We start from the raw sequence: 111,919 nt of genomic DNA on the forward strand, positions 1-111,919 counted from the left end.
GCGTTCGCCGCCCGGGTCACACACGAGCTCGAGCGCGCCGGCGGCCGACTGCAGGACGGCTTCGAGCGCTAGGCGTCGGCGACCTGCAGGACCCCGCGGTCCACGGCCTCCCGGGCGACGACCTTGTAGCCCTGGTCCTCGAAGAACACGGTGACGCGGTCGGACTCGGTGCTCACGACCGTGCCCGCACCCCACGCCTCGTGGTTCACGGGGGCGTCGGCGACGAGGCCGTCCTCGGGCGCGTCTGCGACGGCAGCGCTCCCCGCCCGCGCGCCGGCATCGGCGGCCCCAGCATCGCAGCGGTCGCAGGCGCCGCACGACTCCGGCGACTCGACGCCGAAGTAGTCGAGCAAGGCGACGCGTCGACACCGCGTGGCCTCGGCGTACCCGCGCATCACGACGATGCGACTCTCGCGGATGCGCTGCTGGGCGTCTTCGTGGTCGCGCACGGCCTGAACGACCTCTTTCGGGCGCCGCCCGTCGACAGCCGAGAAGCCCCGCGAGGTCGCCTGCGCCGCGCCGACGTCGACGAGGGCGCCGAGAATACGGGTGGCGCGACGCGACGAGAGACCCGCAGCCTCGGCGAGCGCCGTCGCGCGCACGGGGGCCTTCGCCTTCGCGAGCGCCTTCCACACCGCCGTGACCTCGGCGGGCTTGGCGTGCCCCGCGGCGAAGAACGAGCGCAGGGCGAAGTCCTCCGGTCGGTAGTGCAGCACCGCCCGCGCGGGCTCCCCGTCGCGCGCCGCACGTCCGATCTCCTGCGCGTAGGCATCGAGCGATTCCGTGACGTCGGCGTGCACCACGAGCCTCACGTCGGGCTTGTCGATCCCCATGCCGAACGCCGACGTCGCGACGACCACGTCGAGCTCGCCGTCGAGCCAGGCGTGATGCACCGCGTCTCGCGCTTTCGCGTTCATCGCGCCGTGGTACGCGGCCGACCGGCGCCCGCGTTCGGCGAGAGCCTCGGCGTAGGCATCCGTCTCCTTGCGCGTCGCGACGTACAGCAGCGCCGGTCCGAACTCGTCCGCCACCTCGTCGAGAACCGCCGTGCGCTTCTCGACGTCGCTCTCGTGGCGACGCACGGCGAGGTGGATCTCGGGTCGGTCCATCCCGCGGATCTCGAGGTGCGGGTCGCGCATGCCGAGCTTCTCGATGATGTCGGTACGCACGGGCGACGACGCGGTCGCGGTGAGTGCGAGGATCGGCGGATGCCCCAGCGCCTCGGCCACCTCGCCGAGACGGGCGTAGTCGGGCCGGAAGTCGTGCCCCCAGGCCGAGACGCAGTGTGCCTCGTCGACCACGAGCAGCCGCACGTCGGCCCTGGTCAGGCGCTCGACCATCTCGGGTCGGGCGAGCTGCTCGGGCGCGAGGAAGGCGTAGACCGGCTCTCCGCTCTCGATCGCGTCCCACGCGGCGCGCTCGTCCTTCGCGGAGGTGCGTGAGTTGAGGGCCACCGCGGCCGGCGCATCCGGCGCCTCGTCGATCGAGAGCACCTGGTCGCGCTGCAGGGCGAGCAGGGGCGAGATCACGACGGTCACGCCGCCCAGCTCGAGCCCAGCGATCTGGTACACCGCCGACTTGCCGGCACCGGTCGGGAAGACCACCAGGGTGTCGCGCCCGCCGACGACGGCGGCGATGGCCTCGGCCTGCCCGGGCAGGAGCGAGTCCCAGCCGAAGGCGTCGCGGGCGGCACGCCGGGCATCGGCGAGGGAGGGTGCGGTGGTGCTCACGGGTGGGGCGTCCTTCCGGATCGGCGGAAGTCTCTACCGAACACCACGACGCGGCCGAGCGCGACGGTCTTGACGCGCCGGATGCCTCGACGATACGGGTCGTCGAGGCATCCGCTCACCCGCCGAGCTTGCCGGTGAGGCGTTGGTGCAACGCCGATGCCACGGCGTCGAGCCCGTGCAGTTCGACGGTCTTCCCGAGCCGCTCGTACTTGGTGACCACGGCGTCGAGCGCGGCGACGGTCGACGCGTCCCAGACGTGCGACCGACGGAGGTCGATGACCACGTGCGCGGGATCGGCGGAGTACGAGAACTGGGTCGTGAGGTCGTTGCTCGACGCGAAGAACAGCTCGCCCTCGACGACGTACCGCACGACGCCCGAGGCAGCGCCCTCGCCGTCGACGCCGGCCTCGGCGTCGGTCTCCGGCTCGACGCGGGTGACTGTCACGACGTGGGCCACGCGTCGCGCGAACATCACCATCGCTGCCAGCACCCCCAGCACGACGCCGATCGCGAGGTTGTGCGTCCAGACGGTCGCGACGACCGTGATCACCATGACCGCGGTCTCGCTCTTCGGCATGCGTCGCAGCGTGGCCGGCCGGATGCTGTGCCAGTCGAACGTGCCGACGCACACCAGCACCATGACGGCCACGAGCGCGGCCATGGGGATGACGGCCACGACATCGCCGAGGGCGAGCACGAGGACGAGGAGGAACACCCCGGCGAGGAAGGTCGAGATGCGGGTGCGGGCGCCCGACGCCTTGACGTTGATCATGGTCTGGCCGATCATCGCGCAGCCGCCCATGCCGCCGAACGCGCCGGAGAGCACGTTCGCGACGCCCTGCCCACACGCTTCGCGCGTCTTGGGCGAGTGCGTGTCGGTGATGTCGTCGACGAGCTTCGCGGTCATCAGCGACTCGAGAAGACCGACCGCCGCCATGGCCAGGGCGTAGGGGCCGATGATGCCGAGCGTCTCGAGCGTCAGCGGCACCGGCGGGAGGAACAGCTCGGGCAGGCTCTGCGGCAGTTCGCCCTGGTCGCCGACGTTCGGCACGCTCCACCCGAAGACGAGCACGGCGGCCGTGAGCAGCACGATGGTGACGAGCGGCGCCGGCACGACCTTGGTGAGGCGCGGCATGAGCAGCATGATCGCGAGCCCCGCCGCCACCAGCGGATAGACGAGCCACGGCACGTCGATGAGCTGCGGCACCTGCGCGATGAAGATGAGGATCGCGAGCGCGTTCACGAAGCCGACCATCACGGATCGTGGGATGAATCTCATCAGTCGGGCGACGCCGAGCACCGCGAGCACGATCTGCAGCACCCCGGCGAGCATCACCGTCGCGATGAAGTAGTCCATGCCGTACTCGCGGGCCACGGGCGCGATCACGAGCGCCACCGCTCCCGTCGCGGCGGAGATCATCGCGGGGCGACCACCGAGGAAGGCGATCGTGACCGCCATGACGAACGATGAGAAGAGCCCGACGCGCGGATCGACACCGGCGATGATCGAGAACGCGATGGCCTCGGGAATGAGGGCGAGGGCCACGACGAGCCCGGCAAGCACCTCGCGGGTGAGCAGCTTTGGATTGCGCAGCGCCTGCAGAACGGTGGGTTCGATGCGGGAGCGCGGTGCGCGTGCGCGGGCCGGGGTGACCGCGGTCATGTCGCCTCCTGGGTGGCGGGCGCGCGTCGGCCGTCCGGCGCGGGCGTGTGCGCACGAGCGGATGCCGAGGCGGGAGAATGGGGGGGCGATGCCGAACGGCATCCACCGTCAACCCTAACGCAACGTGAGGTTTGCGGCCAACCGAGCCAGGAGAACGTGTGACCAACGAGAAGATGATGCGCATCGGTGAGGTGGCCGAGCAGACGTCTCTGTCTCTGCGCAGCCTGCGGCACTGGGACGAGGTCGGCCTCGTCGAGCCCTCCGGTCGCACCGACGGCGGCTTCCGCCTCTACACCGCCGATGACGTCGCTCGCATCATGGTCGTGCGGCGCATGAAACCCCTCGGCTACACGCTCGACGAGATGCGCGATGTGCTCGACGTCGTCGACGCTCTGCGCGTCTCCCCCGACGACCAGGCGCTCCGCGCGAAGCTGGGGGCGCACCTCGCCGAGGCCACCGCTCGTCGCGAGAGGCTCGCGGTGCAGGTCGAGAGGGCCGACGACTTCCTCGCCCAGTTGCGAGCGATCTGAGCCCCTCCCGGCCCGGCCGCACCGGAGCGCGACCGGGCGGGAATCCGTCAGCGACCGAGGCCCACCCGGTCGACCTTGCGGTGGTAGCGCATGCCGGCGAGGCCGCCGAGGATCGCGCCGAGCAACGTCACGACGGCCGCTCCGAGCGCGGTCAGGATGCCGGTGACCGTGGCGGTCTCGGCGGTGACGGGGATGCGCGGGAAGCTGTCGAGGTTGCCCAGGATGTCCCACTGCGCGCCGGCGATCGCGGTGACGATGGCGACGACGATCGCGACGATGATCGCCCACAGCCACACCGCGATGCCCTGCTTGGCACCGCTGAACCGCGCCATGCGGCCGGCGACGTATCCGCCGGCGTAGTAGGAGATGAAGAGCACGAGGGCGATGACGATGATGGCGACGATCCCTCCGGCGCCCATCGCGGCGTCGGCGGCCTCGTCGGGCGTCGTGCCGGTGTTCGCGCCGACCGCGGCACCGATCGCCGTGACCAGTGCGGTCAGCAGCACCGTGAGCCCCATCGCCGTCAGCCAGCCGAAGAACGCCGACCCGAACTTGAAGCCGCCGAACTCCGCCTTCTCGCGGGCGTGCACGTCGTCGCGCAGGCTCGTGGCGTCGTGGCGGCCGCGCGTGGCCGCGTCGTCGCGACGGTCGCCGTCGTGCACCGTGTCGTGGTCGACGCGCGTGGTGTCGTGCCGCGCGGTGGGCACGTCGTCGCGGCGGTCGTCGTGCACGCGCCCGTCGTGCAGACGGTCCTCGCGGGCCTGCGCCTCGCGGGCGCGCGCCGCGGCGAGGTCCTGTTCGGTGCTGCGTCGCGCGGCGGCGGGGTCGCCGGTCATGGGCGGGAGGTCGGCGTCGCGCGCCGGAGCATCCACGTCTCGGGAAGGTCGGGGCTCGGGGGTGCGGTTGATGTCGCTCATGCCGTGACCATAGGCACCCTGCCGATCGCTCGCGCACACGGTTGCGCATCGCCGGGCAGGCGCGTACCGTGCTGGGAACCACGGCCTCCCGAGTTTGCTCCGCTCCTCAGCGGCCGTCGGCGCGGCGCTCGGCGATGATCGCACCGACCGGCCGGGCGCCGGGCTCCTCGCGCACGTCCACCTCGATCACGTCGAAGCCCGCGGCGTCGAGCAGCACGCGCAGCGGAGCCACCGGCCACCGGTACGCCCGCGTCACCGCGTGGTCGAACGGCTCGACGGCGGGCCCCGTGAAGAAGCCGAGCGCGAGCAGACCTCCGGGCCGGAGCACGCGACGGAACTCCGCGAGGGGCACGCCGATCGCCTCCGGCGCGTGGTGGATCGTCGAGAACCACGACAGCACGCCGCCGTACGACGCGTCCGGTTCGTCGAGGGCGTCGATGCTCCCCTGATCGAAGCGCACCCCGGGGAAGCGGCGCCGCGCGTGATCGACGAAGTCCGGCACGAGGTCGATCCCGCGCACCTCGATGCCGAGCGACGCGAGGTGGGCGGTCCAGTGGCCCGGACCGCAGCCTGCGTCGAGCACCCGCCCCGGCACCCTCCGCGCCCACGTCTCGACGAGTTCGCGATCCGACGGATGCACCGCGCCCATCGAACCGAGCACGTCGGCGTATTCGCCGGCTCTGGCCGCGTAGGCGGCGGCGGTGGAGGTCATCCGACGAGCGTATCCACGGGGGCGCCGACCTCGGACCGGTCGCCCGCGTCGGTGCGTTCTTCGCGGGTGCCCGCCCAGCGGAAGCGGTCGATCACACGGGCGAGGACGGGAACCCGCGCCGCGACGATGAAGAGGCCGTAGCCGATCGCCCCGCCGGCGACGTTGGACAGGAAGTCGTTCACGTCGGAGATGTGTCCGCCCGCGAAGAACAGGTCGGCGACGAACTGCGCGAGCTCGATCGCCAGGCTGGCGCCGGCGGCGGTGAGCACCACCCGGGCCCATGTCGGCCGCGCCATCAGCAGCGGGATGAGCATCCCGAGCGGCAGGAACACGCCGATGTTCATCAGGGCGTCGTCGATCTCGTAGTCGGTGAACGGCACGAGGGCGACGGCCGGCTGCCATGGCTCGCCGCTGTCGGGGGCATTGAGGAAGATCGGGAACACGGTGTTCGCCACGACGCCTGCCGCGTAGATCGACAGCGCGAGGGCCACGGCCGCACGAGGCAGCGAGAAACGCCCGCGCGCATGCAGTCGACCGAGCAGCAGCAGGAACAGCAGCAGCCCGAGCGGCGCGACGATCGGCAGCACGGGCAGAGCGCCGAAGGGGTTGTCCATGCGCAGTTCTCCCGACATCGTGCCGCCCGCGGGCGGCGGCGGAGCATCCGCCTCTTCCCTCCAGTGTCCTGCCGGTGGGCCCGTCACCGCGTCCGTCGGGAGGATGACATCGGATGCCGTCGACCCCGCGAAGAAGGGAACTCTAGAACCGCCGCGAGCCGCCGGTCAACCAGATGCAGCGCATTCACATGGAGGAGTAGGACAGATGAGGCTGCGGGAGGTGTGATGCCCGCGAGAAGGAGGACCCGTGTCTGCAACCGATTCCCGCGTGAAGGAGGTCCGGTCGCTCGTCCCCGCACGGATGGACCGGCTGCCGTGGTCGCGCTTCCACTGGATGATCGTCGTCGGACTCGGGTTCTCGTGGATCCTCGACGGCCTCGAGGTGCAGATCGTCGCGGCCAACGGTTACGCGTCGACCCTCGGGATGGGACCGGCCGAGGTCGGCCTCGCCGGTACCTGCTACCTGCTCGGCCAGGTCTTCGGCGCGCTGGTCTTCGGCCGCCTCACCGACCGCCTCGGTCGCAAGAATCTCTTCCTCATCTCCCTCGCGATCTACCTCGTGGGATCGGCGGTCGCCGGCCTCGCGTTCGCGCCCTGGTTCTTCTACATCTGGCGGTTCGTCGCCGGCGCGGGAATCGGCGGCGAGTACGCGGCCATCAACTCGGCGATCGACGAGATCATCCCCGCGAAGTACCGGGGACGCGTCGACATCGCCATCAACGGCACCTACTGGGGCGGCGCGGCTCTCGGCGCCGTCGCCAACCTCTTCTTCCTGAACACCGACATCCTCCCCGAGGACATCGGCTGGCGACTCAGCTTCTTCCTCGGGCCGGTGCTCGGTGTCCTCATCATCTGGCTGCGCCGCCACATCCCCGAGAGCCCGCGCTGGCAGATGACGCACGGACGCGAGGAGCAGGCCGAGCGCAACGTCGACGAGATCGAGGAGCGCATCCGCAAGGAGGGCAAGACGATTCCCGACGTCGACGAGTCGAAGGCGATCACCGTGAAGGAGTACGGTCGTGTGCCGTTCCTCACGATCGCCAAGGTGCTGTTCCGCACCTACCCGCGGCGCACGCTCGTCGGCATCACGATGATGGTGACCCAGTCGTTCCTCTACAACGCGATCTTCTTCACCTACGCGCTGGTGCTCGAGAACTTCTACGACACCCCGCCGGCTTCGGCCTCGCAGTACTTCATCATCTTCGCCGTCGGGAACCTGGCCGGAGCGCTGCTGCTGGGTCACTTCTTCGACACCTGGGGACGTCGGCGGATGCTGTTCGCCACCTACACCCTCGCCGGATCCATCCTGCTCGTGAGTGCGTTCCTCTTCAACGCGGGGGTGCTCAACGCCGCCACGCACACGGCGTTCTGGTGCGCGTCGTTCTTCTTCGCCTCGGCCGGAGCATCTGCCGCCTACCTCACCGTGAGCGAGATCTTCCCCCTCGAACTGCGCAGCCAGGTCATCTCGTACGTGTTCTCGATCGGTCAGCTCGTGGGCGCCATCGCCCCGGTGCTCTACGGTTCGCTGATCGGTGCCAGCGCCGAATCCGGCGATCGCGGCCCGCTGTTCTGGGGTTACGTGCTCGGGTCGGCGATCATGATCTTCGGCGGCGTGATCTGCGGCGTCTTCGGCGTGAGCGCGGCCGGGAAGTCGTTGGAGGACATCGCCGATCCCCTGTCGCTCGTCGAACAGGCGAAGGAGGGCGTGACGCCCGACGCGAAGAAGGAATGATGAGCGTATGACGGTCATCGACAACGCCATCTACGTGGCGGGGCACCGCACGGGCGACCCGCAGACGCTCGACGAGACGTTCGAGCTGCTGCACGAGCGGCACGGCATGGCGTGGATCGGCCTCTACCGCCCGGAGCCCGACGAAATCCATGCGGTCGCTCGGGAGTTCGGCCTGCACCCGCTCGCCGTGGAGGATGCCTTGAAGGGCCACCAGCGCGCGAAGCTGGAACGCTTCGGCGACACGCTCTTCGTGGTGCTGCGACCGGCGCGGTACATCGACAGCAGCGAGACGGTCGAGTTCGGCGAGGTGCACCTGTTCATCGGGCCGCAGTTCGTCGTGACCGTTCGGCACGCCGAGAACCCCGACCTCGCCCGCGTCCGGGCGCGTCTGGAAGGCAATCCGGCGCTGCTGGGGCGAGGACCGTTCGCCGTGCTGTACGCGGTGCTCGACGAGGTCGTCGACGGGTACGCCCCCGTGGTGGCGGGGCTGGAGAACGACATCGACGAGATCGAGGATCAGCTGTTCGCCGGCGATCCGGCGGTGGCGCGGCGCATCTACGAGCTGCTCGGCGAGGTGATCTCCTTCCAGCGCGCCACGCGTCCGCTGCGCGACATGCTGGAGAGCCTGCAGGAGGGAGCGAGCGAGCACGGCGTCGACGTCGAGCTGCGGCACTCGGTGCGCGATGTGCTCGATCACGTCATCCGCGTGAGCGAGCGTGCGGATGGGTTCCGCGCTCTGCTCGAGAACGCGCTCACGGTGCACTCGACCCTCGTCACGCAGCGGCAGAACGACGAGATGCGGCAGCTCTCCGAGGCGAGCCTGGCGCAGAACGAGGAGACGCGGAAGCTCTCCGAAACCGGGCTCGCGCAGAACGAGCAGGTCAAGAAGATCTCGTCGTGGGCCGCGATCCTCTTCGCGCCGACGCTGATCGGCACGATCTACGGCATGAACTTCCGGTACATGCCCGAACTGGACTGGCCGCTCGGCTACCCGCTGGCGCTCCTCGGCATGGTCGTCGGCGGCATCGTGCTCTACACGATCTTCAAGGCGAAGAAGTGGCTGTAGCGGGCCTCGTCCGCGGTCGTCCGGGAAGGTCTTGACGCCGCACTTGTATTTTGCAAGTATCAGCGCATGACTCTCTTCTTCACCTGCCCCGTCGAGAGCGTCGAGCGCTCGACCGCCTTCTACACCGCCCTCGGCTGGACGCTCAACGCCGAGATGTCGGACCACAACGTGTCGTGTTTCGCTGTCGCGCCCGAGCAGTACGTCATGCTCGGCAGCCGGGAGATGTACGCCAGCGTCGGCGGCACCGAAGACCTGGTCGGCGGACCGGACACCCCGTCGAAGATCACCGTGTCGTTCGACCTCGGCAGCCGCGAGGCGGTCGACGACCTCGTCGCGCGCGCCGAGAGCGCCGGCGGCCGCGTCGGCGACACCGACGACTACCCGTTCATGTACCAGCGGCAGTTCGACGACCCGGACGGCTACCACTACTCCCCCTTCTGGATGAAGCCCGAGGCAGACGACGCCGCCGACGCGTGAGCGACCTCGCGCGCGCTCTGGAGGTCGTCGGCGCCCGCTGGGCTCTGCTCATCGTGGAGCAGCTGCTCGACGGTCCGCAGCGGTACGGCGATCTGCAACGCGCCCTCGGGGCACCCACGAACATGCTCGCCACGCGTCTGCGAGAGCTGGAGGAAGCGGGCGTGCTGACGCGGCTCCCCCTGCACCACAACACGCGGGCCTACGCGCTGACCGACCGCGGCCGTGCGCTGCGCGCGGCGATCGAGTCGCTCGCGCGATGGGGTGCGGACGCGTCGGACGGATAGGGTCGAGACGTCCCCGTCAGTAGGCTCGTGACGTGGAGCACACCCGAGATCTGCCGCGCCGTACCGTGACTGCGGGGAGCTGCGTCGTCCTCGCGTTGTACGCCTTCGCCGTCTTCGGATGGGAGCTCGGCGTCACGATGCTGCTCGATCCTCTCTGGGCGTCGGCGGGTCCGGAGGGCGCGTCGCTGCTGCACCGGTCTACCACCGCAGCCGGATGGCTGCTCGGCGCGGCGCTGATCTTCCGAGCGGCGCGGAATCCCGCCCGCGGGTTCGACGATCCGTTCTCGGGCGGGCTGCGCCGGAACGCTCCCTTTCGCGCTCTCGGCGTCGTCGCCGCGGTCGCCCTGGCGATCGGCATCCGGGCGGTCGTCCTGCAGGAGTGGAAGCTCGTCGGCGAGTACGCGCAGCTCGCCGACGTGCACGGCGACACGGCGCCGTTCGCCTTCGCCCTGCTCATCGTCTACTACCTCTGCGAGACGGCGGTCATCGTCCTCGTGCTCGCTCTCGGCCAACGCGCCGGAGAGATGCGCTTCGGCCGCCCCGCGCTGCCGTGGGGCGGTCTGCTCCTCGCCATCACCTGGGGAGCGATCCACATCCTGCTGCAGGGTCCGGCCGCCGGGATCTACGCAATGGCGGCGGCGGTCCTGTACGGCTGCGTCTTCGTGTGGGACTCGCGGCGGCCCCTCCCGACGTTCCTGATCGTGTCCGCGGCGTTCATCCTCTGAGTCACGCCGAGGGGCGATCCCGACCGCGGCTCCTGCCCGTGTCGCGGAGCAGCCCCGACATCGCGCGAACGCCGCCACGAAGCAGCCGCTCCGTATCAGGACCACCGTGTCCCTCGTCCGGCACCTGAACCAGCCGGCTCGCCGGCCAGGCGCGGTGCAGGTCGAACGGTACCGACATGCTCGAGCTCAGGTCCCGCCGACCGTGCACCATGAGTCCGGGAACGCCACGACCGTATTGATCGACGGATCGAAGGGGTTGTGATGGAAATCGGAGATCCCGGATCCCGGCCCGCCGTGGAGGAAGAGAGGCGGGACTGGACCGCTGCCGAACTGCTCCCACGAGAGACGGACTCCTCCTGGGCGATCGAGAAGCATCCGTTCCGCCGGTTTCGTCACTCGTCGAACGTAGCGGGGCCCGCCCGAGCAGGAAATCCCTTCCCGACGAGTTCGCGGTCGCCCTCGTTGCCGTTCCGCGCGACAAGCGGGCTAGGGTCGAGAATCATGCACGGTGGCTACCTCGACGTCGAAGACCAGCTCCTCTCGCACCCGAACATCGCGCGTCGGGCGCTGGGCGCGTGGGGAGCGACGCTGTCGATCTGGGGTGATTCCACCCTGACGTGGAAGATGCGCGACACGGGCTCGTCGCTCAACCGCATCTGGAACCGCCACTGGAACACGCCGCCCGAACACCACGGATGGCTGTACGAGCAGTTGAGAGCCGGCAACCTTGACGCCCTCTACCAGCTCGGCCCCGGCACGGGCGTCAATCTCGGCGAGCTGTACGTCGCCCTCTATCACTGCCCGGATGACGGCGTCGGCTACGTCGTCATGACGACGCGCACCGGCAAGCGACTCGGACGCGACACCGGCTGGCGGCCGATCGAGCTGCGCGGCGAGCGCCTCGACTACGCGGTCTCGCGCTTCTCGTTCTTCTGACGCGCGTCACCGGAGAGTCTCACGCGTCGCGGGACTTCAAAACGAGGTGAGCAGCCAGCGTCGTCCAGAGGGTGAAGACCGTCATGACCGCGAGCCCGGCGACCGGCGGGAGCGGGCCTCCGGGGGCGGTCGTGTAGGAGGCCTGGCCCGCTGTCGTCGGCCAGTAGGTTCCTGCGAACTCCCCGACGACGCCCGGCAGACCAGGGGCGAGGGCAGGGATGAGGAGCGCGACGGTGACGATGATGCCGAGAGCACCCGAGGCGCTGCGGGTGATCAGGCCGAACGCGAATCCGAGAACGGCGCAGAGCACGAGGTACCCGATGGCGCAAAGGATCGCGCGCACCGTGTTGAGATCGCTGAGCGGAGCGGTGGGCAGACCGGCGGCAGCGAGAGCCGCCTGGCTCGCAGCGAAACTCCCGGTCACGGCCACGACCGCGGTGGCCAGCGCCACGAGAACGACGACCACCAGCTTCGAGGCGAGAAGCGCAGCGCGCCGAGGCGTGATGGTGAGGCTGGTGATGATCTGACCGGTCGCGTACTCGCTGGTGATGCTCTGCCCGCCGAGCGTGGCGATCAGGATCTGCCCGACGAGGATGCCCTTGAAGCTGTTGCCGACGGGGTCGAAGTCGGCGGGGAGGTCCGCCTGCCAGTCGCTCATGAGGCCGCTGATCCCGAGCAGGCTCACGAGCACCGTCACCACGATCGTGGCGACGGCGATGACCCACGTACTGCGGACGCTGCGGACTTTCATCCATTCTGCGGCGAGGAGGTTCATGTCAGGCGGCCTTCCGGTCGGGGGCGGTCATGGCGAGAAAGGCGTCCTCGAGCGAGTCGCGCACGAGAGTGAGTTCGGACAGTTCGATCGAGGAAGCGGCGGCGATACGACCGATGCGATCGGTCGTGGTGTCACCGATGGTCAGGGCATCCGGAGAGATGTCGGATGCGTGCGCGTCGATCCCCGCGCCGGCCAGCGCTTGACGCAGCGCAGGCACGTCGGGTGTGCGAACGCGCACGTACTCGATCGTCTGCTCGGCGATGAAGTCGCCCACGGGCTGGTCGGCCAGCAGCCGTCCCCGATGGATGACGAGCAGGTGGTCGGCCGTGAGTTCCATCTCCCCCATGAGGTGACTCGAGAAGAGCACCGTGCGGCCCTCGGCCGCCAACCCCCGCATCAGGGTGCGGGCCCATCGGATGCCTTCGGGGTCGAGGCCGTTGAGGGGTTCGTCGAAGATGACGATGCCGGGGTCGCCGATCAGCGCCGTCGCGATGCCCAGGCGCTGCTTCATCCCGAGCGAGAAGCCACCGGCGGGACGGTTCGCGTGCTTCGCGAGCCCGACCATCTCCAACGTCTCGGCGACTCGACGCCGGGGTGCGCCGCCGGCGCGCGCGACGGCGGCGAGGTGAGCGGCCGCGGTACGACGTGGATGCACCGCCCGGGCGTCGAGCATCGCTCCGATGACGCGCATGGGCTGGGGCAGTTCCGACAGGCGGTGCCCTCCGACGGTCGCCGCACCGCTCGTGGGCTTGTCGAGTCCGAGGAACATGCGAAGAGTCGTCGACTTGCCGGCGCCGTTCGGCCCCAGAAAACCGGTCACGACCCCCGGTCGCACGGTGAAGGAGAGACCGTCGACGGCGGTGATGGTTCCGTAGCGCTTGACGAGTGCGTGAGCCTGGAGGGTGGCGGTTTCGAAAGCGGGCATATTCGCACACTACACCGTTTCGTGTAGTTCTACACTCGCCGGTGTAGAGTGAAGGCATCAGCCGACGAAGGGAACTCCATGACCGCGGCACCGCAGAAGACCCTCCGGCCCGGGCAGGCGCACAAGCGGGCAGCCATCCTCGCCGCGGCCCGCGACCTCTTCGTCCACGTCGGCGTGGAGCGGACGAGCATGGATGCCGTCGCGGCGAAGGCGGCGGTATCGAAGCGCACCGTCTACGACTACTACGGCGACAAGCGGCGACTGCTTCTCGCCGTCATCGAAGAGGCCGGCGAGGCCGCGCTCGACACGCTTCGCCGACTCCTCGATGAGCACCTGCCCGAGGGCGTCGGCTCCGGAGCATCCGACGATCTCAAAAGCGCGGTCATCGCCTTCGCGTCCGCGCTCGGGAGCTCGCTCCTGGCGTCAGCGGACTACGCGGCAGCCGTCACGCTCATCTCGGAGAACGAGCCGCTGCTTCCCGAACTCGAGGACCACCCGCTCGACGCGGCCCACACGCAGGCCGTCGCGGTTCGCCTCGCGGCGTTCGCGGACTCCGGCCTTCTCGACATCAACGACCCGCAACGGGCCGCGGATCATTTCACTGCGCTCACGACACTGCGAGTACTCAACGAGCCGCTCCGCCGACGGTCGGATCCCGACCGCGTCCGCGACATCATGATCGATGGCGCACGCGTCTTCCTCCGCGCTTACGCTCCCCGCTCGGAACGACGGTCATGACCACCGATGCCCCGAACGGCAGCGACGGTGAACTGCGTTCGCACCGCGCGTCCGCCCTCAAGGAACGCATCTACGTGACCTTCACGGTCGTCGCCGTCCTCATCGCTCTGCGCACTCACGACGAGCATCCGAGCGCCTCGGCCGCGATCGGAACCCTCGTGGTCGCGGTGGTGGCGACGGTCGTCGCCGTGTACATCGCCGATCTCCTCAGTCACATGATCATCCACAGCCGCCTGCCCGAGATGGCCGAGCACCGCCGGATCATCCTGAGCACTCTGGGCGCGAGCACGGTCGCCCTCCCGCCCCTGGCCTGCCTCGCTCCCGCAGCGCTCGGACTCTACGAGGTTGGGATCGGTCTGTCGGCCGGCACCGCCATCAGCGTCGCGACGCTCGCCGCCATCGGCTTTCTCGCCGTGCGGAAGCTCGCCCTCCCCCGGCGGCAGCGATTCGTCATCCTCGCAGCGGAACTCGTGCTCGTCATCCTGGTGATCGCCCTCGAACTGCTCTCGCACCGGTGACGGCCACCGAGCCACCGCGTCTGTCCGATGACATCGAACCTGTAGCCCGTGCCACGGATCCTGTGATCGAAATCCGCAGACATCCGGCTGCTGCGATATAACACCTCAGGGCGCTTCCCGGCTCAATGCGGATGATTCCGTGGTTCACAGTCGCAGATTGCGTCGCCGTTATTCACCGACGGCGAAGCCCATTCACCCTGCAGGCACGCACCCTATACTGAGGCTGAAGAGTCAGACAGCGGCGATTTGCGCTAGCCGCTCAAACCGAGCTGGAGGAGCTCGGACAATTCATCCTCGGACTCCTCGAGGTCTGCGCTATCCCCAACACTGACCGGCTCTTCCGCCGCCGCCTCAGGTCTTCGGGGGTCACGCAGTAGCTGCACACCTCCCTCCCGAAGTTCACTGAAGCCCGGGTCATGGAAATCGTCTCGTCCTTCTAGGAAGGCCAGATATCTCGCGGGCCAGACCTCGTCTCGGGCATAGTCATCGTCCGCCGCAGAGAGAAGATCCACAAGATTCTGCCGTCGCTGTTCATGCATAGAGAAGCGAGCTCTGAGCAAGAACGACGCGCTCAGGACATCCCGCGAAGCCGCCGTCGCCTCCCAACTCTCAGCAGTTATCGGCCTATCCTGCAGCCAAGCGAGATGAAGCAGCCAGCACACGGCACTCGACTCTGAATTGCTCGCATGTCTCTGTAGGAGCGCATCAAAGTCCTCATCCCTGAGGCGCTGATCCCGAGAGACAAGCATGTCGATGAGCGCAGAGGTCGTGTAGGGGTGAGTGAACGACAACTCGGCTAGACGTGCAATGACCTGTTGCGCGACGGCTTCGGAGTACTCGGGCGCTTGGCGCGTCAAACGAGAGAGCACCCAACGAATCGCGCTCGCGGTCGGATCGGTCTGGGATAGCTCGACAGCTCGATCGAGAAGCTCATTCGGCCGATCACGAGTCGCTCTCCGCAATTCGCGGATCCACGAAGGTTCGTCAGGTTGCGGCAGCGTGTCGACAATCGTCTTTCGAACATTCAGCCTGAGCCCGTAGTTCCGCAGAGCGGCATCGAGCATCCTTACGAAGTCTTCAGCCTCGGCCTCGGTCTTCGTGTATCCAATGTAGTCATCGAGAAACCGCTCGTACTGGAATCCTCGAAGCTCCTCATCCACACGACCAAGGATAATCTCGGCTATCACGAGTGATGTTCCGGGTCCGATCGAAACTCCAGTTGTCTCTCCCCGCCTCGCGAATCGTAACGCACTGTCGATGTCGTTGGCCGCCAGATTATTCCCACGTTTTGACTTTGCGACTGACTTACCAAGCATCGCCCACGGCAAAGCATGGGTATAAATCGAGTCGTAAAACGTTGCAATATCTGTTCGTACCCGAAAGCGGCTCCCGACTCCTGGGCGAAGCGGCGGACGAATCTGTCTCATCGAGGCGATTCGCCCGTCTGAATGCTGGCGCACCGTGAACTGAGATGCCGGCGATTCCAGTCTCGATACGAGTTCAGACTCCCAGTGCCTCGAAAGCGTCTCGACGAGGTTGGCATATGCCACGGGATGCGGCAGCTCAATCCGCCGAGGGTTCAACCGAAAGTGCGCAACACGACCTTCCGCAACCGAGTACCCGGGATCTTTACCGACTCGCACCGCTTTGGCGTGGCGATGCCTATCCACGTGACGCTCGACGATGGCGTTCGACACTGAGTTCATGCCGAGCGTGTCAAAACTTGGGGGAAGGTCATCGCCTCGACGAGATGCTCTCGGGACATAGTTCTGGTCCAACAGCGCGCGCCGAACTTGCTCGCCCGACAATTCAGATGCAGTCACTCCGCGATCGTAGCGTCGTCGTATCGATGTCGGGCCAATGCTACCCAAAGCGGCTTGTCTAATCGCGAAAACGGGGGTAGACGATCAAACGTCGCCTGGGGACCCATGCCTGCGTCGCGAGGGCCCCTACGATACTGCCCTTTGTGTGGCAATGGTTGAGATAAGCGCGACCTGTTCAGGGCGGAGGTACCGGAAGCTCTGTGGTGGTTCGACGCCGAGCAACTCGCGCAGCTGGCCCAATGGGACCGGCTGCTCCCAAATGTGAGGATCCTCAACTTCGAGGAGAGTGGACGCTTCCGCGCCTTCCAGATACTCGCCCAGCGCATCCTTGCTGATATCAATGGAGTCCGCGTGCATGGCCCATACGGCACTCGATGCGACACGAGTGGTGCGCTTGAGTCGAACGGTCCCGAGTACTGCGCGTTCGGGCGACGACGAGTAGAGAACCACCATCGTCCCCGAAGGTAACTGGGGGAACTTACGTCGCACCTCGACAGTTTTTCGCCCCTCCAAGATGGCCCTGGCGTAACGAGGCTTGATGGAGATGAACAACACCTTCGTCATGACGCTCGCCGTCCAGGCTGCAACCGCATCACGTCGTCGAAGACACCCGGAGCGGCTCTTCGAGTCGTGATCAAGGATGTCGTGACACCGTGCTTGCGGAGAACCGCATCCAACGTCTTCTTTGCGACCGGCGCCTCCAACAACTGCGTATCCTCAAACCTCAGAACGAGCACCCTTCCCTTCTTGGCATGCTTCTGAATATCTCCTCGACGAAGCACGCCGAGCGATCGATACTCCTCAATCGCTCGCTCGACTTCCAGCACTTGAGCGTCGATAACCCGGGCATGCGCGACCACGGCTTGGATCGCGTTACGTGGATCCGCTCCGGGATCCGCCGTCACATACCAAAGCACGCGGCTGGGTGCCTCCCAGTCTTTCATCCCGGGCGCAGCGAAGTAGACGAACTCGCGGGCGAACCCGAGCGCCTCGCGTGTCTGGATCAGAGTTGTGTTGAACCCCAGCAGGTCACGCGCGTAGCGAGGCTGGACAGGGACGATGCGTACGGGGACCTCCTTGTCCAGAAGTATCTGGGGCCAGTTCCGCTGCTCGTACTCGGCAACCTCCTCGCGCGTTACCAGGTCACACACCCGCGCGGGATCGGCATGCCTCGCGATCCTCACAGAGACTGGATCGCCCTCGAATCCATCTGCGCTCAATGCTGCCTTAAGAACCGGGGTTACCGACACGTCCCCGATGGTGATGAGCTGCATATTTCGCTCGAGCGCGAGCGCGCGAAGATATCGGGTGAGCTGGAATGCAATCGTGGCGCCGAGCGATCCCCGTGCGACTCGCAACACCTTCACCTGGAGTGATTGGTCGGCCTCTTCTGCACCGAGCAAAGCCCAGTGTCTTCCCCGCTCATCGGATAAGACGGCGAGACGTGCGGAACCGGGTCTTGCGAGGACCGCGTTGATCGCCTTCCGCAGGTCCTTCCCCTTCTCGCTGTGGTCGAGAAGGAAGGTGTCTTCGAGTTCTGACGTCCATTCGGTTAGGTGTAGCCAGCGCAACCCAACAGCCTCGAGCTGGCCCGATCGGAACTCAGTAGGTGCCCGCGGAGGGATAAGTCGACGAAGGAACTCGACAGGGCGCAGGACATCGATCCCGTATTCGTCGTGGATCCAGGATTCGGTCGCGGCCTGAAGATTCTCGTCCCGCGTGACGAAATAGTCCGCACCAGCGATTACAGCGTCGGCGAGATGCTTCGCGTCACTCCGAAGACTCGCATCACGACTCAGGAGATCTGTCGGCAACCTGCCAACGATCTCAGCCGCGATTGACCGCATGTTCTCCGCTCGCCGAAGTGCGACAAGTCCGTCAAGGCTCGATTGAACACGCTGCCGCTCCGAAGCGGGTTCCAGCCCGTTGACTTCCGCCGAGACTTCTGGGGAAATCGCGAGATCGACGACGTCCACCAACCAGTCAGCGGTCAAGCCCCGCGACTCCTCACGATCCGGACGCCGCATCTCGGTGGACGAGAACAAGTCAATGACGATGTTCGTGTCAAGCACTGCGACGGGCCGCACCGAGTTGAAGAGCGCATTCTCCAAGAGATCGAACTGCCCGATCCGGCGAGTCCAAATTGTCAACGTTGACCCGCTGGCGGCTCTCCCCGGCCGCTCGCGGGCGGGCACCATGTCCAGAGAGCGCCAGAATCCATCGATGCCATAATCGATACGGCAATGCGCAGTGATCATCGAGCGGTCAGGATTCCGTGCGACAGCGACGTCTACCATCAACCTCGCGACCCCGTGACCACGTGCCTGTGCATCAACACAGACGTGAACAAGTTTCACAGTCTGGTGACGAGGAGTGCTGTACAGGACGTACCCGCAGATCTCGCCGTTCACAGCGCCAATGATGATCTGGCCGCGCTTGCCCGCTTCCTCGAAAGCAGCGTATGGCAAGTGCCCGAGCGTCGAGCGATTATCGCGATGAAGCTGAAGCACCCGTTGGTACTCCGCGTCAGCGGCATCCGCCCGTGGATCCCACTGGTACGCCCGCACCTCTGACATGTAGCTCAGCGTAGAGGCAGTTGCCGCACAGCATCGGAGACCGCCACACCATCCAGGAGTGCGTTACTACCTGACTCGGCACTGCCCGGCCGAGTATGGACAACCCGGCGCGAGAGTGTCGAACTCTTCTGGTCTGCATTGGGATGTTCGATGAGCGGCGAGACCGAGTCCGCATATTGGAAGCAGTTCTCGACGGAATGATCGACCGGACCGCTACCGGCGCACCGACCGAGCCCGGTGCCTACCTGCTGCCGTGCGGGGAATGCTACGTCGGGTTCTTCATCGGCCCGGATGGTTCCAAGTACTGGCTGATGCCCGGAGACCCGGCCGAGTACACGCGAGAGTCAGTCACCGCCACCCGGCATGGTGAGCACGCATGGGAGCGGATGCACACGCTCGGCACCGCGGCCGTCGAGATCCGCCGCCGAGCGAAGGAGCACGGTGTCGACCCGGCAGTGTCGCTAGCCGAGCTCGTCGCGAACGTCGATGAGGTGGACGCCGCCGAGGAATCGGAGATCGCGCAGATCGCGCGGAGCGCACGGCGTCCCGGGCATGCGTACCGTCGGCGGATGTCGCGCGCCGCTTCGGGATCGACCTCGACGAACTCGATCTGCGCATGCAGACCCGTCACCGAAACCTCGGCCAGCCACGTGGTCCGCGTCATGCTCTATTTAATTCCCGTGACGAGTGTCCAGTTGGAGAACGAGAACGAGAACCCGACCGCGCCACAGTACGACCGAGGCCGTCGCAACCCCGAAGGCCGCGCCTGCGAGTTACACAATCATCAGCAGGGAACATCGAATCAACGACACGGGAACAAGATCAATGGCACGGAGCACCGGCTCACTGTCAACGGACACGTCTGTCCGATCCGCCTCGAGATTTCGTAATCGAACCGTTGCATTCGTTACCTCGCCGTTATACAGTGATCGCACGGTGAATGTTTGCTGTGGCACTCACCGGATGTGATTGCAGGACACTCTTGGTGCAAGGGACAAGGGCCGGCCGGACGCCTCTCCGACCGGCCCTTACTGCTCCCGGGAAGCGGCCGGTATCCTGAGAGGATGACCGATCGCAAGCTCGCCCTCGCCGCCTGGGAGAGTCTGTTCCGTGCGCAGCACGAGGTCTTCCACGACATGCTCGCCGACTTCGAGGGCACCGACCTCACGCAGGCCGAGTACGACGTAATGCTCACCGTCACGCGGTCCCCCGAGATGACCACGCGGTTGCGCGACATCACCGCGAACATGCTCATCAGTCAGCCCAGCGTCTCGCGCCTCGTCGACCGCATGGTCACGCGCGGCCTGGTCTCGAAGTGCGCCGACCCCGAAGACGGACGCGGCGCCCTCATCAGCGCCACCGAATCGGGAGCGCGGGCGTTCCGCTCGATCGCGCTCGTGCACGGTCGGTCGATCGCCCAGCGCATGTCGGCTCTCGACGACGACGAGCTGCGCACCCTCCGCACCCTGACGGACAAGCTGCGCCGCTCCTGACTCGCCTTCTCCGCGACCTCTGACGCGGGCACATCTGCCCCGGGCATCCATTCCTGTGTTCTGGCAGGGTGGATGCTGAGAGCCCGGCACGACGCCGGGCCCGGACCGCCCCCGAGGGGGGAACAGGGAGGTCAATCCATGGAGATCGCCGGAGCCATCGGCATCCTCGTCATCGTCGGCATCGCGCTGGTCGCCGCCGTCGTCGTCCTGCTGATCCTGCTGCTGTTCGCACGCAGCTGGATCAAGGTCGCGCGCGCCGACGAGGCGCTCGTCATCTCGGGACGCAAGCAGAAAGTGCAGCGCACCGTCGCGTCGGTCAATCCCGACGGCACCACCAGCACGCGGCCCGAGATCGAGGAGTCGCCCGTCACGGTCATCGTGAACGGCAAGTCGCTCGTCAACCCGATCACGCAGCGGCACGAGATCATCTCGCTGCGCTCGCGTCAGGTCTCGCTCAACGCCGAGGCGCAGTCGCTCGACAACGTCACGCTCAACGTCGACGGCGTCGCGATCGTGAAGATCGGATCCGACCCGGTGTACGTGCGCCGCGCCGCCGAGCGATTCGCCTCGCAGGACAAGGCGATCGAGCAGTTCACCACCGAGCAGCTCGAGGGCGCCCTCCGCGGCATCGTCGCCACGCTGTCGGTCGTCGAGCTCATGCGGGAGCGCAAGAAGTTCTCCGACCAGATCGCCGCCGACGTCTCGCAGGAGCTCGCCGAGCAGGGCCTCATCCTCGACTCGTTCCAGATCAAGGGCATCACCGACAAGGTCGGCTACATCCAGTCGCTGGGTGCGCCCGAGATCCAGGCGAAGCGTCAGGCCGCCGAGATCTCGCAGACGAACGCCGACCGCGCGATCAACCAGAAGTTCATCGCGAACCAGGAAGCGAACCTCATCGAGCAGACGGCGCTCGACACCAATACCGCCAACGCCAACGCCGGCATCGGCCGGGCCCGCGCCGAGGCCGAGCAGGCCGAGCAGCTCGCCCGCGCCCAGGCCGAGCAGGCGGTTCTGCAGCAGCAAGCCGAGAACAAGCAGGCCCAGCTCGACGCCGACGTCAAGCGCGTCGCCGACGCCCAGCGCTATGAGGCCGAGACCCGCGCCCAGGCCGAGCTGTACACGCGCGAGCGCGCCGCCGAGGCCGCCGCGATCGAACAGGTCAAGCAGGCCGAGGCCCGCACGCGCATCGCCGAACAGCAGGCCCAGGCCGACAAGGCCCGCGCCGACGGTGAGGCGGCGGCCGCGGTCGCCACCGCCACCGGTGAGGCCGACGCCCTGCGCTCGAAGGCCGAGGCCGAGGCCGAAGCGCGTCGACTGCGGGCGAGCGCAGAAGCCGACGCGATCCGCGCCGAGGGCGAGGCGCGCGCCGCCGCCGTCGAGGCCGAGGCGAAGGCCATCGCCTCGAACCAGGAGGCATTCCTCTCGCAGCGCGTGCTCGAGGTGCTGCCGTCGATCATGAGCGAGTTCGCCAAGGGCTACGCGGCGATCGGCAACGTGTCGATCGTCGGCGGCTCCGGCGAGGACGGCGCCTCGCAGGTCGTCGGCGCCGACAGCGCCAAGGCGCTGCGCTCGGTGTTCGACAGCGTGCACTCCGCCACCGGGCTCGATCTGGCCGGCATCATCCAGGGCCAGGCCGTGGGCCGCGGGTTCGGGGCCGGGATGGCCGAGGCATCCGCCTCCGCGCCCGCACCCGAGCCGGCGCCGGCGACCCGGGCCGGCACCCCGGCGACTCCGCCCCCGCCGCCTCCTGCGGCTGCCGAGTAACACAGCGCGACGCGGATGCCGCGGCCGATCCGGTCGCGGCATCCGTCGTCTTCGCCCGCGCTTCTGCTCGACACGCGCCCCACAACTCAGGATGAGAGCGGCCCCGCGGCCGGTTTCCGCGCCTCCGCCCGCCGGTTGCGCCCGGTCGTCCTGAGTTATGGTCACCCGGTTCCCCTCCCCGACTCGGTGGAACCCCGCGGCCGGGGCAGACTGGAGGAATGACGTCCGCCGCCTTCGACCTCGCCGCGATCGGCGCCGGGCTGTCGTTCGCATCCGCGATCGACGCGCTCCGGGCGGCGCTCGACACGAGCACCTCGGTCGTCGTGAGCGCTCCCCCAGGCACGGGCAAGACCACGCTCGTTCCGCCGCTGCTCGCCTCGCGGTCGTCCGGCCGCGTGATCGTCACCCAACCGCGCCGCGTGGCCGCACGGGCCGCCGCGCGCCGTCTGGCCCAGCTCGACGGCTCGCCGCTCGGCACCCGCGTGGGCTTCACCGTCCGCGGCGAGCGCGCGGTCGGGCGCGAGACGCGGGTCGAGTTCGTCACGGCGGGCGTGCTGCTGCGGCGCCTGCTCGACGACCCCGGACTCGCGGGTGTGGACGCCGTGATCATCGACGAGGTGCACGAGCGCGCGATCGAGACCGACCTGCTGGTCGGCCTGCTCTCGGAGGTGCGTCAGCTGCGCGACGACCTCGTACTTCTCGCCATGTCGGCGACCCTGGATGCTGCGCGCATCGCCGCCGTGATCGGTTCGGATGACGCGCCCGCCCCTGTCGTCTCGCACGACGTTCCCGCTTTCCCCCTCACCGAGCGGTGGGCGCCCAGCCCCGCGCCGCGCCTCGACGACCGCGGGGTCACCCGCGCTTTCCTCGATCACGTCGCGCGCACCACGGCATCCGCCGCCCTCGATCTCCGCCGCGACGACTCCGCGGCCGACGTGCTGGTGTTCGCGCCGGGTGCGCGCGAGGTGTCAGAGGTCGCCCGCCGCCTCCGCGATACGACCGACGGGTTCGACGTGCGCGAGCTGCACGGCCGCATGCCCGCCGCCGAGCAGGACGCGGTGATCCGCGGCCGACGCCCGGGCGACCCCACGCGCATCATCGTCGCGACCTCGCTCGCGGAGTCCTCGCTCACCGTTCCGGGCGTGCGCCTGGTGGTCGACACCTGTCTCGCGCGCATGCCTCAGCGCGACGCCGCACGCGGGATGACGGGTCTCGTGACCGCCGCCGCCTCCCGCTCGTCGTGCGTGCAGCGCGCCGGGCGCGCGACCCGACAGGGTCCGGGCACCGTGGTGCGCTGCGTCGACGAGCGCACGTACGCCGCGGCTCCCGCGCGGCCGACCCCCGAGATCGCCTCGACCGACCTCGCCGATGCGGCCCTGCTGCTCGCCTGCTGGGGCGCGCCGGCCGGCTCTGGCCTGCGGTTGATCGATCCGCTGCCCACCGACAATCTCGCGGATGCCCTCCGGGTGCTGCACGACCTGGGCGCGATCGACGACGAGGGCCGTGCGACGCCGACCGGCCGCGACCTCGCGCGCATCCCGACCGATCCCCGGCTGGCTCGCGCGCTGCGCGACGGGAGCCCGGTGGTGGGTGCGCGACTCGCCGCCGAGGTCGTCGCGCTGCTCGGTGGTGAGGTGCGCACGGCCGATTCCGATGTGGCGCAGTCGCTCGTCGCGTTGCGGAGCGGCGGATCGCACGAATCCCGTCGGTGGCGCAGCGAAGCGGATCGCTTGGAGCGCATGACGACGCCCGCACCGGGAGTGCGGTCCGACCTCGACGGCGTCGGGTTCGTGATCGCGCTTGCGTTCCCCGAGCGCATCGCCCGGCGCATCGACCGCACAGCGGACGGGGCGACGTTCCTCCTAGCCTCCGGCACCCGCGCCGGGGTGAGCGGTCCGCTCGCGGCCGTTGAGTGGCTGGCGATCGCCGATGTCACGCGCGCCGGCGGGAGGGCGGCGGCGGGGTCGGGTGCGGTCGTCCGGTCGGCGGCGGTGCTCACCGAGGAGCAGATGAAGCGTGCGGCGGGCCCCCTGCTCACCGACCGCGTCGAGGCGGAGTTCGTCGGGGGCCGCGTCCAGGCGCGTCGCGAGCGCCGGGTGGGCGCGATCGTCCGCTCCTCGGCGCCGGTGCGCGCGTCCGCGGCGGAGGGACGGGATGCGGTGCGCCGCGCCCTGCAGCGCGAGGGGCTGGGGATCTTCACCTGGTCGGCAGCGGCCGTCGAGCTGCGAAACCGTCTGGCTATGTTGCACCGCGAGGTGGGCGCCCCGTGGCCGGACGTGTCGGACGAGGCGCTCGTCAGCGCGCTCGACTCCTGGCTAGCGCCCGAGATCGATGCTCTCGCCGGCGGCACCCCCGCGGCCCGGGTCGATCTGGTCTCGGCGCTCCGACGACTGCTGCCTTGGCCGGAGGCGGGTCGTTTCGACGAGCTCGTGCCCGAGCGGCTCGAGGTACCCAGCGGCTCGCGCATCCGCATCGCCTACCCGGCGCCCGATGAGCCCGATGCGCGGCCCGTCGTCGCCGTGAAGCTGCAGGAGTGCTTCGGCTGGGCCGACACGCCTCGGCTGGTCGACGGCCGGGTTCCCGTGCTCTTCCATCTGCTCTCCCCCGCCGGCCGTCCTCTCGCGGTCACCGCCGACCTCGCGTCGTTCTGGTCGGGTCCGTACGCGCAGGTGCGCGCCGAGATGCGCGGACGTTACCCCAAGCATCCCTGGCCCGAGGATCCGTGGGCCGCGACGCCGACGCGCCACACCAAGAACCGCGCCGCGCGCTGAGCCCCGGGCATCAGCACTCGATGACGTTGACCGCGAGGCCGCCCTCGCTGGTCTCCTTGTACTTGGTCGACATATCGAGTCCGGTCTGGCGCATGGTCTCGACGACCGCGTCGAGGGAGACGTAGTGGCTGCCGTCGCCGCGCAGTGCGAGGCGGGCCGCCGTGACGGCGGTCGAGGCGGCGATGGCGTTGCGCTCGATGCAGGGGATCTGCACGAGTCCCCCGATTGGGTCGCACGTGAGTCCGAGGTGGTGCTCCATCGCGATCTCGGCGGCGTTCTCGATCTGCCGGTTCGTGCCGCCCATGACGGCGGTCAGACCACCGGCGGCCATGGCGCAGGCCGAGCCGACCTCGGCCTGGCAGCCGCCCTCGGCGCCCGAGATCGACGCGTTGGCTTTGAACAGCGACCCCAGCGCGGTCGCGGTGAGCAGGAACCGGCGGATGCCGCGGCGGCGGTTCGCCTCTGCGGTCTGCTCCTCGTCCAGGCCGTCGGCGGCAGGGAGCGCCCGCGCATCCGCCTCGAAACCGAGCAGGGCGCTGCCGACGAGCTCGCCGTAGGGGGTGACCGCGTTGCCCGCGCCGAGGCCGGAGTCGGCGAGGAACCGCCACCAGTACATCGCCACGGCGGGCAGGATGCCGGCGGCGCCGTTCGTCGGCGCGGTGACGACGCGCCCGCCCGCCGCGTTCTCCTCGTTGACGGCCAGAGCGAAGGCACCGAGCCATTCGCCGGGGAGTTCACGGTGCCCGTCGGCTTCGGAGGCCTCGAGCTGCCCTCGTATCACGCTCGCGCGACGTTTGACCTTCAGCATCCCCGGCAGCACACCGTCGGCGTGCAGCCCGGCGTCGACGCATCCAGCCATCGCGTCCCAGATCGCGTCGAGTCCCGCGGCGACCTCCTGCTCGGTGCGGATCGCGGTTTCGTTAAGCCGCGCGACCTCGGCGATCGACAGACCGTGCTCGTCGCAGAGCGCGAGCAGCGACGCGGCGTCGGCGTAGGAGTAGGGGAAGGCGGCGGAGGCGACTGCGGCGTCCTCGCCGTCGCGGCGAATGAACCCACCGCCGACGGAGTAGTAGGTCTCCTCGGCGATGACCGCTCCGTCCGCGTCCGCGGCGGTGAGGGTCATGGCGTTCGGATGCCCGGGCAGCCGGGTGCGCGGGGCGAACACGATGTCGTCCTTCGCGAACGCCACGTCGTGGGTACCCGCGAGCCGCAGAGGCGCTCCGTCGGGGTAGGCGCTCCAGGCCGCGCGCACCTCGGCCGGATCGCAGGTCTCGGGCGAGAGCCCGCGGAGCCCCGCGACGACGGCGTCCGGCGTGCCGTGGCCGATGCCGGTCGCGCCCAGCGAGCCGTAGAGCGTGCAGCCGACTCGCGCCGCGCGGGCGACGACGCCGGACGATTCGAGGCGCTGGGCGAAGTCGAGCGCCGCCCGCATCGGCCCGACCGTGTGGGAGCTCGAGGGCCCCACTCCGATGGAGAAGAGGTCGAAGGCCGAGACGTACGCTGTCACTCCTCCAGGCTACGCCGTCGGCAGCGGTTCGGTTCACGGCCGTTAACCCACAGGGCGCGGATGCCTCGGCGAGCGCGGCCCGTCAACCCCCTGCCCGCGACCGGGCATCCGCCGCATGCTGGGGGAAAGCACACGCGAAAGGGGATCATCATGACCGACAGCACTCCCGCGCAGGACCCCGCCGACGAGCTCTCGCCCGAGGCGCAGACCCCCACCCCGACGCCCGCGTCGACCGACACGCACATGCCCGAGCAGGGCGGCCCGCAGGACAGTACGCCCGAGCCCGACCAGGCGGTGGGCGAGGCGACGACGCCGCCCGAGGCCGACAGCCCCGAGCAGGCCGATGACGATGAGGTGCCGAGCACCGACGAGCTTCAGGAGCCGAGCACCGAGAAGGCGCCCGGCGAAGAGCCGAAGGCTCCCGAGAAGGACGACTCCGATCCCGATCATCAGGCAGTCGGGATCGGAGTCATCGACACCGAGGAGTGAGCCCGCTCCCCTCGCACGTGGGGGCGTGCCGCTCGTGTGAGGGCAGCCTCCTCGCGTGAGGGCGGCCCCGTCGCGTGAGGGGTCAGAAAGTGCCGCGTCTCACCCGCGCGATACGGCGTGTCCTGACCCCTCACAGCCGAGGGAGCCCGCACGCGCGACCGTCACTCGACGAGCTTGCCCGCGGTGTCGACGTCGCGCATCAGCGCGGCGATCTCGTCGGGAACGGCGGGGATCTCCTCGCGCGTCACGCCGGCGCTCGGCGACCAGACGAGGTTCACCTGCAGCGTCGGGTCGGTGTCGGGGAAGTCGCTGCGGTTGTGGCATCCGCGGGTCTCCCGACGTTCCAACGCGGCCTCCATGGTCGCCCGGGCCGCGAGCGCCGATGCCTTGAGATCGAATGCGTGCGCGAGGTCCTGGAATCCGGCGATGTCGGGATGGATGCCGACATCCTCCATCCGTCCCTCGATCAGGTCGAGCTCGGCAAGGCCCTGACGCAGACCCTCCTCCGACCGCACCACGCCCGCATGCTCGGTCATCGTGTTGCGGATCGCGCGCTGCAGCGCGCGCACGTTCTCGCGCCCGTCGGCGGCGAGCAGGTCGTCGATCTCGGCGCGCGCGGCGTTCACCGCATCCGCCGACCGGCGCTGCGCGTCGAGCGAGGCCGCGTGGTGGATGGCCGCCTGCCCGACGATGCGTCCGTAGACGAGCAGTTCGATGAGGGAGTTGCCGCCCAGCCGATTCGCGCCGTGCAGACCGCTGGACGCCTCGCCGATCGCGTAGAGCCCGTCGACGTCGGTTTGATGGTCGTCCGGCCGCACCCACACGCCGCCCATGGAGTAGTGCGCGGTCGGCGCGATCTCGATCGGATCGACCGTGATGTCGCGCATCTGCAGCTCCATCATCGTCTGGTAGACGCGCGGAAGACGGGTCATGATCGTCTCGCGCGGCAGGTGCGAGACGTCGAGCCAGACGCCGCCGTTCTCGGTGCCGCGCCCCTCTTTGATCTCGGTGTACGCGGCGAGCGCGACGCGGTCGCGGGTCGACAACTCCATGCGCTCCGGGTCGTAGGTCGACATGAACCGCTCGCCGAGGGCATTGCGCAGGATGCCGCCCTCCCCGCGTGCGGCCTCGGAGATGAGGGTGCCCGCGGCGTTCTCGGGCTCGAGGATGCCGGACGGGTGGAACTGCACGAGTTCGGGGTCGCGCAGCCGGGCGCCGGCCTCGACCGCGAGGCGGAAGGAGTCGCCGGTGTTCTCGTCGCGCCGGGAGGAGGTGCGGCGCCAGATGCGGTTGTGTCCGCCGGCGGCCAGGATGACGGCATCCGCGTGGATGAGGTAGCGGGTGCCGTCGGCCTGGTCGAAGCCGTAGGCGCCGAAGATCACGTTGTCGCGCACGAGGAGGCGCGTGATGTAGACGTTGTCGAGGATGGGCACGTCGAGCTGTTCGGCCCGGCGCACGAGCGTGCGCTGGATCTCGAGGCCGGTGTAGTCGCCCGAGAAGGCGGTGCGGCGGAAGGTGTGGGCGCCGAAGAAGCGCTGCGAGATGCGGCCGTCGTCTTCGCGGGCGAAGTCCATGCCCCATCGTTCGAGATCGCGGATGCCCCGCTCGGCGCCGCGCGTGACGATCTCGACCGTGTGCGGGTTGGCGAGCAGGTAGCTCTCCTTGATGGTGTCGGCGGCGTGCTGCTGCCACGAGTCGTCGGCGTCCATCGTGCCGAGGGCTGCGTTGATGCCGCCCGCGGCGAGCGAGGTGTGCGCATCCTGCCGGGGGCGTTTGCCGACCGCGAGCACGTCGACGCCGTGCTCGGCGACCTCGATCGCGGCGCGCAGGCCCGATCCGCCGGTGCCGATGACGAGGACGGTGGTGGAGATCTGGCGCTCGCGGGTGCTCATACCTTCGACGCTAGGCAGCCCCGGTTCACATATCCAATGCATAGTTCCTCTCTGAACCATGCGGGTAGGCTATGGACATGAACCTGGAGCAGCTCCGCGGGTTCGTCGAGGTGGCGCGCCTCGGCCACTTCACCCGGGCATCCGAGCATCTGCATCTCGCGCAGCCCTCGCTGAGCCGGCAGATCTCGACGCTCGAACGCGAACTCGGCGCCGAACTCTTCCACCGCGCGCGCGGTCACATCGCCCTGACCACCGCCGGCGAGACGCTGCTCCCCCGCGCTCAGCGCATGCTCGCCGAGGCCGAGGCGATCCGCGACGAGATGGGCGAGCTGGCGGGGTTGCGCCGCGGACGCGTGCGCCTCGGCGCCCCGCCCACGCTCTGCATGAGCCTCGTGGCCGAGGCGCTGGCCGCCTTTCACGTCGCTCATCCGGGCGTCGAGCTGCAGCTCGCCGAGGCCGGGTCTCGCGCACTCGTCGAGCAGGTCGCCGTCGGTGCCGTCGACATGGCCCTCATCACCGAGTCGGCCGGTCCGCCTCCCGCGGGCGTCAGCCTCACACGCATGCCGCTGCTCACCGAAGAGCTCGTCGTCGTGTCATCCGCTGCGCAGCCGCCGCTCTCGCAGGGGGCGTCGATCGGCCTCGCCGACCTCGCCCTGCTCCCGCTCATCACCTTCGACGAGACCTACGAACTGCGGGCGACGACGGATGCCGCCTTCCGCAGCGAGGGCCTCGAACCCACCCCCGTGCTCGCCGGAGCCGAGATGGACGCCGTGCTGCGCTTCGTCGAACGCGGCCTCGGCGTGGCCGTCGTGCCCGCGATGGTGCTGCTCGACCAGCCCGGACTGCGCTCGATGCGCCTGTCGCACCCGATGATGACCCGCACCGTCAGCCTCGCCCACCGCTCGGACGTGACACCCGCCGTCGCCGTGTCGGCGATGCGACGTGTCATCGTGGCGACCGCGGTAGAGGTGGCGCGGCGCGATCCGGCGATCACGAGCCTCGTGGAGGGGTAGTGGGGGTCGTCATCCTTCGTTCCGACATATTCGACCCCCACCCTCGTCTTTCATCATGTGCGCGATCCGCGCGCTCTGCTGAACGAGAGGGCCTTGATGAACACCAATCCGTACGATGTGACCAGACGTCACAGCGCGCGACCGCACCTGCGGGCCGGCTTATCGACGGCCGCCGCACTCTGCGCCGTCGCAGCTGGAGCGGGGCCGGTGTATGCAGCCGAGCAAGATATTTGCCCGATACCGACCAACGTAGTTCTCACGCTCGAGGCGCCCTCCACCCTTCACGTCACCTGGGAGTGGCAGTCTGACGTTCCTCTAGCCCTGCACCTCGTCACCATCAACGAACCGCCCTACGACATCGGCTCGGACAACCCCGCCTATAACGCGTCAACCACAGGGACGGAATGGTCGTTCGACATCGACTGGGTTCCCGGCAAAGAGTACGAGGTAGCCGTTTACACTGCCTGCGACGGCATCACGATCCCGTCCGAAGCGACGTTCAGCACGGTCGTGATCCCACAGGAGGTGCCACCAACCCCTGAGCCGCCAGTGACGCCCTCACCGAGCGCAACCTCGGAACCTCAGCCCGACGAAAACGTTACGCCCCCAGCCGAGCCCCTCCCCCCGCAACCCGTTTCCCCGTCTCCTTTGCCGTCCAACGCGGGGACGCCTGCGGACTCGAAGCAACCTGAGCTGGCCGCCACGGGAGCTGAGCCCGGCAAATCGATCCTCGTGGCGCTGTTGCTTCTTACGCTGGGAGCATCGATGGCGATCTCACGCCTGGCTCGTTCCGCGCCCAGAGCGCAACGACGAGGCACCTCCTGACGCGAAGCACCGCGGATGCCGGAGACGACGAAACCCCCGCCGCTTTCGCGACGGGGGTTTCAGCTGGTGCGCCCCGAGGGACTCGAACCCCCAACCTTCTGATCCGTAGTCAGATGCTCTATCCATTGAGCTAGGGGCGCTCCTGACCCGCTCAGCGGGCCGTAGAACAGCCTACAACAGTCTCGCCGCGAAAGCGAAACGAGGCCTCACCCGGCGTCGGCGGCCGCGTCGGCGAGCTTCTTCTGCCGCTTGGCCTTGGCCCGCTGCGCGGACGACAGGGCCTGCAGGTCGACGAGCCGCAGGGCCTGCATGCGTGCGTCGCGCATGCGCTCGTAGTCGGGGTCCTGCTCGGGCCGCATGCCCTCGACGCGCAGCCGCCGGTCGAGGTTGTGCCGCACGTCCGACCATGCGGCCGCCCGCGCCTCCTCGACGATGACGCGCAACTGCTCGGGGTCTTCCATCATCTCGCGCAGCCGCGCAGCGACACCGCTCGACTGCTTGGCCCGTCGGCGTAGGTTGCGCACATCACGGTCGCGGTAGTCGTGCGTGCCGTGGGGGTCGGAGTGGCGCCCCCGGGCGCGCTTGCGCAGCGCGGTGACCGTCTCGGCGGCGGCCTCGGACTCCTCGGCCATCGCACGCAACGCCTCGCGTGCGTCGTCGAGGTACTTCGCGGTATCAAACACGCCGCCCTCGGCGATGGTGCCCACGAGGATGTGGTTCTTCACGGCGAGACGCGCGGCGGCGGTCGCGATCGCGACACCTTCGGCGATGGCATCCGCTGTCCGTCCCACGCGAACCTCCTCATCTACGAGGGTACCCGTATCGCTCCCCCGGCACCTCGGTGAGAATGAGGAGAGCACGACAGGGCACGGCACCGCAGCCGGCCCGGGAAGAGGATGCATGCGCCCGCTCTCACTCGCCTCCGCCACGACCGCGATCACCGGGGCGGCGCACGGAATGGGCGCCGAGGTCGCGCGGCTCCTCGCGGCGCGCGGTGCGCCTCTCGCACTGATCGACCACGACGCCGCCGCCCTCTCGGCACTCGCCGACGAGCTACGACCGGTCGCGCCGGTCGTCACCGCGCACGTCGTCGATCTGCGCGACGATGCGGCGGTGCTCGCCGCGACATCCGAGGTGCGCGCGGCGCATCCCCACCTGCACGCCCTCATCACCTGCGCGGGATCGTCGATGCTCGGCGACATCGACCAGCTCACTCTCGAGGAGATGCGCTGGCTCATGGACGTGAACCTCTGGGGCACGGTCTCCATCACGAAGGCTCTCCTCCCCGCGCTCCGTCTCGCGCCCGCGGCGCACATCACCCACCTTGCGAGCGTCTACGCCCTCGCCGCTCCCGCCGGCCGCATCCCCTACGCGATGAGCAAGTTCGCGGTGCGGGGCTTCTCCGAGGCGCTGCGCCACGAGCTCGAAGGATCGAACGTGACGGTCGGGGCGGTGTACCCGGCGGGCGTGCGCACCGGCATCATCCTGCACGGACGCTACGCCGCCGCCATCCCTCCGGCCGTGGCCGACCGTGCGGCGGCCGCCCAGGCCGCGATGTACCACACCGACCCGGCAGACGCGGCGGCGCTCATCGTGCGCGCCACCGAACGACGACGAGCCCGCACGATGATCGGCCGGGAGGCGCGCCTCATCGACGCGCTGACCCGGCTCGCCCCGGTGCGTTATTGGGGGGCGATGCGGCGACCGCTTCGTGATGCAATCGACACGACGACGCCCGTCTCCCCCGAGGACGGCTAGCCCGGCACGCGGCGATCACTGCACGGCCCCGACCCAGATGGCGGATGCCCACGCCTGCTGCTCCGGGCCGCACCCCTGCGACCCGGGGTAGCCGCGCACGAGCGCCATGCAGTTCGCCAGGAACTCGGGATCGCTGCCGAACAGCGACGCGTACGCCGGGGCATCGTTCAGCGCTCCCCACACGCGGAACTGATAGATATGGGCGAGCTCGTGCGCCATCGCCCACTGCAGCCGCGGCATGCTCCACGACGCGATGTCGGCGCGGTACTTGATGTAGCCCCCGCTGTTCGCGCAGGCCGCCGCCTCTCCCCCGGCGCACGACGACGACTCGTACAGCCCGACCCCGGCGCCTCCCACCTGGTCGAGGGCCTGCCGCACCCGCTCGAAGCCCTGTGCGCCGCCGCTCTCGGCCCCCGGTCGCCCCGCCCCGACGCTCCGCTGCACCGCGTTGCGCTGCGCGATCTGCTCGTCGATGCTCGCTGTGAGCGCCTGCACGGCGGCCGTCGCATTCGTCACCGTGTTCGGGTCGACGCGTTCGACCCGCACCGACTCCTGCGCCGAGACGACGGATGCCCGGAGCGCCGTCGTGTCGACGGCCCCCTCGGCTCGCTGCAGCGCGGCCGCGAAGGCGGTGACCGCGTCGACGAACGCCGGCCGCACCTCGAGCACGGCGGCGCGGTCGGCGGCGTCCTGCTCGGCACGATCGACGGCTCCCTCCAGGTGGAGCGTGCGTCCGTCGGCCGCATCGGCCGCCTGACTGAGGGCGACGAGTTCGGCCTGCGCATCAGCCCGCTCGGCGTCGAGGGAGCATGCCCGGTCGAGCACGCCGGCGACGAGCAGCAGGGCCGCGGCGAGACCCACGGCGAGCGCGCGGCGCATCATGGCAGGAAGCCCGTCGTGTCGCCGAGCGCGGCGTCGTCGTCGGCGATCTGCGTGCGCAGAGTCGTCAGCCGCTCGGCGAGGCGCAGATTCTGCTCCCTGGCGTCGTCCAGGCGCGCGTCGACCTGATCGATCTGATCGTGCAGATGGGCGATCTCGGCGACCCGCTGCTGGTCGGCGAGCACGGCGACCACCGCTCCACCCACGAGCAGCAGTCCTCCGACCGCCACGGCCACGCCTCGCATACCGCTCCCCAGAACGCCGACACCCCCGGCGCTCAATATAGCGATGTGCCTGCCGGATGTCGCGGGGGTCTTCGAGGCACGCGAGATGTCAGCCCAGCTCCCCGGAAGCGCCCGCGCGCCCGCATGACGTCTCAGCGCCCCCGCCTCCGCGCATGTCTCAGTCCGGCAATCCCGCCTGAAGACTCAGCGCAGCGCCGCCGCGCGCAGCCGCCGCTCGGCCGCACGGCGGCCGCTCGCCAGATGCTCCGGCACCAGCATCCGCAGCGCCTCGACGTCGCGCGCGGCCATCGCCTCGTAGATGACCCGGTGCTCCTCGGCCATCCCGATCAGGTCGTCGTGCTGGCCGAACAGCCATTGCAGACGGGTGAGGAACACCCCGATCAGCTCGTCGAGCATGTCGTTGCCGGCCAACTGCGACGCGACGTGATGGAACTCGCCCGCAGCGATACGGGCGGCCTCGGTCTCGCCCTTCTGCGCGGCGGAGATCTCGCGATCCAGCACCGCGCGCATGCGCGCGAGGCCGGCGGCGTCGTGCCGCTGGGCGGCGAACACGAAGATCAGCGTCTCGATCGCCTCGCGCACCTCGGCGAACTCCTGTATGTCCTGCTCGGTGAACTCGCGCACGACCGCCCAGCTGCGCGGCCGGGCCACCACGACGCCCTCCGCCACGAGGGTGCGGATCGCCTCCCGTACGGGGAGGCGCGAGACATGCAGTTCAGCCGCGATGTCGCGCTCGACGAGCCGGGAACCGGGCGGGCGCCTGCCCAGCACGATGTCCTCGCGCAGTATGCGCGTCACTCGCACCGACTCCAATTCGCCGGTAGCCCCCGCCCCCGTCATCTGGGAATTGTCGCACTCGACACGAAGTTTCTACAACCTTTGGTATCCCATCGTGATCTGGAGTGCGACGCCCCGCCCGAGCGGAGGCTCGGGCGGGGCGGAGGACCTCACGGCAGACGGTTCGCCTTCGCGAGGTTCGCTTCGAGCTCCTGCGCGTTCTGCCGCACCACGTACGCCGGCCGGTCGCGCTCGACCCGCCACGATTCGCTCAGCGGCCCGACGTTCACCGCGTCGAAGCCGAACTCGTCGTACAGCTTCGTGGCGAACGCCACGGCCTCGGCGTCGTCGCCCGCGACGGCGAGCGCGCGACGGTTCGGCGTCCCCGCCGGGGTGCCGTCGGTGGTGATGTCGGCGGCCGGGATGTGATTGAAGGCCTTCGCGATGCGCGACGTCGGCAACTGCTGCTGCAGAAGCTCCGACGTGGTCGTCTCACCCTTGTCGAGCGCTTCGATGTGCCCGTCGCGCTCGAGGTAGTAGTTGTTGGTGTCGAGGACGATCTTGCCCGCCAGCGCCTCGGTGGGGAGCTGGTCGATCGCCTTCAGCGGCACCGTCACGACGACGGCGTCGCCGGCGACGGCCGCCTCGACCGCCGTTCCCGCCGTGGCGCGCGGCCCGAGCTCGTCGACGAGCCCGGCGAGCGTCTCCGGTCCGCGCGAGTTCGCGATCACGACGTCGTATCCGGCGGCGACGGCCGCGCGGGCGACCTGAGAGCCGATGTTTCCTGCACCGATGATTCCGAGAGTGGTCATGAGAGGGCCAACGCGCCTCCGCCTCTCGTATTCCCGGACGGTCGGCGTCAGGCCGACTTGTGCAGCGCGTCCTCCGCGGCGACCCACGCGAGCATCGCGCACTTCACCCGCGCCACGTACTTCGACACGCCCCCGAGGGCGGCGGCGTCGCCGAGCAGCTCCTCGTCGGGCTGGATCTTCCCCCGTGAACGCATCGCCTCCCGGAAGACCGAGATGCGCGCCTCGAGGTCGTCGACCGTCAGCCCCTCGGCGAGCTCGGCGAGGAGTGAAGCGGACGCCTGCGAGATCGCGCACCCGTGCCCCTCCCACGCGATCGCCTCGACCGTGCCGTCGTCGGCGCGGTGCACCTGGAGGGTCACCTCGTCGCCGCAGGTGGGGTTCACCTGGTGGGACTGTGCGGCGATCGGCTCCCGCAGACCGAAGCCGTGCGGCGTGCGCGAGTGGTCGAGGATGAGTTCCTGGTAGAGGTTCTGCAGGTCGCCGGACGTCATGCGCGTGCTCCGAAGAAGTCGATGGTCGCGGCGACGCCGTCGATCACGGCATCCACCTCCGACTCGGTGGTGTACAGGTAGGTGCTGGCCCGAGTCGACGACGTGACGCCCAGCCGGCGGTGCAGCGGCTGTGCGCAATGGTGCCCGACGCGCACCGCGATGCCGCGGTCGTCGAGGAACTGGCCCACGTCGTGCGAGTGGATGCCCGCGACGTCGAAGCTCGCCAGCCCCACACGGGGCAGCTCGATGTCCGCACCCAGCACGCGCACCCCGTCGATGCCGCGGAGTCCGGCGAGCAGGCGGGCGCCGAGTTTCTCCTCGTGGGCGGCGATGCGCGGCATCCCCACGGCCTGCAGGTAGTCGATCGCCGCGGCGAGGGCGATGGCCTGCGAGACGCGCTGCGTGCCCGCCTCGAAGCGCTGCGGCGGGGGCAGGTACTCGGCCTCGGTCGTCGTGACCGTCGTGATCATCGACCCTCCGGTGAGGAAGGGCGGCATGATCTCGAGCACCTCGCGACGGCCGTAGAGGGCGCCGATACCGCTCGGCCCGAGCATCTTGTGGCCGGAGAGCACCGCGAAGTCGACATCGAGCGCCCGCACGTCGAGGGGCAGGTGCGGCGCCGACTGGCAGGCGTCGAGGAGCACGAGCGCGCCCACCTCGCGCGCCCGGGCGACGATGCGCTCGACGGGATTGATCACGCCGAGCACGTTCGAGACATGCGTCACCGCCACGATGCGCGCCCGCTCGGTGATGTGCTCGGCGAGCGCGTCGAGCCGCAGCGCACCGTCGTCGTCGAGAGGGATGACCCGCAGCGTGGCGCCCGTGCGTGCGGCGAGCTCCTGCCACGGGATCAGATTGGCGTGATGCTCCATCTCGGTGGTGACGATCTCGTCACCCGCGCGCAGGCGCAGCGGCTCGGCGGCGGCACCCCCGCGCCCGAGCGAGGCGTTCGAGAGCGCGTAGGCCACGAGGTTGATCGCCTCGGTCGCGTTCGAGGTCCAGACGATCTCGTCGTCGTCGGCGCCGACGAACCCCGCGACCGCCGCGCGCGCCTCTTCGAACAGCTCGGTCGCCTCGGCGGCCAGGGTGTGCGCTCCGCGGTGCACCGCGGAGTTGTACCGCGTCGCGAACTCCCGTTCGGCATCGAGCACCGCCAGCGGCCGCTGCGACGTCGCACCCGAGTCGAGGTAGGCCAGCGGATGCCCGTTGACCTCCGTCTGCAGGATCGGGAAGTCGGCCCGCAGGTGCCGCACCTCGTCGTCGCTCAGCGGAAGGGCCGGGGCGGTGACGGGCGTGGTGCTCATCCTTCTAGCTTCTCATCACGAGCGAGGCAGAGGCTCCGTTCCGTCCGCGACGACGACGGCCGACTCCGCCGCGAGAGCGATCGTGCCGCTCCCCTGCGCGCAGTCCGTCGTGGCCAACAGCACGCGGGCGTCGGGGCCGACCGCGAAGCGCGCCTCGGCGTCGGAGAGGTTGACGAGCACCGACACCCCGCCGCGCTCGATGCGCAGGACGCGGCGATCGGGCGCACCCGCGGTGTCGGCCGCGTTCACCTCCACGGTCACGCGGTTGCGCGTCATGTCGGGCTCGGTGAGTTCGGGGCGCGCGCTGCGCAGCGCGATCAGGTCGCGGTACAGCGCGTGCAGGCGCGCGTGCGTCGGCCGGTCGAGTTCGGCCCAGTCGAGATGCGAGCGTTCGAAGGTCGCCGGATCCTGCGGGTCCGGCACCTGGTCGGGGTCCCAGCCCATGCGCTCGAACTCGGCGATGCGCCCTTCGGCGGTCGCCTTCCCGAGCTCGGGCTCGGGGTGCGACGTGAAGAACTGCCAGGGGGTGGATGCCCCCCACTCCTCCCCCATGAAGAGCATGGGGGTGCCGGGGGCGGTGAGGGTGAGCACGGCCGCGACCGCGAGCCGATCGGGCGACAGCGACTGCGAGAGGCGGTCGCCCGCGGCCCGGTTGCCGATCTGATCGTGATCCTGCGCGAACGTCACCAGTCGCCAGGCCGGGACGGTGTCGGGGATGGGGGCACCGTGCGGGCGACCGCGGAACGACGAGAACGTGCCGTCGTGGAAGAAGCCTCCGCGGGTGACCTTGGCGAGAGCATCCGCCGCGGCGAAGTCCTCGTAGTACCCCGCCGTCTCCCCGGTCAGCGCGACGTGGGCCGCGTGATGCCAGTCGTCCGACCACTGCGCGGTGAGGCCGTACCCACCCGCCTCGCGCGGGAGGATGAGCGTCGGATCGTTCATGTCCGACTCGGCGATGAGGGTCAGCGGGCGGTTCTGCTGCGCCGAGAGGGCGTCGACGCGCTCGGCGATCTCCTGCAGGATGTGCAGCGGCTGCTCGTCGCGCAGCGCGTGCACGGCGTCCAGCCGCAGGCCGTCGGCGTGGAAGTCGCGCAGCCACATCAGAGCGTTGTCGACGATGTAGTCGCGCACCGCGCGCTCGTCGAGGTTGACCGAGTCGCCCCAGGTGTTGCGGTCGCCGTCGCGCAAGTACTCGCCGAACTCGGGCAGGTAGTTGCCGCTCGGGCCCAGGTGGTTGTAGACCACGTCCTGGATCACGGCGAGACCGCGCGCGTGCGCTGCATCGACGAGCCGCTGGTAGCCGGCGGGTCCGCCGTACTGCTCGTGCACGGCGTACCAGAGCACCCCGTCGTAGCCCCAGTTCCACGTGCCGTTGAAGTCGTTCACGGGAAGCAGCTCGACATGCGTCACTCCCAGGTCGACGAGATGGTCGAGCCGGTCGATCAGCGCATCGAACGTTCCCTCGGGGGTGAAGGTGCCCACGTGCAGTTCGTAGATCACACCGCCCGCGAGCTGCCGCCCCGTCCACGCGTCGTCGGTCCAGGCGTGGGCCGTGACGTCGAACGCGGCCGAGGGGCCGTGCACGCCGTCGGGCTGGCGCCGCGATCGCGGATCGGGGCGCACGTCCTCGCCGTCGCCCAGCACGAACCCGTAGCGCTCGCCGTCGGCGAGCTCGACGTCGGCGTGCCACCAGCCGTCGGCCCCGGCGGTCATCTCGGCGTCTCCGGCAGGAGCGCCGGAATCCGTCATCGTCCGCAGCCGCATGCGCTGTGCGCGCGGTGCCCAGACCTCGATCATCGTGCCTCCACGAGCAGTGCCACAGGATAGGTGTCGAGCAGGTCGGCCAGCCGCACGGGACCGGGCTCGATCCGACGTCCGGTCAGGACGTCGGTGGCCGGCACGTCGGGTCGCATCAGCAGGGTGTCGCCCCAGCCGCCGCGGCGCTGCAGCGCCACGGGCAGGCGTGTGGCGACCGCGGTGACGCCTCCGCGGTCTACGGCGACGGCGTGCGCCGACGCCTCCCCCCCCACCGCGGCCGGGCGGTACACGCCGAACAGCTCGGGGTTGTCGCGTCGCAGGCGCAGCGCGCGCGAGGTGACGAGCATCTTCGCGAGCCCCGAATCGTCGATCGCGGGCAGCCGACCGCGTGTCACGTCGTCGTCGAGCTGGCGCAGCAGCGCCGCGTTCTCGGCGAAGTCGACGGGGCGCCGGTTGTCGGGGTCGACGAGCGAGAGGTCCCACCGCTCGCTGCCCTGGTACACGTCGGGCACGCCCGGTCCGGTCAGCTGCAGCAGCTTCGCGGCGAGCGAGTTCGAGCGACCGAACCCGATGATCTCGTCGACGAACGCCTCGATCGTCGCGCGGGCCGCTCCGTTCGCGGCCTCGGCGATGGCGGCGAGTCCCTTCTCGAACTCCTCGTCGGGGTGCTGCCAGCCGGTGCCGTCGGCCGCCTCGCGCGCCGCCTTCTCGGCGTAGGCGAGCAGGCGATCCGACGGGATCGGCCAGGCACCCACGGCGGCCTGCCAGAGCATGGCATCGAGGGGACCGTGGCCCGTCGTGGCGATCGCACGCAGCTCGTCGAGCACCTCGGCCCAGCGCTCGGGCATCTCGGCGAGCACCGAGAGCCGGGCGCGCACGTCTTCCGATCGCTTCGTGTCGTGCGTCGACAGCGTGGTCATCGAGTGCGGCCATGCGGCCAGCCGGCTCTGCTGTGCGGCGTGGAACTCGGCGACCGTCAGCGCCGGGATCGACGGGTCTCCGCCCACCTCGGTGAGGGTGCCGAGACGCGTGTGCCGGTAGAACGCGGTGTCTTCGACGCCCTTGGCCATCACGGCTCCGCTGAGCTGCTGGAAGCGCTCGGCGACCTCGTTCGACGGGTCGGCCAGCAGCTCGCCGAGCTCGGCGATCGACGGCGCGAGGTCTGGACGCTGACGCGCGGCCTCGGCGAGGGCGAGGTCGAGGTGCTCGCGGCCCGCCGGCAGGTACGACCGGTAGACGGGGAACGCGGCGACGATCTCGGCCAGCGCGTATCGGGCGTCGACCACGCCGAACGGCAGCGCGTGCACGAGGCGCCGCACCTCGGACTGCAGGATGGTCTCGGCGATCATGCGCTTCGTCTCGCGGGTCAGCTCATGCCAGTCGACGGCCTCGGGCTGCCCGGTCGCGGCCCGCAGTCGAGCGTCGAGCGCATCGAGAGCGGCGACGCCCTCGGCGTCGATGAGCACGCGGTCGATCTCGCCCAGCGCGTCGTACCCCGTGGTGCCGTCGGTGCGCCACCAGTCGGGCAGCGCCTCACCCGGTTCGAGGATCTTCTCGACGAGCGTGTACGCCCCGCCCGTGGCATCGGCGAGCTGCTCGAGGTACGCCCCGGGTTCGGACAGCCCGTCGGGGTGGTCGACACGGAGCCCGTCGGCGAGCCCGTCGGTGATCCAACGGAGGATCTCGCGGTGCGACTCGGCGAACACGTCGGGAAGCTCGACGCGGAGCCCGGCGAGCTCCGAGACGGCGAAGAAGCGGCGGTAGTTCAGATCGGTGTTCTGATCCTCCCAGAACCGCAACTCGTAGTTCTGCGCTGCCAGGAGGGCCGGCAGATCATCGGCGAGACGACCCGACCCCGGAGCGAGCGGCAACACGTGCTCGAAGTACGACAGGGTTCCGTCGGGAGCATCCGGCTGGGCGGTCGTGTCGACCACGAGGTCGCCCGAGGCGACCACCTCGTCGGGCTGCGCCCCGAGGATCGCGAGACGCACGCGGTCGTCGCCGCGGCGCCAGTCGATGTCGAACGCCAGCGCGTGGCGCGACGAGCGTCCCAGGCGCAGGACGTCCCACCACCACGGGTTCTCGCGGGGCACGGCGACGCCGACGTGGTTGGGCACGATGTCGACGAGGATGCCGAGGTCGTTCGCGCGCGCCGCGGCGGCGAACCGGTCCAGCCCGTCGGCACCGCCGCGGCTCGGGTCGATGCGCGAATGGTCGACCACGTCGTAGCCGTGGTCCGACCCGGGGGTCGCGGCCAGGATCGGCGACAGGTACGCCCACGACGCCCCGAGGGCCGACAGGTAGTCGGTGACCTCGGCGGCGGCCTCCAGCGGGAAGCGGGACGTGATCTGCAGGCGGTAGGTCGACAGTGGCCTGCGGGTCATGCGTTCTCCTCGTGCGTGGCGGCGGGAGCATCCGCCTCTTCGTTCTCGCCCGCCACCTGCTCGGACTGTTGCGCCTGCTCGGCCTGGCTCGCCTGCTCGGCCTGCTCCGCCTGCTCGGACTGCGCACGCAGCGATGCTTCGACCGAGTAGTCGGGCTCGGGTTCGGGCTCGGCGCTCTCGCGCAGCACGAGCATCGAGCGCGCGTCGAGCGGCAGCGTCGCCTTGGGGGCGACCGGCTCGTCGTGACGCAGTTCGCCCGTGGTGTCGACGACGATCTCCCACCCGGCGCCGAGACGGCGGTCGGGCAGCACGAGCTCCACCGGAGCATCCCCGCTGTTGAAGTACACGAGGAAGTTGACGTCGGTGACCGCGCGGCCCCGCACGTCCTTCTCGCGGATGCCGTAGCCGTTGAGGAACATGCCGACCGACAGACCGAACCCGGAGTCCCAGTCCTCCGGCTTCATGCGGCGACCGTCGGGGCGCAGCCACACCACGTCGGGCGCACGCCCGCCGTCTTCGTCGCGCACCGGGCGACCGTCGAAGAACCGGCTGCGGCGGAAGGTCGGATGCTCATGGCGCAGTCGCGCCACCGTCGCCGTGAACTCCACAAGAGGAAGGTCTGCCGACTCCCAGTCGACCCAGGTGATCTCGTTGTCCTGCGCGTACCCGTTGTTGTTGCCGCCCTGCGTGCGCCCCAGCTCATCGCCGTGGGCGATCATCGGCACACCCTGCGAGAGCAGCAGCGTCGCGAGGAAGTTGCGCTGCTGGCGGGCGCGACGCCGGTTCACCTCGGCGTCGTCGGTCGGGCCCTCTGCCCCGTTGTTGTCGGAGCGGTTGTGGGATTCGCCGTCGTTGTTGTCCTCGCCGTTCGCGTCGTTGTGCTTCTCGTTGTACGAGACGAGGTCGCGGAGGGTAAAGCCGTCGTGCGCGGTGACGAAGTTGATCGACGCCACCGGGCGTCGGCCCGAGTGCTCGTACAGGTCGGCCGAGCCGGTCAGGCGGGACGCGAACTCGCCGAGCGCCTGCGGCTCGCCGCGCCAGAAGTCGCGGACCGTGTCGCGGTACTTGCCGTTCCACTCCGTCCACTGCGGCGGGAAGTTGCCGACCTGGTACCCGCCGGGCCCGACGTCCCACGGCTCGGCGATCAGCTTCACCTGCGACACGATCGGGTCCTGCTGCACGAGCTCGAAGAAGGCCGCCAGGCGGTCGACGTCGTAGAACTCGCGGGCCAGAGTCGAGGCGAGATCGAAGCGGAAGCCGTCGACGTGCATCTCGGTCACCCAGTAGCGCAGCGAGTCCATGATGAGCTGCAGCGCGTGGGGGCTGCCGGCGTTGAGGCTGTTGCCGGTGCCGGTGTAATCGGTGTAGTAGCGCTTGTCTTCTTCGAGGCGGTAGTACGCCTGGTTGTCGATGCCGCGCATCGAGAGCATCGGGCCCATGTGGTTGCCCTCGGCGGTGTGGTTGTAGACCACGTCGAGGATGACCTCGATGCCCGCCTCGTGCAGCGAGCGCACCATGGCCTTGAACTCCTGCACCTGCTGCCCCTGGTCGCCGTTCGCGGCGTAGGCGTTGTGCGGAGCGAAGAAGGCGAGGGTGTTGTACCCCCAGTAGTTCGACAGGCCCTTGTCCTGCAGCACCGAGTCGTTGACGAACTGGTGCACCGGCATCAGCTCGATCGCGGTGACCCCGATGCGCTGCAGGTGCTCGATGATGGCCGGGTGGGCGATGCCGGCGTAGGTACCGCGCATCTCCTCGGGCACCTCGGGGTGCTGCACCGTGAGGCCCTTCACGTGGGCTTCGTAGATCACGGTCTGCGCGTACGGCGTCTTCAGCGGTCGGTCGCCGCCCCACTCGAAGAACGGGTTGACGACGACGCCCTTGGCCATCGCGGCCGCGGAGTCGTCGTCGTTGCGCGAGTCGGGGTCGCCGAACTCGTAGCCGAACAGCGACTGCCCCCAGTCGATGTCGCCCGAGACGGCCTTGGCGTAGGGGTCGAGCAGCAGCTTGTTGGGGTTGAAACGCTGCCCCTCCGTGGGTTCGTAGGGGCCGTGCACGCGATAGCCGTAGAGCTGCCCCGGCTGCACGGTGGGCAGGTAGCCGTGCCACACGAAGGCGTCGACTTCGGTCAGCTCGACGCGCTCCTCGTTGCCGTCGGCGTCGAACAGGCACAGCTCGACGCGTTCGGCGCACTCGCTGAAGAGGGCGAAGTTGGTGCCCTGTCCGTCGTAGGTGGCACCCAGGGGGTACGGGGTTCCGGGCCAGATCTCGCGGGTCATGCGGAGAGCTTAGAGCGCCGAGCCGACTCGACACGGCCGATGACCGCGTCGATGGCCTGGTGGAAGTCGTGCACCTGCGCGATCTCCTCGGCCTGGGGGTAGGGGTGCCCGACGTAGCAGACGAACAGCGGCGGCACGGACTCGACGTAGCCCACGGGGCCGTCGTGCAGCACGACGTAGCGGTCGAGGTCGACGCGCTCGTAGGTCGGTTCGACCGACGCGGGGGCGGATGCGGCCGGCGTGTTCACGGCAGTCTCGACGGGCACGGAGGCGAGAGTCGTCTCGCCGTTCCCGCACCCGGAGCCCTCAGGTGTACGGATCTGTGCAGTCATGATGGGCTCCTCTGATTCGGTTGGTGCACTCAACCTACGAAGGACGCCGACATCCGAGAACGCCATTGCCAGATCGGTATACCAGCGGCTAAGCTCCCTGGTCCGTCGCGACGGTCAGCTGACCCGCGCCACCGGCTGCCGCAGAATCGTCCGCAGCTTGGCGGGCTCGACGCGTCGACGATCGCTGAGGTAGATCTCGTGGTGGAGACCGGTCATCGCGAGCCCGTTCTCGGGCACGAAGCGATGGTGCAGATCGTCCAGCACCGGCCCCTCCTCGTCGAACGGACCGACGTGCAGCGTCTGCACGACCAGTCCCTCGTCGAGGGTCTCGAAACGGACGTCTCCCAGCGACCCGGACGGCTGCTTCTTGCGCAGGGCTGCCGCTCGCGCAGCCTCGACCATCTCCACCGTGACGTGGTCGGGAACCATGATCATGAGGGTCCACACCCACTGGGTCTTGTCACGCCGCGTGGTGAAGGATGCGCGGTCCGGTGCATCCCAGAGCCCTTCGAGCGGCATGACCACGGTGTCGATGCCGAGCTGCTCCCGACTGGCGAACTTCACGCCGTAGGCGATCGGGTACAGCGCCGCGACGGCATCCGCGAACTGCGGTGATGTGTTCGGATCGCCCGCGCCGTCGACCATCAGGTACTGCGTCGGCGGCACCTCGACGAGGCGCATCTCCCCGCGCTTCGCCCGGTACGCGTCGAGCGTCTTCTTCGGGTCGATCGCCACGGCTCGCCCGCCCCGTTCGTCGCCTCAGAGCTCGGTCGGGGGGACGGGCTCGTTCTCGGCGGCCTCGGGGTGGCGCGCCAGGTTCGCGACCGCGGCGATCAGCCCGCCCCAGACCGTGACCATGGCGACGACCATCATGACGATGGCGGGGGCGGTCATGCGCGGGCCTCCTTCGCGGATGCTCCCGGCAGTGCGTGCATGCCGGTCTCGGGATCGGGCTCGTAGTTCTCCTCGTCGAGGAACTCGTCGTACTCCGGGTCGTCCTTGGCGTGCGAGTGCCTGCTCCATGGCACGAGCGAGAGCAGCACACCGATGACGACGAGCGCGATCACCATGCCCCACCCGAACACCGAGAGGAACCACCCCGGATAGCCGCCGTACGGCTCGGAGATCTTGGCGATGAGCTCGCTCACGAGCAGGTAGCCGAGCACGAGCGGGGCCAGGGCGCCGACCAGAACCTTCCACACGAACCCGACCCGGAAGCTCGAGCGACGGTTGAGGTGCTCCTGCAGCACCGGCAGCTTGTGCAGCAGCCACGAGACGACGACCACGGCGACGAGGGCCACCGCCATGATGCCGAAGGCGTTGACGAAGGCATCCGTCGTGTCGAGCACCGACAGCGCCGTCGTCGTCGAGAAGAGGGCCATCGAGATCACCGCGAGCGGGATCGACACGGTGAGCGTCGTGCGCACACGCTTCCACCCGAGCTTGTCCTGCAGGGCCGCGACGATGACCTCCAGGATCGAGATGAGAGAGGTGACACCGGCGAACACCAGCGCGCCGAAGAAGAGCACTCCGATGATCGATCCGCCCGCGGCCTGGGAGACGATCGTCGGGAAGGCGATGAAGGCCAGCCCGATGCCCGAGGAGGCCACGCCGGAGACCTCCACCCCCTGCGCCTGCGCCATGAATCCGAGCGCCGCGAAGACCCCGATGCCGGCGAGGATCTCGAAGCCCGAGTTGGCGAATCCGACGACCAGACCCGAGCCGGTGAGGTCGGTCTTGCGCTTGAGGTACGACGAGTACGTCACCATGATGCCGAAGGCCACCGACAGCGAGAAGAAGATGTGCCCGTAGGCCGACGCCCATACCGCCGGGTCGGCCAGCGCCTGCCAGTTCGGGGTGAAGAAGGCGTTGAGACCGTCCATCGCGCCGGGGAGGAACAGCGACTGCACGACGAGCACCGCGAACATCACGGTGAGCAGCGGCATGAGGATCATGTTCGCGGCGCCGATGCCGCGCTTGACGCCGAGCGCCATGATCACGATGACGACGAGCCAGACCACGGCGAGCGGGATGCCGACCTGCGGCACGAAATCGGTGGACACGCCCGTCTCGGCGACATCGGCCGACTGCAGGAAGTCGGCGAAGAAGAAGTTCTCCTCGTTGCCGGCGCCCCAGCTCAGCTGCGCCGAGAACCAGGTGTACATCGCCGCCCAGGCCACGATGACCGCGTAGTAGACCGCGATGACGACGCAGATGAGCACCTGCCACCACCCGAGGGGTTCCGCCGCCTTGTGCATGCGACGGAACGCCAGCGGCGCGGAGCCGCGGAAGCGGTGCCCGATCGCGTAGTCGAGGAAGAGCAGCGGGATGCCGGCGGTGAGCAGTGCGCAGAGATACGGGATGAGGAAGGCTCCCCCGCCGCCCTCGTACGCGACGTACGGGAAGCGCCAGATGTTGCCCAGGCCCACGGCCGAGCCGATCGCGGACATGATGAAGACGTTCCGCGAGCCGAAGGCCTCGCGCTTCGGGCTCGCCGTGGGTGCGCTGGACATGCCCGCGAGATTACCCGACGCGGCTCGCCGATCCGAGGCACCTCGCGGCGCGGATCTTCTTCCGTCAGTCGACGATCGTGATCCCGGCCTCGGTGAGACGGCGGCGCGCCTCGTCGCCGAGGAATCCGCCCACGTCTTCGACCGTGGTCAGCCGCGGGAACTGCGCGAGCTCCTGCGGCGAGATCGTGGGGATCGCGAACGCCTCGTCTTCTCCGTCCCACTGCGGCGCGAGCTGCAGGTAGATGTCGTTGCCGCCGTCGAGGTACAGCTCCTCCACCTGGTCGGCGAGGGATGCCGGCATCGGGAGCGTCGCGAACCATTCGGCGACCTCGGGGATGACGGTTCCGTCGTTGTCGAGGGGTGCCGTGACGCCCGGTGTGTCGGCGGCGAAGGCGTGCACATCGAACGCGGGGCTGAGAAGCTCTCGGTCGTACATGAGGTGCTGCACCACCGCGTAGCCGAAGGAGGGGGTGTCGAAACGCAGAACGGGACCCTCCGGGGCGGTGTGCGCCCAGGATCGGCTGGGCGCAGGCGGGGTGCTCTCGGCCGGGGCACGATGGCTGATCGACGCCTCCCGGAAGGGCGTCTGCTGCGCCCGGAGGTCCGCTGCGATCTCGCCGCTGTCGATGGCCGCGAGCCGGTCGCGCACCTCCATCTCGCGCGAGAACGCCGCCGCCTCTGAGGTGAGCATGAGGGTGCAGTCCCAGTCGCCGAGCTCCACATCGATGAAGAGGTACGCCTCGCGGAGGTCGCTCTCGGGGATGGCCGCGAGTGGGGCGCCGCCGTCGATCGTGAACCCGTCTGCGGCGATGCCGCGAGGGCGCTTCTCGGCGATGTCGAAGGTGACGCGATCCGCCCACTCGGCGTCTTCGGCGATCATCACGCCCAGCTCGGTCGCGGAACGCAGGTCGGCCGACCATGCCCAGACTCCGGCGTCGTCCCAGATGACGAGCGACTTCGGCGCCTTCGCCCCCGCTTCCACCCGGGCGTCCGGTGCGACGATCCGCGGCTCGCCCAGAGCACGCGACAGCTCGTCGATGGCGAGCGAGGTCAGGCGGGAGCCGTCGATCTCGAGACCCCGCTTTGAGAGGTCGATCCGGTGCCGCCCCGCGACCGCGTCGCTGTTCTGCCCATCCATGCCTATGCCCCCTGTCGAGGCGACCGACTCGCGCGGCCACCGCTGTTGAGTCGACCGTAGCGGAGGCGACCGACACGGAGAAACCCCGGGGGCGATGCCTCCCGGGGTTCTGGTGCGGAGACGAGGGGATTTGAACCCCTGGTCCCCGTAAGGGGACTCCACCTTAGCAGGGTGGTGCACTAGGCCGGACTATGCGACGTCTCCAGGCATCCGAACCGCAAAGCACGGATGCACGTCACCATCGTAACGGATTCGACGGGCGGTCACGAACCGGGGCGTCCCTCGCCGACGGTCGAGGTGCGTGCGACGAGCTCGGGGCGGAATAGCACGTGTTCGCGGGACGGCGCCTCCCGCCCCTGACTGCGCAGCAGCAGATCGACGGCGGTCGAGCCGATGAGCGCTGCGGGCTGGCGCACCGAGCTGAGCGGGATGACGGCCGCGGCGGCGAAGTCGATGTCGTCGTAGCCGATGAGCGCGATGTCGTCGGGCACGCGTGCGTCCCCGGTCATGACGAGGCTCTGCAGGATGCCGAGGGCGAGCAGATCGTTCGACGCGAACACCGCGTCCGGGCGCTGGGCGCGAGGGCGGTCGAGGATGAGCCGTCCCGCCCGGCGCCCCTCCTCGACGGTGAGCGCCGCGGTCGCCACGAACTCCAGGCCGACGCCCGCCGCGGCGGCCGCGGCCTGCGCACCGCTCAGACGATCCGAGACCTGGCGCAGCGCGATGGGACCGCCGACGAAGGCGAAGCGACGTCGCCCGAGGCCCAGCAGGTGCTCCATCGCGATGCGGCCGCCCTCGACGTCGTCGACGGCAACGGAGGCGAAGCGCTCGTCATGCGACTCGCGGTCGACGAGCACGGCGTGCGTGCCCCGATCGTGCATGCGGGCGAGCCGAGGGAGGGACTCCGCCACGGGTGTCACGAGCACGCCGGTCACGCGCTGCTCCTCGAACAGGTCGAGGTGCATCGCCTCGCGTTCCTGTTTCTCGTCGCTGTTGGCCACGAGCACCGAGAGGCCGTGCTCGTCTGCACGCTCCTCGGCCCCGCGGATGATCTCGGCGAAGAAGGGGTTGCGGATGTCGAGGACGACCAGGCCGATCGTGCGGCTGCGGCCGGCGCGCAGCTGGCGCGCGGCGTCGTTGCGTACGAAGCCCAGCCTGTCGATCGATGCCTGCACGCGGGAGACGGTGTCGGCGGCGACTTTCTCGGGCCGGTTGAGCACGTTCGACACGGTCCCGACCGAGACTCCCGCGTCTTCGGCGACCTCGCGCACACTCACCGCCACGGCGGCCTCCATCTCGTCTCGTCCGCGGAATGAAACGAATCAGTAACGGACGCGGTAACAGACTCTCATGCCGTCTTGACAGCCGTCAACACAGCCTTTACTGTCGGAGCCACAGGGTTTGAAACGATTCATTCCCTCAATGGAGAGAGAAATGATGTCCTCACCCTCGACCGCGTCTGTGCTGCAGCTCGTAGACGTGCAGAAGGCCTTCGGCTCGGTGATCGCGCTCCGCTCGGGAACGATCTCGGTCGACCCCGGCTCGATTCACGCCCTCGTCGGCGAGAACGGCGCCGGCAAATCCACGCTCGTCAAGATCGTCGCCGGCCTCTACCAGCGCGACGGCGGCACCTTCCGCCTGCGCGGAGAAGACGTCGACTTCACCTCGACCGCGCAGTCGAAGGCATCCGGCGTCGCGGTGATCTACCAGGAGCCCACGCTCTTCCCCGATCTCTCGGTCACCGAGAACATCTTCATGGGCCGTCAGCCGACCGGCCGGCTCGGCCGCATCGACCGAAAGGCGATGCGGCACGAGGTCGAGCGGCTGTTCACGCGACTCGGAGTGACCATCGACCCCGACCGCCCCGCCGAGGGCCTGTCGATCGCCGACCAGCAGGTCATCGAGATCGCGAAGGCGGTGTCGCTCGACGCCTCGCTGCTCATCATGGACGAGCCGACCGCCGCGCTCTCCGGGGTCGAGGTCGAGCGACTGTTCGCCATCGCACGGAGCCTGCGCGACGAGGGCCGCGGACTCATCTTCATCTCGCACCGCTTCGACGAGGTGTTCGCCCTCTGCGACACCGTCACCGTGATGCGCGACGGCGCCTACATCGCCACCAGCGCGATCGCCGACACGACGGTCGACGAGATCGTGCACCAGATGGTCGGCCGCGAGGTGACCGAGCTCTTCCCCAAGCAGGAGACGACGATCGGCGAGCCGCTGCTCGAGGTCTCGGGACTCAGCAGCCCTGGCGTCTTCCACGACATCTCGTTCACGGTGCGCTCGGGCGAGATCGTGGGGCTCGCCGGCCTCGTCGGCGCGGGGCGCAGCGAGGTGGCGCGCGCGATCTTCGGCGTCGACGGATACCGCGAGGGCAGCGTGACGATGAAGGGACGGCGCATCCGACACCGCCGCCCGGTCGACGCCATGCGCGCCGGCCTCGCCCTCGTGCCCGAGGACCGGCGCAAGCAGGGTCTCGTCGTCGAGGCGGGCGTCGGCGGGAACATCACCCTCGCCATCCGTCGCCGTCTGGCCAAGTTCGGTCTGCTGACCACGGCGACCGAGAACCGTGCCGCCCGTGAATGGGCCACGCGCCTCGAGGTCAAGTCGCACGCGCTCGACACCGTGGCGGCCACGCTCTCCGGGGGCAACCAGCAGAAGGTCGTGCTGGCAAAGTGGCTGGCCACCCACCCCGAGGTGCTCATCATCGACGAGCCCACCCGGGGCATCGACGTCGGGACCAAGTCGGAGGTGCACCGCCTGCTCTCCCAGCTCGCCGGAGAGGGGATGGGCATCCTCATGATCTCGTCGGAGCTGCCCGAGGTGCTCGGCATGGCCGACCGCGTGCTGGTCATGCGCGAGGGGCGCATCACCGCCGAGATCCCCCGCTCGGAGGCCACCTCCGAGAACGTCATGTTCGCCGCGACGCACGCATCGGAGCTCACCCCGTGACCACCGCCATCCCCGTCTCCGCCCTCACCAAGCGCATCTCCGGACTCGGCCGCGCACGCGAGTTCGGCATCCTGCTCGCGCTCGTGCTCGTCGTCACCGCCGCCACGCTGAACAACCCGAAGTTCCTGTTCAGCGCCGACGGCTGGCGCGACCTCCTGCTCACCCCGTCGATCCTCGTGCTCGTCGCCGTCGGCCAGGCGATCGTGCTGGTGACCCGCAACGTCGACCTCTCGGTCGGCTCGGTCATGGGCCTGACGGCCTACCTCACGGGTCGGTTGTTCATCGACGTGCCCGGCATCCCGATCCCGCTGGTCGTGCTCGCCGCGGTCGTCTTCGGCGGCCTGCTGGGGCTCGTCAACGGCGCCCTCGTGGCGTACGCCAAGGTGCCGGCGATGGTGATCACCCTCGGCACGCTCTACGCCTACCGCGGCATCAACGTGCTGTGGACGGGCAGCGACCGGGTGAACGCCTCCGACATGCCCCGCGAGTTCCTGGCCCTCGGTACCGGACAGGTCCTCGGCATCCCGATCCTCGCGATCGTCGCCGTCGTCGTCCTCGCGGTGGCAGCCTGGTACATGAAGAACACCCGCGGCGGTCGCGAGTACTACGCGATCGGGTCCGACCCCGCCGCCGCCGAGCTCTACGGGCTCAAAGTCACCCGTCGCGTACTCACCGCCTTCGTGCTCTCCGGCGCGCTCGCGGGCCTCGCCGGAGTCTTCTACGCCGCCCGCTACGGCACCATCAACTCGCAGGCCGGCGCGGGGTGGGAGCTCGATGCCGTCGGCGCGGCCGTCATCGGCGGCGTCGCCATCACCGGCGGCATCGGATCTGTGTGGGGTGCGGCCATCGGCGCCGTGCTGCTGCTCACCATCAACCGGGCACTGCCCATCCTCGGCATCCCCGACTTCTGGCAGCGCGCCGTCGTCGGTCTGCTGATCATCGGCGCCATCGTGCTCGACCGCGTCCTCGCGGTGCGGCAGAGACGGCGGCTCATCGAGGCGAGGGACGAATCATGACCACCGCGACCACCACCACCTCGACGACGCGGGTGATCCGCGACTACGACCGCCCGCTCTGGCGGCGCCTGCTGCTCACCCGCGAGGCGGCGATCGTCGCCCTCCTCCTGCTCGTGGCGATCGTCTCGGCCTCCACGGTCCGGGGTTTCGGCCAGCCGATCACCCTCACGTACCTGCTGCTCGACATCGCGCCGATCCTGCTCATCGCCCTGCCGATGACCCTCATCATGATCACCGGCGAGATCGACCTCTCCGTCGGCAGCATGGTGGGCCTGTCGAGCGTCGTCACCGGCGCACTCGTGCAGGGCGGCCTGCCCTTCGAGGTCGCGGCCCTCGCCGCGCTCGTGGTCGGAGTCGTCGGCGGAGCGTTCAACGGCTTCCTCGTGACCGTGGTCGGCCTGCCGTCCCTCGCCGTCACCATCGGCACGCTCGCCCTCTTCCGCGGACTCGCCGTCGGCTTCCTCGGCACGACGGCCGTGACCGACTTCCCCGAGGTCTGGACCGATCTCGCGAAGGCGAAGATCACCGGCACCTCGATCCCGGCGATCATGATCCCGTTCCTCGTGCTGCTCGCGGCGTTCGTGGTGCTGTTGCACTTCACCCCGTTCGGCCGGGGCGTGTACGCCGTCGGCCTGTCGAAGGACGCAGCGCACTTCTCCGGCGTGAACGTCGAGCGCACCAAGTTCGTGCTGTTCGTGCTGTCGGGCGCGGTCGCCGCGTTCGCCGGCATCTTCTACACGCTGCGCTACGGCAGCGCCCGCGGCGACAACGCCACCGGCCTGGAACTGCAGGTCATCGCCGCGGTCGTCCTGGGCGGCGTGTCGGTCTTCGGCGGCCGCGGCCAGATCTACGGCGTCATCGCCGCCGCCCTCCTCATCGGATCGCTCGCCAGCGCCCTGCGCCTCGTGAACGTCACCTCCGATGTCATCAACATCATCACCGGAGCACTGCTCGTGATCTCGGTGGTCGGTGCAAGCGTCCTGGCCTGGGTGCAGAAGAAGCGCCGCCGGCCGGGCAGACCCCCTGTCGGCGTCGCCACCACAGCGTCATGACACCGATGGACGCCGCGCCCGCGGCAACTCCCGACGAAAGGAACGAACAATGATGTTTGCACGCACGCGCGCGGCCGCGGTCGCCGCGCTCGCGGTCGCCGCAGCGGTCGCCCTCACCGGCTGCACCACCAGCTCCGGCGACGGCGACGGCGGCGGATCGGGTGGCGACAGCTCCAACCTGTCGATCACCTTCCTGCCGAAGAACCTCGGCAACCCGTACTTCGACACGTCGAGCGAGGGCGGCAAGAAGGCCGTCGAGGAGTTCGGCGGCGAGTTCTCCGAGGTCGGACCGGCCGAAGCCACCCCCGACGCGCAGGTCAGTTACATCAACACCGCCACCCAGCAGGGCGTGGGCGCTCTCGTCGTCTCGGCGAACGACCCCAAGGCGATCTGCGATGCCCTCAACGAGGCACGAGACGCCGGGGTCAAGGTCGTCACGTTCGACTCCGACACCGACACCGAGTGCCGCGACCTGTTCATCAACCAGGCCGACTCCGAGGGCATCGCGAAGGTGCAGATCGACCAGATCGCCGAGCAGATCGGCGGCGCCGGCGAGATCGCCGTGCTGTCGGCCTCGGCGAACGCGACGAACCAGAACGCCTGGATCGAGCTGATGGAGGAGTACGTCGCCAGCGACTACCCCGACATCACCATCGTCGAGACCGTGTACGGGGACGACGACGACCAGACCTCGTTCGACAAGACGGCGGCGCTGCTGCAGACCCACCCCGACTTGAAGGGCATCGTCTCGCCCACCACCGTCGGCATCGCGGCCGCCGCGCGCTACCTCTCGACCTCGGACTTCAAGGGCCAGGTCGCGCTGACCGGACTCGGCACCCCGAACCAGATGCGCGAGTACGTCGAGGACGGCACCGTCACGTCGTTCGCCCTCTGGAACCCGGCCGACCTCGGCTACCTCGCCGCCTTCGCGGCGCAGGCCCTCATCGCCGGAGACATCACCGGCGAGGAAGGCGACACCTTCGAGGCCGGCGACCTGGGCGAGTACACCGTCGGAGCCGACGGCGTCGTGCTCCTCGGCGACCCGTTCGTCTTCGACGCCGACAACATCGGCGACTTCGACTTCTGAGTCACCCGTCCGGCCGGCATCCTCAGATGCCGGCCGGACACCGGAAGGACACCCCATGACCCGCGTCGCGTTCCAGCTCCGCATCCGCCCGCACCTCGTCGAGGAGTACGTCGCCCGACATAGCCCGGTGCGCGCCGAGATGCTCGCCGAGATCGCGGCTGCCGGCCGGCGCGACTACTCCCTCTTCCTCGGCGAGGGCGGCGTGCTGTTCGGCTACTACGAGACCGACGACGACGACGCCGCGCAGGCCTACCTCGCCGCTTCCCCGATCGCCGCCCGATGGGAAGCCGAGATGGCTCCCTACTTCGACGGACTCGACGGCCGCCCCGACCAGGCAGCCACCCCGCTGACCGAGGTCTTCCACCTCGAAGACCAGCTCGCCGCCGCCGGCGGGCACCCCGCATCACCCCTCGACGAAAGCAGTGCATCGTGAGCATCCTCACCCCCGACATCCTCGCCGCGCTCGAGAAGCAGGCCATCGAGCTCCCGAGCTGGGCGTTCGGGAACTCCGGCACGCGCTTCAAGGTCTTCGGCACCCCCGGCACCCCCCGCGACCCGTGGGAGAAGATCGCGGATGCCGCGCAGGTGCAGAAGTACACCGCGCTGGCCCCGTCCGTCGCGCTGCACATCCCGTGGGATGTGGTCGACTCGTTCGCCGACCTGCGCACCTACGCTGAGGATCTCGGGGTGACCCTGGGCACGATCAACTCGAACACGTTCCAGGACGACGACTACAAGTTCGGCGCCCTGACCCACGAAGACGCCGCGGTGCGCCGCAAGGCCATCGATCACCACCTCGCCTGCATCGACGTGATGGATGCGACGGGCAGCCGCGACCTGAAGATCTGGCTCGCCGAGGGCTCGAACTACCCCGGTCAGGCCGACCTCCGCGGTCGCCAGGACCGCCTGCAGGAGTCCTTGCAGCAGATATACGCCCGCCTGGGCGACGACCAGCGCCTCGTGCTCGAGTACAAGTTCTTCGAGCCGGCGTTCTACCACACGGATGTTCCGGACTGGGGCACCTCATACGCGCAGGTGAGCGCCCTCGGCGACAAGGCGATGGTGTGCCTCGACACCGGGCACCACGCCCCCGGCACCAACATCGAGTTCATCGTCATGCAGCTGCTGCGACTCGGCAAACTCGGGTCGTTCGACTTCAACTCCCGCTTCTACGCCGACGACGACCTCATCGTGGGCGCCGCCGACCCGTTCCAGCTCTTCCGCATCCTGTTCGAGGTGGTGCGGGGCGACGGCCTCGGCAACCCCGACGTGGCGTTCATGCTCGACCAGTGCCACAACGTCGAGGAGAAGATCCCCGGGCAGATCCGCTCGGTGCTGAACGTGCAGGAGATGACCGCCCGTGCCCTGCTCGTCGACCGCGACGCCTTGACCACCGCGCAGAAGTCCGGAGACGTGCTCGCCGCCAACGCCGTCTTCATGGACGCCTTCTACACCGACGTGCGTCCGGCCCTCGCCGAGTGGCGCGAGAGCCGGGGCCTCGCCGCCGACCCGATGGCCGCCTACGCCGCCTCCGGCTACCCGCAGAAGATCGCCGCCGAGCGCGTCGGCGGCGTGCAGGCCGGCTGGGGCGCCTGAGCGCCGGCCCGATCCTTCCTCCACGATCGAAAGACACGAGATGACGAACTCGACCGCCGCCGCCCTCCTCGCGCGCAGCAACCGCCTCGGCTCCGACCCGAAGAACACCAACTACGCCGGGGGCAACACCTCGGCCAAGGGCACCGAGGTCGACCCCGTCACCGGGCAGCCCGTCGACCTGCTGTGGGTGAAGGGCTCGGGCGGCGACCTGGGCAATCTCACCGAACAGGGGCTCGCCGTGCTGCGGCTCGACCGGATGCGCCAGCTCGTCGACGTCTACCCCGGCGTCGAGCGCGAAGACGAGATGGTCGCGGCCTTCGACTACTGTCTGCACGGCAAGGGCGGCGCGGCCCCCTCGATCGACACGGCCATGCACGGGCTCGTCGACGCGGCGCACGTCGACCATCTGCACCCGGACTCGGGCATCGCGATCGCGACCGCCGCCGACGGCGAGGCCCTCACGACCACGATCTTCGGCGACAAGGTCGCGTGGGTGCCCTGGCGGCGCCCCGGATTCCAGCTCGGCCTCGACATCGCCGCGATCAAGGACGCGAACCCGCAGGCCGTCGGCTGCATCCTCGGCGGCCACGGCATCACCGCGTGGGGCGACACGTCCGACGAGGCCGAGACGAACTCGCAGTGGATCATCGACACGGCAGCCGCGTACATCGCGGAGCACGGCGCCGAGCACCCCTTCGGCGGTGAACGCGACGGCTTCACCCCGCTTCCGGACGCGGAACGGCGCGACCGCGCGGCGGCTCTCGCGCCGACCATCCGCGGCATCGCCTCGACCGACAAGCCCATGGTGGGGCACTTCACCGATGCCGAGGTGGTGCTCGACTTCCTCGCCTCCGAGAAGGCCCCGGCGCTGGCCGCGCTCGGCACGAGCTGCCCCGACCATTTCCTGCGCACCAAGGTGAAGCCGTTGATCCTCGACCTGCCGGCGACGGCATCGGTCGACGACCAGATCGCCCGCCTGCACGAGCTGCACGCCGCGTACCGCGCCGACTACCAGGCGTACTACGACGCGCACGCCACGGCCGACTCCCCCGCGATCCGCGGCGCCGACCCGCTCATCGTGCTGGTCCCCGGGGTGGGGATGTTCTCCTACGGCGCGAACAAGCAGACCGCCCGCGTCGCCGGCGAGTTCTACGTCAACGCCATCAACGTGATGCGCGGCGCCGAGGCGCTGTCGACGTACTCCCCCATCTCCGATGCCGAGAAGTTCCGCATCGAGTACTGGGCGCTCGAAGAGGCGAAGCTGCAGCGGATGCCGAAGCCGAAGTCGCACCAGGGCCGCATCGCGTTCGTCACCGGCGCCGCCAGCGGCATCGGCAAGGCCATCGCCACACGTCTGGCCGCCGAGGGAGCCTGCGTCGTGATCGCCGACCTCGACCTCGAGAAGGCACGCGCCGCGGCCGCCGAGCTCGGGAACACCGACGTCGCCATCGGCGTCGCCGCGAACGTCGCCGATGCCGATGCCGTGCAGGCCGCGCTGAACGAGGCCGTGCTCGCGTTCGGCGGCGTCGACCTCGTCGTCAACAATGCCGGTCTGTCGCTCTCGAAGCCCCTGCTCGAGACCACCGAGAAGGACTGGGACCTGCAGCACGACGTCATGGCGAAGGGATCGTTCCTCGTGTCGAAGGCGGCCGCTCGCGCCCTCATCGACCAGAAGCTGGGCGGAGACATCATCTACATCTCGTCGAAGAACTCCGTCTTCGCCGGCCCGAACAACATCGCCTACTCGGCCACCAAGGCCGACCAGGCGCACCAGGTGCGGCTGCTGGCCGTCGAGCTCGGCGAGCACGGCATCCGCGTCAACGGCATCAACCCCGACGGCGTCGTGCGCGGCTCCGGTATCTTCGCCTCGGGCTGGGGCGCCAACCGCGCGGCGACGTACGGCGTCGCGGAGGAGGACCTCGGCCAGTTCTATGCGAACCGCACGATCCTCAAGCGCGAGGTCGTGCCCGAGAACGTCGCCGACGCCGTGTACGTGCTCACCGGCCCCGAGCTGAGCCGCACGACCGGCCTGCACATCCCCGTCGACTCCGGCGTCGCCGCCGCGTTCCTGCGATGAGCACCCGCGCCGTCGCGGCCGTCGACCTCGGCGCCACCAGCGGCCGGGTGATGATCGGCCGCGTCGGCGAGGGGGCGCTCGACCTCGAACTCGTCTCCCGCTTCCCGAACGGTCCGGTCGAGCGCGAGGACGGTCTGCATTGGGACTTCTCCGCGCTGTACGAGCACGTTCTCGACGGCCTCGCCGAGGCCGTGCGTCGGGAACCCGGGATCGAGAGCATCGGCATCGACTCGTGGGCCGTCGACTACGGCCTGCTCGCCGGCGACCAGCTGCTCGCCGAGCCGTTCCACTACCGCGACCGCCGCACCGCCCGCGGCGTCGCCGAGGTGCACGGCATCGCGCCCTTCGCCGAGCTGTACCGCCGCAACGGACTGCAATTCCTGCCGTTCACCACGCTCTACCAGTACCGGGTCGACGAACGACTCGCGAAGGCCGACGCGGCGCTGCTCATCCCCGACCTCATCGCCTATCTGCTCACGGGTGAACGCGTCGCCGAGCGCACGAACGCGTCCACGACCGGCCTGCTCGACCTGCTCGCGGGCGACTGGGACGTCTCGCTCGCCGAGCGCCTGGGCATCCGTCCGTCGATCCTGCCGCGCCTCATCGACCCCGGGGCCACGATCGGCCGCCTCCGGCCGGAGGCCGCGGCGCGGATCGGCGCCGATGTTCCCGTGATCGCCGTGGGGTCGCACGACACCGCGTCCGCCGTGGTCGCGGTGCCGATGACCTCGGCCGCTCCTGCGTACATCTCCTGCGGCACCTGGGGACTCGTCGGGGTGGAGACCACGACCCCGGTCATCACCGACGCCGCCCGCGAGGCGAACTTCACGCACGAACGCGGGGTCGACGGACGCTTCCGGTTCCTCCACAACGTCGCCGGGCTCTGGTTGCTCAGCGAGACGCTCCGCGCGTGGGGGGAGGAGGACGGTGCCCCGGTCGATCTGACGGCGCTCCTGGCCGCGGCCGCCGACGTCGACGAGGCCCTGCCCATCTTCGACGCGAACGACCCCTCGCTCGCCGCGCCGGGCGACATGCCTGCGCGCATCGCGGCGCTCCTCACCGCATCGGGAGAGCAATCGCCGCGTGAGCGACCTGCGTTCGCCCGCGCCATCATCGAGTCGATCGCGACGGCATTCGCGGATGCCGTCGGTACCGCCGCCCGTCTGACCGGCCGCGAGATCGACACCGTGCATCTGGTCGGCGGCGGGTCGCTCAACACCGTGCTCTGCCAGGCGACCGCCGACCGTACGGGCCTGCCCGTGCTCGCCGGCCCCGTCGAGGCGACGGCGCTGGGCAACGTGCTCGTCCAGGCCCGCGCTGCGGGCGCCGCGCCCGCCACACTCGACGGTCTGCGCGCCCTGGTCGCCACGACGCACGCTCCGCGGCGCTACGCCCCGCACCCGCGCTGACGGGAGTCGGGCCGGCGCGCGGCGCTTCCGTTAGCGGACGTTGCCGTTCGAGCAGGTCTGCTGCGCGGCGGAGTTGCCCTTGATCGAGTTCGGCAGTGCCACGACGTTGTCGGGGGTGGCCTCGGGTGCCGGGGTCTCTTCGGCGGCCGGCGCGTCCGCAGCGGGCGGGGTGTCGGTCGTCGCGGCGTCTGCCGGAGCAGCGTCTTCGACGACGACACCGTCGTTGCTGTTGTTCTGGTGGGTGATCTGCAGCTGCGCGTTCGCCTCGATCGCGTCGAAGAGCTCGCCGGCGGCGGTGTAGTCCGGCACGACCTTGTTCGGGTTGGCCGAGTCGGCGCCGGAGGGATACTGCACGAACACGATGTCCTCGAACGGCACCTCCTTGACCGCCAGGGCGATCTGCACGATGGTCATCGGGTCGTTGAGCGTGGTGCTCGTCTCGAGGTTGCTCAGGCCGACGGTCGCCAGCCGCAGCATCGTGCCGGGGTTGCCGAGCGTCTCGCTGCTGATCAGCTTGCGCGCGAGGCTCGACATGTACTGCTGCTGGTTGCCGATACGACCCAGGTCGCTGCCGTCGCCGACGCCGTGGCGCGTGCGCAGGAACTGCAGTGCCTCGAGCCCCTGCACGGTGTGCGTGCCGGCGTCGAGGTCGAGGCCGGTGTAGCGGTCCTTGATCGGGTTCGCGAGGCACACGTCCACACCGCCGATCGCATTGGTGATCTCGATCACGCCGCCGAAGGTGACGGATGCCGCGAACTGCACCTCCTGGTCGGTGAGCTCGGAGATCGTCTTCACCACGCAGTTGAGGCCCGCGTCGCCGTACGCGACGTTGAGGGGCTGCTTGCTCATCGACGAGTGCACGTCGCCGTTCTCGTCGGTGCACTGCGGGATCGGCACCATGAGGTCGCGGGGGAAGCTGACGACGGTCACGCGCCGCGGCGCGTCGGAGACGTGGATCAGCAGGTTGACGTCGTTGAGGTTGCCCTCGGCATCCTTCCCGCTGCAGCGGTCGCCGAACAGCTCGGCGTAGTTCTCCTCGCAGGTGTCGACGCCCGCGAGCACGAAGTTGAAGCCGCCCTTGTACTCGCTGATGTCGGGCGGCACCGCCGACGCATCCTGCCCCTCGAGCTCGACGGCGTTGGCCAGCTGCGTGCTGCGCAGGTCGTAGGCGACGTAGGCGGCGACACCGACGCCGCTCACCAGCAGCACGGCGAGACCGATCGCGATGAATTTCAGCAGCTGGCTGAGGGGGCCGGGGGTACGGAGCTGTCCATGTCGCGCGATCGTGGCGCGACGACGGGTGTTCTCGGTCACTCGGGGCCTTTCGTGCGACGTCGGCGCCGGGGCGCGCCGTTCACAAAGCGGAGGGTGTGGGATTCGAACCCACGAGACATCTCTGCCCACTGGTTTTCAAGACCAGCTCCATCGGCCGCTCGGACAACCCTCCCGACAGAAGAATCCGCCGACAAGCGGTGAGTCTAGCCGAACTCTATTCTGCGGCGCTGACCTGGGCGGGCGCTGGAAGGGTGTCGAGCGCCCGGGCCAGACCGCCGTCCTCCACGACATCGGTGATCTCGGTCGCCGCGTCTTTCACCTCGGCGGGAGCCTGCCCCATGCCGACCGCGCGTCCGCCGAGTGAGCGGGCCCACCCGAACATGCCGATGTCGTTGCGTCCGTCTCCCGCGACCAGCACGCGCTCCCCCGCCATGCCCAGCTCGCCGCGCACGCGCTCGAGCGCCGTCCCCTTGTCGACGCCCTGCGGGGCGATGTCCAGCCAGGCCGTCCAGCCGATCGCATACGACACCTCGTTGAGCCCTGCGTCTGCGACGAGACGGTGGAAGTCCTCCTCGTCGTGGTCGGGCGAGACGACCACGATGCGCGAGACGGGTGCGTCCGACAGCTCCTCGAAGGTCACGCGCCGGCCGCCGTCGAGCGTCCAGTCGTCGAGCTGCTCGGTGAACAGGCGCTGCCCCGACGCGAGTTCGACCATGTAGCGCGCCTCGGGAAGGCGGTCGCGCAGCAGCGCGAGGGCGGGCGTGGGATCGAACGTCTCGACGTTCCACCGCTCCCACTCGTCACCCACCCGCCGCATGGTGACCGCACCGTTCGAGCACACGACGTACTCCGCGTCGATGCCGAGTTCCTCGACGTAGCGTCGCGTGGCCATCCAGCTGCGGCCGGTCGCGATCGTGACGACGTGCCCCGCCTCGCGGAGCCGCGAAATCGCCTCCGGCACCCCGGGGCTCATGGTCTCGTCCTGCAGGAGGATGGTGCCGTCGACGTCGAGGCCGACCAGCCAGCGCTCGGTCATGCCTCGCCCTTCGCCTTCTCGGGTGCGATGACCTCGAGCCCGCCGAGGTAGGGGCGGAGCACCTCGGGGACCCGCACCGACCCGTCGGCCTGCTGGTGCGTCTCGAGCAGGGCCACGATCCATCGGGTGGTGGCCAGCGTGCCGTTCAGCGTGGCGACGTGCTGCGTCTTCGCGGCGCCCTCCTCGGCAGCGGGACGGTGGCGCACGTCGAGGCGGCGCGCCTGGTACGTGGTGCAGTTCGACGTCGAGGTGAGTTCGCGGAACGCGCCCTGCGTCGGCACCCACGCCTCGATGTCGTACTTGCGTGCGGCGCTCGACCCGAGGTCGCCCGCCGCCACGTCGATGACCCGGTACGCGAGGCCGAGCGAGGTGAGCATCTGCTCCTGCAGGGCCACGAGGCGCAAGTGCTCGGCCTCGGCGTCTTCCGGGGTGGTGTAGACGAACATCTCGAGCTTGTTGAACTGGTGCACGCGGATGATCCCGCGGGTGTCCTTGCCGTGCGACCCGGCCTCGCGGCGGTAGCAGGTCGACCATCCGGCGTACCGCAGAGCCCCGTCCGACAGGTCGACGATCTCGTCCTTGTGGTAGCCGGCGAGCGCGACCTCGCTGGTGCCGACGAGGTAGAGGTCGTCGTCCTTGTCGAGGTGGTAGACCTCGTCGGCGTGCTCGCCGAGGAAGCCCGTGCCCTGCATGATCTCGGGGCGCACGAGGGTCGGGGTGATGAGCGGCGTGAAACCGTTCTGCAGAGCGGTGTCGAGCGCCAGGTTCATGAGCGCGATCTCGAGGCGCGCGCCGATGCCGCGGAGGAAGTAGAACCGTGCCCCCGACACCTTCGCGCCGCGCTCCATGTCGATCGCTCCGAGGATCTCGCCGAGCTCGAGGTGATCGCGGGGTTCGAAGTCGAACGCCGGCACCTCCCCCACGCGGCGCAGTTCGACGAAGTCGGCCTCGCCGCCGGCGGGCACCCCGTCGATGACGACGTTCTCGATGCGGGTCAGTGCCGCGGCGGCGGCATCGGACGCCTCGTTGGCCGCCTGCTGGGCCTGCTTCACCCGGTCGGCCAGCTCCTTGGCCTGCGCGACGAGGGCGGCCTTCTCCTCTTTCGGCGCCTTCGCCACGACCTTGCCGAACGCGTTCTGCTCGGCGCGCAGCTCCTCGAAGGCGGTCAGGGCCGCGCGACGCGATCGGTCGGCTTCCAGCGCCGTGTCGACGGTGGTCTGGTCGTTGCCGCGCGCGGCCTGCGAGCGACGGACGATCTCGGGGTGGTCGCGGAGGAGGGCGAGGTCGATCATCCCCCGATTCTACGGGGGTCGCACACGGCCCGATCCGCCCCGGTGTCGGTTCCGGGACCGACCCCGCGGGCGGCGACGACCGCGCCCCGGGCCGGAATAGAGTATGGCCATGACGAAGCCCCCGTCCGCCCGACGACAGGCGGCCCTCGTCTACAACCCGATCAAGGTCGACGGGAAGCGACTGCGGGCTGCGGTGCGCGAGCTCTCACGCGACGAGGGCTGGGAGCATCCGGCCTTCTACCCGACGACGATCCAGGATGCCGGGCAGACCGCCACCGCCCAGGCGCTCGCGCGCGGGGTCGACGTGGTTCTCGTGGCGGGTGGCGACGGCACCGTGCGCGCCGTGTCGGAGGCGATCGCGGGCACGGGCGTGCCATTGGCGATCGTACCGAGCGGGACGGGGAACCTGCTCGCGCGCAACCTCGCCCTGCCCCTGGCCTCGCCGGAGGAGATGATCCGCGCGGCCCTGACCGGGAAGCGCCACGCGATCGACATCGGGTGGGCGCGCATCACCCGTAACAGCGGGGAGGAGGCGGATCATGCCTTCGTGGTGCTCGCCGGCATCGGGCTGGACGCCGACATGATCGCCAACACCCGCCCGGATCTGAAGCGCTCCGTCGGCTGGATCGCGTACGTCGACGGCGCCGCACGATCGCTCGCCAACGCCTCGCCCTTCCGGTCGGTCTACCAGGTCGACGACGGCCGACTGCACTCGAACCGGGTGCACAGCATCCTCTTCGCCAACTGCGGCATGCTCCCCGCCGGCATCTCGCTCATCCCGGAGGCCTCGATCGCCGACGGCATTCTCGACGTCGCGGTGATCAGGCCGTCGGGGGCGTTCGGATGGTTCAACGTCTGGCGTCGCATCTGGTGGGAGAACTCGGTGCTGCGCCGCTTCCCTGCCGGACGCCGCATCCTCGAACGACGCGGTCGGGATGCCTCGGTCCACTACTTCCAGGGCGAGATCGCCGAAGCGGCGGCCACGAAGGCCACCCCGGTCGAGCTCGACGGCGACGAGTTCGGTCTGGCGGTGCGCATCACCTGCCGGGTCGACCCCGGTGCACTGCTGCTGGCCCTGCCGCAAGACCACCCGGTCGACGCGCTCTGAGCCCGCCGGGTGCGGCAGGTCACTCGCCCGGGATCGTCACGACGCCGTCGATCCCGCCGCCCGTGAGGGTGAGGGTGAACGGCGCATCGTCGTCGACGGAGCCCTCGGCGAACGACAGCAGGGTCGCGCGGGGCGCCATGTCCATGGTGCACACCTGCCCCTCGACGGTCGCGAACTCGACGGTACCGGCGTTCCCCGACCCCTCGATCGTCGAGGCGATGGGCGGGCAGCCCGACGATCCCCAGGTCAGGAGCACGAGGGAGCCGTCGTCGATCCAGCCGGCCGACGGCTCGTACGACGTGGGCTCCCCGGGCACGCCCGCGACCTGCCGCCCGCCGATCTCGACATCGTCGGTGGCATCGGCGTATGTGACCGACAGGGTGATGTCGCTCGTGGGATCGACGCCGGCCGGCAGCGCGCCCACGCTCGCCCGCTGCGCCATGTCGGCGGTGCACACCTGATCGCCCTCGGCGTCTTCGAGGGTGACGGACACCTCCTGACCCTGAGCCGAGACGTCGGTGACGTTCGGCACGCAGCTCGACGACCCCCAGGTCACGACGGCGAACATGCGGCCGTCGTCGAGCAGGGCGCCGGACATGTCGTCGGCGTCGTCGTCCGGGGCCTGCGCCTCGCCCGACGGGTTCGACGTGTTCTGCGGCGAGGCCGCCCCCGGGCCGACCGTGCAACCGGCGATGAGGACGACCGCGGCGAGCGCGGAGAGGGCAGCGGCGAGACGCGGGGCGGAAGTCATGTCCTCAGGGTAACCGCGCGAGTCCGCCGCCGGGCACGGGGGTTGACAGCATCGACGGCTCCTGCAGGCGGCCGGCTACTGCAGGGCGGAGGTGAGGCGCGCGAGGTTGTCGAGCACCGTGGACCGCAACGGCTGCTGCTCCCACTCCTCGAGGGTGAGTTCGCGGCTGAGGGAGCGGTACGTGTCCTCCACCTCGCGCATCTCGGTGACGAACTCCTGACCGCGCACGAGCATCGACACCTCCAGGTTGAGGCCGAAGGAGCGCATGTCCATGTTGCTCGAGCCGATCACCGCGACCTCGTCGTCGACGGTCAGGCTCTTCGTGTGCAGGATGTACGGCTTGCGGTACATCCAGATGCGCACGCCCGCCTTGAGCAGCACTTCGTAGTAGCTGCGCTGGGCGTGGTAGACCATGGCCTGGTCGCCCTCCTCCGACACGAATAGCTCGACCGCCACCCCCCGGTCGACCGCCGCGGTGACCGCGAGCAGCAGGGCCTCGTCGGGGACGAAGTACGGGCTGACGATCATGATGCGGTTCTTGGCCGCGTACAGCAGGCCGAGGAACAGGCGCAGGTTGTTCTCGACCTCGAAGCCGGGCCCGGAGGGCACGACCTGGCAGTCGAGGTCACCGGACCCGACCTCGGCGTGCGTGATGTCGATCTCTTCGAGCACCATGCCGGTCTCGCTGTACCAATCGCTGAGGAAGATGGCGTTGACGCTCAGCACGACCGGCCCGTCGAGCCGCACCATGAGGTCGACCCAGTGCAGACCGCGCTTGATGTTCTTCTTGAGGTTGTAGCTCGAGTCGGTCACGTTCTGCGACCCGAGGAACGCGACCGTGCCGTCGACGACCAGGAGCTTGCGGTGATTGCGCAGGTCGGGCCGCTGCATGCGCCCGCGGAGCGGTTGCACCGGCAGCATGACGTGCCAGTCCGCACCCATCGCGGTGAGGCGTCGGGTGGTCTCGCGGTAGCGCGGCTTCCATCGGTTGGCCCAGTGGTCGAGCAGGACGCGCACCGAGACGCCGCGGGCGGCGACCTCTTCGAGGGCCCGGAAGAAGTTGTCGGTCGACGCATCCGATTGGAGGATGTAGAACTCGACGTGCACGTAGTCCTCGGCCTCGCGGATGGCGTCGGCCATGGCGTCGAGCGACGACTGGTAGTCCGAGATCAGGTGTGCGCCGTTGTCGCCCGAGAGCGGGAGGGCACCGAGACGCTGGTTCATCTCGACCAGCGGACCGAACCAGTCGGGTGCGTGGGGACGCAGGGTGCCGAAGTGCAGGTGCTCGCTCGTCGCGGCGATGTACTCGTTGATCTGATCCTGCTTGCGTCGGCGCGCGCGGGGCAGCCGCGGGTTGCCGATCACGAGGAACAGGAAGACCCCGACGAAGGGGATGAAGAAGATCGCCAGGAGCCACGCCATCGCGGCGGTCGGACGGCGGTTGCGGGGGATGACGATGATCGCCGTGATGCGGATGGCGAGGTCGAGGACGAACAGGAAGCCGGCGATCAGCCAGCCCACGCCCTCCACCGTCATGCTGCTCTCCTCCTGGCGCGCCGTGAGCGGCGGCACCGCGCGTCGCCGGTACCGGCGCCGTTCGCTACACAGTAGTGGATGGGTGGGACGCTGCTCAGGGCCGGGGCGGGAGTCCGCGAGCGGCCCGTTCCTCGGCCTCGATCTGCGCGTGCACCTTGCGCTCGGTGCGGTCGAAGCGCAGGATGCCGCGGAGCACCATGAAGAAGATCGCGCTGACACCCAGGGTCGGCAGGATCGACCACGCCGCCGCGACCCAGAAGTTGTCCATTCCTCCATCGTACCCGGCCCCACTCTTCCTGCGCCGAGTACGCCGGCACGGAATACCGCTCACAGCGCAATGAAACGGCCACGCCGACGCACCACCGGCCGCCACACTCCCCTCATGACCACGCTTCTCCGCGCCTCCGGCTCCGCCGAATTCCTCAGCATCATCCCCGCCCTCGCCGGCTTCACCCCTCGACGGAGCATCGTGCTCCTCCCCTTCCGCGGCAGCCGCACCGCCGGCGCCATGCGCCTCGATCTCCCCCGACCCGGTCTCGCGCCCGAGGCGTACGCCGACGCCCTCGTCGGACTGGTCACGCGGGTCGAAGGGACCGATGCCGTGGCGGCCGTCGTCTACACCGACGAGGCCGCGCTCCCCACGCGCGACGGGCTCGTACTGCCCTTCGCCGTGGTGATCGACGAGCTGCTCGGATGCGCCGAAGACGCCGGGTTGCGCATCGTAGACGCACTGTGCGTGACACCCGGCGGCTGGGCGAGCTACCTCGTCGACGACCCGGAGCTGCACCCGAGCGGCGGCGTGCCCGCGCTACCCGCGGTGCCGGGGGTCGGCGACGTCAGCGGAGACCAGGGCAGCGGTGCCGAACTGCCGACGGCCGACCTGGCCGACAAGGAGCGCGTCGGGCGCGCGCTCCTGCGTCTGACGGCGGCGCTCGACCCCGAAGCGCCGGACGACGCGGACGCGTCCGTCGACCCGCAGACCATCGCCGCGGCGGCGATGCTCGCCGACATGCCCGCGTTCTTCGAGCTGCTCGTCGACGCGCGCGGGAAACTCCCTCCGTTCGCCTGCGCGGCACTGCTGTGGTGTCTGCAGCGCCCCGCGTACCGCGACGTGGCCCTGCTGCAGTGGGCGTCGAACCATCCGACGGGTGAGAGGGCGCTCGACGCTCAGCTGGCATTCGCCGCGAGCGGGAGGTCGGTCCCGGATTCCCTCGGGGAGATCTTCCTCGGTCACGGCCCGGCGCCCGACGCCGATCGTCTCCAGCTCGCGCTCGAGGTCGTGCGCACGGCCGCGGCGCAGGCACCACGACCCGCGCGCGTCGCTCCGCTGACCGCGGCCGCGTGGCTCTCGTGGGCGCTCGGACGCTCGACGCACGCCGGGTCGTACCTCGAGGCCGCTCGCGAGATCGATCCCGAGTACGGCCTGGCCGCGCTTCTCACCACCATGATCGACGCGGCGGTGCTGCCGGAGTGGACGTTCCGCCGTGCGGCCGCCGACGCTACTTGACGAGCGGGAAGAGGATCGTCTCGCGGATGCCCAGGCCGGTGATCGCCATCAACAGACGGTCGATCCCCATCCCCATGCCGCCGGACGGCGGCATGCCGTGCTCGAGCGCCCGCAGGAACTCCTCGTCGATGGGCATCGCCTCGACGTCGCCCCGCGCGGCGAGCTTGGCCTGCTCGACGAAGCGCTCGCGCTGGATGACCGGGTCGACGAGCTCGGAGTATCCGGTCGCGAGCTCGAATCCGCGGATGTACAGGTCCCACTTCTCGACGACGCCCTCGATCGAGCGGTGCTCGCGCACGAGGGGCGACGTGTCGACCGGGAAGTCCATGACGAAGGTCGGCCGCACGAGGTCGCCCTTCACGAAGTGCTCCCACAGCTCCTCGACGAGCTTCCCGTGCGTGGCCTGCGGCGGCAGATCGACACCGCTCTTCTCGGCGAAGGCGATGAGGTCCTCGACCGAGTCGCGCGGCGTCACGGTGCGTCCGGACGCCTGCGACAGCGACTCGTACATCGAGATGCGGTCCCACTCGCCGCCGAGGTCGTACTCGGTGCCGTCGGCCCAGGTGACCGTCGTCGACCCCGCCACCGCGACCGCGGCGTTCTGCACGAGTTCCTGCGTCAGTGCAGCCATCTGCTCGTAGTCGCCGTACGCCTGGTACGCCTCGAGCATCGCGAACTCGGGGCTGTGGGTCGAGTCGGCTCCCTCGTTGCGGAAGTTGCGGTTGATCTCGTAGACCCGCTCGATGCCGCCCACGACGGCGCGCTTGAGGTACAGCTCGGGAGCGATGCGCAGGTAGAGCTCGGTGTCGAAGGCGTTCGAGTGGGTGACGAACGGACGAGCGGATGCCCCGCCGTGCTGCACCTGCAGCATCGGGGTCTCGACCTCGAGGTAGTCGTGGCCGGTGAACGTGGCCCGCAGGCTCGCGTTGACCGCGGCCCGTGCGCGCACGGTCGTGCGCGCCTGCTCGCGCACGATGAGGTCGAGATACCGGCTGCGCACCCGACTCTCCTCGCTGAGCTCGGCGTACGCGTTCGGCAGCGGCAGCACGGCCTTCGCCGCGATGGCCCAGTCATCGGCCATGATCGACAGCTCGCCGCGACGGCTCGAGATCACCTCGCCGTGCACGAAGACGTGGTCGCCCAGGTCGACGTACTCCTTCCACTCGGCGAGCGACTCCTCGCCGACGTTCGCGAGCGAGATCATCGCCTGGATGCGCGAACCGTCGCCCGCCTGCAGCGTGGCGAAGCAGAGCTTCCCGGTGTTGCGGCTGAAGACAACGCGTCCGGCGACGCCGGCCACGACACCGGTCTCGGCACCGGCCTCGAGGGCCTGCTCGCCGCCCTCGCCGTAGGTCGCGCGGAGCGCGGGGATGGTGTGGGTCACGGGCACACCGACGGGGAACGCGCCGCCACCGGCATCCGCTCGCTTGGCGATCAGGCGCTCGCGCTTGGCGAGGCGCACGGCCTTCTGCTCGTGGATCTCGTCGTCACCGACCGCGGCGGGGTCGATGGGGGTCTGCTCGGGCGCGGCGGGCGCGTGCGTCATTCGATGCTCCTCAGGAAAGTCCTTCCAGTTTACCGAGGCCGTGCAGCGCTCCGCGGCGCTCGGTGGGTAGCCTCGGGGGATGGCAGCTCCACGGATCCTCCGCGCCCTGACCACCGCCCTCGCCGCGCTCGGCCTCATCCTCCTCCCCGCGGCCCCCGCCCCGGCGAGCGCCGCCGATGTCGACGACTTCTCCTACGCCTCGTGGGACGCCCACTACCGCGTGGGCCTCGACGACGAGGGGCGAGCGACCATGACGGTCACCGAGGAGCTCGTCGCCCGCTTCCCCGATACCGACCAGAACCGCGGGATCGTGCGCGGGCTGGCCACCTCGTACGAGGGTGCGCGACTCGACACGCGCGTGCTGTCGGTCACGGATGGCGACGGCGAGCCCGTGCCGTACGAGACCGAGACCGACGACGGCGTGCTCTACGTGCTGACCGGCGACGACAGCTACGTGCGCGGACTCACGACCTACGTCATCGAATACGAGATGCGCGACGTCGTGCTCGCGGCGGAGAGCGGCGTGGACGAGTTCTACTGGGACCTCCTGCCCCTCGACAGCACGCAGCCGATCGAACGGTTCGATGCCACGGTCACGGTCGACGACGCTCTCGCCACCGCGCTCACCGGATCGGCGCGGTGCTACCAGGGCTTCGCGGGCGACGACGAGTCGTGCACCATCGAGGGCCCGATCGAGAGCGCCGACGGGGCCGAGTTCCGCGTCGGGTCGGGCGAACGGGCGGCCGGCGACGGCGTCACGGTGGCGATCGGCTTCGACGAGGGGACGGTCGTTCAGCCCCCCGCCCGCCTGCCCGACCCCGTGACCGATGTCGGCCCGATGCTCGCCACCGCGGGGACCGTCGGACTCGGGATCGCGAGCTGGGTCGCCGTCGGTGTGTTCAAGAAGCGACGTCGCACGGCATCCGGCATCGTCGTCGCCCAGTACGACGTGCCCGGCGATCTCCCGCCCCTCCTGGCCGGCGCGCTCCTCCCCCGCGCCACGGCCGTGATCCCGGCGGAGATCGTCCACCTCGCCGTGCGCGGCCTGCTGCGCATCGAGGAAGGACCCACCCCGGAGCGACCGCGGCTGCGACGTCTCTCCGGAGGGCGGGCGCCCGACGCCCTCGACGGGGAGGCCATGGATGCTCTGTTCCTCGGGACCGCCGACACCGGTGTGGTCGACATCCCCGACGCGAGTGAGACCTTCGCCGCGCGGATGGGCGTGCTCGGCACACTCGGCGAGAAGCAGGCCGCCGCACGCGGCTTCACCGAGCGCCGGCGAGCCCCCGTCGCCGTGGTGCTGGGCTGGATCGCGATCGCTGTGGCCGCCGCGGCGCTCGCAGTTGCGATCTGGGGTGTCGCAAGCGGACGTCTCAGTGCGATCCCGGCGCTGCTCGTCGCCGCCTTCGGCGCCTTCCTCGTGCTCGCGGCGTGCCTCTACGCCTTCGCCAGGCACACCGTTCTGACCCCCGAGGGGGCCCGTCGCCATGAGTACCTGCAGGGCGTAGAGGAGTTCATCCGCGTGGCGGAGGAGGATCGGCTGCGGATGCTGCAGTCGTACTCGGGCGCGGAGCGCCGCCCGGACGGGTCGGCCAACGTCGTGCACGTGTACGAGCTGCTGCTGCCCTACGCGATCCTGTTCGGACGAGAGGACGAGTGGGCGCGAGTGCTCGAGAACACCTACGCGATCGAACAGCGCGGGCCCGGATGGATCGGATACGGGCCCACCGGCGGTTTCGGGCCCGCCCTCTCCGCATTCGCGCTCTCAACCTCGTCCGCTTCGACGTACACCGCGCCCTCGACCGGCACATCGTCGAGCTTCGGCGGCTCGGCCGGCGGCGGCTTCTCGGGCGGCGGCGGGGGCGGCGGCTTCTCCGGCGGCCGCTGACCGCGGGGGCCAAGAGACCCGCTCGCGACTCCTCGCGGCCCGGCATCTGCTCTCTCCGGGCCCGGCATCCGCGCCCTTCGGGTCCGGCATCTGCTCCCTCGCGGCCCGGCATCTGCGCCCGCCGCGTTCGACCTCTGCTGCCCGGCGTCTCACCCCCGTGCCGGCAGCGGCCTCAGAGGAGAGGCGGAGGTTCGGAGGCGTCGCGCAGGGCGCGTTCGACCGTCGACTGCACCAGCGCCGACAGGTAGCCGCCCGGGTTCTCGATGCCGATCTCGCGCAAGCGCGCCGTCGACTGCCCGATGATCGACCGCGAGAACTCCGTCGCCGTCTGGATGGCATCGGCATAGGCCGCGCGGTCGGTCTCGGCGACGATGACCGGCTCGCACCCCATCTCGACCGCGAGCGCCTGGGCGATGGGCAGCACGGCGGCCGGCGCCGTCACCGCCGCGAAGCCTGCCTGAAGCTGGCGCAGATCGATCGAGGTTCCCGAGAAGGTGATCGCCGGATGCACCGCGAGCGGAATCGCGCCCTTCTCGGCAGCGGGACGCAGCACCTCGATGCCGAAGGCGGGGTCGGTGTGCAGCACGAGCTGGCCGATCTGCCACCCGCCGACCTCGGCGATCCCCGCCACGAGTGGGGCGAGCTGATCATGCGGCACCGCCAGCACGACGAGCTCCGCCCGCCGCACGACCTCGAGCGGCTCGAGCACCGGAACGTCGGGGAGCACCGCCGAGGCACGCTCGTCGTCGGATCCGGTCGTGATCCCGACAACGGCGTGCCCGGCGCCGCCGAGCGCCGCGCCGATCACCGGCCCGACGCGACCTGCCCCGATGATGCCGACGCCGAGGCGCCCATCGCGCACCATCGGCTCAGTCCTCGGTCGCCGGCCGGGCGACGGGAGGCGGCGGCGGAGCGCCCTCGGAGGCCGCCCGCCGCTCGGCGCGCGTCGCGGGGGTCGGCGGCTCCGGCGCGGGGGCCGGGGGCGCAGGAGGCGGGGGCACGTGCGGAGGGTCGGCCGGCGTGGCCGGAGCCGCTGCGGGCGGCACGGGCGGGGCAGCCGGCGGCACGGGCGGGGCAGCCGGCGGCACCGGCGGCACCGACGCTCCGGAGGCGGGCGGCACCGGCGCATTGACGGGCGGCACCGGCACACCCGACGCGGGCGGCGGCACCGGCGCGTTGGTCGGCGGCACCGGCATACCGAACGCGGGCGGCACCGGCACACCCGACGCGAGGGGCGGCACCGGCGCGTTGGCCGGCGGCACGGGCGCACCGAAAGCCGGGGGCGGCGGTACCGGGGCGCCCGCGGGGAAGCGCACGGGCGGCGGAGCATCCGTCGTCGCCAGCACCGACGGCGCGTGGGCGCTCCACCGGTGCGTGTGATCGGCCGCGGCCGCGGCCGCCGTGCGTGCCGACACCTCGCCGATGAGCGCGAGAGCGTCGGCTCGTTCGAGGCCCGAAAGCAGACCGTGGATGGGACCGGAGACCGTGAGGATCTGCGCGCCGCTCACCCGCTGCGCCCGGTCGATCGGGCCCTGGTTGAGCGACACGCCCTGCAGGCGCGCGAGCGGGAAGATCGCAAGCTTGCGCCACACGACGCCCCGGCGCAGGATCAGTCCGAAGTCGGTGACGGTGTAGCCGTGCCGCTTCCACGACAGCGGGCGGCGCCAGGCCGCCCGACGCGGCATCGTGCGGTACGGGTCGCCGGCGACGGGGCCGAGGATGCCGTGCTCCCACACGAGCGGGATGTCGGCGGCGGGCGCATCCGGCAGGATCAGCCCGAGAACCCTCTCGACGTCGGCGCGCTTGCCCACGGGCAGCACGATGTTGAACTGCTGCGCGTTGCCGGACGACTGCTGTGCGGCGCTCTTGCCGCTCATGCGGTTGATCTTGACCGACCACCAGCCGAAAGGCCGCCACAGCAACGACTGCGTGACCTCGACCGCGAAGATGCGGCCCGGCGGCAGCGTCTCGGTGACCGTGGTGAGCAGACCGTAGGTGATGCGCACGCCGTCGGGCGTGGGCGCGATCGAGTAGCGCAGCGACTTCGAGATCTGCGCCCACGTGATACCGACGACGGCGACGATGAGCGGGATGCCGACGCCGAGCCCGATCCCGAGGCTGAGCACGCTGCCGAGCGGTTCTCCGTCGGCCAGGGCGCCGAGGAAGACGAAGCCCATCGTCACGCCGAACAGCAGCGCGAAGAACAGGAACCACACCACACCGACGATGAGCTGCGAGCCGATGAGGCGGCCGGCCGGGATCTTCACGACGCTCTCGGGTGCGACGTCGCCCAGGTCGACGCCGGCGATGAGGCCGTTCACGCCGTGGTTCATCGAGTCGACCAGCTGGGCGCGGGCGCCGGGCGTCGCGGCCGGTGCCGCCGCCTGCTGACGGGACGCGCGCAGGCCGGATGCGAGGCGCAGGATGTCTGCGCGGACGGTCTCGGCCTTCGACGTGGCCAGGTACTCCAGCTCGACGTTCGCATCGGTGCCGGCCCCGACGACCTCCAGCTTCGCCAGCCCGATGAGGCGTGCGGGGAACGGCCGCGTCAGGTTGACCCCCTGCACGCGGTCGAGCGGCGCCCGACGGTGCGAACGGAACACGATTCCCTTGCGCACCTCGACGTGGTCGCCCGTGATGCGGAACTGCTGGAAGCGCCAGACGAACCAGAAGATCGCGATGAGCACGACGAGGATGCCGAGTACCACGAGCAGCGCGACGAGGATCAGGTTGTTCTCGAGCACCCAGTCGACCGGGTCGCCCGACGAGTACTCGTTGTAGTGCGCCTCGCTCGGCGTGAAGAGGTTCACGAACCACGCGATCACCCGGTCGCGCAGGTTCGCGAAGGTGATTCCGGCGACGATCAGCAGCACCAGCCCGCCCTTGAACAGGGGGGTGAGCGGGTGCATCCGATGCCATTCACCGTCGGCGAGATCGGACGTTCGCGGGTCGACCACGCCCTGCGGCGCGGGCATCTGCGGCTCGCTCACAGGCCGGTCCGTCGGGTCTCGGCGACCTCGATCAAGGTGTCGCGCAGCGCCTCGGCGGCCTGCTGGCTCAGACCGGGGATCTGCACGCCGGTCGTCGCCGCGGCGGTCACCATCTTCAGTTGCGAGATGCCGAAGCCGCGGTCGACGGGCCCCTGCGTGATGTCGACGAGCTGCATGCGGCCGTAGGGCACGGCGATCATGCGCTGCCAAAGGATGCCCTTGCGGAAGACGATGTCGTCGGAGCGCAGCATGTAGCCGATCGCCCGCGCCTGGCGCGGCAGGATGACCATGGTGATCACGGTGATCAGCGCGAAGACGCCCGCCGGGATCCACACCCAGGTCTGCTCGAGCGCGAAATGCAGCACGAGCGCTGCCACGACGATGACCGCGAGCAGCAGTCCGTTCTGCAGCAGCTGCGAGACGGCGTAGCGGGGCGAGATCTGATGCCAGACGCCGTCGAGCTCGAGCCGTCCCTCGCCGCGCGGCGTGCGCAGCTGCGTGTAGACGCCCTCGTCGAGCGCGGCGAGGTCAGTGCCCTCCGCCGGGTTCAGGGGTGCGTTCTCGGGGCTCTGGGTCATCAGGATCCTTCGGCAGGGTGCAGAACTGTTCGGCGACGAGGGCGGCGGCCACCAGCACGAGCGAGCTCGCGATCAGTGAGACCAGCGCCACCGTCGACCCTACCGGCGGATCGATCGGGCGTGCGAGGAGGAACACCAGCAGCCCCGCCCCCACCCCGGCCAGCAGGGCGCCGAGCAGGCTCGACGCGCGGGCCAGGGTCGCGGCCCGCAGCGCGCGGAACGGATCGATGCGGATGCCGGTGCGTACGCTTCGGCGCACCGGCCAGGCCACGCCCAGCACCGCGACGGCGAGCAGCACCAGCAGCACCGGCAGGAACACCGAGGGGGTGAACGTCGCGCGTCCCGAGACCGTGAGCAGGTGGTCGAGGAGGTAGCCGACTCCTCCCCCGACCAGTGCGAGCGCGACGAGCAGGCCCGCGGAGGTACGGCGCATCATCCCTCCTGCTCGCGCAACGCCGTCACCAGCGGGGCGATCCGGCCGCTGCCGGGGAGCACCGCATCGGGGTCGAGTTCGAGCCACGGTTCGAGCACGAACAGCCGCTCCGCGGCCCGCGGGTGCGGCAGCTGCAGCGTGTCGGTGTGCGCCGTCTCGTCGCCGTAGGCGATGAGATCGAGGTCGAGGGTACGGTCTCCCCAGCGTTCGCGCCGTTCGCGCCCGTTCTCGTCTTCGATCGCGTGCAGCATGCCCAGCAGGATGTCGGGAGCGAGACGCGTCGTCACGAGGGCGACGGCGTTGATGTAGCCGGGAGCGTCGGGGTCGGGGCCGTCGAGGCGCAGCGCGACCGTCTCATGAAGACTCGACAGACGCAGATTCTCGACGAGCGGCAGGCGCGCAATGCGTTCGGCGGCGCCGCGGATCGTCGCCTCGCGGTCGCCGAGGTTCGCCCCGAAGGCGATCACGGCGGTCGCGTCCGGTCGGATCCGTCGGGCGGGGGGCATGGCCGGGGGGACCGTGAGGTTGCGGCTCATGCGCGCGCATCCTCGCCGTGCGCGAGGGGACGCCCGCGGTGCAGCGTGACCGACACGTCGGAGAACGTCAGCGGGATCGGCGCGTGCGGCTTGTGCACCGTGACCTGCGCGAACTGCACCCGCTCGTCCTCGAGTGCGGCGTCGGCGATGCGGGCGGCGAGCGTCTCGATGAGGTTCACCGGTTCTCCGCCGACGACCGCTGCGACCTTCTCGGCCAGCTCGCCGTAGTGCACCGTGTCGACCACGTCGTCGGATGCCGCGGGCGCCGCGAGCGACAGATGCAGCCGGAGATCGATCGTGAACTCCTGCCCCTCCTCGCGCTCGTGCTCGTAGACGCCGTGGCGTCCGAAGACGGTGAGGCCCGTGAGGTTGATCTCGTCGAGGGGATGCACCCCACCAGCGTACGCGGAGGGGCGGGGTCGCCCGAGGCTCAGCGGCCGTCCCACGCGCGAGCGATCGCGATCGCGTCGCGGGTCGAGCGCACGTTGTGCACCCGCACGGCCCAGATTCCGGCTCGCACGGCGAGTGCGCTCGTCACCGCGGTCGCGAGGTCGCGCCGTGACTCGGTGGCATCGTCATCGCCCGTCTGCGCGAGCGTCTCGGCCAGGAACCTCTTGCGCGATGTGCCGATGAGCACCCGGGGACCCAGCGCGACGATCTCGTCGAGACCTCGCAGCACGTCCCAGTTCTGAGCCCCGGCCTTCGCGAAGCCGATGCCGGGATCGAGGATGAGGCGCGAGGGAGCGATGCCCGCGGCCGCGGCTTCGCCCATGCGCTCCTGCAGTTCGCCGGCGACTTCGCGAGCGGCCCGACGGTACTCGGCGCGGGCGTACATGTCGGCCGAGAAACCGCGCCAGTGCCCGATCGCGTAATCCGCTCCGGACTCGGCCACCGCCGCGCGCATCTCGGGGTCGGCGAGGCCGCCCGAGACGTCGTTGACCACGCGGGCGCCCGCGCGCACGGCCGCATCCGCTGTCGAGGCGTGCAGAGTGTCGATGCTGACCGGGATGCCCTCGGCGGCGAGCCGCTCGATCACCGGCAGCACCCGTTGCTGCTCGACGGCCGGTTCGACGCGCTCGGCGCCCGGCCGCGTCGACTCGCCGCCGACGTCGACCATGTCGGCCCCGTGCGCGCGCAGCAGGCGCGCCCTGGCCACGGCGTCGTCGACGTCGAGGTAGCGTCCGCCGTCGCTGAACGAGTCGGGAGTGACGTTGAGGATGCCCCAGATCGCCGTCACGGCGTCGCCGCCGTCGACGAGGCGATGAGGGCGATCAGCTCGCCGCGCGCCGCAGGCTCGGCGTACGCGCCCCGCGCCGCGATGGTCAGCGTGGAGGCCTCGGGCTGCCGCCCTCCGCGAAGCGTGACGCAGCCGTGACTCGCGTCGAGCACCACCAGGACGCCCCGGGCGTCGAGCTTGTCGGCGATGACGTCGGCGATCTGCTCGCCCAGCCGCTCCTGCACCTGCGGGCGGGACGCGAGGATCTCGACGACGCGCACGAGCGCGCCCAGACCCACCACCTGCTCCCCGGGAAGGTAGGCGAGGTGGGCATGGCCGGCGAAGGGCAGCAGGTGATGCTCGCACACCGAGCGGAAGCGCACGTCGCGCAGCAGCACCGCACCGGACGGGAGCGTGTCGGGCGCCGGCCCGCGACTCACGCTGATGGTGCGCTCGAGCGGTGCCGCGGCATCCTCACCGACGCCCGAGAAGAACTCGGCGTACAGCTCGGCCATCCGCGCCGGAGTCTGCGTGAGTCCGGGACGATCAGGATCCTCGCCGATCGCATCGAGGAGCTCGCGCGTGAGCCGTTCGATGCGCGCCTTGTCGACGCCCACGGTCAGGCCGTTGCGGGGCGCGGCCGGGTCGCTCCCTGCGACTCCTGCTGCGGACGGGCCGTCGCGGCCGGGTCTTCGACCGAGGCGGCCACCGGCACGACCTTTTTGGGCACCTCGATCGGCGGCACGTCCGAGACCGGGCGGTCCTCGCTCGACAGCCAGAGCGGACGCTCGGGGAGCTTGCGCACCTCACGGAAGATGTCGGCGATCTGGTTGTGGTCGAGCGTCTCCTCCTCGAGGAGCGCGAGGGCGAGGCGGTCGAGGATGTCGCGGTTCGCCGTGATGACCTGGTACGCCTCGTCGTGCGCCTGCTCGATCAGCGCGCGCACCTCGGCGTCGACGCGCTCGGCGACCTTCTCGGAGTACTCGCGACCGCGGCCCATGTCGCGGGCGACGAACATGTCGCCCCCTTCGGAGCCGAGCTTGACCGGACCGACCTCGGTCGTCATGCCGTACTCGATCACCATCTTGCGGGCGATCGAGGTCGCCTTCTCGATGTCGTTCGACGCGCCCGTGGTCGGGTCGTGGAAGATGATCTCCTCGGCGACGCGTCCGCCCATCGCGTAGGTGAGCTGGTCCTGCAGCTCGTTGCGGGTGACCGAGTACTTGTCGTCGAGCGGCAGCACCATTGTGTAGCCCAGAGCCTTGCCGCGCGGCAGGATCGTGATCTTGGTCACCGGGTCGGTGTAGTTCATGGCCGCCGCGGCGAGCGCATGGCCGCCCTCGTGGTAGGCGGTGATGAGCTTCTCGCGGTCCTTCATCACGCGCGTGCGGCGCTGCGGTCCGGCGATCACGCGGTCGATGGCCTCGTCGAGCGCACGGTTGTCGATCAGCTGCGCGTTCGACCGGGCGGTGAGCAGCGCGGCCTCGTTCAGCACGTTCGCGAGGTCGGCACCGGTGAAACCGGGAGTCTTGCGGGCGACGACCTCGAGGTCGACGCTCTGCGACAGCGGCTTACCCTTCGCGTGCACCTCGAGGATCTTCTGACGACCCTTGAGGTCGGGGGCGTCGACACCGATCTGGCGATCGAAGCGTCCGGGGCGCAGAAGCGCCGGGTCGAGGATGTCGGGGCGGTTCGTCGCCGCGATCACGATGACATTCGCGTTCGGGTCGAAGCCGTCCATCTCGACGAGCATCTGGTTGAGCGTCTGCTCGCGCTCGTCGTTGCCGCCGCCCATGCCGGCGCCGCGGTGGCGGCCGACCGCGTCGATCTCGTCGATGAAGATGATGGCGGGCGCGTTCTCCTTGGCCTGGTTGAACAGGTCGCGCACACGGGATGCGCCGACGCCCACGAACATCTCGACGAAGTCCGAGCCCGAGATCGAGTAGAACGGGGCGCCGGCCTCGCCGGCCACGGCGCGGGCGAGCAGCGTCTTGCCGGTGCCGGGAGGGCCGTACAGGAGCACGCCCTTCGGGATGCGGGCGCCGATGGCCTGGAACTTCGCCGGGTCCTGGAGGAACTCCTTGATCTCGTGCAGCTCTTCGATCGCCTCGTCGGCTCCGGCGACGTCGGCGAAGGTGACCGTCGGGGTCTCCTTGTTGACGAGCTTCGCCTTCGACTTGCCGAACTGCATGACCTTGCCGCCGCCGCCCTGCATCGACGAGAGCAGCCACCAGAACAGCAGGCCGAGCAGCACGAGCGGGAGCAGCAGCGAGATGAAGCCGTCGAACCACGTCGCGCGCGGCACGGCGTCGTTGAAGCCCTCCTTCGGGTCGGCGGCATTGATCGCCGTCACGACCTCTTCGGCGCGGGCCTCCACGTAGTAGAACTGCACGCGGTCGGCGCCCTCGAACGCCTTCGACAGCGTCATGTCGACACGCTGGTCGCCGTCGGTCGTCGTGACCTCGCTGACCGTGTCGCCGCTGAGGAGCTTGAGGCCCTGCTGCGTGGTGATCTGCTTGGGCGCTCCGAGGCCCGAGATCAGCACGAACCCGAGGATCAGCAGCAGGCCGATCAGCGGCACGTAGATCAGCGGGTTGCGGCTGAGCTTCTTCACATCCATGGTCCGTTCAGGGTATCGCGCGGGCGCTAGGGGTCCGCTGTGCGTTCACCCACGGCGTACCGGGGGTCCGAGCGCGCCGGACGGAGCATCCGCCTGCGCGCCGGAGCGCGGGTCAAGAGTAGACGTGCGGGGCGAGCACCGCGACGTCGCGCAGGTTGCGGTAGCGCTCGTCGAAGTCGAGACCGTAGCCGACGACGAAGTCGGTCGGGATGTCGAAGCCGACGTACTTGCAGTCGATCTCGACCTTCGCCGCCTCGGGCTTGCGCAGCAGGGCGAGCACCTCGATCGACTCGGCACCTCGGGTGCCGAAGTTCTCGAGCAGCCAGCTCAGCGTCAGACCGGAGTCGATGATGTCCTCGACGATGAGTACGTGCTTGCCGTTGAGGTCGGTGTCGAGGTCTTTGCGGATCTGCACGACGCCGCTCGACTTGGTGCTCGCGCCGTAGCTCGACACCGCCATCCAGTCCATCGGCGCGTGGAACGGCAGGGCCCGTGCGAAGTCGGCCATCACCATGACCGCGCCCTTGAGCACCCCCACGAGGAGGAGGTCCTTGCCGGCGTAATCGACCGCCACCTGCTGGGCCAGCTCGTCGAGCTTGTCGAGGATCTGCTCCTCGGTGACGAGGATCTCGGACAGGTCAGCCTGGATTTCCGTGGCGCGCATGGATCGATTTTAGGCGATCGGCGCCACCCCCTCCCGCACGGGCGCCGTCGGACGCTACGGTGTGCGGGACACGGGCGGATGCCCCGGACGGAAGGAACACCATGGCCCTCGACGACATCCTCACGCAGGCCCCGATCGACGACATCGCCAAGCGCCTCGGCGTCTCGCACGACGAGGCGAAGGCGGCGGTCGAGCAGGGCGGCGCCGTGCTGCTGGGCGGCTTGAAGAAGAACGCTTCGACGAACGAGGGGTCTGCGGCGATCGAGCGGGCGTTGAAGAAGCACGAGGGCGCGAAGACCCGCGCCTCGGTCGACGACATCGATCAGGAGGACGGCGGCAAGATCGTCTCGCACATCCTCGGTGCCGACGAGAAGAAGGTGACCGAGAAGCTCACCACGTCGGAGAAGACCGCGGGCATCGACTTCGGCAAGCTGCTGCCGATCCTCGCGCCGATCATCATGAACCTCATCGCGAACCGCGCCGGCAAGGGCAACGGTTCGGGATCGACGAGCGGCCAGGGCGGCCTCGGCGACATCATCGGGGGCATCCTCGGCGGCGGCTCCGCGGGCTCCAGCGGCACGTCGGGCGGCGGCGTCACCGACCTGCTCGGCGGTCTTCTCGGAGGCCTCTTCGGCAACAAGAAGTAGCCCCTCCCCCACGGCGGCGCGGTTCGCGTCGCGCGAACGGCTGTTCTCTGCACCGAGAGCAGCCGTTCGTGCGACCGGAGGGGTCAGCGGGGATGGGCGGTGAAGATCAGGTGAGGGCCGCGGCGGGCGGCGGAGCATCCGGGCAGGTCGATCGGCCCCTGACCGGCCCAGTCGGTCACCAACCGGGCGACCTCGAGCGTCTGCACACGGGTCAGGCTCGCCCCGAACTCGCTCTCGACCACGAGACGGATGATCCGGTGCCGCAGTGCGGCAGGGTTCGCGGCGAGCGCCGCCACGCTGACCGAGATGCCAGCCTCAGCGTGCTCGACGATGTCTTCGATGGTCTCGTGGATGATCTCGTCGAACGCCTCGGCGTCTTCGCGCAGTTGCTCGGCGGTGCGGGCCAGCGCCTCGGCGACGCCGGGGCCGAGTTCGGCTTCGAGGACCGGCAGCACCCGTTCCCGCACGCGAACCCGGGCGAAACGATCGTCGACATTGTGCGGGTCGTCCCAGACTGCCAGGTCGGATGCTGCGCAGAAGGCGCGCGTCGTCTCCCGCCGTACCGCGAGGAGCGGCCGCAGCCATATGGGGCCCTCGTCGTCCTTCCGCGCCGGGGCCATACCTTGCAGGCTGGTCGCCCCCGCGCCGCGGGCGAGCCCGAGCAGCACCGTCTCGGCCTGGTCGTCGAGCGTGTGTCCGAGCAGCACCGCGGTCGCACCGATGTCGGCGGCGGCTTCCCGCAGTGCGCGATGACGTGCATCCCGCGCAGCAGCCTCCGGGCCGCCCTCGCCCGTGACCTCGACCGCGACCACGCGGGCGTCGAGGCCGAGCTCGGCGGCGGCACGAGCGGCGGCGCTGGCCACCTCGTGCGATCGGTCCTGGAGACCGTGATCGACGACGACGGCGGTCGCGCGCAGGCCCCGGCGCGGGGCCTCGAAGGCGACAGCTGCGGTGAGGGCGAGGGAGTCCGCGCCTCCGGAGAGACCGACGACGAGCGCCGACCCCTCGAGCAGATCGGCGAGCGCGGTGCGCACGGCGAGACGGACCTCGGCGATGGCGGGGGCGAGCGACGGCATCCGTCCACGCTAGGGCACCGGCCGTCGTCCCGCGTTCGCGAACCCGCCGGCGGAGCTGTTCCGCATCCGATGTCGGGTCTAGTCTGACGCCGTGTCCGATCACCGTCCCACCACGTTCCCGACCGAGCGGTTCAAGGCGTTCGTCGACGCCGTGGTGGCGATCGCGATGACGCTGCTGATCCTGCCGCTGCTCGAAGCCGTCTCCGATGCCGCCGGCGACGGCCTGTCGACGGGCCGCTTCTTCCAGGAGCACGCCGGCCGGTTGCTGAGCTTCGGTCTGAGCTTCGTGCTCATTGCCGTGTTCTGGATGGGCCACCACCGCCAGTACCGCGACATCGAGCGCATCACGACGCCCCTGCTGTGGATCAACGTCGCATGGATGGCGACCATCGTGTGGCTGCCGGTCCCCACCGCCATGCTCGGACAGCTCGACGCCGACCCGCTGCAGGCGGTCGTCTACATCGGCACCCTGATGCTCACGCAGGTCACGACGCTCGGCGGATGGGTGTACTTCGCCCGGCATCGCGACCTCGGCTCGGCGTCGTCGGACGCGATCCGCGGAGGCATCGCCGGCGACCTCGCCGCGATCGCCCTGTTCGGTGCGGCCCTCGTCATCGCGGTGTCGATCCCCCCGACGGGGTACGCCGGGCTCCTGATCCTCCTCCTCAACGGCCCGCTCAGTCGAATCTTCGACCGCCTCGCGCGGCGTCGCCGCCGGGCGGGGGTTCCGAGCCGCCCCGAGTAGGCTGGTGCGCGGCATCCAACCGACTTTCTCTGAGGAGTACACGCATGGGCGCACACGACGCCGTCATCGAGATCCCCCGCGGCAGCCGCGTGAAGTACGAGGTCGACCACGAGACCGGGCGAGTGCACCTCGACCGCGTGCTCTACACGACCTTCGGGTATCCGGCCGACTACGGCTACTTCGACAACACGCTCGGCGAGGACGGCGACCCGCTCGACGTGCTCGTGCTGCTCGACCACGCCATCTACCCCGGCGTCGTCGTCGAGGTGCGTCCCGTTGCCGTGCTCAAGATGAGCGACGAGGCCGGCGGCGACGACAAGCTCGTCGCAGTGCTCTCGAAGGACCCGCGCTGGGCGCACATCCAGGACATCGACGACGTGCCCGAGTACACGAAGAAGGAGATCGCGCACTTCTTCGAGCACTACAAGGACCTCGAGCCCAACAAGTGGGTCAAGGTCGACGAGTGGGCAGGCGCCGCCGAGGCGCAGCGCATCCTCGACGAGGCGATCGTGCGTTTCGGCGAGCAGGGTCACTGACCCCTTCGCATACGAACAAGACCCCCGGTTCCGCTGAGCGGCCGGGGGTCTTCTTCGTGTGCTGTGTCGTGCGCGCGAGGCGACGCGGATGCTCAGATCGAGATGCCGCGCGCCGCCATGAAGTCGGCGGGGTTCGTGTAGCGACCGTTGATGTAGACCTCGAAGTGCAGGTGGCAGCCGAAGGAGCCACCCGTGTTGCCGGCATACGCGATGACCTGGCCGGCCTGCACATACTGGCCGTTGCGCACCGCGAAGCCGCCGTTCTTGATGTGCGCATAGCCGGTGGCGACGCCGCCGCCGTGCTGGATGCGCACGTAGTTGCCGTACCCGCCGTTGTAGAACGCCGCGTCGACCGTGCCCGACTGGGCCGCGTAGATGGCCGCACCGCAGCCATTGGCGAGGTCGATGCCGTAGTGCCAGCTCGACGAGCATCCGTTCGAGTTGCACTGTTGCGACCGGGGTCCGTAACCCGAGCTGCGGTAGCCGCCGTGCGGACGCACCCAGCCGCCGGAACCGGCCTGGCCACCCTGACCGCCGCCGCCACCTCCGCCGCCGCCGCCGCCGTTGTTGTTCGCGGCTGCGGCGGCCGCGGCTGCTGCGGCTGCCTCGGCGGCGGCCTTCGCTTTGCGCTGACGCTCCTCCTCGGCGCGCGCCGCCACACCGGCCTGGTAGCCCGCGACCGTCTGGGTCGTGGTGTCCTTCAGGGCGGCGAGCTGCGCCTCCATGGTGGCAAGGTTCGCGGTCTGCTCGTCGAGCGCCGCCTGGGCAGCGTCGGCCGCGGCCTGGGCGGCGACCAGCTTCTCCTCGGCGATCTTCTGCAGGCGGTCGCGCTCGTCGCGAGCCACCTGCGCCTGGTCGCTGAGCGACTGAGCGGAGTTCCGTGCGGCCACGGCGTCGTCGTAGACCGACTGGTTGAACTCGAGCAGTTTGTCCATCGTGCCGAGGCGCGAGAGCAGTTCGTCGGCATTGGCCGCGGAGCCCGCGAAGAACAGCTCGAGCGAGGTGTCGTCGCCGCCGTTGCGGTAGATCTGCGCGGCGACCTGCCCGGCCTTGCGGGCCGACTCGTCGGCGATGCCGGCCTGCTCGTCGGCCTTCGCCTGAAGGCTGTCGGCCTCGGCGATGGCCGCGAAGTAAGCCTGCTGGGCGGCGTAGTACTCGTCGGAAGCGACCTTCGCGGCGGCCTGCGTGTCGGCGACCTTCTGCGTGAGCGACGAGATGAGCCCCTCGATGCGCGACACCTCGGCGGCCGCGGCGGCCTCGTTGTTCTTGGCCCGCTGCACGTCGTCCCAGCTCGGGTACGTCGCGGCGTAGGCGGCGGAGACGCCGGAAGTCACCCCGAAGGCGCTCAGCGCGACGACGCCGAGGGCGCCGAGACCCATGGCCCCTCGGCGGCTGACGTCCCGCTTCCAGAAGGCGTCACGTTCGGCAGGCGTGGGCGCGCAGCCGCATTCCGCAGCCGCCGCGTCCGCAGCATCCTGCGTCATTCGATCGTTCACACGGCCCCTTCCGCCGGTTTCACACATGCCACAGTAACAACAAGCGTCACACCGGCACCAGACTCACGACCCCATCTCGGCGTGAGCCATCGCTCCATCGTCCCCCTCAACACGCCCGGAAAACGGGCGGCGCGCCCTCGATTGGCAATTTGCCTCCACTTCCCCTTATGCTTGAGCGTCGGCAAGGAAGTCCTCCGGGACTGACTCGGCCCCATCGTTTAGCGGCCTAGGACGCCGCCCTTTCACGGCGGTAGCACGGGTTCGAATCCCGTTGGGGTCACTCCTCACCGATATAATTGAAAACAAGTATGGCCCTGTAGCGCAGTTGGTTAGCGTGCCGCCCTGTCACGGCGGAGGTCGCGGGTTCAAGTCCCGTCAGGGTCGCTCCGTGCGACGAGCTCTTTCTTCGGAGAGGGCTCTTCGTCTAGGACGCGACAGGTTCGCCCGTCGCGCGGCTCTGTAGCTCAGTTGGTAGAGCGTTCGACTGAAAATCGAAAGGTCACCGGATCGATGCCGGTCGGAGCCACACGGCTGATCATTACAATCAGCCCAGAAACCCTCGCGTAGCTTCTACATCGCGGGGGTTTTGTTTTGCCCTGGTGACTCGCTCCGCACGACAGTCATCCTCAGGACGGATGCCGATACTTCTCGCGCCCGATGCCCCGGGCCCACCTGCCGCGCGAGGCTGAGGGTATGAACGCACGCCCGGCCCTCGCCGCATCCGCCCTCGCCCTCGTCGCCGCCCTGTCCCTCACCGGCTGCTCCGCCATCGACGACCTCGTCCACAAGCAGTCGACGAGCACCTTCGACGACGCCGGAGCCTTCCGCGACGACGCCGGGGTCGACGCCGTCTGGGTGCCCGACGACGCGACGGCGATCACCGTCCGCACCTCGACGGTCGAGAAGGCGAAGGACGCCGTCATCCTGCTGACGAGCGCGACCACCACGCTGCCGGGCGACTGCGTCGAGACCTCCCGCACGTCGGCCCCCTCCTGGACGCTCGACGACGCCCCGTCGGCATACGAGGCGGACGACGTCTTCGTCTGCGGAGATTGGAGCGTCATCCCCGCCGAGGACGGCTGGTACGGCTGGACCCCGAACAGCGACGACGAGAAGGCCGCCGCTGCGAAGTGACGGACCCCGGCCTCAGGCGAGACCCTTGAGGATCAGGTTCCAGTAGATCCACGGGAGCACCCAGCGGTCCATGACGTAGGTGAAGCGGCGCTCGCGATACAGGGTCTTCCAGAACGGGATCGTCGGTGCGAGACGGCCGTCGCGGTCGAACTCGGCGAAGACGGCGGTGCGCCGGGTGACCGTGAACGGCGTCTCGGTGTATCCGTCGTAAGGGCTGGGCTTCTTCGCGCCGGTGATGCCGTCGGCGACCACCTTCGCCTGCGAGCGGATGGCGCCGCCCGACCGGACGGTCGCGATCGGCGCGGCATCGCCGAGCGCCCAGACGTCGGGCCACCGACGGTGCCGGAGGGTCTCGTCGTCGACGTCGACGAAGCCCTCGGCGTCGGCCAGACCGCTCTCGGCGATCCACGACGCCGCCGCCTGGGGCGGGGCCGCGTGCAGCACGTCGTAGCCGATCGTGGTCTTCTCGCCGTCGCTGACGATATCGAGCTCCCGCTCCCCCGGTCGGACCTCGGCGACGCTCGCACCGAAATGCGTCTCGATGCCGTAGGCGTCGAGCGAGCGCTGCAGCTCGTCGGCGACGGGAGCGATGTGGAACGGCGTCTTCTCGGGCGTGATGAAGACCACACGGATGTCTCCGAGCACTCCCTCGCGGCGCCAGCGGTCGCAGGCGAGGTACATCGGCTTCTGGGCAACACCGGCACAGGATGCGGGCTCGGCGGACTGCGTGAACACCACGGTGCCCGCGCGCACGTCTCGCAGCACCCGCGAGGCTTTCTCGGCCAGCGGGAGGGTGTAGTTCGAGACCAGGTGCGGCGTGCGACGCGCGTCCTGCAGGCCGGGAACGTCGCCCCAGCGCCGTTCGATGCCCGCCGCGACGACGAGACGCTGGTAGACGAGCCGGCGGCCGGACTCCAGCTCGACGGCGTGCTCGTCGGGATGCACGGCGACCACCCGGTCCTGCACCCAGCGCACGCCGCGCGGGGTGACGCGGGCCTGCGACCGCACGACCTGCCGGCGCCCCGCGACACCACCCGCGATGTGCGACTGCAGCGGCGCGTAGACGTGCGTCTCGCGCGGTTCGACGACGGCGATGTCGCGGACGCCGCGGCGCCGCAGTCGCGCCGCGAGCGAGATGCCCGCATTGCCGCCACCGATGATCAGGACTGCACAGCGATCCGCCCGGGAAGAACTCCTCATGAGTCCACCCTGACCCCGCGAACGGATTCGCGCCCTCCCCTTGATTTCAGGAGAAGTGTGCGCGATCACCCCATCCGCCGACCCACGCCTCGACGTTCGGAGCGGCCCCGACGGGGTGGATGCCGGCGATCTCGCGCCGCTCGGTGCGGAAGGCATCCGCCGTCCCCCAGCGCGCGGTCCGACGCACCGCTCGACGCGCGCGCAGCACACCGAGCGCCTCCCCCTGGTCGTCGTGCACCTCGACGACGCCCGTCTCGGTCGACCCGAGCGCAGAGACGACCGCGGCGATCGATCGGGGTTCGAGTACGACGACCGGTCGATCGAGTTCCCAGACCACCCGGGCGTCGGGCATCCGCTCCCCCGCCGACACGCGCGGGTCGTCGAACGCCGCGGCGGCATCGCCGTCGAGCACGACCTGCGCGGAGGGGAACGCGGCGAGAAGGGAATCGACCGTCACGAACAGAGCCGCCGGATCGTGCGCACCGCCGAGCCGGACGACGAGATCCGGGGCACTCGGCCGCAGACCGCGCGGCGCCGACCCCGGCACCGGGATCGAGACCCCGAGCCGCAGCGTCTGGCCGTTGGCCCGCCCGCGCGCGGCCTCTCCGCGCTCCGCCCACTCCGGGCCGTCGTGCCACGCCACCGCGTCCGGCACGTGCGCGAGCACGGCGCCCGCCTGCCACATGCGGTGCGCCCACTCCCAATCCTCGCCGCCGTAGCTGTCGAACGACTCGTCGAAGCCCCCCACCTCGTCGAACATCCGCCGCGAGCACGCCATGACCGCGCCGATGATGAAGCGGTAGGAGCGGTCGTCCGCGTCGAGCAGGTCGCGGCTGCGCGCGTAGGCATCGGCGAGCCAGGACGGCTCCGACAGCTCGCGCCCGGCGGCCGCGTCGACCACCGGCGCGTCGACGGCGACCCCGGCGAAGTCGGCGTGCCGGCGCCTGCCGACCGTCAGCGCCTCGGGCAGCAGTGCGGGGAGTCGCGTGATCGCGCGCACGTATCCCGGCTCCGGCGCGGTATCGGCGTCGAGGAAGCAGAGCACCTCGCCGCTGCTCGCGCGCACCCCGAGGTTGCGCACAGCCGCCAGGCGGAAGCCGCGGTCCTCCTGCCGCACGAGGATCACCCCGTCCGGCACCTCGACCTCTCCGGGCGACCCGTCGTCGGCGACCACGATCTCGAGCAGATCCCGGGGGTAGCCCTGCGCGCGAAGGGCGTGCAGCGTGCGGGCGAGCTCGGCGGGCTGGTCGTAGTGCGCGACGATCACCGACACCCGCGGTAGCTGCGCAGGTTCGACGCCGTCGAGCTCATCCCAGCGGTTGCCGACCACCCACGGCCGCGAGGTCATGCGAACACCTCGGCCCACCACCGCACATACGCCGCCGCCGCGTCGGGCCACGCCATCGGCAGCTCGGTGCGGCGGTGCCACGTCGTGTCGGGGGCATCGAGGCGGCGGCGGATCTCGGCGGCCAGATCGGCCTCTCCGACCGGAGTGAGCGTGCCCGGCCGCAGTGCGGCCATCTCGTCAATGTAGCGGTTGCGCACCGCCACGGGCCGTCGCCCCCAGCCGATCCACGAGGCGAGCGACCCCGACGCCGAGATGTGCCGGTGGGTGATCACGGGCACAGACACGGCGCGACCGCGACGAGCGATCTCCGCGTCGTCGAGCCACCCGGTGACCTCCACGCGCACACCGATGGCCTCGGCGCGCCGCACGAACGCCTCGAGGTCGGCGGCATGCCCGTCGGATGCCCGGCCGAGCACGGTCAGTGTCGACACCCCGGCCGCGGCCGCAGCGACCGCCGCCTCGTCATGCCCCTTGCCGGGGTAGAAGTAGCCCAGCACGCCGACCGACCCGTCCAGGGGCCCCGGGTCTCCGGGGATGCCGAGGGCGACCGGGTCGAGCGCGACCGGAAGCGGGATGTTCGCGACCGGCCCCTCCCACACGCCCTCCTCGCGCAGCAGGGAATGCTCGTGCGCGCTGTTGACCACCACACCTCGTGCCGCCGATGACACCCGGGCATATGCGTCGCGTCGTCGCGTGCGGCTCGGTTCCCCGTCGGACTCCTGCGGGACGTCGTGCAGGGTGACCGTCACCGGGCGCTGGGCGGCCAGGGCCTCGAACGCCGATGCGGCGTCGGCGGGCGACGCCCCCCACAGGCGATCGGTGAAGTGCACGTGCACGGGTTGGCCGTCGGGCGATGCGGCGAGCGCGGCCGGATCGATCCTCGTGGCCGCCGCACCGGCGTGCCGCACCGCGTCGGCGAGATCGCCGGCGTACACCGCCACACCGTGGGTTCCCGGGTGCACGAGCAGCAGCGGGGCGCCGATCACGCGGCACGCCACACGGCGAGGAGCGGCGCGAGGCGCTGCACGGCGGCCGCGACGAACTCGGGATGCGCCGCGTACCACGCGGTGTGCGCGGCGCGCACCTCGGCATCGTCGAGTTCGACGCCTTCGACCACCCAGTGCGCCCGCGGAGGATCGGGCAGCGACCACGCCTCGACGACCTCGGGCAGCAGCGGGGCCTGCACCGAATCGAGCAGCGGACGCCTCGGGTCCACGACGCCGTCGTGCGCTCCGAGCGCGTCGAGCACGCGGGCGCCGAGCGGCAGCCAGACGGCGTTGCCGGGATGGTTCACCGTACGCATCTGGTCGGCGGAGACCCGGTCGAACAGGTCGGAGACGGCGATGTCGGCGCGCTGTTCGCGCTCGCGCAGCGTCACCAGCGATGCCTCCGCGACCGCTCGTACGGCCGCGGGGCGGAGCGAGTCGGCGACGGCGAGCTCCGCGGCCGCCGCGAGGGTGCGGACGTCGTGATAGGCCACGAGGGGCGGATCGCCCTCGACGCCCGGCACGCGGATCGCGGCCTGGTACGGATGCAGTCCACCGAAGCGCACGGGCGGCACCGTGAGGACGCGGACGGCCGCGGCCTCGGCGATCTGCCGCGTGCCGAGCGGCAGCCCGCGGTAGTCGTCCCGGATGGGTTGGCTGATCACGGTCTCGGCCATTCCCACCAGCTCGTGCAGGCGCGCGGCCTCGGCCGCGTCCATCTCGTGCACGGGCGGCGTGCGGACGAAGCGGCGTTGCGGAGCATCCATCACGAGCCGCAGCGACTCGGCCTGGCAATTGCCGATCGTGACGCCGAAACGCGGCGGCAGAGGGTCGAGACCGAAGAACTCCGAATAGTGCTGCCGACGCTCTAGCATCGGCGACCCGGCCGGCGCAACGGTCGTGCCAGACGGGGGAAGATCGCTCATGCTACGAACGTATACCTTTCCATCTCATCGCTTCTCGTCCCCAAGCACCGCTGACAGCCCGTCGGTGCGATCCACGACAGCAGAGCACTCAGCCGTGCCAGGGAGACCCTCATCGCCACCGAACCGCGCCCCCTCCGCGTCGCCTCGATACCCGCCGCCCACCCCTACGTGCGAGCCATCACCGATCCGCAGAGAGTGTCGGTTCTGGCCGATCCCCCGGTCCCCGGAGCCCCGATCGGACAGTGGTGGCCGCCCGTCGCCCTGACGTCCGCCTGGCTCGACGCGCACGCGGACGAGGTCGACGTGCTCCACGTGCACTTCGGACTGGAGTCCTTCTCGGCCGGCGAGCTGCGCTCCGCCCTCGACACCGCCCGGCGTCGCGGCATCCCCGTCGTCTACACGGTGCACGACCTCGACAACCCGCAGCTCACCGATCAGGCGCCCTACCGAGCACTGCTCGACGTGATCGTCCCGACCGCCGACCGGCTGCTCACCCTCACCGCAGGCGCGGCCGACGAGGTGCGGCAGCGCTGGGGCGCCGACGTTCGAGTGCTGCCGCATCCCACCCTGCTCGACGCACCGCCCTCCCCCGCGCCCCGGTCGCAGGAAGACGGACCGATGCGGATCGGCGTGCACCTGCGCGATCTGCGTCCGAACATCGCGGCAGAGGAGATCGTGCGCGATGCCGTCGCCGCCTCCGCCCTGTGGGAGTCGGCCGAGGTCCCGGTCGTGATCGAGATCCTCCTGAACGACCGCGTCCGCGACGAGGCGGCGGCAGCCCGCATGGAGGCGGCGGTGGACGGGCATCCGCACGTCGACGTGCGCCGCACCGCTTATCTGCCCGATGCAGCCGTCGAGGAGTGGATCTCCGGTCTCGACCTCTTCGTGCTCCCGTACCACCACGGCACCCATTCCGGCTGGGTCGAGCTCTGCTACGACCTCGGCGTGCGCGTCGCGGGTACCGATGTCGGATATCTGCGCGAGCAGCATCCTGAAGATTTCTCCGCCATCACCCTCGGCGAGCCGCAGACGATGGTCGAGGCCATGCGCGTCGCCGCGGCCACCCGCGTGTCGGTCGACGACCGCGCGGCGCGCCGGGAACGGCGACATGCGGAGCGGGTCGCCGAGCGGCAGTCCGTGCGCACCGCGCACGCCGACCTGTACGCCCTGCTCCGCGACGGGGTGCTCGCGTGAGCCCGGTCGGCCCGCTGCGGGTGCTCGTGGTGGCGCCCGAGCGGCACGCCCTCCGACAGCCGCACGCCGGCGGACTCGAGGCCGTCGTCTGGAACCGGGTGCGCTGGCTGCGGTCGCGCGGACACGATGTGCGGCTCTGCGCCGCACCGGGCTCCGACTTCCTCGGCGCCGACCCCCGCCTGCATCTGCCGAGCGTGCAGTGGAACCGCGCAGACGATTCGTCCGACACCGACTTCCCCGAGGGGCACCGTCGGTCGATGAGCGAGGCGTTCGACCGCATCCGCGACGCCCTCGTCGACCCCGCGCACATCGACGTCGTCGACAACCACAGCCTGCACGGATCGCCGATCCTCTGGAGCCGCGACACCGGAGTGCCCGTCGTCACCACGCTGCACACCCCGCCGCTGCCCGAGATCGTCATCGCCGCGAACGCCGTCGGTGCCGGCGCGCCGCACCGCTTCCTCGCCGTCAGCCAGTTCACGGCCCGCGCCTGGTCGGCCGAAGGCGTCGACGCGTTCGTCTTCCCCAACGGCGTCGATGCCACGCAGTGGCGATCGGGGACCGGGGGGAACGGCTGGGTCTGGTTCGGGCGCATCGTGCCCGAGAAGGCGCCGCACCTGGCGATCCGCGCCGCCCGCCGCGCCGGCGCCCGGCTGCGACTGGCCGGCCGTATCGGTGACTCGGCGTACTTCGCCCGCGAGGTCGATCCCCTGCTCGGCGACGGCATCGACTACGTCGGCCCCCTGGCACTGCCCGCGCTCTGCGACCTCGTCGGCTCGTCGTCGGTCGCCCTCGTCACGCCCGTCTGGTCGGAGCCGTTCGGCCTGGTACTCGCCGAGGCCCTCATGACCGGCACCCCCGTGGCGGCGTTCGACTCGGGCGGCATCAGCGAGGTGCTGCGCGGGATGCCCGGTACCGCGATCGTGCCCGCGGGGGACGTCGACGCCCTCGCCCGCGCGGCATCGTCGCTGGCCGCGACTGTCGGCGATGCGGTGTCGCGTGCACAGGTTCGTCGGACGGCCGAGGCTCGCTACTCGCTCGCGCAGCGCAACCGCGAGGTCGAACGCGTGCTCGCCCTGTCGGCGCACGGTGCTCCCGCCGTCGACGTGGAAGCAGTCGGCGCATGATCGGCTGGTACGTGCACCATCACGGGTGGGGGCACGTCACGCGGATGCGGGCCATCCGCCCCTTCCTCGACGACGACGTGACGGTGTTCTCGAGCCTGCCGCGCCCCGAGACGCTGCCCGACCGCACCACGTGGGTGCGGCTGCCGTCGGATGCCGATCCGATCGTCACCGCCGACGGCTCGACTCGCGAAGCCGCCGCGCTCGGCGACGTCACCGCGGGCGGCGCCCTGCACTGGGCGCCGGTCGGGCATCCCGGTCATCGGTCCCGCCTCGCGACCATGACGAGCTGGATCGCCGAGAACCCCGTCACCGCGTTCGTGGTCGACGTCAGCGTCGAGGTCACGACGCTCGTGCGTCTGCTCGGCGTGCCGACGGTCGTGTTCGCCCAACCGGGTGAGCGCACGGATGCGCCGCACCGTCTCGGCTACGACCTCGCCGATCGGATCATCGCCCCCTGGGCGCCGCACACCATCGACGCCACCGGCCTGCGGGGGCGCGACGACCGGCTGCGGCAGGTCGGCGCCATCTCGCGGTACGGCGACCGCCGGCGCACCGTCGAGCCCGACGAGCGCCGCGTGCTGTTCCTCAGCCGCACCCTCGACGAGGACCGCCTGCGTCGCGCGATCGCGCTGCTCCAGGCCGACGGGTGGACCGTCGACACCGCCGGCGCCCGCGACGGCGACCGGGTCGACGACGTCTGGCCGCTGATCTGCGCGGCCACCGTGGTCGTGAGCGCCGCCGGGCAGAACGGCGTGGCCGACCTCGCAGCGGCGAACGCCCGCGCGGTCGTCATCGGACAGGACCGGCCGTTCGGCGAGCAGGAGCACACGGTGCGCGTGCTCGCCGCGCACGGCTACGCGCAGACCGCCCCCGAGGACGCGTCGCCCGAGGCGATCGTCGCGGCGGTGCAGCGTGCGGCCGCGACAGCGCCGCGGTGGGCCGGATGGGGAGTGACCGGCGCGGCCGCCCGCGCCGCCGACGCGATCGAGGAGGTGGTGGCATGACCACCCGTGCGGCCGTGATCACCCCGGCGTCGAGCAATCGCCTCGCCCACCTGCACCGACAGCGCCGGTTCCTGCGCGACGCCGAGACCGCCGACATCGAGATGGTGCGCATCGAGGCGTGGCTCGACACCGACGAGGCGCCCACGCCCGAGCACGTGCGCCAGGTGCACGTGCCGCCGGGGCCCGACGGCATGCGGGTCGGCACCGCCCGCAACGCGGCCGCGCGCGCGGCCCTCGACGAGGGGGTCGACCTGCTCGTCTTCCTCGACGTCGATTGCCTGCCGGGGCCGCGGCTGCTGGAACGCTACGTCGAGGCCTCCCGCGCGCATCCGGAGGACATCCTGTGCGGACCGGTGACCTACCTCGAGAGCGTGCAGCGCCCCGCGGATGCCGGCGAACTCGACGCGCTCACCCGCCCCCATCCCGTGCGGCCGCATCCCGCCGACGGCACCGTCGTCGCGGCCGACGCCGCGCAGTACGACCTGTTCTGGTCGCTCTCCTTCGCCGTGACGCCCGCGACCTGGGAGCGGCTCGGCGGTTTCGACGAGGTCTACGAGGGGTACGGCGCCGAAGACACCGATCTCGGTCGGCGCGCCCGCGCGCGCGGCGTGGGTCTGCAGTGGGTGGGCGGCGCGCATGCGTATCACCAGTGGCACCCGGCCGGCACGCCCCCGTGGCGGCACATCGACGACATCCTGCGCAACGGCGCACTGTTCGCCGAGCGGTGGGGCGAATGGCCGATGCGCGGGTGGATCGACGCCTTCGTCGACGCCGGTGCCGTCGAAGCCGTCGACGGGGGCTTCCGCCGCACGGCTCGCTGACCCGGCTTCACCTATCGTGACACGGCCGCCCCTCTCGTGACACGGCTCGGCCCCGACGCGTTCGGGTCGCGTCGGGGCCGAGCCGGAGTGGGCATGCGGGGGGGGTCAGCCCACTCCTTCCATCGCGCTCGTCTCGGTGTTGCCGATGCGGGCGATGACCTCGGGGCGACGGCGCGCGAGGAACGCGTACCGGGTGAGTGCGAGCAGCACCGTCGCGAGGAACACGTACGGGATGACGTTGTAGGGGAACGCGGGCACGGGGAACACGTTCGCGAAGAACACGTATCCCATGGTCACGACGGCGATCGTCGCGCACACCCACACCAGGCCGTTCCGCATGCCCGCGCGCTGGGTGTACACGACGCAGGCGATGGCAACGAGGGCGTACGCGACCATGTACCCGTAGGTGCCCCATGTGTTGACCCACACCAGGATCTCGCCGGTGGCGGCTCCGGCGACGAGCAGCACGATGTCGACGGCGACGGCCAGCGCCCCCGCGATGATGAGCACCCGGTGCGGCGTGAGGTGCGCTTCGTGGGTGCGCCCGAAGCGCTCGGCGACCACACCCTCCTTGCCCATCACGTAGACGATGCGGCCGATCACGTTCAGCGGCGCGACGACCACGGCGAAGAACGAGGCGGCGACTCCGAAGGTGAGCACGGCGGCGAACCAGCTCGGCATGCCGATCAGCGCCGACATGCTCTCGAGCGGGCTGACGGCCGTTCCGAGGTCGTCGCCCAGCACCGCGATCTGCGTGTACGCGGCGAAGACGTACAGGATGCCGACACCGAGGGCGCTCCACATGATCGCGCGGGGGATCGCCTTGTACGGCTCCTTCGCCTCGCGTCCCAGCGCGTCGGCCGACGAGAAGCCCACGAAGCCGAGGATGCCCAGCACCATGCCGGCCGCGACGCCCTGGAACGACGACCCCTGCGCGAGGACCTGCGCCGGATCCCACGCCGCCGGTCCCGCCCAGACGAGCGCAGCGATGAGGAGCACGAGGATGATGCTCACCGACACGAGCTCGAGCACCAGCGAGACGCGAGCGGAGAGGCGGATGCCGCGGATGGTGAAGAGCGTCGCCAGGCCGCCCAGCACGATCGCGAGAGCGATGTCCCAGCCGAGGCCCGACGCGGGCACGCCGAGCATCGTCAGGAACTGCCCCATGTAGCTGACCGACCCGCTGAGCGAGGCGGCGGCGATGCCGAAGCATCCGATCAGCAGGGTCACCCCGGCGAGGAACGCGCCGAACGGGCCGAGCCCCTTCGACACGTAGGTGTACAGCGAGCCGGCGGACGCGTGCTTGCGGGCGAAGACCACGACGCAGTAGCCGACGCAGAGGATGACGATCGTCGCGAGGGCGAACGCGTAGATGGTGCCGTTTCCGGCGCCGAGGAAGATCGCGGCTGCGGTGAAGGCGATGACGGCACTGGGGGCGATGTTGGCGATGGCCTGGGCGGCGAGCTCGGGCCCGCTCATCACACCGGTACGGAGACCCGCATCGGTGGGCGCCCCGGGAGGGGCGACGACGGTGTCGGACATGGTGCTCCTGTTTCGGGTTCGGAGTGAGGGAGGGGGAAGAGGGAGGTGCGGCGGTCAGGGGATGAGCAGGGTGCGCAGCGCCGAGCCGGCCTCGAGATCGTCGAGAGCGGCGGCCGCCTCTGACAGCGGGCGGCGCCCCGAGATGAGCGGGTCGATCTTCAGCTGACCGTCCATGTAGCGGTCGACCAGCGCCGGAACGTCGATCGATGGGCGCACCGAGCCGTAGTTCGACCCGAGGATGCGCTGGTCGGCCTCGGCGAGCACGAGCGGCTCGAACGACGCCTTCGCTCCCGTCGGCGGCAGGCCGACGATGACGGCAGCGCCGCCGAGTCCGAGCATGCGAATGGCCTGCTCCGTCGTCGACGTGCGTCCGATCGCATCGAAGGCGTAGTCGACGCCGTCGGGGATGAGGTCGCGCAGCTGCTCAACGGCGTCGCCCTGCGAGGCGTCGAGGCGGTCGGTGGCCCCGAACTGCAGGGCCATCTGCGTCTTCTCCGGGCGAACGTCGACGGCGACGATGCGCTCTGCTCCGGCCAGGCGGGCCCCCTGCACGACGTTGAGTCCGACGCCGCCGCAACCGATGACGGCGACGGTCGATCCGGGCTCGACGGCCGCGGTGTTGAGCACCGCGCCGACGCCGGTCGCGACGGCGCACCCGACGACGGCGATGACGTCGAGCGGAGCGTCGTCGCGCACCTTCACGGCCCCGGATGCCGGGACGACGACCTCTTCGGCGAACGATGAGACGCCGAGGTAGTGGTGCAGCTGCTCGCCGTCGCGGCTGAGGCGGGAGGTGCCGTCGAAGAGCACGCCGAGCGGGGCGACGACGGTCGCCACCTTCTGGCAGCGCGCCTCGTGGCCGGCGCGGCAGTAGCGGCACTCGCCGCACGGCGGTACCCAGCTGAGCACGACGTGGTCGCCGACGGCGAGCGTGGTCACCCCTTCGCCGAGCTCGGTGACGACACCAGAGCCCTCATGGCCCATCACGAGCGGCGCCGCGGCATCCCACTCGCCGCGCTTGATGTGCAGGTCGGAGTGGCAGACGCCGGCGGCGGCGATGCGCACGCGCACCTCTCCGGCGCGCGGCGGGGCGAGGTCGACGTCGACGAACTCGATGGGCGACGCGGGGTCGCGGAAGACAACGGCTTTCATATTCACCTTCGGGTGGGGGACGATCGGCACGATGCTATGAGAGGTCGCGACCTTCGGGCACCCGACATCTTGATGAAGAGCCCGCCACTGGTTCGACATGTCGTACAGTCGACGAGTGGTCCGCGACGTCATCTCCCTCGCCCGCTACCTCGGCGGCGACCTGCGCGAGGCGCGCGTCGACGGCGCGTATCCGGTGAACTCGGTCGTCGGACTCGACGACTTCGTCGTCGCCCCAGGGCCGCGGTTCACGACGCTCGTCACCGTACGCGCGGGGCAGCTGCGCCGCCTCGCCGACGACCCCCGCCTCCCCCTTCTGCAGGATGCCGTGCTCGTCACGCACAGCGGCACCGCGAGCACCCGCGACACCGTGCGCGACCTCGGGATCACCGCGATCCTCGGTGCCCGGCCGCCCCATCGCCTGCTGCGTCCCACGCTCGAGGCGCTGCTCGCGGTCGACCAGGCCGCCGAGGCGCGGGCGGTGACCTCGGCGATGCGGGTGCTCACCCTCGCGGCCCGTCGCAGCGGGGTGACCGGAGTCGTCGCCGAGCTCGCGCACCGGATCGACGGATGGGCGGTGCTGCTCGATCGCCACGGCGAGGTGATCACGACCTCGGGGGCCGGCGCCCTGCACATCTCCGACGCCATCGCGGTGGCGGTCGGTCGACCCGTCCGCGTGCGTCATCGCGCCCTGCAGGTGCATCCCGTGGGTCCGGGTGAAGACATCAGCGCGCATCTCGTCACGGCGCCGCGCAACGACAGCTCGGGGCGCGGCCGAGAGTTGAGTTCCCAGGCGGCGGCTCTGCTCGACCTGCTTCTGCGCACCCGCGACAGCAGCCACCTCGAGCGTCTCGGCCGCTCCATGATGTTCGAGTCGGTGCTGCGCGGCGGCGAGGCGGCCGATCGGCTCCTGCGACGCTGGGGTGTGCACGAGCCGACCCTGGTGGGGTTCGCGCTCGCCTCCCGCACCGGGGGCGTCGACGTCGAGCATCTGCTGGCGGTCTGGCTCGACGAGCTGGGCGCCGAGCACGTGTTCGCCCCGCAGCGCGGCGTCGTGCACGGACTCCTGCGCGACGACCTCGTCGAGGCCCTGTCCGAGCGGGTGCGCGCCGCCCAGTCGCCCCTGCATCTGGGCATCGGCGAGCCCATGTCGACGACGGTCGCGGCGAGCAGCGTCGATCAGGCGCATCAGGCCTGCGAGACGGCCCGGTCCTCGGGCGAACGCGTGGTGCGGTACCGCTCGATCCCGACGGTCTGGTTCGTGCTCGACCGCCTCGACGATGAGTCGACCCGTCGTATCGCGACCGTGCTCGACCCCGCTCGTGCGGGCGAACAGGGGCCGGTTCTGATGGCGACCCTGCGCACGTTCCTCGCGGCGAACGGCGCGTGGGGCGAGAGCGCCGCCCGCCTGAACATCCACCGCCAGACGTTGACCGCGCGTATCCGGCGGATCGAGGACCTCACCGGTCTGTCTCTGAGCGATCAGGACGATCGGGTGGCCGCGTGGCTGGCGCTGCGGGCGGCCGATCGATGAGCTGCTGACCACATTTTCGGCCGACGATCATGGTCGATGCCGACATTGACTGAATGACAATTCAGATGAATGCGTGTTCAATCAGTGAATTGCACCGCGGTGAAATCCTTGCGCACTACGGAGAATGTCGGCGACCTCGACGGGAGCGCGCATTAGAGTACGAGGGCAGAGAATTGCGGATGCCCCTCAGCATCCGCCCCTGCACGCCGGCGGTCGGCCGTCCCTCACCCCCCTCGGAGGGCGGGCCGCCGGCACCTGCGCCGGGTCAGACGTCGCGCCCGCGGACGGTCTCGGTGTAGGCGCCGGGGTTGGCCGCCGACGACGCGTCGTCGGTCTCGCCGATCAGATATGCGACCGAGGTGCGGAGCGCGACCGCAGCCTGCACCAGGTGCCCCGACCGCCAGCCGAGTTCGCCCCGGAGGCGCTTGGCGACTGCGCTCTGCGTCATGCCGACGCGCTCGGCGAAATCGATCTGCCGCATGCCCTGATCCCAGAGCATCTCATGAACGCGGCGACCGATTCGGGCGTCCAGGTCGGGGGACGGGGCGATGACCGTCCGCGCAACGGGGGCCGCGGTCATCAATGGTGTCCGGCCCGGGTCGCGCGCCGCTCTGCGGCCGGGTCCTCCCCCACGAGGAATGCGACGGAAGTGCCGAGCACCTCGGCCGCGCGGACCAGGTGGGACGCGCTCCAGGGCAGGTAGCCGCGGAGGCGCTTGGCGACCGAACTCGGGCTCATGCCCACCCGGGAGGAGAAGTCGGCCTGCGACATCTTCAGGTCCCACATCGCGAGGTGGACGCGACGGCCGATCTCCGCGTCGAGGCGCGAGATGGCGGTTTCCGTCGCTGAATTCACTCTGCAACGATAATGGCTCTCGGAAGCTCCGACATCGATTCTGGACATATTCCCGGAAAAAAGACCGTCGGCGTTCGATCCGCTGGACAGGCGACTATTCACACACCGCGATCTCATAAATTCCGTATGGCACTGATTTTTCTTTTTCGGACAGTCCGCGACGTGGGCAGCGGGAAGCGACCGCTCGCCCCGCGCGCGGGCGCGGCGGCGGTCCGGCACCCGCTCCGCGCGCGAGGATGGATGCATGTCCTCGAACCCCCACCGACGACTGCTGTCCTCTGTGCGACGCATCCTGCACACCGACCCCTCGAGCGTCGCCCACACCGAGGCGATGCCCGTCATCGACGAGCGCACCGTGCCCCGGGTGCTCGACCTCGCGACCCGCATCGGCGAGGCGATGTTCGCCGTGGGAGCGTCTGCACACGAGGTGACGCTCGCGATCATCCGCGTGTGCGAGGCGTACCGTCTGCGCGGCGTGCAGGTCGACGTGACCTACAACTCCATCACCGTCTCGTTCCACCTCAGCGGCGAGGTCTGGCCCGAGACGCTGGTGCGCGTCGTCCGCGTCGCGGCCCCCGACCATTCGAAGCTGCAGCGGGTGCAGGCGCTCGTCGCCGACATCGAGCAGGGGCTCGACCTCGAATCCGCGCGGACCACGTTCCGCGCCATCCGCCGCACCCCCTTCCGCTACCAGCAGGCGGTCGTCGTCGTCGCCCGCGCGCTGCTCGCCGTGGGTGTGAGTATCCTGCTCGGCGCATCGCCGATCATCGTCGGACTCACGTTCATCGCCGCACTGTGCGCCGCCGTGACCCAGGCCGGCCTCGCCCGCCTGCGCGTGCCGCTCTTCTTCAGCCAGATCGCCGGAGGGCTGGTGACGACCGCGGTCGCCGTCGTCGTCTCGGCGCTCGGCTCTGCGGGCATTGAGCCGTTCGTCGGCATCCGTCCGTCGATCATCGTCGCCTCGGGCATCGTGCTGATGCTCGCCGGGCTCACGGTGGTGGGGGCCGCTCAGGATGCGATCGACGGCTTCGCGCTCACCGCGGGCGGGCGCATCCTCGATCTGACTATGCAGACCCTGGGCGTCGTGATCGGCATCCTCGTCGGGCTCGAGTTGGGCGGCGTCCTCGGCTTCACGATGGACCTCCCGGACGATCCCGCTCCCTTCGGTCCGTTGCCCGCCGTCTTCGCCGGCGCCGTGATCATCGCCATCGCCGTCGCGGTGTTCAATGGCGCGGGCATCCGCATCATCCTGGTCAGCGCGCTGCTGAGCGCCATCACGATCGCCGGCTACACCGCGGGCGCGGGCGTCGGTCTCAACGCGGCGGCCGCCAGCGCGCTGGGCGCGCTGCTCGCGAGCTTCGTCGGGATGCTCATCGCCCACAACCTGCACGTGCCGTCGGTCGCCGTCACCACCGCGGCCATCGTGCCCTTGGTGCCTGGCGTCACCGTGTTCCAGGGCCTCCTCGAGATGGTGCACTCGGGCGGATCGACGACCGGCGTGGTCGGGGCGGGCGGCTCGCTGATCGACGCGGCGATCATCGGCATCGGTCTGGCCTCCGGCGCTTCCCTCGGTCTCTATCTCGGCACGCCGGTGCGCGCGACGCTCGAGGGCGTGGCGAAGACGCGAGCCCGCGTGCGTCGCTGACAGCCGGGCCCCTCCGATATATCGGATGGTGACCGCTCGCGAACTTCTTCGCCCTCAAGCCTTCCAGCCGGCTCACAGGTTCGCTACGGTGTCGGTGTCCCGGCACGTGCGTCGCAGCACGCGCGGCCATGCTCTGTAGTGCGAATTTATCGAGACGAGAAGATGACCCCCCAGAGAAGACGAGTATCGGCGGCCGGCGCGACGGCCGCCCTGATCCTGGCCGCGAGCAGTGCGCTCCTGCCGGGCACCGCGATCGCCGATGACGAGGCCGCGGCGCCCACCAGCGGTGCCACGTTCGACGCGAACGCCAAGGCACTCCTGACCTCCGACGGCGTGGAGGCCGTCATGTCGAACGCCGAGGGGCAGGTCGTCGTCTATACGACCGCGGCCCCCGAGAGCCTCGACGCGACCACCGAGGCGTTCGTGAACGACTATTCGAACGTCGTCATCGAGGTGCTCGACGCCCCCTTCTCATCCCTCGCCGCCACCGATGTCGTCGGTGGCGCGGGCTACTTCGGCTTCAATCCCGCGACGCCCGAGGCCGCGGGCAGCCTGTGCTCCATCGGATTCTCGGCATGGGACCCCGAGGGCGACCCCGCGATCGTCTCGGCTGGTCACTGCACGAGCGATGGGGCCTTCACCGCGAGCCTGCTCACGCTCCCCAGCGGCGACGATGCTGCAGGGGGGACCGAGCCGGCCCCCGTCGCTCCGCTCGCCTCGCTCGCGTTCTCCCAGTACGGCGGGCCGAACAACAGCGCGGGCACGGTCGGCGAACTCAGCTCGAGCGACGTGTCCGCCTGGGACATCGTCAATGCCGACCTCGACACCCGCCCCCTGGTGACCGATTGGAAGACCGCAGACCAGAACGACCTGTCCCTCAGCACGGTGCCGGTCCGGGCCGTGGGCAGCGCGCAGGTGGGCGCCGCGGTCACCAAGTCCGGACGCACGACCGGCTTCACGTCGGGCACCGTCATCGGCGTCAACGGCTGGGCCGAGGTCAGCGGTCGTCAGGTGTACGGCTTCATGACCGACGTCCCGTCCGATCAGGGCGACTCCGGTGGAGCGGTCATCCAGGGCAACACCGCGGTCGGCATCCTCTCCGGAGGCTCGACGCAGAACGGCGTCTCGCGCATGTTCGCCGCGGACCTGCAGAACGCCCTCTCGCTCACCGGTGGATACACCGTTGCCCTGTTCCTCGACGCCCCGGTGGTCACCTCGGCTGCACAGCTCGGCGTCGGGGGTACGGTGACCGGCACCGGTCCCGCCAACGCGACACTCGTCGTCACCCCCGAGGGTGGCACCCCCTTCGACGTCGCGATCGGCGCGGACGGCTCATGGTCGTTCCCCGCACCGGCCGAGATGGGTGAGACCTCGTACACCGCCGTCGCACGCTCCGGCTTCGACGAATCGGCCGTCACGCCGTTCGACGTGCAGGTGCTGCCGGCCGCGCCGGCGATCACGTCTCCGGCGAACGGCGCCCGCATCGTCTCCGAGGTGACCGAGATCGCCGGAACCGGGGTCGCCGGTGCGACCGTCACCCTGAGCGGCGATGTCACGGGAGACACGACCGTCGAGCAGGACGGCACCTGGTCGTTCCCGGTCGATCTCGGTATCGACGCCTACTCCGTCACCGCGGTGCAGGAGATCGACGGCGTCGACTCGGCGACCGCCACGTCGGCGTTCGCCGTCATCCCCACCGCCCCGATCGTCGATGCGCCGCTCGCCGGCCGCTCGTACGCCTTCGCCGAGGCTCCCGCCGCCGCGAACGGCACGGGCATCGAGGACGCCTCGATCAGCGTCGTGCGGAACGGCCAGGCCGTCGGCTCGACGATCGTCACGGACGGCGCATGGAACGTCGCGCTGACGGCTCAAGCCGGAGACACCGTGCTCGAGGTCGTGCAGACCGTCAACGGCCAGAGCAACAGCACGGTGGTCTCTTACGCCGTCGAGGCCGCGCCCGTTGCCGGCGGCGGCGCAGGAGCCGCCGCTCCGGGCGCAGGAGCGGGAGCGGGCGATCCTCTCGCGGCGACCGGCGGTGGTGACCCCACCCCGTTCGCGGTCCTCGGACTCGGGATGCTCGTGATCGGCGCGGCGCTCGTGACCGCGCGTCGACTGCGCACGCGCACGAACGCCTGACCCGCGAAGATCGTCGGCGGGCGGTACGGGCTCCGGCCCGTGCCCCCCGCCTTCTTCGTCCCCCGAGCGGCGAACGCGACGCGAGGCTCGGACGCGGCGGATGCGCCCGGTCAGTCCTGGTGCTCGTGCCCGTCGATCATCTGCGCGCGCATGTCGCTCTCTCCCCCGGGCAGCGTCTCGCCGCTGACCTGCACGTCGGGCTTCGCGGCCGTGCCGCCGATGCCGCACACCGCGACACTCGGCGCATCGTCGAGCGTCTTGGGCACGACGACGAACCACAGTCCTGCCTCACCGAGCCACTCGATGGTCGCCCGCTCGGGCTGATACGTCGCCGAGGGCGCGAGGGCCTGCGTCTCGGCGGTGCAGAGAGCGATCAGCTCGGCATCCGTGAATCCCGGGTCGACGGGAGCCGGTGCGGGTGCGGGGGCATCCGTGGTCGCCTCGGCCGTGGGCGACGGCGCGGGGCGCGCGGAAGCGGTCGCCGATGACGAGCCACCGCCCGACGTCGCCGCGGGTTCGGGGGCGCATGCCGCGAGCAGCAGCACGAGCGGGAGGGCGATGACGAGAGACCGGGCAGCACGCATGCGTGCAGGATACCGACCGCCGCACCGTGCGGACGTGCGCCGCGCGCTCACTCGAGTCCGGTGTACGAGCCGTAGCCCTGCCCGAACGGCACCGGTGCACCGAAGCCGCCGGCGCCGTTTCCTGGCAGAAGTCGTAGTTCACCTGTCGCGGTTCGCGCGAGCAGGTCGTTCCGTCCGTCTCCGTCGTAGTCGATCCCCCCAGTGAGCGCCGTGAAGGCCCAAGCACTTCCCACGCTCACGCGCGTGCCGAACCCATTGACGCCACCGGGGTAGAACCACGCGGTCCCTCCGTCATCCACAGCGAGGAGATCACCGCGTCCGTCGCGGGTGAAATCACCCCCGACGAGATGTGTCATGACGCTCCACCCCGTGCCGAGGGTTACCACGGGCATCGACAGCGCGCCCTCGCCGTCGCCGGGATAGATCCGCATCGTGTCGTCACGCACCGTGACCACATCGTGGCGTCCATCCCCTGTGTAGTCGGCCCCGGAGACCACGTGGGCGAACCCGTTCCACCCCGACCCGATCACCGCGAAGCCCGAGAATCCGCCGCCCGCGGCGGCGCTGCCCTGGTAGAACTCGAGAGCCCCGTCGCTGCGCACGGCGAGCAGGTCGGAGTGGCCGTCGTCGTTAAGATCCGTGTGGGTGAGGTGCGTGCGCAGACCCCACGCCGAGGTGATCGTGGCGGGCGCCCGGAACCCCGCTCCCGTCCCTCCGAGGAACTGCAGGTCACCGTCTGGGGCCACGCCGAGAAGATCGGCGCGACCGTCACGGTCGAAGTCGCCGCTCAGGATCCGCGGGGCGACGACGGTGCCGAGCCCGGGGAACTCCATCGGGAGGGTGGCGCCGCGCGTGACGTTCGAGAGGCACGTGAAGCCGTTGTTGATCGCGGTGTAGACCGAACCGTTGCGCCACACCTCGAAGTGCAGGTGGTACGCGGTCGTCGCGCCGGTCTTGCCGACCACGCCGATCTGCTGTCCGCGGGTCACCGTGGTGCCGACGCCCTGCATGCCCGGGGACTCCATGTGCCCGTACCGGGTGACGTACCCTCCCGGATGCTGGATGTCGACGTAGTTGCCGTAGCCGCTGTTCGTGGTGCGGGTCTTGATCACGCCGTCGTACGCGGCCAGGATCGGTGTTCCGCCCTGGTTCGAGATGTCGATGCCGTCGTGCTTGCGGTAGTTGTCGCGGCAGCCGTCGCCGACCTTCGACTGGATGTTGCCCGAGGCGGGCGCCACCATCTTGCCGTCGGTGGCCGCCGACGCCGACTCGGCCCCCGCCGCCGGGAGGAGGGACCCGAGAGCGATCGCGAGAACGGCGAGCGCGCCGATCCGGGCGAGGCGCGGGCGTGACGCTGCCTTCATGACACGTTGTTCCTCGTACTCGTTCGGCCCCAGGGGACGAGGTGTCCTCCGAGGTCACGGTACCAGCGCCGACCGCTCCGGTGGAACGGACGCGCACCGTCATCACCGAGCATGCGCTGCGGGCGCGAAAGACGTACATTTCACCTATGGGCAGACTCAAGTACGACGGCACCTCCGATCCGATCGTGATCGAGGACGAGACGCTGGCGCACCTCAAGATCGTCATCGCCACCAAGCTCCGTCGCCAGGAGAGCTTCATGATGACCTGGATGCCGCGCGACGGCGGGCCGGATCGGCGCGCCACGGTCTGGATCCACCCCACCATCCCCCTGCAGTTCGGCTTCGACGAGGCTCAGGTCTCCGAGATCGATCCCCGACGCGTGACCGAGATGATGCAGCACCTCAACGCGACCGGCGAGCTCGTGCTCGACCACGTGCTCGCCTCCGAGGGGCCGCACGGGCGCTGACCCGCCCGCTACGCTGTGCCGGTGGACAACCCGACGTACATCCTGCTCGGACTGCTCGTGCTCGCGATCATCGTCGGCGCGCCCTTCCTGCGCAGGTGGGCGAACGGGAAGGCGTCCGCGGCGGGCGAGCGGGCCGGTCGACGGTTCGCCGCCACCCAGCTCGTGAAGGTCCTCACGGAGTTCGGCACGACACTGGTCGTCCACGCACCCGAGCACACGGCGCGCGAGATCGTCGGCGAGGCCGTCGCCGCGAAGCCGAAGGACTTCTCGGTGCGCGACGACGGTGGCTACGGCATCCGCTTCGTCGAGCACGACGACACCACAGTGCGGCTGGTGCCCGACCCTGCCGGCAGCCGGGTGCAGATCGAGACGTTCCGCGAGTACATGGGCTTCCCCCAGACCGCGCCGTTCTGGACGGAGCTGCGCGGGCGGATCACCGCGGCCGCCGCGTCCCGCGGGGTGGCGGTCAGCGAGGGCCCGCATCTGGAGTTCCTCCGGGGCGGGCTGCTCGATGCGAAGAACGCCCGCTGGATGCTCGACCGCTGACGCTCCGAGCGCCCTGCCGGACCCGTCGGCCCCGCGGCGGCGGCGGGTCCGTGCGAGCGCCGACGGGGTGTCCGACTCCCAGGCGACGTGACTAGGCTGAGGCGGTGTCAGCGACCGCCGGTACGGCCGGTCGACGTCCTGGCATCGGCCCACACGACATCCCTCGGTCCCCGCGACCTGCGCCAGAGAGGCATCCCGCATGAGCGACAACACCGGATCCGGCGAGCGTGACGACGACCGCTCCCCCGACTTCTTCGACCAGCTGATCGAGCCCACGCCTTCCGGATCGGCGTCGAACGGCGCACCCGCAGCCTTCACCATCGGCTTCCGCGGCTACGACAAGAACGAGGTCGACTCCGCTCTCTCCACCCTGCGCAATCAGCTGCAGCAGGCCAAGGCCGACCTCGCCGATGCAGAGGTGCGCCACGCCGACGCGCTCGACGCGCTGCGCTCGGAGGAGGGATCGGCCCGTGACGAGCTCGAGGCCGAACTCACCGCGCTCAAGGCGCAGACCTCCACCCTCGAACAGCAGGTCGCCACCCTCACCTCCGAGCTCGTCGACGCCCCGGCGCCGGACGGCGAGGAGGCGCCGTCCCGCCAGCAGTTCGAGGCCATCCTCCGGGTCGCCGAGGAGCAGGCGAACGTCCTCATCCAGAACGCCGCGGTGCAGGCCGACCGGCTGATGGCGGCCGCACGCGAAGAGGTCGCATCCCAGCGCGCCGAAGCAGAGGCGGATGCGGCGCGCATCATCTCGCAGGCCGAACGCGACGCCGACCAGGTTCGGCTGAAGATGGACACCGAGTACACCGCTCACGAAGCGCGCATCGAGCGCGAGTCGGCGCACGCGGCCGAGAAGGTCAACCAGGCTTCTCAGGAGGCCACGGCCATCCGCACGGAAGCCGAGAAGGGCGCGGCCGCGCTGCGTTCGCTCGTGACGCGCGAGACCTCGCAGCTGCGCGCCGACGCCGAGCGCGACGTACGCGAGATGAACGCGCGCGTACTGGAGTTCGAGGAGACGCTCACCCGCCGTCAGGACGACGCGCAGCAGGAGTTCCTCGTGCTGCACAACCAGGCGGTCGCTCATGCCGAGCGCATCACGAACGACGCGAACGAGCAGGTCACCGCGTCGCTGGAGCACGCACAGCGCATCTCGGCGAAGGCCGACGACTACGAACGGCTCATGCGATCGCAGGCGCAATCGATCGAGGCCGACGCGCAGGTGCGCGCACGCGAGACGCTCGACCGCGCGCGGGTGAAGTCGCAGAAGATCGTCGACGCCGTCACCACCCACACGAACACCGTGCTGCGCGACGCCGAAGACCGCACCCGTCAGCTGCGGTGGCAGCAGCAGCAGCTGTCGAGCTTCATGGCCGAGGTGCGCGAGATGATCCGCCCCGACGGTGTCTTCCCCGCCGACGGCGATCAGGCTTCCACGGCATCGGTCGGCACGGGGATCGCCGTCGCCGACGACGCCCCGGTCGAGGAGTTCCTCGGCGACGAGGTGCTCGACGACGAGGCGGCCGGCGAGGGCCCGCTCGAGCGGATCACGATCGAGGTCGTCGAGAGCGACGACGACGCGCGCTGACCCACGGCAACGCACGAGAGAGGCCCGGACGCGATGTCCGGGCCTCTCTCGTGTGCAGGGATGACGGTGCTACGCGCGCCGCATCTGCGCGGCTGCCGGGCAGTCGAACGGATCGCGGGCCGCAAGACCGACCCGGTTGAGGTAGGCGATGACGATCGCATAGGAGCGCAGCAGGCTCGTCTCGGTGTACGGGATGTTGTGCGCCGCGCAATAGTCGCGAACGATGCCGCGGGCCTTCGACAGGTGCAGCCGCGACATGTTCGGGAAGAGGTGGTGCTCGACCTGGTGGTTCAGACCGCCCATGAGCCACGTGGCCCACCATCCGCCGTTGACGTTGCGCGACGTGCGCACCTGCTTCGAGAAGAAGTCGAGGCGCGCGTCCGGCGCGATGACCGGCATGCCCTTGTGGTTCGGGGCGAACGAGGCACCCATGTACACGCCGAACACCGCGAGCTGCACACCCAGGAAGGCGAATGCCATACCGAGGGGCAGGAACAGGAACACCGGCACGATGACCAGCGACAGTCGCACGGCGATGAGCGACAGTTCGATCCACCGGCCCTTGACGTTCTTCTGCGTGGTCAGATGCTTCAGGCTGATGACGTGCAGGTTCAGCCCTTCGAGCAGCAGGAGCGGGAAGAACAGCCAGCCCTGTCGGCGGGTGATCATGCGCACGAGGCCCCGCGACCGGGCGGCGTCGGTCTCGAGGAACGAGATCGTGTCGACGTCGATGTCGGGGTCCTTGCCGACCTGGTTCGGGTTGCCGTGGTGACGCGTGTGCTTGGAGTCCCACCAGTGGTAGCTCATGCCCACGGCACCCGCCGCGAGGATGCGCGCGAGGCGCAGGTTCGCCGGGCCGGAACTGAGGATCTGCCGGTGCGCCGCCTCATGCGCGAGGAACGCGACCTGGGTGAAGAGGATGCCGAGGGCGGCGGCCATGAGCAGCTGGAACCAGCTGTCGCCCAGCAGCACGAAACCGGTGATGACGCCGCCGAAGCCCAGGGCGAGCCCGCCGGCGACGAGAGAGTAGAAGACGGGCGTGCGGCGCATCAGCCCGGTCTCTTTGACGACCTGCTGCACGTCGCGATACGCGCGCGCCATCGGTGGGAAGTCGGCGTTGCCGGAATAGGTCTGCCGGACCGGTCCGAGGGTGGACGACGTCTGGTCGAGCTGAATGGTGGAGATGATGCACTCCTGCCGATCGGGAGCCCTTGAGCCATGGAAGCCAAGGGCGGATGCCGTTCGCTGACCTCAGGCTAACCCCGCCCGCATACGGCAGGGGGCATACGAAACCCCTCCGGACCGGGGTTCGGAGGGGTTTCGTCGCGATCAGGCCCTGACGCGCCGCGGCCCGCGGCGGAAAACTGCGGTCCACGGGTGGAACCTGGGCGTCTCGTGGGAGATCTCCAGAGCGCGCCGGGCCGCGGCGAGTTCGGGGAACGCGCCGAGCTCGGTGCCGTGCGCGTCGCGCACGAGGTGGGCCGAACCGTCGTACTCGACGAATCCGGCGTACTCGCCGCCACGGGTCGCGACGTGCACGTCGACGTCGGCCTGCTTCCAGGCCAGGGGGTCGGTCGGATGAATGGTGGTCGTACTCATGATGATGCTCATTGCTTCGGGGCGGGCGCGCGAGCGCTCCGCGGTGGAGGATCGGGGCGGATGCCGCGCGCATCGATGCGCATGGTCCGGAATGGCCCTGATCAGTGGCGACGTGGGCGCCGAGAGGGGCGATGCACGCACGTTGCATACCCAATATAGCAGAGCGGTCAGGGGCGGGGCCGGGCCGCCGACCCGCGAACCACCAGCACGACGACGATCGCCGCTACGATTCCGGCGGTGAGGGCGACGGGCACGGGAAGGATGGGGTCGAGCAGGACGAGCACCGCCCCTCCCGGCATCACGACGTCGATGACGCGATCGCGGGCGGGGCGGATGACCAGCCACCAGACGCAGAGCAGGAAGACCGCGATCGGCACCGTCACGGTGAACGACGCGGCGGTGCTCGACAGGACGCTGTCGCCGGTGAGCACGTCGAGTTCGGTCTCGACGCCCGAGGAGAACGCGGCGGCGGCCGCGAAGACGAAGTAGTGCAGGTACCCGTACCGCAGCGAGCGACCGAACGAGCCGACCGCCGTGTGGTGCTCGGGCCAGAAGTAGATCCACCACAGCGCGGCCGTCACGACGAGAGTGAGCACGGAGATCGAGAGGAAGGGGAGGAACGAGTCGGCCTCGTGCAGGGCATCGATGATCGCATTGGCCGACGCCAGCAGACTCTCGCCGAGCACGATCAGCGTGAAGAGCCCGTAGCGCTCGGTGATGTGGTGCGGATGCCACGGCGTTCGCACCTCGCGCTCCGCGACGATCGGCACCGACATCTCCAGCAACGCGAAGACCACGAACGCCCCGATCTGGATCGCGCCCGTCGGCAGGAACAGGAAGAGGACCCAGAGCACCTGCACGCCCGCGATTCCCGCGGCGTAGCGCAGGGTCGCCCGCCTCAGTCGCCCCGCGCTGCGCGAGGCCCGCAGCCACTGTGCGACCATCGCGATGCGCATCACGACGTAGCCCGCCACGACGATCCCGTACCGCCCGTGCTCGAAGGCGTCGGGGATCCCGGCCGCGAGCACCAGCACACCGCCCATCTGCACGATGGTCGTCACGCGGTAGAGCCAGTCGTCGGTGTCGAATGCGGTGGCGAACCACGCGAAATTCATCCACGCCCACCAGATGGCGAAGAACAGCATCGCGAACGAGGTGAGCCCGTGCAGCACGTGCCCGGCGCTGAACGCGTGGTGCAGCTGTGCCGACGCGATGCTGACGGCGACGACGAACACGAGATCGAAGAACAACTCGAGCGAACTCGCCACCCGATGAGGCTGTCGTGCATCTCGGGGGATCATGCGGGTGAGGCCCCGCCGCGCCGGGGTGCTGTTCGACGTCACCGCGCCAGATTAGACCCGTCGGCGCCGCGCGCCGCGCTCGACGACGAACGCTCCTCACGGCACGCCGATCGCACCTTCCCTGCAACGCCGCGGTGGGCTATGCTGACGACGTCTGCAGCTCTCGCTGTACGCATCCACCGTGTGGGACGGAGGATGCAGCGACCGTGATGTGGGATCACGGACGAACGCGAGGCCCGAGGGGTCGGGTATGCAGACGAACCCGTGAGCGTGGGGCTCGCGGATTTGGGGAATCTGGGGAAACAATGGCGCACTGGGGATATCTGCGTACATTCATGGCTCGAGGGGCCACGGCATGACCTCCGTAGAGGATGCCGTCGGCATCGCTCGCGCAGGTTCGGCATTCGTGCCGGTCGCCGCCGCTCCACGAGCCGCACTGCCGGTGCCGCGTTCGGTGGTCTCACCGCGCGTCTCCGCAACGCTGGAACGCCGCCGTCAGTGGGAACGGCGATATCGGATGCGACTGCGGACGACGGATGCGGCTGCCATCCTGCTCGCCGTCGCCCTGACGGCGGCGATCCAGCTGACCCGAGGCGAGGCCTCGGTGCAGGTACTCGTCGCGAGCCTGCCCCTCGCCGGGCTGTGGTTCGTGATGCTCGGCGCTCTGCACACCAGAGACGCGGCGCTGTTCCGGGCCAGCGCGACGGAGTACCGTGGCGTCGCCCACGCGAGCGGCCTGGCCTTCGGACTGGTCGCGTTCGTCGCAGTGATCGTCGAGTGGGAGTCGATGCGCCTCGTGCTGCTCGTCGGGTTCCCGTTCGGCCTGCTGCTGCTTCTTCTGACGCGGTGGGTATGGCGGCACTGGCTGGTCGCCGAGCGCCGCGAGGGGCGCTTCGCCTCCCGCACGCTCGTCGTCGGCGACCGCCGTGCCGTCGACTACGTCATCCGCACGCTGCATCCGATCGGGGCGTCGGGGTATCAGGTCGTGGGCGCGACGCTGCTCGACGGCAACGCGCGCGACATCGAGGTCGACGGCATCCGCTTCCCGGTGCTCGGCAACTCGCGCACGGTGGCGACCGTCGCCAGCGAGCTCGGCGCCGACACGATCATCGTTGCGAGCCACCCGGAGGGCGAGGAGGACTTCGTCAAGCACCTGAGCTGGCAGCTCGAGGGTGCCGCCGCCGAACTCGTGCTCTCGAGCCGCCTGACCGACGTCGCAGGTCCGCGCATTTCATTCGCGCCGGTCGAAGGCCTGCCGTTGATCCAGGTGCAGATCCCGACGTACGAGGGCGGCAAGCATGTGATGAAGCGGGCGCTCGACATCGTCGTCTCGGCGATCGCTCTCGTGCCGATCGGCCTGATCCTGCCGGCGCTCGCGCTCGCCATCAAGCTCGACTCCCGGGGGCCGGTGTTCTTCCACCAGGAGCGCGTCGGCCGCGACGGTCGGAGCTTCCGCATGGTCAAGCTCCGCTCGATGACGACGGATGCCGAGGCGCGGCTCGCCGCGTTGCAGGACCAGAACGAGGGTTCCGGACTGCTGTTCAAGATGAAGGCCGACCCCCGCGTCACGCGGGTGGGCCGCGTGCTGCGCAAACTCTCGCTCGACGAGCTGCCGCAGTTCTGGAACGTGCTGATCGGCGACATGAGCGTCGTCGGGCCGCGTCCCCCGCTGCCCAGCGAGGTGACGGCGTACGACGGCACGGTGTTCCGTCGGCTGTACATCAAACCCGGCATCACCGGCCTGTGGCAGATCTCGGGGCGCAGCGACCTGTCGTGGGACGAGAGCGTGCGACTCGACCTGCGCTACGTCGAGAACTGGTCCGTCATGAACGACCTGCAGATCATGTGGCGCACAGCCAAGGTCATGGTGCAGCCGAGCGGGGCCTACTGACAGAGACAGAGAGGGTGCATCCGCCATGCGGGTGCACCCTCTCTCGTGAGCAGACTGCGGTCAGTCGCGAGCGTTCACCCACGGATCGAGTCCCGCCTTCTTGAAGGCATCCACCATGCCCGCACCGTTGTCGATGCGCATGTCGCACGAGGAG

The 111,919-nt window shown here is 70.1% G+C and carries 105 protein-coding genes and 6 tRNA genes (2 of these 111 cut by a window edge); 47 read left to right on the plus strand and 64 right to left on the minus strand.

From position 1 onward, the window contains the following. A protein-coding gene (locus AC3A3J_RS14630; protein ID WP_487672959.1) for a nucleotidyltransferase domain-containing protein crosses the window boundary here: on the plus strand, window positions 1–72 show its 3' end. It extends 618 nt beyond the left edge of the window; the window shows 72 of its 690 coding nt (coding positions 619–690); its start codon lies beyond the left edge, outside the window; its stop codon occupies window positions 70–72. Here the strand turns inward: AC3A3J_RS14630 and AC3A3J_RS14635 are convergent. After that, on the minus strand, window positions 69–1,730 hold the full coding sequence (locus AC3A3J_RS14635) for a RecQ family ATP-dependent DNA helicase (protein ID WP_487672960.1): 1,662 nt from the start codon (window positions 1,728–1,730) through the stop codon (window positions 69–71). The two genes, AC3A3J_RS14630 and AC3A3J_RS14635, sit on opposite strands and share 4 nt — an antisense overlap. 115 nt (window positions 1,731–1,845) lie before the next feature. Continuing rightward, window positions 1,846–3,393: a SulP family inorganic anion transporter gene (locus tag AC3A3J_RS14640; RefSeq protein WP_487672961.1), complete on the minus strand. Its 1,548-nt coding sequence runs from the start codon at window positions 3,391–3,393 to the stop codon at window positions 1,846–1,848. Window positions 3,394–3,569: 176 nt separating this feature from the next. Here AC3A3J_RS14640 and AC3A3J_RS14645 point away from each other — a divergent pair, with 176 nt between their 5' ends. Beyond that, window positions 3,570–3,923, plus strand: a complete 354-nt coding sequence (locus tag AC3A3J_RS14645) for a MerR family transcriptional regulator (RefSeq protein ID WP_487673128.1) — start codon at window positions 3,570–3,572, stop codon at window positions 3,921–3,923. Window positions 3,924–3,970: 47 nt separating this feature from the next. On the opposite strand, the gene AC3A3J_RS14650 is transcribed toward AC3A3J_RS14645, so the two are convergent. The 3 genes from AC3A3J_RS14650 to AC3A3J_RS14660 form a co-directional block, all read right to left on the minus strand. Then, window positions 3,971–4,840 carry a hypothetical protein gene (locus AC3A3J_RS14650; protein ID WP_487672962.1) on the minus strand — a complete coding sequence of 290 codons (870 nt, stop codon included), beginning with the start codon at window positions 4,838–4,840 and terminating at the stop codon, window positions 3,971–3,973. 106 nt (window positions 4,841–4,946) lie between these two features. Further along, a complete protein-coding gene (locus AC3A3J_RS14655; protein ID WP_487672963.1) occupies window positions 4,947–5,552 on the minus strand; it encodes a class I SAM-dependent methyltransferase in 606 nt (201 codons plus the stop codon). After that, on the minus strand, window positions 5,549–6,166 hold the full coding sequence (locus AC3A3J_RS14660) for a VanZ family protein (RefSeq protein WP_487672964.1): 618 nt from the start codon (window positions 6,164–6,166) through the stop codon (window positions 5,549–5,551). Before AC3A3J_RS14660 ends, AC3A3J_RS14655 begins: the two co-directional genes overlap by 4 nt. Window positions 6,167–6,413: 247 nt before the next feature. On the opposite strand from AC3A3J_RS14660, the gene AC3A3J_RS14665 reads away from it, so the two are divergent. The 6 genes from AC3A3J_RS14665 to AC3A3J_RS14690 all read left to right on the plus strand — a co-directional run bounded on the left by AC3A3J_RS14665 (window position 6,414) and on the right by AC3A3J_RS14690 (window position 11,386). Beyond that, window positions 6,414–7,898 (plus strand): MFS transporter, encoded by a 1,485-nt coding sequence (locus tag AC3A3J_RS14665; protein ID WP_487672965.1) that lies wholly within the window; start codon window positions 6,414–6,416, stop codon window positions 7,896–7,898. 7 nt (window positions 7,899–7,905) lie between these two features. Beyond that, window positions 7,906–8,964: a magnesium and cobalt transport protein CorA gene (locus AC3A3J_RS14670; RefSeq protein ID WP_487672966.1), complete on the plus strand. Its 1,059-nt coding sequence runs from the start codon at window positions 7,906–7,908 to the stop codon at window positions 8,962–8,964. Between the two features lie 66 nt (window positions 8,965–9,030). After that, the gene (locus tag AC3A3J_RS14675) at window positions 9,031–9,441 is read left to right on the plus strand and encodes a VOC family protein (protein WP_487672967.1); all 411 of its coding nucleotides are present in this window, start codon (window positions 9,031–9,033) and stop codon (window positions 9,439–9,441) included. Then, window positions 9,438–9,725 carry a winged helix-turn-helix transcriptional regulator gene (locus AC3A3J_RS14680; protein WP_487672968.1) on the plus strand — a complete coding sequence of 96 codons (288 nt, stop codon included), beginning with the start codon at window positions 9,438–9,440 and terminating at the stop codon, window positions 9,723–9,725. Before AC3A3J_RS14675 ends, AC3A3J_RS14680 begins: the two co-directional genes overlap by 4 nt. A 32-nt stretch (window positions 9,726–9,757) precedes the next feature. Next, window positions 9,758–10,450 (plus strand): hypothetical protein, encoded by a 693-nt coding sequence (locus AC3A3J_RS14685; protein WP_487672969.1) that lies wholly within the window; start codon window positions 9,758–9,760, stop codon window positions 10,448–10,450. Between the two features lie 501 nt (window positions 10,451–10,951). Then, a complete protein-coding gene (locus AC3A3J_RS14690) occupies window positions 10,952–11,386 on the plus strand; it encodes a hypothetical protein (protein ID WP_487672970.1) in 435 nt (144 codons plus the stop codon). 19 nt (window positions 11,387–11,405) lie between these two features. On the opposite strand, the gene AC3A3J_RS14695 is transcribed toward AC3A3J_RS14690, so the two are convergent. Both AC3A3J_RS14695 and AC3A3J_RS14700 read right to left on the minus strand, forming a co-directional pair. Next, the gene (locus AC3A3J_RS14695; protein WP_487672971.1) at window positions 11,406–12,161 is read right to left on the minus strand and encodes an ABC transporter permease; all 756 of its coding nucleotides are present in this window, start codon (window positions 12,159–12,161) and stop codon (window positions 11,406–11,408) included. A gap of 1 nt (window position 12,162) precedes the next feature. Next, complete coding sequence (locus tag AC3A3J_RS14700; RefSeq protein WP_487672972.1) at window positions 12,163–13,086, minus strand: ABC transporter ATP-binding protein; 924 nt, start codon at window positions 13,084–13,086, stop codon at window positions 12,163–12,165. Window positions 13,087–13,164: 78 nt separating this feature from the next. Here AC3A3J_RS14700 and AC3A3J_RS14705 point away from each other — a divergent pair, with 78 nt between their 5' ends. Continuing rightward, complete coding sequence (locus AC3A3J_RS14705) at window positions 13,165–13,824, plus strand: TetR/AcrR family transcriptional regulator (protein ID WP_487672973.1); 660 nt, start codon at window positions 13,165–13,167, stop codon at window positions 13,822–13,824. Then, on the plus strand, window positions 13,821–14,342 hold the full coding sequence (locus AC3A3J_RS14710; RefSeq protein ID WP_487672974.1) for a hypothetical protein: 522 nt from the start codon (window positions 13,821–13,823) through the stop codon (window positions 14,340–14,342). Before AC3A3J_RS14705 ends, AC3A3J_RS14710 begins: the two co-directional genes overlap by 4 nt. Window positions 14,343–14,593: 251 nt before the next feature. On the opposite strand, the gene AC3A3J_RS14715 is transcribed toward AC3A3J_RS14710, so the two are convergent. The 3 genes from AC3A3J_RS14715 to AC3A3J_RS14725 form a co-directional block, all read right to left on the minus strand. Beyond that, window positions 14,594–16,165, minus strand: a complete 1,572-nt coding sequence (locus tag AC3A3J_RS14715; protein ID WP_487672975.1) for an RNA-directed DNA polymerase — start codon at window positions 16,163–16,165, stop codon at window positions 14,594–14,596. Between the two features lie 126 nt (window positions 16,166–16,291). Then, the gene (locus AC3A3J_RS14720) at window positions 16,292–16,729 is read right to left on the minus strand and encodes an ASCH domain-containing protein (protein ID WP_487672976.1); all 438 of its coding nucleotides are present in this window, start codon (window positions 16,727–16,729) and stop codon (window positions 16,292–16,294) included. Further along, window positions 16,726–18,741, minus strand: a complete 2,016-nt coding sequence (locus AC3A3J_RS14725; protein ID WP_487672977.1) for a GNAT family N-acetyltransferase — start codon at window positions 18,739–18,741, stop codon at window positions 16,726–16,728. Before AC3A3J_RS14725 ends, AC3A3J_RS14720 begins: the two co-directional genes overlap by 4 nt. A gap of 197 nt (window positions 18,742–18,938) precedes the next feature. Between AC3A3J_RS14725 and AC3A3J_RS14730 the strand changes: the two genes are divergently transcribed. The 4 genes from AC3A3J_RS14730 (at window position 18,939) to hrpB (ending at window position 24,769) form a co-directional block, all read left to right on the plus strand. Next, entirely contained in the window at window positions 18,939–19,631 is a 693-nt protein-coding gene (locus AC3A3J_RS14730) for a hypothetical protein (protein WP_487672978.1), read from the plus strand. A 174-nt stretch (window positions 19,632–19,805) separates the two neighbouring features. After that, window positions 19,806–20,234: a MarR family winged helix-turn-helix transcriptional regulator gene (locus AC3A3J_RS14735; RefSeq protein ID WP_314645656.1), complete on the plus strand. Its 429-nt coding sequence runs from the start codon at window positions 19,806–19,808 to the stop codon at window positions 20,232–20,234. 138 nt (window positions 20,235–20,372) lie between these two features. After that, on the plus strand, window positions 20,373–21,998 hold the full coding sequence (locus AC3A3J_RS14740; protein WP_487672979.1) for an SPFH domain-containing protein: 1,626 nt from the start codon (window positions 20,373–20,375) through the stop codon (window positions 21,996–21,998). 218 nt (window positions 21,999–22,216) lie between these two features. Further along, complete coding sequence (gene hrpB / locus AC3A3J_RS14745; RefSeq protein WP_487672980.1) at window positions 22,217–24,769, plus strand: ATP-dependent helicase HrpB; 2,553 nt, start codon at window positions 22,217–22,219, stop codon at window positions 24,767–24,769. Between the two features lie 10 nt (window positions 24,770–24,779). On the opposite strand, the gene AC3A3J_RS14750 is transcribed toward hrpB, so the two are convergent. Then, a complete protein-coding gene (locus AC3A3J_RS14750) occupies window positions 24,780–26,276 on the minus strand; it encodes an L-serine ammonia-lyase, iron-sulfur-dependent, subunit alpha (protein WP_487672981.1) in 1,497 nt (498 codons plus the stop codon). 150 nt (window positions 26,277–26,426) lie between these two features. Here AC3A3J_RS14750 and AC3A3J_RS14755 point away from each other — a divergent pair, with 150 nt between their 5' ends. After that, the gene (locus tag AC3A3J_RS14755) at window positions 26,427–26,765 is read left to right on the plus strand and encodes a hypothetical protein (protein ID WP_487672982.1); all 339 of its coding nucleotides are present in this window, start codon (window positions 26,427–26,429) and stop codon (window positions 26,763–26,765) included. Window positions 26,766–26,926: 161 nt separating this feature from the next. Here the strand turns inward: AC3A3J_RS14755 and AC3A3J_RS14760 are convergent, their stop codons facing one another. Further along, window positions 26,927–28,657, minus strand: coding sequence for an L-aspartate oxidase (locus AC3A3J_RS14760; protein ID WP_487672983.1), 1,731 nt, complete (start codon window positions 28,655–28,657; stop codon window positions 26,927–26,929). Window positions 28,658–28,734: 77 nt separating this feature from the next. Here AC3A3J_RS14760 and AC3A3J_RS14765 point away from each other — a divergent pair, with 77 nt between their 5' ends. Together AC3A3J_RS14765 and AC3A3J_RS14770 are read left to right on the plus strand one after the other, a co-directional pair. Continuing rightward, entirely contained in the window at window positions 28,735–29,670 is a 936-nt protein-coding gene (locus AC3A3J_RS14765) for a LysR family transcriptional regulator (protein WP_487672984.1), read from the plus strand. A 96-nt stretch (window positions 29,671–29,766) separates the two neighbouring features. Beyond that, window positions 29,767–30,495: a hypothetical protein gene (locus AC3A3J_RS14770; protein WP_487672985.1), complete on the plus strand. Its 729-nt coding sequence runs from the start codon at window positions 29,767–29,769 to the stop codon at window positions 30,493–30,495. A 64-nt stretch (window positions 30,496–30,559) separates the two neighbouring features. On the opposite strand, the gene AC3A3J_RS14775 is transcribed toward AC3A3J_RS14770, so the two are convergent. Next, window positions 30,560–30,635: transfer RNA gene (locus tag AC3A3J_RS14775), tRNA-Arg, on the minus strand. A 66-nt stretch (window positions 30,636–30,701) separates the two neighbouring features. Next, window positions 30,702–31,286 carry an asparagine synthase gene (locus AC3A3J_RS14780; RefSeq protein ID WP_487672986.1) on the minus strand — a complete coding sequence of 195 codons (585 nt, stop codon included), beginning with the start codon at window positions 31,284–31,286 and terminating at the stop codon, window positions 30,702–30,704. A 109-nt stretch (window positions 31,287–31,395) separates the two neighbouring features. On the opposite strand from AC3A3J_RS14780, the gene AC3A3J_RS14785 reads away from it, so the two are divergent. Beyond that, window positions 31,396–32,253, plus strand: a complete 858-nt coding sequence (locus tag AC3A3J_RS14785; RefSeq protein WP_487672987.1) for an SDR family NAD(P)-dependent oxidoreductase — start codon at window positions 31,396–31,398, stop codon at window positions 32,251–32,253. Between the two features lie 15 nt (window positions 32,254–32,268). Here the strand turns inward: AC3A3J_RS14785 and AC3A3J_RS14790 are convergent, their stop codons facing one another. From AC3A3J_RS14790 to AC3A3J_RS14865, 16 genes are all read right to left on the minus strand, one after another. After that, entirely contained in the window at window positions 32,269–33,135 is an 867-nt protein-coding gene (locus tag AC3A3J_RS14790) for a hypothetical protein (RefSeq protein WP_487672988.1), read from the minus strand. Continuing rightward, window positions 33,132–33,362 (minus strand): hypothetical protein, encoded by a 231-nt coding sequence (locus tag AC3A3J_RS14795; RefSeq protein WP_487672989.1) that lies wholly within the window; start codon window positions 33,360–33,362, stop codon window positions 33,132–33,134. Before AC3A3J_RS14795 ends, AC3A3J_RS14790 begins: the two co-directional genes overlap by 4 nt. Window positions 33,363–33,560: 198 nt before the next feature. Next, window positions 33,561–34,175, minus strand: coding sequence for a GntR family transcriptional regulator (locus AC3A3J_RS14800; RefSeq protein ID WP_487672990.1), 615 nt, complete (start codon window positions 34,173–34,175; stop codon window positions 33,561–33,563). 149 nt (window positions 34,176–34,324) lie between these two features. Continuing rightward, window positions 34,325–34,966 carry an NADPH-dependent F420 reductase gene (locus AC3A3J_RS14805; RefSeq protein ID WP_487672991.1) on the minus strand — a complete coding sequence of 214 codons (642 nt, stop codon included), beginning with the start codon at window positions 34,964–34,966 and terminating at the stop codon, window positions 34,325–34,327. A gap of 47 nt (window positions 34,967–35,013) precedes the next feature. Continuing rightward, on the minus strand, window positions 35,014–35,457 hold the full coding sequence (gene sufU / locus AC3A3J_RS14810) for a Fe-S cluster assembly sulfur transfer protein SufU (RefSeq protein WP_487672992.1): 444 nt from the start codon (window positions 35,455–35,457) through the stop codon (window positions 35,014–35,016). Continuing rightward, window positions 35,454–36,761 carry a cysteine desulfurase gene (locus AC3A3J_RS14815; RefSeq protein WP_487672993.1) on the minus strand — a complete coding sequence of 436 codons (1,308 nt, stop codon included), beginning with the start codon at window positions 36,759–36,761 and terminating at the stop codon, window positions 35,454–35,456. The genes sufU and AC3A3J_RS14815 overlap by 4 nt, the downstream gene beginning before the upstream one ends. 15 nt (window positions 36,762–36,776) lie before the next feature. After that, window positions 36,777–38,558 carry a malto-oligosyltrehalose trehalohydrolase gene (gene treZ, locus AC3A3J_RS14820; RefSeq protein ID WP_487672994.1) on the minus strand — a complete coding sequence of 594 codons (1,782 nt, stop codon included), beginning with the start codon at window positions 38,556–38,558 and terminating at the stop codon, window positions 36,777–36,779. Next, window positions 38,555–40,903: a malto-oligosyltrehalose synthase gene (treY, locus tag AC3A3J_RS14825; protein ID WP_487672995.1), complete on the minus strand. Its 2,349-nt coding sequence runs from the start codon at window positions 40,901–40,903 to the stop codon at window positions 38,555–38,557. Before treY ends, treZ begins: the two co-directional genes overlap by 4 nt. After that, a complete protein-coding gene (gene glgX / locus AC3A3J_RS14830; protein ID WP_487672996.1) occupies window positions 40,900–43,179 on the minus strand; it encodes a glycogen debranching protein GlgX in 2,280 nt (759 codons plus the stop codon). Before glgX ends, treY begins: the two co-directional genes overlap by 4 nt. Continuing rightward, window positions 43,176–43,511, minus strand: coding sequence for a hypothetical protein (locus AC3A3J_RS14835; protein ID WP_487672997.1), 336 nt, complete (start codon window positions 43,509–43,511; stop codon window positions 43,176–43,178). Before AC3A3J_RS14835 ends, glgX begins: the two co-directional genes overlap by 4 nt. Window positions 43,512–43,625: 114 nt before the next feature. Then, window positions 43,626–44,192, minus strand: coding sequence for a GyrI-like domain-containing protein (locus AC3A3J_RS14840; RefSeq protein ID WP_487673129.1), 567 nt, complete (start codon window positions 44,190–44,192; stop codon window positions 43,626–43,628). Between the two features lie 78 nt (window positions 44,193–44,270). After that, window positions 44,271–44,405, minus strand: a complete 135-nt coding sequence (locus AC3A3J_RS14845; RefSeq protein WP_487672998.1) for a methionine/alanine import family NSS transporter small subunit — start codon at window positions 44,403–44,405, stop codon at window positions 44,271–44,273. Beyond that, entirely contained in the window at window positions 44,402–46,024 is a 1,623-nt protein-coding gene (locus AC3A3J_RS14850; protein WP_487672999.1) for a sodium-dependent transporter, read from the minus strand. The genes AC3A3J_RS14845 and AC3A3J_RS14850 overlap by 4 nt, the downstream gene beginning before the upstream one ends. 64 nt (window positions 46,025–46,088) lie before the next feature. Beyond that, the gene (locus AC3A3J_RS14855; protein ID WP_487673000.1) at window positions 46,089–47,162 is read right to left on the minus strand and encodes a DUF6892 domain-containing protein; all 1,074 of its coding nucleotides are present in this window, start codon (window positions 47,160–47,162) and stop codon (window positions 46,089–46,091) included. A gap of 115 nt (window positions 47,163–47,277) precedes the next feature. Further along, window positions 47,278–47,366 (minus strand) — tRNA-Ser (locus tag AC3A3J_RS14860). Between the two features lie 59 nt (window positions 47,367–47,425). After that, window positions 47,426–48,445 carry a LacI family DNA-binding transcriptional regulator gene (locus tag AC3A3J_RS14865; protein ID WP_487673130.1) on the minus strand — a complete coding sequence of 340 codons (1,020 nt, stop codon included), beginning with the start codon at window positions 48,443–48,445 and terminating at the stop codon, window positions 47,426–47,428. A gap of 151 nt (window positions 48,446–48,596) precedes the next feature. Between AC3A3J_RS14865 and AC3A3J_RS14870 the strand changes: the two genes are divergently transcribed. The 8 genes from AC3A3J_RS14870 to AC3A3J_RS14905 are packed head-to-tail and all read left to right on the plus strand — an operon-like array spanning window position 48,597 to window position 58,351. Beyond that, window positions 48,597–50,114, plus strand: coding sequence for a sugar ABC transporter ATP-binding protein (locus AC3A3J_RS14870; protein ID WP_487673001.1), 1,518 nt, complete (start codon window positions 48,597–48,599; stop codon window positions 50,112–50,114). Continuing rightward, window positions 50,111–51,130 carry an ABC transporter permease gene (locus AC3A3J_RS14875; RefSeq protein ID WP_487673002.1) on the plus strand — a complete coding sequence of 340 codons (1,020 nt, stop codon included), beginning with the start codon at window positions 50,111–50,113 and terminating at the stop codon, window positions 51,128–51,130. Before AC3A3J_RS14870 ends, AC3A3J_RS14875 begins: the two co-directional genes overlap by 4 nt. Next, window positions 51,127–52,182, plus strand: a complete 1,056-nt coding sequence (locus AC3A3J_RS14880; protein ID WP_314645573.1) for an ABC transporter permease — start codon at window positions 51,127–51,129, stop codon at window positions 52,180–52,182. The genes AC3A3J_RS14875 and AC3A3J_RS14880 overlap by 4 nt, the downstream gene beginning before the upstream one ends. Before the next feature lie 52 nt (window positions 52,183–52,234). Further along, window positions 52,235–53,269, plus strand: a complete 1,035-nt coding sequence (gene rhaS / locus AC3A3J_RS14885; RefSeq protein ID WP_487673131.1) for a rhamnose ABC transporter substrate-binding protein — start codon at window positions 52,235–52,237, stop codon at window positions 53,267–53,269. Window positions 53,270–53,324: 55 nt separating this feature from the next. Then, entirely contained in the window at window positions 53,325–53,702 is a 378-nt protein-coding gene (locus AC3A3J_RS14890; RefSeq protein WP_487673003.1) for an L-rhamnose mutarotase, read from the plus strand. After that, window positions 53,699–54,865 carry an L-rhamnose isomerase gene (gene rhaI, locus AC3A3J_RS14895; RefSeq protein ID WP_487673004.1) on the plus strand — a complete coding sequence of 389 codons (1,167 nt, stop codon included), beginning with the start codon at window positions 53,699–53,701 and terminating at the stop codon, window positions 54,863–54,865. The genes AC3A3J_RS14890 and rhaI overlap by 4 nt, the downstream gene beginning before the upstream one ends. A 40-nt stretch (window positions 54,866–54,905) precedes the next feature. After that, the gene (locus tag AC3A3J_RS14900; protein WP_487673005.1) at window positions 54,906–56,942 is read left to right on the plus strand and encodes a bifunctional aldolase/short-chain dehydrogenase; all 2,037 of its coding nucleotides are present in this window, start codon (window positions 54,906–54,908) and stop codon (window positions 56,940–56,942) included. Next, window positions 56,939–58,351, plus strand: a complete 1,413-nt coding sequence (locus AC3A3J_RS14905) for a rhamnulokinase (protein WP_487673006.1) — start codon at window positions 56,939–56,941, stop codon at window positions 58,349–58,351. The genes AC3A3J_RS14900 and AC3A3J_RS14905 overlap by 4 nt, the downstream gene beginning before the upstream one ends. 30 nt (window positions 58,352–58,381) lie before the next feature. Here AC3A3J_RS14905 and AC3A3J_RS14910 read toward each other — a convergent pair whose 3' ends face one another. From AC3A3J_RS14910 to serS, 4 genes are all read right to left on the minus strand, one after another. Then, the gene (locus AC3A3J_RS14910; protein WP_487673007.1) at window positions 58,382–59,665 is read right to left on the minus strand and encodes an LCP family protein; all 1,284 of its coding nucleotides are present in this window, start codon (window positions 59,663–59,665) and stop codon (window positions 58,382–58,384) included. A gap of 48 nt (window positions 59,666–59,713) precedes the next feature. Continuing rightward, a tRNA-Ser gene (locus AC3A3J_RS14915) sits at window positions 59,714–59,798 on the minus strand. 42 nt (window positions 59,799–59,840) lie between these two features. Beyond that, window positions 59,841–60,662 (minus strand): HAD family hydrolase, encoded by an 822-nt coding sequence (locus tag AC3A3J_RS14920; RefSeq protein WP_487673008.1) that lies wholly within the window; start codon window positions 60,660–60,662, stop codon window positions 59,841–59,843. Next, the gene (gene serS / locus AC3A3J_RS14925) at window positions 60,659–61,954 is read right to left on the minus strand and encodes a serine--tRNA ligase (protein WP_487673009.1); all 1,296 of its coding nucleotides are present in this window, start codon (window positions 61,952–61,954) and stop codon (window positions 60,659–60,661) included. The genes AC3A3J_RS14920 and serS overlap by 4 nt, the downstream gene beginning before the upstream one ends. Before the next feature lie 109 nt (window positions 61,955–62,063). Between serS and AC3A3J_RS14930 the strand changes: the two genes are divergently transcribed. Further along, entirely contained in the window at window positions 62,064–63,062 is a 999-nt protein-coding gene (locus AC3A3J_RS14930) for a diacylglycerol/lipid kinase family protein (RefSeq protein ID WP_487673010.1), read from the plus strand. Window positions 63,063–63,081: 19 nt separating this feature from the next. Here AC3A3J_RS14930 and AC3A3J_RS14935 read toward each other — a convergent pair whose 3' ends face one another. From AC3A3J_RS14935 to AC3A3J_RS14945, 3 genes are all read right to left on the minus strand, one after another. Beyond that, complete coding sequence (locus AC3A3J_RS14935; RefSeq protein WP_487673011.1) at window positions 63,082–63,813, minus strand: hypothetical protein; 732 nt, start codon at window positions 63,811–63,813, stop codon at window positions 63,082–63,084. Window positions 63,814–63,888: 75 nt separating this feature from the next. After that, window positions 63,889–65,349 (minus strand): cardiolipin synthase, encoded by a 1,461-nt coding sequence (gene cls / locus AC3A3J_RS14940; protein ID WP_487673012.1) that lies wholly within the window; start codon window positions 65,347–65,349, stop codon window positions 63,889–63,891. 94 nt (window positions 65,350–65,443) lie between these two features. Then, on the minus strand, window positions 65,444–65,617 hold the full coding sequence (locus tag AC3A3J_RS14945) for a hypothetical protein (protein WP_314645543.1): 174 nt from the start codon (window positions 65,615–65,617) through the stop codon (window positions 65,444–65,446). Window positions 65,618–65,731: 114 nt separating this feature from the next. On the opposite strand from AC3A3J_RS14945, the gene AC3A3J_RS14950 reads away from it, so the two are divergent. Beyond that, window positions 65,732–66,856, plus strand: coding sequence for a DUF4192 domain-containing protein (locus AC3A3J_RS14950; protein WP_487673013.1), 1,125 nt, complete (start codon window positions 65,732–65,734; stop codon window positions 66,854–66,856). On the opposite strand, the gene lysS is transcribed toward AC3A3J_RS14950, so the two are convergent. Then, window positions 66,849–68,402: a lysine--tRNA ligase gene (gene lysS / locus AC3A3J_RS14955; RefSeq protein ID WP_487673014.1), complete on the minus strand. Its 1,554-nt coding sequence runs from the start codon at window positions 68,400–68,402 to the stop codon at window positions 66,849–66,851. The two genes, AC3A3J_RS14950 and lysS, sit on opposite strands and share 8 nt — an antisense overlap. A gap of 79 nt (window positions 68,403–68,481) precedes the next feature. Here lysS and AC3A3J_RS14960 point away from each other — a divergent pair, with 79 nt between their 5' ends. Further along, the gene (locus AC3A3J_RS14960; protein WP_487673015.1) at window positions 68,482–70,290 is read left to right on the plus strand and encodes a DUF2207 family protein; all 1,809 of its coding nucleotides are present in this window, start codon (window positions 68,482–68,484) and stop codon (window positions 70,288–70,290) included. A gap of 172 nt (window positions 70,291–70,462) precedes the next feature. Here AC3A3J_RS14960 and AC3A3J_RS14965 read toward each other — a convergent pair whose 3' ends face one another. The 10 genes from AC3A3J_RS14965 to hpt all read right to left on the minus strand — a co-directional run bounded on the left by AC3A3J_RS14965 (window position 70,463) and on the right by hpt (window position 79,327). Then, window positions 70,463–71,155 (minus strand): DUF2520 domain-containing protein, encoded by a 693-nt coding sequence (locus AC3A3J_RS14965; RefSeq protein WP_487673016.1) that lies wholly within the window; start codon window positions 71,153–71,155, stop codon window positions 70,463–70,465. A 4-nt stretch (window positions 71,156–71,159) separates the two neighbouring features. After that, on the minus strand, window positions 71,160–73,280 hold the full coding sequence (locus AC3A3J_RS14970) for a PH domain-containing protein (RefSeq protein ID WP_487673017.1): 2,121 nt from the start codon (window positions 73,278–73,280) through the stop codon (window positions 71,160–71,162). Beyond that, on the minus strand, window positions 73,277–73,858 hold the full coding sequence (locus tag AC3A3J_RS14975) for a PH domain-containing protein (protein WP_487673018.1): 582 nt from the start codon (window positions 73,856–73,858) through the stop codon (window positions 73,277–73,279). The genes AC3A3J_RS14970 and AC3A3J_RS14975 overlap by 4 nt, the downstream gene beginning before the upstream one ends. Then, window positions 73,809–74,294, minus strand: coding sequence for a DUF3180 family protein (locus tag AC3A3J_RS14980; RefSeq protein WP_487673019.1), 486 nt, complete (start codon window positions 74,292–74,294; stop codon window positions 73,809–73,811). Before AC3A3J_RS14980 ends, AC3A3J_RS14975 begins: the two co-directional genes overlap by 50 nt. Beyond that, complete coding sequence (folK, locus tag AC3A3J_RS14985) at window positions 74,291–74,827, minus strand: 2-amino-4-hydroxy-6-hydroxymethyldihydropteridine diphosphokinase (protein WP_487673020.1); 537 nt, start codon at window positions 74,825–74,827, stop codon at window positions 74,291–74,293. Before folK ends, AC3A3J_RS14980 begins: the two co-directional genes overlap by 4 nt. Continuing rightward, entirely contained in the window at window positions 74,824–75,219 is a 396-nt protein-coding gene (folB, locus tag AC3A3J_RS14990; protein ID WP_487673021.1) for a dihydroneopterin aldolase, read from the minus strand. Before folB ends, folK begins: the two co-directional genes overlap by 4 nt. Window positions 75,220–75,257: 38 nt before the next feature. Continuing rightward, window positions 75,258–76,064: a dihydropteroate synthase gene (gene folP, locus AC3A3J_RS14995; RefSeq protein ID WP_487673022.1), complete on the minus strand. Its 807-nt coding sequence runs from the start codon at window positions 76,062–76,064 to the stop codon at window positions 75,258–75,260. Then, window positions 76,061–76,660, minus strand: a complete 600-nt coding sequence (folE, locus tag AC3A3J_RS15000) for a GTP cyclohydrolase I (RefSeq protein WP_487673023.1) — start codon at window positions 76,658–76,660, stop codon at window positions 76,061–76,063. The genes folP and folE overlap by 4 nt, the downstream gene beginning before the upstream one ends. A 2-nt stretch (window positions 76,661–76,662) precedes the next feature. After that, window positions 76,663–78,663 carry an ATP-dependent zinc metalloprotease FtsH gene (gene ftsH / locus AC3A3J_RS15005; protein WP_487673024.1) on the minus strand — a complete coding sequence of 667 codons (2,001 nt, stop codon included), beginning with the start codon at window positions 78,661–78,663 and terminating at the stop codon, window positions 76,663–76,665. A 112-nt stretch (window positions 78,664–78,775) separates the two neighbouring features. Beyond that, entirely contained in the window at window positions 78,776–79,327 is a 552-nt protein-coding gene (gene hpt, locus AC3A3J_RS15010) for a hypoxanthine phosphoribosyltransferase (protein WP_487673025.1), read from the minus strand. Between the two features lie 101 nt (window positions 79,328–79,428). Between hpt and AC3A3J_RS15015 the strand changes: the two genes are divergently transcribed. Further along, a complete protein-coding gene (locus AC3A3J_RS15015) occupies window positions 79,429–79,974 on the plus strand; it encodes a DUF937 domain-containing protein (protein ID WP_487673026.1) in 546 nt (181 codons plus the stop codon). 83 nt (window positions 79,975–80,057) lie between these two features. Here AC3A3J_RS15015 and tilS read toward each other — a convergent pair whose 3' ends face one another. Then, entirely contained in the window at window positions 80,058–81,050 is a 993-nt protein-coding gene (gene tilS / locus AC3A3J_RS15020; protein WP_487673027.1) for a tRNA lysidine(34) synthetase TilS, read from the minus strand. A 91-nt stretch (window positions 81,051–81,141) separates the two neighbouring features. On the opposite strand from tilS, the gene AC3A3J_RS15025 reads away from it, so the two are divergent. Continuing rightward, window positions 81,142–81,795 carry a TMEM175 family protein gene (locus AC3A3J_RS15025; protein ID WP_487673028.1) on the plus strand — a complete coding sequence of 218 codons (654 nt, stop codon included), beginning with the start codon at window positions 81,142–81,144 and terminating at the stop codon, window positions 81,793–81,795. 44 nt (window positions 81,796–81,839) lie between these two features. Next, window positions 81,840–82,331 carry an inorganic diphosphatase gene (ppa, locus tag AC3A3J_RS15030; protein WP_487673029.1) on the plus strand — a complete coding sequence of 164 codons (492 nt, stop codon included), beginning with the start codon at window positions 81,840–81,842 and terminating at the stop codon, window positions 82,329–82,331. Between the two features lie 92 nt (window positions 82,332–82,423). Here the strand turns inward: ppa and AC3A3J_RS15035 are convergent, their stop codons facing one another. Then, the gene (locus AC3A3J_RS15035) at window positions 82,424–83,827 is read right to left on the minus strand and encodes a peptidoglycan DD-metalloendopeptidase family protein (RefSeq protein ID WP_487673030.1); all 1,404 of its coding nucleotides are present in this window, start codon (window positions 83,825–83,827) and stop codon (window positions 82,424–82,426) included. A 207-nt stretch (window positions 83,828–84,034) separates the two neighbouring features. On the opposite strand from AC3A3J_RS15035, the gene AC3A3J_RS15040 reads away from it, so the two are divergent. The 4 genes from AC3A3J_RS15040 (at window position 84,035) to AC3A3J_RS15055 (ending at window position 84,961) form a co-directional block, all read left to right on the plus strand. After that, window positions 84,035–84,107, plus strand: a tRNA-Glu gene (locus AC3A3J_RS15040). A gap of 30 nt (window positions 84,108–84,137) precedes the next feature. Beyond that, a tRNA-Asp gene (locus AC3A3J_RS15045) sits at window positions 84,138–84,211 on the plus strand. 69 nt (window positions 84,212–84,280) lie between these two features. Continuing rightward, a tRNA-Phe gene (locus AC3A3J_RS15050) sits at window positions 84,281–84,353 on the plus strand. 167 nt (window positions 84,354–84,520) lie between these two features. Further along, the gene (locus AC3A3J_RS15055; RefSeq protein WP_487673031.1) at window positions 84,521–84,961 is read left to right on the plus strand and encodes a hypothetical protein; all 441 of its coding nucleotides are present in this window, start codon (window positions 84,521–84,523) and stop codon (window positions 84,959–84,961) included. 12 nt (window positions 84,962–84,973) lie between these two features. Here AC3A3J_RS15055 and AC3A3J_RS15060 read toward each other — a convergent pair whose 3' ends face one another. From AC3A3J_RS15060 to AC3A3J_RS15075, 4 genes are read right to left on the minus strand one after another with little or no spacing between them, the layout of a single operon-like run. Beyond that, window positions 84,974–86,161 (minus strand): NAD(P)/FAD-dependent oxidoreductase, encoded by a 1,188-nt coding sequence (locus tag AC3A3J_RS15060; protein WP_487673032.1) that lies wholly within the window; start codon window positions 86,159–86,161, stop codon window positions 84,974–84,976. Between the two features lie 46 nt (window positions 86,162–86,207). Then, a complete protein-coding gene (locus AC3A3J_RS15065; RefSeq protein ID WP_487673033.1) occupies window positions 86,208–87,509 on the minus strand; it encodes a glycosyltransferase family 2 protein in 1,302 nt (433 codons plus the stop codon). Continuing rightward, window positions 87,506–88,495, minus strand: coding sequence for a glycosyltransferase family protein (locus AC3A3J_RS15070; RefSeq protein ID WP_487673034.1), 990 nt, complete (start codon window positions 88,493–88,495; stop codon window positions 87,506–87,508). Before AC3A3J_RS15070 ends, AC3A3J_RS15065 begins: the two co-directional genes overlap by 4 nt. Continuing rightward, window positions 88,492–89,421 carry a WcbI family polysaccharide biosynthesis putative acetyltransferase gene (locus AC3A3J_RS15075; protein ID WP_487673035.1) on the minus strand — a complete coding sequence of 310 codons (930 nt, stop codon included), beginning with the start codon at window positions 89,419–89,421 and terminating at the stop codon, window positions 88,492–88,494. Before AC3A3J_RS15075 ends, AC3A3J_RS15070 begins: the two co-directional genes overlap by 4 nt. Before the next feature lie 195 nt (window positions 89,422–89,616). Between AC3A3J_RS15075 and AC3A3J_RS15080 the strand changes: the two genes are divergently transcribed. Genes AC3A3J_RS15080 through AC3A3J_RS15095 form a run of 4 tightly spaced genes read left to right on the plus strand, consistent with a single transcriptional unit; the run spans window position 89,617 to window position 93,567 of the window. Then, window positions 89,617–90,615 carry a glycosyltransferase gene (locus tag AC3A3J_RS15080; protein WP_487673036.1) on the plus strand — a complete coding sequence of 333 codons (999 nt, stop codon included), beginning with the start codon at window positions 89,617–89,619 and terminating at the stop codon, window positions 90,613–90,615. Then, window positions 90,612–91,742: a glycosyltransferase gene (locus AC3A3J_RS15085; protein ID WP_487673037.1), complete on the plus strand. Its 1,131-nt coding sequence runs from the start codon at window positions 90,612–90,614 to the stop codon at window positions 91,740–91,742. The genes AC3A3J_RS15080 and AC3A3J_RS15085 overlap by 4 nt, the downstream gene beginning before the upstream one ends. Next, complete coding sequence (locus AC3A3J_RS15090; protein WP_487673038.1) at window positions 91,739–92,746, plus strand: glycosyltransferase; 1,008 nt, start codon at window positions 91,739–91,741, stop codon at window positions 92,744–92,746. The genes AC3A3J_RS15085 and AC3A3J_RS15090 overlap by 4 nt, the downstream gene beginning before the upstream one ends. Then, complete coding sequence (locus tag AC3A3J_RS15095; protein WP_487673039.1) at window positions 92,743–93,567, plus strand: galactosyltransferase-related protein; 825 nt, start codon at window positions 92,743–92,745, stop codon at window positions 93,565–93,567. The genes AC3A3J_RS15090 and AC3A3J_RS15095 overlap by 4 nt, the downstream gene beginning before the upstream one ends. A gap of 105 nt (window positions 93,568–93,672) precedes the next feature. Here AC3A3J_RS15095 and AC3A3J_RS15100 read toward each other — a convergent pair whose 3' ends face one another. Then, on the minus strand, window positions 93,673–95,109 hold the full coding sequence (locus tag AC3A3J_RS15100) for an APC family permease (RefSeq protein ID WP_487673040.1): 1,437 nt from the start codon (window positions 95,107–95,109) through the stop codon (window positions 93,673–93,675). 54 nt (window positions 95,110–95,163) lie between these two features. After that, window positions 95,164–96,261, minus strand: coding sequence for an alcohol dehydrogenase catalytic domain-containing protein (locus AC3A3J_RS15105; protein ID WP_487673041.1), 1,098 nt, complete (start codon window positions 96,259–96,261; stop codon window positions 95,164–95,166). A gap of 115 nt (window positions 96,262–96,376) precedes the next feature. On the opposite strand from AC3A3J_RS15105, the gene AC3A3J_RS15110 reads away from it, so the two are divergent. Then, a complete protein-coding gene (locus AC3A3J_RS15110) occupies window positions 96,377–97,792 on the plus strand; it encodes a PucR family transcriptional regulator (RefSeq protein WP_487673042.1) in 1,416 nt (471 codons plus the stop codon). A 265-nt stretch (window positions 97,793–98,057) separates the two neighbouring features. Here AC3A3J_RS15110 and AC3A3J_RS15115 read toward each other — a convergent pair whose 3' ends face one another. Together AC3A3J_RS15115 and AC3A3J_RS15120 are read right to left on the minus strand one after the other, a co-directional pair. Then, window positions 98,058–98,273 (minus strand): hypothetical protein, encoded by a 216-nt coding sequence (locus AC3A3J_RS15115; protein ID WP_487673043.1) that lies wholly within the window; start codon window positions 98,271–98,273, stop codon window positions 98,058–98,060. A gap of 98 nt (window positions 98,274–98,371) precedes the next feature. Beyond that, window positions 98,372–98,647, minus strand: a complete 276-nt coding sequence (locus AC3A3J_RS15120) for a helix-turn-helix domain-containing protein (RefSeq protein ID WP_487673044.1) — start codon at window positions 98,645–98,647, stop codon at window positions 98,372–98,374. Window positions 98,648–98,891: 244 nt separating this feature from the next. Here AC3A3J_RS15120 and AC3A3J_RS15125 point away from each other — a divergent pair, with 244 nt between their 5' ends. Beyond that, complete coding sequence (locus tag AC3A3J_RS15125) at window positions 98,892–100,292, plus strand: threonine/serine exporter family protein (RefSeq protein WP_487673045.1); 1,401 nt, start codon at window positions 98,892–98,894, stop codon at window positions 100,290–100,292. Between the two features lie 162 nt (window positions 100,293–100,454). Next, window positions 100,455–102,428 (plus strand): S1 family peptidase, encoded by a 1,974-nt coding sequence (locus tag AC3A3J_RS15130; protein ID WP_487673046.1) that lies wholly within the window; start codon window positions 100,455–100,457, stop codon window positions 102,426–102,428. A gap of 110 nt (window positions 102,429–102,538) precedes the next feature. On the opposite strand, the gene AC3A3J_RS15135 is transcribed toward AC3A3J_RS15130, so the two are convergent. Both AC3A3J_RS15135 and AC3A3J_RS15140 read right to left on the minus strand, forming a co-directional pair. Beyond that, the gene (locus AC3A3J_RS15135; RefSeq protein WP_487673047.1) at window positions 102,539–103,012 is read right to left on the minus strand and encodes a hypothetical protein; all 474 of its coding nucleotides are present in this window, start codon (window positions 103,010–103,012) and stop codon (window positions 102,539–102,541) included. Between the two features lie 47 nt (window positions 103,013–103,059). After that, window positions 103,060–104,376 carry a peptidoglycan DD-metalloendopeptidase family protein gene (locus tag AC3A3J_RS15140; RefSeq protein WP_487673048.1) on the minus strand — a complete coding sequence of 439 codons (1,317 nt, stop codon included), beginning with the start codon at window positions 104,374–104,376 and terminating at the stop codon, window positions 103,060–103,062. 146 nt (window positions 104,377–104,522) lie between these two features. Here AC3A3J_RS15140 and AC3A3J_RS15145 point away from each other — a divergent pair, with 146 nt between their 5' ends. From AC3A3J_RS15145 to AC3A3J_RS15155, 3 genes are all read left to right on the plus strand, one after another. After that, on the plus strand, window positions 104,523–104,843 hold the full coding sequence (locus AC3A3J_RS15145) for a DUF7882 family protein (protein ID WP_487673049.1): 321 nt from the start codon (window positions 104,523–104,525) through the stop codon (window positions 104,841–104,843). A gap of 21 nt (window positions 104,844–104,864) precedes the next feature. Then, a complete protein-coding gene (locus AC3A3J_RS15150; RefSeq protein WP_487673050.1) occupies window positions 104,865–105,389 on the plus strand; it encodes a hypothetical protein in 525 nt (174 codons plus the stop codon). Between the two features lie 199 nt (window positions 105,390–105,588). Beyond that, entirely contained in the window at window positions 105,589–106,974 is a 1,386-nt protein-coding gene (locus AC3A3J_RS15155) for a cell division initiation protein (RefSeq protein WP_487673051.1), read from the plus strand. 69 nt (window positions 106,975–107,043) lie between these two features. On the opposite strand, the gene AC3A3J_RS15160 is transcribed toward AC3A3J_RS15155, so the two are convergent. The 3 genes from AC3A3J_RS15160 to AC3A3J_RS15170 form a co-directional block, all read right to left on the minus strand. Then, entirely contained in the window at window positions 107,044–108,150 is a 1,107-nt protein-coding gene (locus tag AC3A3J_RS15160; protein ID WP_487673132.1) for a fatty acid desaturase family protein, read from the minus strand. A gap of 153 nt (window positions 108,151–108,303) precedes the next feature. After that, the gene (locus AC3A3J_RS15165) at window positions 108,304–108,573 is read right to left on the minus strand and encodes a hypothetical protein (RefSeq protein ID WP_487673052.1); all 270 of its coding nucleotides are present in this window, start codon (window positions 108,571–108,573) and stop codon (window positions 108,304–108,306) included. A 167-nt stretch (window positions 108,574–108,740) separates the two neighbouring features. After that, entirely contained in the window at window positions 108,741–109,874 is a 1,134-nt protein-coding gene (locus AC3A3J_RS15170; RefSeq protein WP_487673133.1) for a low temperature requirement protein A, read from the minus strand. A gap of 355 nt (window positions 109,875–110,229) precedes the next feature. Between AC3A3J_RS15170 and AC3A3J_RS15175 the strand changes: the two genes are divergently transcribed. Next, window positions 110,230–111,765, plus strand: a complete 1,536-nt coding sequence (locus AC3A3J_RS15175; protein WP_487673053.1) for a sugar transferase — start codon at window positions 110,230–110,232, stop codon at window positions 111,763–111,765. 60 nt (window positions 111,766–111,825) lie between these two features. Here the strand turns inward: AC3A3J_RS15175 and AC3A3J_RS15180 are convergent, their stop codons facing one another. Beyond that, window positions 111,826–111,919, minus strand: partial view of a glycoside hydrolase family 26 protein gene (locus AC3A3J_RS15180; protein ID WP_487673054.1) — the end only. The gene runs 1,583 nt beyond the window's last position; the window shows 94 of its 1,677 coding nt (coding positions 1,584–1,677); the start codon falls outside the window, past its right edge; it ends in the stop codon at window positions 111,826–111,828.

It is taken from the genome of Microbacterium sp. Soil_N32 (assembly GCF_057655505.1).

Excerpts from the sequence above, each read along its gene's own strand:
- AC3A3J_RS14640 (WP_487672961.1), bottom strand. The coding sequence starts at position 3,393 with ATGACCGCGGTCACCCCGGCCCGCGCACGCGCACCGCGCTCCCGCATC.
- AC3A3J_RS14645 (WP_487673128.1), top strand. The coding sequence starts at position 3,570 with ATGCGCATCGGTGAGGTGGCCGAGCAGACGTCTCTGTCTCTGCGCAGC.
- AC3A3J_RS14650 (WP_487672962.1), bottom strand. The coding sequence starts at position 4,840 with ATGAGCGACATCAACCGCACCCCCGAGCCCCGACCTTCCCGAGACGTG.
- AC3A3J_RS14655 (WP_487672963.1), bottom strand. The coding sequence starts at position 5,552 with ATGACCTCCACCGCCGCCGCCTACGCGGCCAGAGCCGGCGAATACGCC.
- AC3A3J_RS14660 (WP_487672964.1), bottom strand. The coding sequence starts at position 6,166 with ATGGACAACCCCTTCGGCGCTCTGCCCGTGCTGCCGATCGTCGCGCCG.
- AC3A3J_RS14670 (WP_487672966.1), top strand. The coding sequence starts at position 7,906 with ATGACGGTCATCGACAACGCCATCTACGTGGCGGGGCACCGCACGGGC.
- AC3A3J_RS14675 (WP_487672967.1), top strand. The coding sequence starts at position 9,031 with ATGACTCTCTTCTTCACCTGCCCCGTCGAGAGCGTCGAGCGCTCGACC.
- AC3A3J_RS14690 (WP_487672970.1), top strand. The coding sequence starts at position 10,952 with ATGCACGGTGGCTACCTCGACGTCGAAGACCAGCTCCTCTCGCACCCG.
- AC3A3J_RS14695 (WP_487672971.1), bottom strand. The coding sequence starts at position 12,161 with ATGAACCTCCTCGCCGCAGAATGGATGAAAGTCCGCAGCGTCCGCAGT.
- AC3A3J_RS14700 (WP_487672972.1), bottom strand. The coding sequence starts at position 13,086 with ATGCCCGCTTTCGAAACCGCCACCCTCCAGGCTCACGCACTCGTCAAG.
- AC3A3J_RS14705 (WP_487672973.1), top strand. The coding sequence starts at position 13,165 with ATGACCGCGGCACCGCAGAAGACCCTCCGGCCCGGGCAGGCGCACAAG.
- AC3A3J_RS14710 (WP_487672974.1), top strand. The coding sequence starts at position 13,821 with ATGACCACCGATGCCCCGAACGGCAGCGACGGTGAACTGCGTTCGCAC.
- AC3A3J_RS14720 (WP_487672976.1), bottom strand. The coding sequence starts at position 16,729 with ATGACGAAGGTGTTGTTCATCTCCATCAAGCCTCGTTACGCCAGGGCC.
- AC3A3J_RS14725 (WP_487672977.1), bottom strand. The coding sequence starts at position 18,741 with ATGTCAGAGGTGCGGGCGTACCAGTGGGATCCACGGGCGGATGCCGCT.
- AC3A3J_RS14730 (WP_487672978.1), top strand. The coding sequence starts at position 18,939 with ATGATCGACCGGACCGCTACCGGCGCACCGACCGAGCCCGGTGCCTAC.
- AC3A3J_RS14735 (WP_314645656.1), top strand. The coding sequence starts at position 19,806 with ATGACCGATCGCAAGCTCGCCCTCGCCGCCTGGGAGAGTCTGTTCCGT.
- AC3A3J_RS14740 (WP_487672979.1), top strand. The coding sequence starts at position 20,373 with ATGGAGATCGCCGGAGCCATCGGCATCCTCGTCATCGTCGGCATCGCG.
- hrpB (WP_487672980.1), top strand. The coding sequence starts at position 22,217 with ATGACGTCCGCCGCCTTCGACCTCGCCGCGATCGGCGCCGGGCTGTCG.
- AC3A3J_RS14755 (WP_487672982.1), top strand. The coding sequence starts at position 26,427 with ATGACCGACAGCACTCCCGCGCAGGACCCCGCCGACGAGCTCTCGCCC.
- AC3A3J_RS14760 (WP_487672983.1), bottom strand. The coding sequence starts at position 28,657 with ATGAGCACCCGCGAGCGCCAGATCTCCACCACCGTCCTCGTCATCGGC.
- AC3A3J_RS14765 (WP_487672984.1), top strand. The coding sequence starts at position 28,735 with ATGAACCTGGAGCAGCTCCGCGGGTTCGTCGAGGTGGCGCGCCTCGGC.
- AC3A3J_RS14770 (WP_487672985.1), top strand. The coding sequence starts at position 29,767 with ATGAACACCAATCCGTACGATGTGACCAGACGTCACAGCGCGCGACCG.
- AC3A3J_RS14785 (WP_487672987.1), top strand. The coding sequence starts at position 31,396 with ATGCGCCCGCTCTCACTCGCCTCCGCCACGACCGCGATCACCGGGGCG.
- AC3A3J_RS14790 (WP_487672988.1), bottom strand. The coding sequence starts at position 33,135 with ATGATGCGCCGCGCGCTCGCCGTGGGTCTCGCCGCGGCCCTGCTGCTC.
- AC3A3J_RS14805 (WP_487672991.1), bottom strand. The coding sequence starts at position 34,966 with ATGACCACTCTCGGAATCATCGGTGCAGGAAACATCGGCTCTCAGGTC.
- sufU (WP_487672992.1), bottom strand. The coding sequence starts at position 35,457 with ATGACGTCCGGCGACCTGCAGAACCTCTACCAGGAACTCATCCTCGAC.
- AC3A3J_RS14815 (WP_487672993.1), bottom strand. The coding sequence starts at position 36,761 with ATGAGCACCACGCCCGTCACCGCCCCGGCCCTTCCGCTGAGCGACGAC.
- treZ (WP_487672994.1), bottom strand. The coding sequence starts at position 38,558 with ATGATCGAGGTCTGGGCACCGCGCGCACAGCGCATGCGGCTGCGGACG.
- treY (WP_487672995.1), bottom strand. The coding sequence starts at position 40,903 with ATGACCCGCAGGCCACTGTCGACCTACCGCCTGCAGATCACGTCCCGC.
- glgX (WP_487672996.1), bottom strand. The coding sequence starts at position 43,179 with ATGACCCGCGAGATCTGGCCCGGAACCCCGTACCCCCTGGGTGCCACC.
- AC3A3J_RS14835 (WP_487672997.1), bottom strand. The coding sequence starts at position 43,511 with ATGACTGCACAGATCCGTACACCTGAGGGCTCCGGGTGCGGGAACGGC.
- AC3A3J_RS14840 (WP_487673129.1), bottom strand. The coding sequence starts at position 44,192 with ATGCGCCTCGTCGAGGTGCCGCCGACGCAGTACCTGATGGTCGACGGC.
- AC3A3J_RS14845 (WP_487672998.1), bottom strand. The coding sequence starts at position 44,405 with ATGACCGCCCCCGCCATCGTCATGATGGTCGTCGCCATGGTCACGGTC.
- AC3A3J_RS14850 (WP_487672999.1), bottom strand. The coding sequence starts at position 46,024 with ATGTCCAGCGCACCCACGGCGAGCCCGAAGCGCGAGGCCTTCGGCTCG.
- AC3A3J_RS14855 (WP_487673000.1), bottom strand. The coding sequence starts at position 47,162 with ATGGATGGGCAGAACAGCGACGCGGTCGCGGGGCGGCACCGGATCGAC.
- AC3A3J_RS14870 (WP_487673001.1), top strand. The coding sequence starts at position 48,597 with ATGATGTCCTCACCCTCGACCGCGTCTGTGCTGCAGCTCGTAGACGTG.
- AC3A3J_RS14880 (WP_314645573.1), top strand. The coding sequence starts at position 51,127 with ATGACCACCGCGACCACCACCACCTCGACGACGCGGGTGATCCGCGAC.
- rhaS (WP_487673131.1), top strand. The coding sequence starts at position 52,235 with ATGTTTGCACGCACGCGCGCGGCCGCGGTCGCCGCGCTCGCGGTCGCC.
- AC3A3J_RS14890 (WP_487673003.1), top strand. The coding sequence starts at position 53,325 with ATGACCCGCGTCGCGTTCCAGCTCCGCATCCGCCCGCACCTCGTCGAG.
- AC3A3J_RS14900 (WP_487673005.1), top strand. The coding sequence starts at position 54,906 with ATGACGAACTCGACCGCCGCCGCCCTCCTCGCGCGCAGCAACCGCCTC.
- AC3A3J_RS14905 (WP_487673006.1), top strand. The coding sequence starts at position 56,939 with ATGAGCACCCGCGCCGTCGCGGCCGTCGACCTCGGCGCCACCAGCGGC.
- AC3A3J_RS14920 (WP_487673008.1), bottom strand. The coding sequence starts at position 60,662 with ATGACCGAGCGCTGGCTGGTCGGCCTCGACGTCGACGGCACCATCCTC.
- serS (WP_487673009.1), bottom strand. The coding sequence starts at position 61,954 with ATGATCGACCTCGCCCTCCTCCGCGACCACCCCGAGATCGTCCGTCGC.
- AC3A3J_RS14930 (WP_487673010.1), top strand. The coding sequence starts at position 62,064 with ATGACGAAGCCCCCGTCCGCCCGACGACAGGCGGCCCTCGTCTACAAC.
- AC3A3J_RS14935 (WP_487673011.1), bottom strand. The coding sequence starts at position 63,813 with ATGACTTCCGCCCCGCGTCTCGCCGCTGCCCTCTCCGCGCTCGCCGCG.
- cls (WP_487673012.1), bottom strand. The coding sequence starts at position 65,349 with ATGACGGTGGAGGGCGTGGGCTGGCTGATCGCCGGCTTCCTGTTCGTC.
- AC3A3J_RS14945 (WP_314645543.1), bottom strand. The coding sequence starts at position 65,617 with ATGGACAACTTCTGGGTCGCGGCGGCGTGGTCGATCCTGCCGACCCTG.
- AC3A3J_RS14950 (WP_487673013.1), top strand. The coding sequence starts at position 65,732 with ATGACCACGCTTCTCCGCGCCTCCGGCTCCGCCGAATTCCTCAGCATC.
- lysS (WP_487673014.1), bottom strand. The coding sequence starts at position 68,402 with ATGACGCACGCGCCCGCCGCGCCCGAGCAGACCCCCATCGACCCCGCC.
- AC3A3J_RS14960 (WP_487673015.1), top strand. The coding sequence starts at position 68,482 with ATGGCAGCTCCACGGATCCTCCGCGCCCTGACCACCGCCCTCGCCGCG.
- AC3A3J_RS14965 (WP_487673016.1), bottom strand. The coding sequence starts at position 71,155 with ATGGTGCGCGATGGGCGCCTCGGCGTCGGCATCATCGGGGCAGGTCGC.
- AC3A3J_RS14975 (WP_487673018.1), bottom strand. The coding sequence starts at position 73,858 with ATGACCCAGAGCCCCGAGAACGCACCCCTGAACCCGGCGGAGGGCACT.
- AC3A3J_RS14980 (WP_487673019.1), bottom strand. The coding sequence starts at position 74,294 with ATGATGCGCCGTACCTCCGCGGGCCTGCTCGTCGCGCTCGCACTGGTC.
- folK (WP_487673020.1), bottom strand. The coding sequence starts at position 74,827 with ATGAGCCGCAACCTCACGGTCCCCCCGGCCATGCCCCCCGCCCGACGG.
- ftsH (WP_487673024.1), bottom strand. The coding sequence starts at position 78,663 with ATGGATGTGAAGAAGCTCAGCCGCAACCCGCTGATCTACGTGCCGCTG.
- hpt (WP_487673025.1), bottom strand. The coding sequence starts at position 79,327 with ATGCGCGCCACGGAAATCCAGGCTGACCTGTCCGAGATCCTCGTCACC.
- AC3A3J_RS15015 (WP_487673026.1), top strand. The coding sequence starts at position 79,429 with ATGGCCCTCGACGACATCCTCACGCAGGCCCCGATCGACGACATCGCC.
- tilS (WP_487673027.1), bottom strand. The coding sequence starts at position 81,050 with ATGCCGTCGCTCGCCCCCGCCATCGCCGAGGTCCGTCTCGCCGTGCGC.
- ppa (WP_487673029.1), top strand. The coding sequence starts at position 81,840 with ATGGGCGCACACGACGCCGTCATCGAGATCCCCCGCGGCAGCCGCGTG.
- AC3A3J_RS15055 (WP_487673031.1), top strand. The coding sequence starts at position 84,521 with ATGAACGCACGCCCGGCCCTCGCCGCATCCGCCCTCGCCCTCGTCGCC.
- AC3A3J_RS15060 (WP_487673032.1), bottom strand. The coding sequence starts at position 86,161 with ATGAGGAGTTCTTCCCGGGCGGATCGCTGTGCAGTCCTGATCATCGGT.
- AC3A3J_RS15065 (WP_487673033.1), bottom strand. The coding sequence starts at position 87,509 with ATGACCTCGCGGCCGTGGGTGGTCGGCAACCGCTGGGATGAGCTCGAC.
- AC3A3J_RS15075 (WP_487673035.1), bottom strand. The coding sequence starts at position 89,421 with ATGAGCGATCTTCCCCCGTCTGGCACGACCGTTGCGCCGGCCGGGTCG.
- AC3A3J_RS15090 (WP_487673038.1), top strand. The coding sequence starts at position 91,739 with ATGATCGGCTGGTACGTGCACCATCACGGGTGGGGGCACGTCACGCGG.
- AC3A3J_RS15095 (WP_487673039.1), top strand. The coding sequence starts at position 92,743 with ATGACCACCCGTGCGGCCGTGATCACCCCGGCGTCGAGCAATCGCCTC.
- AC3A3J_RS15100 (WP_487673040.1), bottom strand. The coding sequence starts at position 95,109 with ATGTCCGACACCGTCGTCGCCCCTCCCGGGGCGCCCACCGATGCGGGT.
- AC3A3J_RS15105 (WP_487673041.1), bottom strand. The coding sequence starts at position 96,261 with ATGAAAGCCGTTGTCTTCCGCGACCCCGCGTCGCCCATCGAGTTCGTC.
- AC3A3J_RS15115 (WP_487673043.1), bottom strand. The coding sequence starts at position 98,273 with ATGCGGCAGATCGATTTCGCCGAGCGCGTCGGCATGACGCAGAGCGCA.
- AC3A3J_RS15125 (WP_487673045.1), top strand. The coding sequence starts at position 98,892 with ATGTCCTCGAACCCCCACCGACGACTGCTGTCCTCTGTGCGACGCATC.
- AC3A3J_RS15130 (WP_487673046.1), top strand. The coding sequence starts at position 100,455 with ATGACCCCCCAGAGAAGACGAGTATCGGCGGCCGGCGCGACGGCCGCC.
- AC3A3J_RS15135 (WP_487673047.1), bottom strand. The coding sequence starts at position 103,012 with ATGCGTGCTGCCCGGTCTCTCGTCATCGCCCTCCCGCTCGTGCTGCTG.
- AC3A3J_RS15140 (WP_487673048.1), bottom strand. The coding sequence starts at position 104,376 with ATGAAGGCAGCGTCACGCCCGCGCCTCGCCCGGATCGGCGCGCTCGCC.
- AC3A3J_RS15145 (WP_487673049.1), top strand. The coding sequence starts at position 104,523 with ATGGGCAGACTCAAGTACGACGGCACCTCCGATCCGATCGTGATCGAG.
- AC3A3J_RS15155 (WP_487673051.1), top strand. The coding sequence starts at position 105,589 with ATGAGCGACAACACCGGATCCGGCGAGCGTGACGACGACCGCTCCCCC.
- AC3A3J_RS15165 (WP_487673052.1), bottom strand. The coding sequence starts at position 108,573 with ATGAGTACGACCACCATTCATCCGACCGACCCCCTGGCCTGGAAGCAG.
- AC3A3J_RS15170 (WP_487673133.1), bottom strand. The coding sequence starts at position 109,874 with ATGATCCCCCGAGATGCACGACAGCCTCATCGGGTGGCGAGTTCGCTC.
- AC3A3J_RS15175 (WP_487673053.1), top strand. The coding sequence starts at position 110,230 with ATGACCTCCGTAGAGGATGCCGTCGGCATCGCTCGCGCAGGTTCGGCA.